97 protein-coding genes are annotated in these 103,562 nt (G+C 60.5%); 61 read left to right on the top strand and 36 right to left on the bottom strand.

Annotated elements, in window-relative coordinates; all coding sequences use genetic code 11:
- On the top strand, nucleotides 1-1,118 hold a 1,118-nt coding region (locus AACU78_RS29985), incomplete at its 5' end, for a multidrug effflux MFS transporter (protein ID WP_106579213.1).
- A 9-nt stretch (nucleotides 1,119-1,127) separates the two neighbouring features.
- Here AACU78_RS29985 and AACU78_RS29980 read toward each other — a convergent pair.
- Entirely contained in the window at nucleotides 1,128-1,736 is a 609-nt protein-coding gene (locus tag AACU78_RS29980; protein WP_106579212.1) for a LysE family translocator, read from the bottom strand.
- Nucleotides 1,737-1,850: 114 nt separating this feature from the next.
- Between AACU78_RS29980 and AACU78_RS29975 the strand changes: the two genes are divergently transcribed.
- Nucleotides 1,851-2,762 carry a LysR substrate-binding domain-containing protein gene (locus AACU78_RS29975; protein WP_106579211.1) on the top strand — a complete coding sequence of 304 codons (912 nt, stop codon included), beginning with the start codon at nucleotides 1,851-1,853 and terminating at the stop codon, nucleotides 2,760-2,762.
- A gap of 96 nt (nucleotides 2,763-2,858) precedes the next feature.
- Entirely contained in the window at nucleotides 2,859-3,716 is an 858-nt protein-coding gene (locus AACU78_RS29970) for an SDR family oxidoreductase (protein WP_106579210.1), read from the top strand.
- A gap of 117 nt (nucleotides 3,717-3,833) precedes the next feature.
- Here the strand turns inward: AACU78_RS29970 and AACU78_RS29965 are convergent, their stop codons facing one another.
- Both AACU78_RS29965 and AACU78_RS29960 read right to left on the bottom strand, forming a co-directional pair.
- Nucleotides 3,834-4,748 carry a site-specific integrase gene (locus tag AACU78_RS29965; protein WP_106579209.1) on the bottom strand — a complete coding sequence of 305 codons (915 nt, stop codon included), beginning with the start codon at nucleotides 4,746-4,748 and terminating at the stop codon, nucleotides 3,834-3,836.
- A gap of 108 nt (nucleotides 4,749-4,856) precedes the next feature.
- Nucleotides 4,857-5,675 (bottom strand): M949_RS01915 family surface polysaccharide biosynthesis protein, encoded by an 819-nt coding sequence (locus AACU78_RS29960; protein WP_106579208.1) that lies wholly within the window; start codon nucleotides 5,673-5,675, stop codon nucleotides 4,857-4,859.
- 471 nt (nucleotides 5,676-6,146) lie between these two features.
- Here AACU78_RS29960 and arnC point away from each other — a divergent pair, with 471 nt between their 5' ends.
- The 12 genes from arnC to AACU78_RS29900 all read left to right on the top strand — a co-directional run bounded on the left by arnC (nucleotide 6,147) and on the right by AACU78_RS29900 (nucleotide 19,258).
- Nucleotides 6,147-7,187, top strand: coding sequence for an undecaprenyl-phosphate 4-deoxy-4-formamido-L-arabinose transferase (gene arnC / locus AACU78_RS29955; protein ID WP_106579207.1), 1,041 nt, complete (start codon nucleotides 6,147-6,149; stop codon nucleotides 7,185-7,187).
- On the top strand, nucleotides 7,184-9,175 hold the full coding sequence (gene arnA, locus AACU78_RS29950; protein WP_106579206.1) for a bifunctional UDP-4-amino-4-deoxy-L-arabinose formyltransferase/UDP-glucuronic acid oxidase ArnA: 1,992 nt from the start codon (nucleotides 7,184-7,186) through the stop codon (nucleotides 9,173-9,175). Before arnC ends, arnA begins: the two co-directional genes overlap by 4 nt.
- Complete coding sequence (gene arnD, locus AACU78_RS29945; protein WP_106579205.1) at nucleotides 9,175-10,059, top strand: 4-deoxy-4-formamido-L-arabinose-phosphoundecaprenol deformylase; 885 nt, start codon at nucleotides 9,175-9,177, stop codon at nucleotides 10,057-10,059. The genes arnA and arnD overlap by 1 nt, the downstream gene beginning before the upstream one ends.
- The gene (gene arnT, locus AACU78_RS29940) at nucleotides 10,056-11,711 is read left to right on the top strand and encodes a lipid IV(A) 4-amino-4-deoxy-L-arabinosyltransferase (protein ID WP_106579204.1); all 1,656 of its coding nucleotides are present in this window, start codon (nucleotides 10,056-10,058) and stop codon (nucleotides 11,709-11,711) included. Before arnD ends, arnT begins: the two co-directional genes overlap by 4 nt.
- A complete protein-coding gene (arnE, locus tag AACU78_RS29935; protein WP_106579203.1) occupies nucleotides 11,708-12,055 on the top strand; it encodes a 4-amino-4-deoxy-L-arabinose-phosphoundecaprenol flippase subunit ArnE in 348 nt (115 codons plus the stop codon). The genes arnT and arnE overlap by 4 nt, the downstream gene beginning before the upstream one ends.
- On the top strand, nucleotides 12,052-12,465 hold the full coding sequence (gene arnF, locus AACU78_RS29930) for a 4-amino-4-deoxy-L-arabinose-phosphoundecaprenol flippase subunit ArnF (protein ID WP_106579202.1): 414 nt from the start codon (nucleotides 12,052-12,054) through the stop codon (nucleotides 12,463-12,465). Before arnE ends, arnF begins: the two co-directional genes overlap by 4 nt.
- Nucleotides 12,462-13,841, top strand: a complete 1,380-nt coding sequence (locus tag AACU78_RS29925) for a UDP-glucose dehydrogenase family protein (RefSeq protein ID WP_106579201.1) — start codon at nucleotides 12,462-12,464, stop codon at nucleotides 13,839-13,841. Before arnF ends, AACU78_RS29925 begins: the two co-directional genes overlap by 4 nt.
- Nucleotides 13,842-13,844: 3 nt before the next feature.
- Nucleotides 13,845-15,467 carry an ArnT family glycosyltransferase gene (locus AACU78_RS29920; RefSeq protein WP_106579200.1) on the top strand — a complete coding sequence of 541 codons (1,623 nt, stop codon included), beginning with the start codon at nucleotides 13,845-13,847 and terminating at the stop codon, nucleotides 15,465-15,467.
- A 331-nt stretch (nucleotides 15,468-15,798) separates the two neighbouring features.
- On the top strand, nucleotides 15,799-15,975 hold the full coding sequence (locus AACU78_RS29915; RefSeq protein ID WP_237266725.1) for a hypothetical protein: 177 nt from the start codon (nucleotides 15,799-15,801) through the stop codon (nucleotides 15,973-15,975).
- Nucleotides 15,976-16,157: 182 nt separating this feature from the next.
- Nucleotides 16,158-16,868 carry an HPP family protein gene (locus AACU78_RS29910; RefSeq protein ID WP_106579199.1) on the top strand — a complete coding sequence of 237 codons (711 nt, stop codon included), beginning with the start codon at nucleotides 16,158-16,160 and terminating at the stop codon, nucleotides 16,866-16,868.
- A gap of 131 nt (nucleotides 16,869-16,999) precedes the next feature.
- Nucleotides 17,000-18,103, top strand: a complete 1,104-nt coding sequence (locus tag AACU78_RS29905; protein WP_106579198.1) for an enoyl-CoA hydratase/isomerase family protein — start codon at nucleotides 17,000-17,002, stop codon at nucleotides 18,101-18,103.
- Nucleotides 18,104-18,106: 3 nt separating this feature from the next.
- A complete protein-coding gene (locus tag AACU78_RS29900; protein ID WP_106579197.1) occupies nucleotides 18,107-19,258 on the top strand; it encodes an acyl-CoA dehydrogenase family protein in 1,152 nt (383 codons plus the stop codon).
- Nucleotides 19,259-19,574: 316 nt separating this feature from the next.
- Here AACU78_RS29900 and AACU78_RS29895 read toward each other — a convergent pair whose 3' ends face one another.
- The 5 genes from AACU78_RS29895 to AACU78_RS29875 are packed head-to-tail and all read right to left on the bottom strand — an operon-like array spanning nucleotide 19,575 to nucleotide 25,132.
- Nucleotides 19,575-20,348, bottom strand: a complete 774-nt coding sequence (locus AACU78_RS29895; RefSeq protein ID WP_106579195.1) for an enoyl-CoA hydratase — start codon at nucleotides 20,346-20,348, stop codon at nucleotides 19,575-19,577.
- An 11-nt stretch (nucleotides 20,349-20,359) separates the two neighbouring features.
- Complete coding sequence (locus AACU78_RS29890; RefSeq protein WP_106579194.1) at nucleotides 20,360-21,487, bottom strand: acyl-CoA dehydrogenase; 1,128 nt, start codon at nucleotides 21,485-21,487, stop codon at nucleotides 20,360-20,362.
- Between the two features lie 9 nt (nucleotides 21,488-21,496).
- Nucleotides 21,497-22,681, bottom strand: coding sequence for an acetyl-CoA C-acyltransferase (locus tag AACU78_RS29885; protein ID WP_106579193.1), 1,185 nt, complete (start codon nucleotides 22,679-22,681; stop codon nucleotides 21,497-21,499).
- A gap of 12 nt (nucleotides 22,682-22,693) precedes the next feature.
- On the bottom strand, nucleotides 22,694-23,461 hold the full coding sequence (locus AACU78_RS29880; protein WP_106579192.1) for an SDR family NAD(P)-dependent oxidoreductase: 768 nt from the start codon (nucleotides 23,459-23,461) through the stop codon (nucleotides 22,694-22,696).
- A 21-nt stretch (nucleotides 23,462-23,482) separates the two neighbouring features.
- Nucleotides 23,483-25,132: an AMP-binding protein gene (locus AACU78_RS29875; RefSeq protein WP_106579191.1), complete on the bottom strand. Its 1,650-nt coding sequence runs from the start codon at nucleotides 25,130-25,132 to the stop codon at nucleotides 23,483-23,485.
- 226 nt (nucleotides 25,133-25,358) lie between these two features.
- Here AACU78_RS29875 and AACU78_RS29870 point away from each other — a divergent pair, with 226 nt between their 5' ends.
- The 5 genes from AACU78_RS29870 to AACU78_RS29850 all read left to right on the top strand — a co-directional run bounded on the left by AACU78_RS29870 (nucleotide 25,359) and on the right by AACU78_RS29850 (nucleotide 35,498).
- Nucleotides 25,359-26,252 (top strand): bestrophin family protein, encoded by an 894-nt coding sequence (locus AACU78_RS29870; protein ID WP_106579190.1) that lies wholly within the window; start codon nucleotides 25,359-25,361, stop codon nucleotides 26,250-26,252.
- Between the two features lie 77 nt (nucleotides 26,253-26,329).
- Complete coding sequence (locus AACU78_RS29865) at nucleotides 26,330-27,388, top strand: tetratricopeptide repeat protein (RefSeq protein ID WP_106579189.1); 1,059 nt, start codon at nucleotides 26,330-26,332, stop codon at nucleotides 27,386-27,388.
- A 143-nt stretch (nucleotides 27,389-27,531) separates the two neighbouring features.
- Nucleotides 27,532-29,034 carry an ATPase domain-containing protein gene (locus AACU78_RS29860; RefSeq protein ID WP_106579188.1) on the top strand — a complete coding sequence of 501 codons (1,503 nt, stop codon included), beginning with the start codon at nucleotides 27,532-27,534 and terminating at the stop codon, nucleotides 29,032-29,034.
- Between the two features lie 44 nt (nucleotides 29,035-29,078).
- Entirely contained in the window at nucleotides 29,079-30,701 is a 1,623-nt protein-coding gene (locus AACU78_RS29855) for an ATP-binding protein (protein ID WP_371924181.1), read from the top strand.
- Nucleotides 30,702-30,839: 138 nt separating this feature from the next.
- Complete coding sequence (locus AACU78_RS29850) at nucleotides 30,840-35,498, top strand: hypothetical protein (protein ID WP_106579186.1); 4,659 nt, start codon at nucleotides 30,840-30,842, stop codon at nucleotides 35,496-35,498.
- A 52-nt stretch (nucleotides 35,499-35,550) separates the two neighbouring features.
- Here AACU78_RS29850 and AACU78_RS29845 read toward each other — a convergent pair whose 3' ends face one another.
- From AACU78_RS29845 to AACU78_RS29825, 5 genes are all read right to left on the bottom strand, one after another.
- On the bottom strand, nucleotides 35,551-35,928 hold the full coding sequence (locus AACU78_RS29845; protein WP_003217591.1) for a response regulator: 378 nt from the start codon (nucleotides 35,926-35,928) through the stop codon (nucleotides 35,551-35,553).
- A 78-nt stretch (nucleotides 35,929-36,006) separates the two neighbouring features.
- Nucleotides 36,007-37,200 (bottom strand): hybrid sensor histidine kinase/response regulator, encoded by a 1,194-nt coding sequence (locus AACU78_RS29840; RefSeq protein WP_106579185.1) that lies wholly within the window; start codon nucleotides 37,198-37,200, stop codon nucleotides 36,007-36,009.
- Nucleotides 37,194-37,793, bottom strand: a complete 600-nt coding sequence (locus AACU78_RS29835; RefSeq protein WP_106579184.1) for a chemotaxis protein CheB — start codon at nucleotides 37,791-37,793, stop codon at nucleotides 37,194-37,196. The genes AACU78_RS29840 and AACU78_RS29835 overlap by 7 nt, the downstream gene beginning before the upstream one ends.
- The gene (locus AACU78_RS29830; RefSeq protein ID WP_177410116.1) at nucleotides 37,790-38,620 is read right to left on the bottom strand and encodes a CheR family methyltransferase; all 831 of its coding nucleotides are present in this window, start codon (nucleotides 38,618-38,620) and stop codon (nucleotides 37,790-37,792) included. Before AACU78_RS29830 ends, AACU78_RS29835 begins: the two co-directional genes overlap by 4 nt.
- A complete protein-coding gene (locus AACU78_RS29825) occupies nucleotides 38,621-42,118 on the bottom strand; it encodes a response regulator (RefSeq protein WP_106579183.1) in 3,498 nt (1,165 codons plus the stop codon).
- A gap of 275 nt (nucleotides 42,119-42,393) precedes the next feature.
- On the opposite strand from AACU78_RS29825, the gene AACU78_RS29820 reads away from it, so the two are divergent.
- From AACU78_RS29820 to AACU78_RS29800, 5 genes are all read left to right on the top strand, one after another.
- Nucleotides 42,394-46,533, top strand: a complete 4,140-nt coding sequence (locus AACU78_RS29820; RefSeq protein ID WP_106579182.1) for a hypothetical protein — start codon at nucleotides 42,394-42,396, stop codon at nucleotides 46,531-46,533.
- Nucleotides 46,534-46,747: 214 nt separating this feature from the next.
- The gene (locus AACU78_RS29815; RefSeq protein WP_106579181.1) at nucleotides 46,748-47,113 is read left to right on the top strand and encodes a response regulator; all 366 of its coding nucleotides are present in this window, start codon (nucleotides 46,748-46,750) and stop codon (nucleotides 47,111-47,113) included.
- Nucleotides 47,114-47,440: 327 nt separating this feature from the next.
- Entirely contained in the window at nucleotides 47,441-48,841 is a 1,401-nt protein-coding gene (locus tag AACU78_RS29810) for a DUF1254 domain-containing protein (RefSeq protein ID WP_106579180.1), read from the top strand.
- Between the two features lie 180 nt (nucleotides 48,842-49,021).
- Nucleotides 49,022-50,590: a J domain-containing protein gene (locus tag AACU78_RS29805; RefSeq protein ID WP_106579179.1), complete on the top strand. Its 1,569-nt coding sequence runs from the start codon at nucleotides 49,022-49,024 to the stop codon at nucleotides 50,588-50,590.
- Nucleotides 50,587-51,585 carry a DUF3829 domain-containing protein gene (locus tag AACU78_RS29800; protein ID WP_106579178.1) on the top strand — a complete coding sequence of 333 codons (999 nt, stop codon included), beginning with the start codon at nucleotides 50,587-50,589 and terminating at the stop codon, nucleotides 51,583-51,585. The genes AACU78_RS29805 and AACU78_RS29800 overlap by 4 nt, the downstream gene beginning before the upstream one ends.
- A gap of 64 nt (nucleotides 51,586-51,649) precedes the next feature.
- On the opposite strand, the gene AACU78_RS29795 is transcribed toward AACU78_RS29800, so the two are convergent.
- Complete coding sequence (locus AACU78_RS29795; RefSeq protein ID WP_106579177.1) at nucleotides 51,650-52,144, bottom strand: hypothetical protein; 495 nt, start codon at nucleotides 52,142-52,144, stop codon at nucleotides 51,650-51,652.
- A 161-nt stretch (nucleotides 52,145-52,305) separates the two neighbouring features.
- On the opposite strand from AACU78_RS29795, the gene AACU78_RS29790 reads away from it, so the two are divergent.
- Entirely contained in the window at nucleotides 52,306-52,998 is a 693-nt protein-coding gene (locus AACU78_RS29790) for an aspartate/glutamate racemase family protein (protein WP_106579176.1), read from the top strand.
- On the opposite strand, the gene AACU78_RS29785 is transcribed toward AACU78_RS29790, so the two are convergent.
- From AACU78_RS29785 to AACU78_RS29770, 4 genes are all read right to left on the bottom strand, one after another.
- Nucleotides 52,995-53,507: a GNAT family N-acetyltransferase gene (locus AACU78_RS29785; protein ID WP_106579175.1), complete on the bottom strand. Its 513-nt coding sequence runs from the start codon at nucleotides 53,505-53,507 to the stop codon at nucleotides 52,995-52,997. The two genes, AACU78_RS29790 and AACU78_RS29785, sit on opposite strands and share 4 nt — an antisense overlap.
- 61 nt (nucleotides 53,508-53,568) lie before the next feature.
- Nucleotides 53,569-54,642: a DUF1176 domain-containing protein gene (locus AACU78_RS29780; RefSeq protein ID WP_106579174.1), complete on the bottom strand. Its 1,074-nt coding sequence runs from the start codon at nucleotides 54,640-54,642 to the stop codon at nucleotides 53,569-53,571.
- 55 nt (nucleotides 54,643-54,697) lie between these two features.
- Nucleotides 54,698-55,837: a glycerate kinase gene (locus AACU78_RS29775; protein ID WP_106579173.1), complete on the bottom strand. Its 1,140-nt coding sequence runs from the start codon at nucleotides 55,835-55,837 to the stop codon at nucleotides 54,698-54,700.
- 91 nt (nucleotides 55,838-55,928) lie between these two features.
- A complete protein-coding gene (locus AACU78_RS29770; protein WP_106579172.1) occupies nucleotides 55,929-57,035 on the bottom strand; it encodes a sugar diacid recognition domain-containing protein in 1,107 nt (368 codons plus the stop codon).
- A 161-nt stretch (nucleotides 57,036-57,196) separates the two neighbouring features.
- On the opposite strand from AACU78_RS29770, the gene AACU78_RS29765 reads away from it, so the two are divergent.
- The gene (locus AACU78_RS29765; RefSeq protein WP_106579171.1) at nucleotides 57,197-58,507 is read left to right on the top strand and encodes an MFS transporter; all 1,311 of its coding nucleotides are present in this window, start codon (nucleotides 57,197-57,199) and stop codon (nucleotides 58,505-58,507) included.
- Between the two features lie 130 nt (nucleotides 58,508-58,637).
- Here AACU78_RS29765 and AACU78_RS29760 read toward each other — a convergent pair whose 3' ends face one another.
- A complete protein-coding gene (locus AACU78_RS29760; RefSeq protein ID WP_106579170.1) occupies nucleotides 58,638-59,342 on the bottom strand; it encodes an SDR family oxidoreductase in 705 nt (234 codons plus the stop codon).
- A gap of 101 nt (nucleotides 59,343-59,443) precedes the next feature.
- Between AACU78_RS29760 and AACU78_RS29755 the strand changes: the two genes are divergently transcribed.
- From AACU78_RS29755 to rarD, 3 genes are all read left to right on the top strand, one after another.
- Nucleotides 59,444-60,346: a LysR family transcriptional regulator gene (locus AACU78_RS29755; RefSeq protein ID WP_106579169.1), complete on the top strand. Its 903-nt coding sequence runs from the start codon at nucleotides 59,444-59,446 to the stop codon at nucleotides 60,344-60,346.
- An 81-nt stretch (nucleotides 60,347-60,427) separates the two neighbouring features.
- Nucleotides 60,428-61,438, top strand: coding sequence for an aldo/keto reductase (locus AACU78_RS29750; protein ID WP_106579168.1), 1,011 nt, complete (start codon nucleotides 60,428-60,430; stop codon nucleotides 61,436-61,438).
- Nucleotides 61,439-61,734: 296 nt separating this feature from the next.
- Nucleotides 61,735-62,616, top strand: coding sequence for an EamA family transporter RarD (rarD, locus tag AACU78_RS29745; RefSeq protein WP_106579167.1), 882 nt, complete (start codon nucleotides 61,735-61,737; stop codon nucleotides 62,614-62,616).
- 55 nt (nucleotides 62,617-62,671) lie between these two features.
- Here rarD and hppD read toward each other — a convergent pair whose 3' ends face one another.
- A complete protein-coding gene (gene hppD, locus AACU78_RS29740; protein ID WP_106579166.1) occupies nucleotides 62,672-63,748 on the bottom strand; it encodes a 4-hydroxyphenylpyruvate dioxygenase in 1,077 nt (358 codons plus the stop codon).
- A 245-nt stretch (nucleotides 63,749-63,993) separates the two neighbouring features.
- A complete protein-coding gene (locus AACU78_RS29735; protein ID WP_106579165.1) occupies nucleotides 63,994-64,917 on the bottom strand; it encodes a DMT family transporter in 924 nt (307 codons plus the stop codon).
- A gap of 76 nt (nucleotides 64,918-64,993) precedes the next feature.
- Here AACU78_RS29735 and AACU78_RS29730 point away from each other — a divergent pair, with 76 nt between their 5' ends.
- The 3 genes from AACU78_RS29730 (at nucleotide 64,994) to AACU78_RS29720 (ending at nucleotide 68,090) form a co-directional block, all read left to right on the top strand.
- A complete protein-coding gene (locus AACU78_RS29730) occupies nucleotides 64,994-65,872 on the top strand; it encodes a LysR family transcriptional regulator (protein WP_106579164.1) in 879 nt (292 codons plus the stop codon).
- A gap of 110 nt (nucleotides 65,873-65,982) precedes the next feature.
- Nucleotides 65,983-67,524 (top strand): EAL domain-containing protein, encoded by a 1,542-nt coding sequence (locus tag AACU78_RS29725; RefSeq protein WP_106579163.1) that lies wholly within the window; start codon nucleotides 65,983-65,985, stop codon nucleotides 67,522-67,524.
- A 200-nt stretch (nucleotides 67,525-67,724) separates the two neighbouring features.
- Nucleotides 67,725-68,090 (top strand): histone-like nucleoid-structuring protein, MvaT/MvaU family, encoded by a 366-nt coding sequence (locus AACU78_RS29720; protein WP_106579162.1) that lies wholly within the window; start codon nucleotides 67,725-67,727, stop codon nucleotides 68,088-68,090.
- A gap of 112 nt (nucleotides 68,091-68,202) precedes the next feature.
- Here AACU78_RS29720 and AACU78_RS29715 read toward each other — a convergent pair whose 3' ends face one another.
- A complete protein-coding gene (locus AACU78_RS29715) occupies nucleotides 68,203-68,739 on the bottom strand; it encodes a DUF4946 domain-containing protein (RefSeq protein WP_106579223.1) in 537 nt (178 codons plus the stop codon).
- Nucleotides 68,740-68,938: 199 nt separating this feature from the next.
- On the opposite strand from AACU78_RS29715, the gene gloA reads away from it, so the two are divergent.
- The gene (gene gloA, locus AACU78_RS29710) at nucleotides 68,939-69,460 is read left to right on the top strand and encodes a lactoylglutathione lyase (protein ID WP_106579161.1); all 522 of its coding nucleotides are present in this window, start codon (nucleotides 68,939-68,941) and stop codon (nucleotides 69,458-69,460) included.
- Nucleotides 69,461-69,523: 63 nt separating this feature from the next.
- On the opposite strand, the gene ahpF is transcribed toward gloA, so the two are convergent.
- From ahpF to AACU78_RS29695, 3 genes are all read right to left on the bottom strand, one after another.
- Nucleotides 69,524-71,089 (bottom strand): alkyl hydroperoxide reductase subunit F, encoded by a 1,566-nt coding sequence (ahpF, locus tag AACU78_RS29705; RefSeq protein WP_106579160.1) that lies wholly within the window; start codon nucleotides 71,087-71,089, stop codon nucleotides 69,524-69,526.
- A gap of 127 nt (nucleotides 71,090-71,216) precedes the next feature.
- Entirely contained in the window at nucleotides 71,217-71,780 is a 564-nt protein-coding gene (gene ahpC, locus AACU78_RS29700) for an alkyl hydroperoxide reductase subunit C (RefSeq protein ID WP_053255965.1), read from the bottom strand.
- A gap of 133 nt (nucleotides 71,781-71,913) precedes the next feature.
- Nucleotides 71,914-72,846: a site-specific integrase gene (locus AACU78_RS29695; RefSeq protein WP_106579159.1), complete on the bottom strand. Its 933-nt coding sequence runs from the start codon at nucleotides 72,844-72,846 to the stop codon at nucleotides 71,914-71,916.
- 170 nt (nucleotides 72,847-73,016) lie between these two features.
- Between AACU78_RS29695 and AACU78_RS29690 the strand changes: the two genes are divergently transcribed.
- Nucleotides 73,017-74,024: a DNA-binding protein gene (locus AACU78_RS29690; RefSeq protein ID WP_106579158.1), complete on the top strand. Its 1,008-nt coding sequence runs from the start codon at nucleotides 73,017-73,019 to the stop codon at nucleotides 74,022-74,024.
- On the opposite strand, the gene gorA is transcribed toward AACU78_RS29690, so the two are convergent.
- Both gorA and galU read right to left on the bottom strand, forming a co-directional pair.
- A complete protein-coding gene (gene gorA / locus AACU78_RS29685; RefSeq protein WP_106579157.1) occupies nucleotides 74,025-75,383 on the bottom strand; it encodes a glutathione-disulfide reductase in 1,359 nt (452 codons plus the stop codon).
- A gap of 104 nt (nucleotides 75,384-75,487) precedes the next feature.
- Nucleotides 75,488-76,327: a UTP--glucose-1-phosphate uridylyltransferase GalU gene (galU, locus tag AACU78_RS29680; RefSeq protein WP_003230743.1), complete on the bottom strand. Its 840-nt coding sequence runs from the start codon at nucleotides 76,325-76,327 to the stop codon at nucleotides 75,488-75,490.
- A gap of 309 nt (nucleotides 76,328-76,636) precedes the next feature.
- On the opposite strand from galU, the gene AACU78_RS29675 reads away from it, so the two are divergent.
- Entirely contained in the window at nucleotides 76,637-76,822 is a 186-nt protein-coding gene (locus tag AACU78_RS29675) for a hypothetical protein (protein ID WP_028616218.1), read from the top strand.
- A 145-nt stretch (nucleotides 76,823-76,967) separates the two neighbouring features.
- Nucleotides 76,968-77,252 (top strand): hypothetical protein, encoded by a 285-nt coding sequence (locus tag AACU78_RS29670; RefSeq protein ID WP_106579156.1) that lies wholly within the window; start codon nucleotides 76,968-76,970, stop codon nucleotides 77,250-77,252.
- A 7-nt stretch (nucleotides 77,253-77,259) separates the two neighbouring features.
- Here AACU78_RS29670 and AACU78_RS29665 read toward each other — a convergent pair whose 3' ends face one another.
- Nucleotides 77,260-77,490 carry a hypothetical protein gene (locus AACU78_RS29665; protein WP_106579155.1) on the bottom strand — a complete coding sequence of 77 codons (231 nt, stop codon included), beginning with the start codon at nucleotides 77,488-77,490 and terminating at the stop codon, nucleotides 77,260-77,262.
- Nucleotides 77,491-77,769: 279 nt separating this feature from the next.
- On the bottom strand, nucleotides 77,770-78,120 hold the full coding sequence (locus AACU78_RS29660) for a hypothetical protein (protein ID WP_106579154.1): 351 nt from the start codon (nucleotides 78,118-78,120) through the stop codon (nucleotides 77,770-77,772).
- Between the two features lie 212 nt (nucleotides 78,121-78,332).
- Between AACU78_RS29660 and AACU78_RS29655 the strand changes: the two genes are divergently transcribed.
- The 4 genes from AACU78_RS29655 (at nucleotide 78,333) to ada (ending at nucleotide 80,616) form a co-directional block, all read left to right on the top strand.
- Nucleotides 78,333-78,635 carry a DUF1883 domain-containing protein gene (locus tag AACU78_RS29655; protein ID WP_003173824.1) on the top strand — a complete coding sequence of 101 codons (303 nt, stop codon included), beginning with the start codon at nucleotides 78,333-78,335 and terminating at the stop codon, nucleotides 78,633-78,635.
- 25 nt (nucleotides 78,636-78,660) lie between these two features.
- On the top strand, nucleotides 78,661-78,828 hold the full coding sequence (locus AACU78_RS29650) for a hypothetical protein (RefSeq protein WP_164487941.1): 168 nt from the start codon (nucleotides 78,661-78,663) through the stop codon (nucleotides 78,826-78,828).
- Between the two features lie 3 nt (nucleotides 78,829-78,831).
- Entirely contained in the window at nucleotides 78,832-79,497 is a 666-nt protein-coding gene (gene alkB, locus AACU78_RS29645; RefSeq protein ID WP_106579153.1) for a DNA oxidative demethylase AlkB, read from the top strand.
- A 75-nt stretch (nucleotides 79,498-79,572) separates the two neighbouring features.
- Nucleotides 79,573-80,616 carry a bifunctional DNA-binding transcriptional regulator/O6-methylguanine-DNA methyltransferase Ada gene (gene ada, locus AACU78_RS29640; RefSeq protein ID WP_106579152.1) on the top strand — a complete coding sequence of 348 codons (1,044 nt, stop codon included), beginning with the start codon at nucleotides 79,573-79,575 and terminating at the stop codon, nucleotides 80,614-80,616.
- 145 nt (nucleotides 80,617-80,761) lie between these two features.
- Here ada and AACU78_RS29635 read toward each other — a convergent pair whose 3' ends face one another.
- Complete coding sequence (locus AACU78_RS29635) at nucleotides 80,762-81,352, bottom strand: CGNR zinc finger domain-containing protein (RefSeq protein WP_106579151.1); 591 nt, start codon at nucleotides 81,350-81,352, stop codon at nucleotides 80,762-80,764.
- A 173-nt stretch (nucleotides 81,353-81,525) separates the two neighbouring features.
- Between AACU78_RS29635 and AACU78_RS29630 the strand changes: the two genes are divergently transcribed.
- The 8 genes from AACU78_RS29630 (at nucleotide 81,526) to AACU78_RS29595 (ending at nucleotide 89,887) form a co-directional block, all read left to right on the top strand.
- A complete protein-coding gene (locus AACU78_RS29630; RefSeq protein ID WP_106579150.1) occupies nucleotides 81,526-82,404 on the top strand; it encodes an alpha/beta fold hydrolase in 879 nt (292 codons plus the stop codon).
- A 109-nt stretch (nucleotides 82,405-82,513) separates the two neighbouring features.
- On the top strand, nucleotides 82,514-83,578 hold the full coding sequence (locus AACU78_RS29625) for an NAD(P)H-dependent flavin oxidoreductase (protein WP_106579149.1): 1,065 nt from the start codon (nucleotides 82,514-82,516) through the stop codon (nucleotides 83,576-83,578).
- Between the two features lie 113 nt (nucleotides 83,579-83,691).
- On the top strand, nucleotides 83,692-84,465 hold the full coding sequence (gene modA / locus AACU78_RS29620; protein WP_106579148.1) for a molybdate ABC transporter substrate-binding protein: 774 nt from the start codon (nucleotides 83,692-83,694) through the stop codon (nucleotides 84,463-84,465).
- Entirely contained in the window at nucleotides 84,466-85,146 is a 681-nt protein-coding gene (gene modB, locus AACU78_RS29615; protein ID WP_106579147.1) for a molybdate ABC transporter permease subunit, read from the top strand.
- Nucleotides 85,147-85,151: 5 nt separating this feature from the next.
- Nucleotides 85,152-86,231, top strand: a complete 1,080-nt coding sequence (gene modC, locus AACU78_RS29610; protein ID WP_106579146.1) for a molybdenum ABC transporter ATP-binding protein — start codon at nucleotides 85,152-85,154, stop codon at nucleotides 86,229-86,231.
- A gap of 73 nt (nucleotides 86,232-86,304) precedes the next feature.
- The gene (locus tag AACU78_RS29605) at nucleotides 86,305-87,354 is read left to right on the top strand and encodes a DNA topoisomerase IB (RefSeq protein ID WP_106579145.1); all 1,050 of its coding nucleotides are present in this window, start codon (nucleotides 86,305-86,307) and stop codon (nucleotides 87,352-87,354) included.
- A gap of 124 nt (nucleotides 87,355-87,478) precedes the next feature.
- Nucleotides 87,479-89,113, top strand: coding sequence for an ABC-F family ATP-binding cassette domain-containing protein (locus AACU78_RS29600; protein WP_106579144.1), 1,635 nt, complete (start codon nucleotides 87,479-87,481; stop codon nucleotides 89,111-89,113).
- A gap of 69 nt (nucleotides 89,114-89,182) precedes the next feature.
- Nucleotides 89,183-89,887, top strand: a complete 705-nt coding sequence (locus tag AACU78_RS29595) for a YoaK family protein (RefSeq protein WP_106579143.1) — start codon at nucleotides 89,183-89,185, stop codon at nucleotides 89,885-89,887.
- A gap of 143 nt (nucleotides 89,888-90,030) precedes the next feature.
- Here the strand turns inward: AACU78_RS29595 and AACU78_RS29590 are convergent, their stop codons facing one another.
- A complete protein-coding gene (locus tag AACU78_RS29590; protein ID WP_106579142.1) occupies nucleotides 90,031-90,384 on the bottom strand; it encodes a lipoprotein in 354 nt (117 codons plus the stop codon).
- 110 nt (nucleotides 90,385-90,494) lie between these two features.
- On the opposite strand from AACU78_RS29590, the gene AACU78_RS29585 reads away from it, so the two are divergent.
- Complete coding sequence (locus AACU78_RS29585; RefSeq protein ID WP_106579141.1) at nucleotides 90,495-90,752, top strand: hypothetical protein; 258 nt, start codon at nucleotides 90,495-90,497, stop codon at nucleotides 90,750-90,752.
- A 140-nt stretch (nucleotides 90,753-90,892) separates the two neighbouring features.
- Here the strand turns inward: AACU78_RS29585 and AACU78_RS29580 are convergent, their stop codons facing one another.
- The 3 genes from AACU78_RS29580 to AACU78_RS29570 form a co-directional block, all read right to left on the bottom strand.
- Nucleotides 90,893-91,204, bottom strand: coding sequence for an AzlD domain-containing protein (locus tag AACU78_RS29580; protein ID WP_106579140.1), 312 nt, complete (start codon nucleotides 91,202-91,204; stop codon nucleotides 90,893-90,895).
- Nucleotides 91,201-91,896 (bottom strand): AzlC family ABC transporter permease, encoded by a 696-nt coding sequence (locus AACU78_RS29575; protein ID WP_106579139.1) that lies wholly within the window; start codon nucleotides 91,894-91,896, stop codon nucleotides 91,201-91,203. The genes AACU78_RS29580 and AACU78_RS29575 overlap by 4 nt, the downstream gene beginning before the upstream one ends.
- 71 nt (nucleotides 91,897-91,967) lie before the next feature.
- Complete coding sequence (locus AACU78_RS29570; protein WP_106579138.1) at nucleotides 91,968-92,183, bottom strand: hypothetical protein; 216 nt, start codon at nucleotides 92,181-92,183, stop codon at nucleotides 91,968-91,970.
- 178 nt (nucleotides 92,184-92,361) lie between these two features.
- Here AACU78_RS29570 and AACU78_RS29565 point away from each other — a divergent pair, with 178 nt between their 5' ends.
- The 9 genes from AACU78_RS29565 to AACU78_RS29525 all read left to right on the top strand — a co-directional run bounded on the left by AACU78_RS29565 (nucleotide 92,362) and on the right by AACU78_RS29525 (nucleotide 101,164).
- The gene (locus AACU78_RS29565) at nucleotides 92,362-92,718 is read left to right on the top strand and encodes a metalloregulator ArsR/SmtB family transcription factor (RefSeq protein ID WP_106579137.1); all 357 of its coding nucleotides are present in this window, start codon (nucleotides 92,362-92,364) and stop codon (nucleotides 92,716-92,718) included.
- 19 nt (nucleotides 92,719-92,737) lie between these two features.
- Entirely contained in the window at nucleotides 92,738-94,021 is a 1,284-nt protein-coding gene (locus AACU78_RS29560; RefSeq protein WP_106579136.1) for an arsenic transporter, read from the top strand.
- A 126-nt stretch (nucleotides 94,022-94,147) separates the two neighbouring features.
- Nucleotides 94,148-94,687, top strand: coding sequence for a hypothetical protein (locus AACU78_RS29555; RefSeq protein ID WP_106579135.1), 540 nt, complete (start codon nucleotides 94,148-94,150; stop codon nucleotides 94,685-94,687).
- Between the two features lie 173 nt (nucleotides 94,688-94,860).
- A complete protein-coding gene (locus AACU78_RS29550; protein ID WP_106579222.1) occupies nucleotides 94,861-95,652 on the top strand; it encodes a helix-turn-helix transcriptional regulator in 792 nt (263 codons plus the stop codon).
- 72 nt (nucleotides 95,653-95,724) lie between these two features.
- On the top strand, nucleotides 95,725-96,336 hold the full coding sequence (locus AACU78_RS29545; protein ID WP_106579134.1) for a LysE family transporter: 612 nt from the start codon (nucleotides 95,725-95,727) through the stop codon (nucleotides 96,334-96,336).
- A 317-nt stretch (nucleotides 96,337-96,653) separates the two neighbouring features.
- Entirely contained in the window at nucleotides 96,654-96,962 is a 309-nt protein-coding gene (locus tag AACU78_RS29540; protein WP_106579133.1) for a hypothetical protein, read from the top strand.
- Between the two features lie 235 nt (nucleotides 96,963-97,197).
- Entirely contained in the window at nucleotides 97,198-99,912 is a 2,715-nt protein-coding gene (gene mgtA, locus AACU78_RS29535) for a magnesium-translocating P-type ATPase (protein ID WP_106579132.1), read from the top strand.
- Nucleotides 99,913-99,976: 64 nt separating this feature from the next.
- Entirely contained in the window at nucleotides 99,977-100,324 is a 348-nt protein-coding gene (locus AACU78_RS29530) for a DUF2493 domain-containing protein (protein ID WP_106579131.1), read from the top strand.
- A gap of 18 nt (nucleotides 100,325-100,342) precedes the next feature.
- Nucleotides 100,343-101,164, top strand: coding sequence for a hypothetical protein (locus AACU78_RS29525; protein WP_106579130.1), 822 nt, complete (start codon nucleotides 100,343-100,345; stop codon nucleotides 101,162-101,164).
- On the opposite strand, the gene AACU78_RS29520 is transcribed toward AACU78_RS29525, so the two are convergent.
- Entirely contained in the window at nucleotides 101,161-101,850 is a 690-nt protein-coding gene (locus AACU78_RS29520) for a tellurite resistance TerB family protein (protein ID WP_106579129.1), read from the bottom strand. The genes AACU78_RS29525 and AACU78_RS29520 overlap by 4 nt on opposite strands.
- 125 nt (nucleotides 101,851-101,975) lie before the next feature.
- Between AACU78_RS29520 and AACU78_RS29515 the strand changes: the two genes are divergently transcribed.
- On the top strand, nucleotides 101,976-102,503 hold the full coding sequence (locus AACU78_RS29515; RefSeq protein WP_106579128.1) for a DinB family protein: 528 nt from the start codon (nucleotides 101,976-101,978) through the stop codon (nucleotides 102,501-102,503).
- A gap of 2 nt (nucleotides 102,504-102,505) precedes the next feature.
- Here AACU78_RS29515 and AACU78_RS29510 read toward each other — a convergent pair whose 3' ends face one another.
- The gene (locus AACU78_RS29510; RefSeq protein WP_106579127.1) at nucleotides 102,506-102,964 is read right to left on the bottom strand and encodes a GFA family protein; all 459 of its coding nucleotides are present in this window, start codon (nucleotides 102,962-102,964) and stop codon (nucleotides 102,506-102,508) included.
- 182 nt (nucleotides 102,965-103,146) lie between these two features.
- Between AACU78_RS29510 and AACU78_RS29505 the strand changes: the two genes are divergently transcribed.
- Nucleotides 103,147-103,428, top strand: a complete 282-nt coding sequence (locus AACU78_RS29505) for a hypothetical protein (RefSeq protein WP_106579126.1) — start codon at nucleotides 103,147-103,149, stop codon at nucleotides 103,426-103,428.
- Nucleotides 103,429-103,562 lie beyond the last annotated feature (134 nt).

The raw sequence follows: 103,562 nt of genomic DNA, 5'->3' as shown, positions 1-103,562 counted from the left end.
TGCCCACCCTTGGCGCCAGCCTGCAGGCCTCGCCGGCGGCGGTGCAGATGAGCCTGACGGTGTTCTTCATGATCATCGGCGTGTGCCAACTGTTCTACGGCCCCCTCAGCGATGTGTACGGGCGCAAGCCGCCGATCTACGCCGGCCTGGTGATTTTCGCCGTGGCCAGTGTCGGCTGTGCCCTGGCACCGAGCATCGAAGTACTGATCGGCTTTCGCGCCCTGCAAGCCTTCGGCGCGTGCGCCGGCATGGTCATCCCGCGGGCGATTGTCCGTGACCTGTACACCGGCCACGAAGCCGCGCGCCTGATGGCCTTGCTGATGCTGGTGATGAGCGTGTCGCCGATCCTGGCGCCGTTGGCCGGCAGCGTGGTGATTTCACTCTGGAGTTGGCGCGAAGTGTTTGCCGTACTGGCTGTGGTGTCCGTGCTGTGCCTGGTAATGACCATTGTGCAGTTGCCGGAAACCCATCCGGCCGAGCGCCGATTGGGCAAGACCCTGGGCACCGCCATCGGCAGTTACGGCGCACTGCTGCGCGACCCGGTGTTTATCGGCTTGGCGGTGGTCAGCGGCTTCGGACTGGCGACCTTCTTTGTGTTCATCGGCAGCGCGCCGTTTGTGTACATCGAATATTTCGGCCTGACGCCGACGCAATTCAGCCTGTGCTTTGCGCTCAATGCCGCGTCGTTCTTTGCCATGAGCCAAATGACCGCCCGCCTGAGCGCGCGCTTTGGTCTGGCGCCGGTGATTCGTTGGTCGGTCATGGCGGTGGCGGCGATCATGGTGCTGCTGGCCGCCACCACGCTGTGGGGCAATCACCTGGCGGTAATGATGACGCTGCTGTTTATCGGCTTTGGCTTTCTCGGCCTGCTGTTGCCAGCGGCCGGCGTGTTGTCCCTGGAGGACCACGGCGCCGTTGCGGGTTCCGCGTCGGCCCTGTTGGGCGCCATCCAGATGATCACCGCTGCCGTGTCCATGACCCTGATCGGGTTGTACGCCGATCATACGCCGGCACCGATGTTGATCGGCATCGCCCTGTGCGCAGTCGCGGCCATGCTCACCACCTGGTGGACACTGCGCCGCTTGCCCGTGCATCTAAAGCCTTCGCCGCGCAGCTGATACGCATCGTCATCCCAGCAGCAAACGCCCTGAATGCACGATACCCATCAGGGCCACGGCCAGCAGCACCAGGCACGCCACGCGGTTGATAGCCGCGCGGTATTTCAGCGCGAACGCCTGGCGCGCGAGGGCGATGTACCCCGCCAGCACCGCAAAGTCGATAAGCACCCACAACCCGGTCAACCACGCGACGCTGGCACTGAACGAGTCCGCCACGTGGATGAATTGAGGGAAGAAGGCGACGAAGAAAATGATGTCCTTGGGGTTGGAAATTCCCACCAGAAAACCCCTGCCGACGCCGCTGCGCGCGCGGCGAGTCTGGACACCTGGCCCAGGTGGATAACGCAGCCCCTGGACCGCCAGGTACAAGATGAACAGGCAGCCCACAACGCTGATCGCGCTCAGCAAGCCTGGACTGACGGAAAAACTCCCCGACAAAATCAGTACCGCCACCAGGACCAGGATCAGCGACGCCAGGTTGGTGCCCGCCGCCGTCAACAGCGCGCTCCGGCTTCCGGATTGCAGGCTGGTAGTGATGATCAGCGCCACCACCGGCCCGGGCGTGACAATCAGGGCCACTACGCTGAAGACATAAATCAGAAGTAACGAGCTATTCATCGCGCTTAAACGCCTTGTGAAGTGAGGCGTGTCAGCTTGCGCCAGGCCGCGCGCGTTGAAAAACGTAAAAGCCTGTGCCCTACTATGAGTTTTAATCACAATGACTGCCCCTCCATGGCCGAACGCCTTCCACCACTGTATGCCCTGCGCGCCTTTGAAGTGGCGGCCCGCACGTCTTCGTTTACACGCGCGGCGCAAGCCTTGTCGTTGACTCCAAGTGCGGTCAGCCGCCATATCAAAACCCTCGAGGGCCTCCTCAACTGTCGCTTGTTCGAACGCCTCGGGCCTCGACTGCAACTCACCGTTGCGGGCGAACGGCTTGCGCAGGAACTCAAGGTCGGCTTTCGCATCATCGAACAGGCGTGCGCGCCCTTCCGGGCCGGCACTGGCGATTTACGTTTGAAGGCCCCATCGACGCTGACCATGCGCTGGCTGCTGCACACGCTGGACCTCCTCAAGCTCAGCGCGCCTGAAATGGCGATACAGCTGGCAAGTGTCTGGATGGATTTCGACAGCGTGGACTTTTACGCAGAGCCTTACGACTGCGCGATTTTGCTCGGCAACGGTCAGTTCGGCGCCGATGTGCACGCACACAAACTGTTTGATGAATGGTTGATCCCCATTTGCGCGCCCGGCTGGGTGCGCACTGACCTGGCCGAGGCCGAACTCATCCACCCCACCGCCGACCGCCGGGACTGGCGACGCTGGCTGGCCGCCCAGCCGTGTGCCGCGCGTATCGACCTGGACCGTGGCAAGGTCTTCGATACGCTGGACCAGGCGATTTCGGCTGCCATGCGCGGCCATGGTGTCTCGATCGGCGACCTGCACCTGGTGGCCAACGATGTGCGCGACGGCCTGATCACGCTGCCCTGCGCAACGGCCGTCGCCTCGGGTGATGGCTACTATCTGGTCTGGCCCAGAGCGAGCCGCCACGCACACACGTTGCGTGAACTGTACGAGTGCCTGAGCCGGCTCGTTCCGACGCTGGAGCTGCCAGGCCTTGAGTTCTTGCCTGCGGCTGGCTGAAAACCATTCGTCGGGCTTGCCCGACATTCACTACAACTATCGCCGCCGGCAAAACTACTAACTCCATAGCACCCTTGAAGACCTATGGAGACTGAGATGACTGACTACCCTCGCCCACCCTTCGCCCCACAAGCCCAATCCGTACCCGGCGCCCAGAAGAAAATGGACCCGTACCCCGACTGCGGCGAGAAGAGCTACAAGGGCTCGGGCCGGCTGGCCAACAAAATCGCGCTGATCACCGGTGCCGACAGCGGCATTGGCCGCGCCGTCGCCATTGCGTTTGCCCGTGAAGGCGCCGATGTGGCCATCGCTTACCTGGACGAGCATGAAGACGCCAAGGAGACCGCACGCTGGGTTGAAGAAGCGGGCCGCCAGTGCCTGTTGCTGCCCGGCGATATTGCCCAAAAGGCCACGTGCCAGGCGCTGGTCGACAAGACCGTCGAACAGTTCGGGCGCATTGACGTGTTGGTCAACAACGCCGCGTTCCAGATGACCCACGAAACCCTCGAAGAGATCGAAGACGAGGAATGGGTGCGGACCTTCGATATCAACATCACCGCGATGTTTCGCATCTGCAAGGCCGCCCTGCCCCACATGAAAGCCGGCAGTTCGATCATCAATACCAGTTCGGTCAATTCCGACATGCCCAAGCCAACGCTGTTGGCCTATGCCGCCACCAAGGGCGCCATTGCCAATTTCACCGGCGGCCTGGCGCAATTGCTGGGTGACAAAGGCATTCGGGTCAACAGCGTGGCGCCGGGCCCGATCTGGACACCGCTGATCGTATCGACCATGACGGACAAAGACGTGCAGAGCTTTGGCAGCGAAACCCCACTGGGGCGCCCCGGCCAGCCGGTAGAAGTGGCGCCGATCTATGTGTTGCTGGCCTCGGATGAAGCCAGCTATATCTCCGGTTCGCGCTACGCGGTCACCGGCGGCAAGCCAATCCTTTAAACCCGGTACACCACCAAGTAGCGAAGGGGGCTTGCTCCCGATAGCGCAGGGTCAGTCATTGAGTCGCTGACCCTGCATCTTCGGAAGCAAGCCCCCCTCTCACATGGTTGACTGAAGTTATAAATCAAACCGGTCCACGGCCCGCCGCCGCTCATTGTCGTCGCGTACGTCATAGCTGGCGGTGGTCTGGATATTGCTGTGGTGCGCGAGTTTCTGCGCGATTGACAGGTCATGTTCCTCAATCACCCGGGTGATGAATGAACGCCTGAAGTCATGCGGCATGATTTTCACGCCAACCTGTTCGCCGCGTTGACGGGCGATGTAATAAATCGCGTGTTTGGTAATGCGCTCACGGGTGATATGGCTGCCCCGGCGAATGCGGTTGAACAGGAACGTATCGTCCTGCTCGCCGTCCTTGAGCTGCTCGCGACGAAAGTCCAGCCAGGCTGTCAGCTTTTCAAATGCCCAGGCGGGCGCGTACTTGATCAACGCCTTGTTGCCTTTGCCGGTCACGCGCAGGCTGCGCTCCTCGAAGTTGATCTGCGCCAGGTCGAGGTTCACCGACTCTGACTTGCGCATGCCCGACCCATACAAAATGCCGATCACCGCCGCATCCCGCAGGCCCTGAGGGCGCGGGTCGGCAGCGCAGACTTCCATCAGCTCGCGAATCAGGCTGCGGCGCAAATTGCGCCCCTGGCCCAGTCGGGTACCGGGCGCCGCCTTGACCGAGCGCATCTTGAGCAGGTGGTCCTGGCTGATCAGGCTCATGCGCCAGGCTTCGTTCATGACCCCACGCACGGCATTCACATACAGCGAAGAGGTGTTGGGCGCGTAGCCGTCCTCGCGCAGTGCGGCGACCAGGGCAATCACGTGTTCAGGTTGCAGCAGGTGCCAGTCGATGTCTTCGAGGTTGATGTCTTCGAAGCCCAGGCGGTCGGCGGCGTCCTGCAGCACGTAGCGCATGGTCAGTTGGCTGGAGGGCGCGAGGCGAGTGAGGTAAAGGGTCAGCGGGTTGCGGATGGACTCAGTCAAGGGAGATCAGCCTTTGGATTAAATACCTCGATCAAGCCATTGTTTAATCGAGGTATTTAGTGAATTGGCGAAGGCCGAGTCTAGCGCAGGACCGGCCCTGGCACCAAATCACGGGGCCGTTTCGTCATCCCCGGTAGCGTCGTCGGTCTGAGGCTGGGTCTGGGATTGACTCCACTCGGTGTCCTGCTTCTGCATCAGCGCGAACCAATGCTGGCGCATGAACGCCAGGTAGCTGTCAGGCGCCTTGGCAAAGTCCTTTTCATCGCCATAGCAGCCCGGCAGCGGTAACTCGGTGCCCTGCTCCTTGTACTGACTGACCAGTGCTTGCTGCGCCGCCACGCTGCAATCCTTGGGCAGCGGCATGCCGCGCAAGGCGCCGGCTTCCTCGTCCCACCAGCTCGCCCCAACGCGATCGACGCCGCGCAGGCGGTACTTCTGGGATTTGCCAACGTGCATGATCAGCTTGAATTCGTTCGGGCTGACATCGCTGGTGCATGTGCGCGAATAGCCCACCGTGGCCTGGGTGATGCCGTCGCCGGTGAGGTCGGTGACTTTGGTGGCCGCCATGTCGAAGCGCAGCGCGGCGTCGAACTGGCAATGCTGCACATCGTCATAGAGCATCCACACGCGCTTGGGATGATCGCCAGCGAGCAGGTATTGCGCGGCGTAGACGAACGCCGACTGGGTGCCATCGTCATCGCGTTCGCTGACCTGTTCGGCGAGCACCAGAAGGTTCTTGCCCTGGCTGTCGTCCCAGGTGTAGGCCGCGACCTGTTTGCCGCGCACTTCGACGCCTTCGGGCACCTGATCGACCGAGGTGAGCGCCACGCCATCATCGGCGCGCACGGTCGTGACGCAGGCCACAGCCATCAACAATCCCATCAACGCAGGCCGCAACTGGCCGCGTAAAAGCTGCACGCTATTCATCCGAGTACCCTGGCAAGAGATGGCTTACTTTACCGGCACTTGAGGGGCAATGCAGAGAAGTTTGTTGAATAAAACCGGCGGCACACTGCAAGCTGCAAAAAACGTCACGGTTTTACCGGTTCAAGGTATCCCCTGGCGCCTCAGTTACTTAGCTGAACCCTAGCTGTCTACCTGTCAAATAAACGAGTTTTTCATCCGCCTTTCATATTCGTTCAACATTTTTCCGCTTAATCTTGGACCAAGGACTTGAGAACGAGGCGCGTGTTATCGGACTAACTTGTTGATTACGTTTTACCTTTGAGACATTTCGTCTTTACTACGCTTGCCCATGGAAGAAATTATTGCCAGTCTCAGGAAGGTCGAATGAACACCGCAAACCCACGCTATGTTTAATCAGTTTTCTGAACCTTCAGCCGCCGATGACTGCTGTTTTCACGCGCCAACCTGCTCTAGCCCCGAGGTCATGAATCTTTGAAACCCTACTCTATTCATTGCGTGTCGATCGTCATCCCGGTCTACAACGAACAAGAGAGCCTGCCTGAATTGCTGCGTCGCACAAGCGCAGCCTGCAAGCAACTGGCCTACGAATACGAAATCATCCTGGTCGATGATGGTAGTCGCGACAATTCGGCCCAATTGCTGGAAGACGCTGCCGCGCAAGAAGGCAGCCATGTAGTGGCGGTGATCCTCAACCGTAACTACGGCCAGCATGCGGCGATCATGGCCGGCTTCGAGCAGTGCCGTGGCGAAGTGGTAATTACCCTGGACGCCGACCTGCAAAACCCGCCGGAAGAAATCCCGCGCCTCGTCGAGCAAGCCGCCCTGGGCTACGACGTGGTCGCCACCGTGCGCAACAATCGCCAGGACTCGGCGTTCCGCCGCTGGCCTTCGCGCCTGATCAACCTGGCCGTGCAACGCTCCACCGGCGTGGCCATGACCGACTACGGCTGCATGCTGCGCGCTTACCGGCGCACCATCGTCGACGCCATGCTGGCCTGCCGCGAGCGCAGCACCTTCATCCCGATCCTGGCCAACGGTTTTGCCCGCCACACCACCGAAATCCTGGTGCATCACGCCGAGCGTGAGCACGGCGAATCCAAATACAGCGCCATGCGCCTGATCAGCCTGATGTTCGACCTGCTGACGTGCATGACCACCACTCCGCTGCGCCTGCTGTCGATTGTCGGTTTCAGCCTGGCCGCCCTCGGCGTGCTGTTCGCCTTTGCGCTGGTCATCCTGCGCCTGGCCTTTGGTGCACAGTGGGCTGGCGATGGCATGTTCGTGCTGTTCGCGGTGCTGTTCGTGTTCACCGGTGGCCAGTTCATCGGCATGGGCCTGTTGGGCGAATACCTGGGTCGCATGTACAGCGATGTACGCGCCCGCCCCCGTTTCTTCATTGAAAAAGTGCTGCGCAACCAACCGGCAGCACCGGCTCCAGTGGTCGTTGTTGACGGCCTGGTGTCCTCCCATACCTCCACTTCTACTTCTCCTTCCGATCAGGTTTCGTCATGAATTCAAAAGCTGTTGTCTTCGCTTATCACGATATTGGCTGTGCAGGCATTGAAGCCCTGCTGACCGCCGGCTATGACATTGCTGCCGTGTTCACCCATGCCGACGACCCCAAGGAAAACAATTTCTACGGTTCCGTCGCCCAACTCTGCGCCCGCAACGGCATCCCGGTGCACGCACCGGAAGACGCCAACCACCCGCTGTGGATCGAGCGCATCGCCAAGCTGAACCCGGATTTCATCTTCTCGTTCTACTACCGCAACCTGCTGAGCGAAGCCTTGCTGGCCACCGCCAAAAAAGGCGCGTTCAACCTGCACGGCTCCCTGCTGCCGCAATACCGTGGCCGTGCACCGGCCAACTGGGTGCTGGTCAACGGCGAAACCGAAACCGGCGTGACCCTGCACCGTATGGTCAAGCGCGCCGATGCCGGCCCGATCCTGGCCCAGCAGAACGTCGTCATCGACCGTACCGACACCGGCCTGACCCTGCACGCCAAGCTGCGTGACGCCGCCACCAGCCTGCTGCGCGATGCACTGCCGCAACTGGCCCAGGGCAAACTGGCTGAAACCGCACAGGACGAAACCAAGGCCACCTACTTTGGCCGCCGCACCGCTGCCGATGGCAAGCTGGACTGGAAAAAGCCGGCTGAAGAGCTGTTCAACCTGGTTCGCGCCGTCACCCAACCGTACCCGGGCGCCTTCTGCGCTGTGGGCGAGCACAAACTGATCGTTTGGCACGCTGAAGTGGTCAAGGGCAACGAAGGCCTGGCCCCAGGCCGCGTAATCAGCGTCAACCCGCTGCGCATTGCCTGCGGCGAAGACTCGCTGGTGGTCAAGTTCGGCCAGCGCAACGAAAACGGCCTGTACCTGGCCGGCCCTTCCCTGGCGGATGAATTGGGCCTGGTGGACGGTTCCGTGCTGCGCGGCGCCGAGTCTGGCCGCAAGCCACGCCGTACCCGCGTACTGATCCTGGGTGTGAACGGCTTTATCGGTAACCACCTGTCCGAGCGCCTGCTGCGTGACGACCGTTACGAAATCTACGGCCTGGACATCGGCTCCGACGCCATCGAGCGCCTGCGCAGCCACCCGAACTTCCATTACGTGGAAGGCGACATCAGCATTCACTCCGAGTGGATCGAGTACCACATCAAGAAGTGCGACGTGGTCCTGCCGCTGGTGGCCATCGCCACGCCGATCGAATACACCCGTAACCCGCTGCGCGTGTTCGAACTGGACTTCGAAGAGAACCTGAAACTGGTTCGCTACTGCGTCAAGTACAACAAGCGCGTGATCTTCCCGTCGACCTCCGAAGTCTATGGCATGTGCCAGGACCAGTACTTCGACGAAGACACCTCCAACCTGGTCGTCGGTCCGGTCAACAAGCAGCGCTGGATCTACTCGGTCTCCAAGCAACTGCTGGACCGCGTGATCTGGGCCTACGGCGACAAAGGCCTGAAGTTCACCCTGTTCCGTCCCTTCAACTGGATGGGCCCGCGCCTTGACCGTCTGGACTCTGCGCGTATCGGCAGCTCCCGCGCCATCACCCAGTTGATCCTTAACCTGGTGGAAGGCACGCCGATCCGTCTGTTCGACGGTGGCGAGCAGAAGCGCTGCTTCACTGACATCGCCGACGGCATCGAAGCCCTGGCGCGCATCATTGATAACGACAATGACAACTGCAACGGTCAGATCATCAACATCGGTAACCCGGAAAACGAAGCCAGCATCCGTCAGTTGGGCGAAGAACTGCTGCGTCAGTTCGAAGCTCACCCGCTGCGCAGCAACTTCCCGCCGTTCGCCGGTTTCCGCGACGTAGAGAGCAAGGCGTTCTACGGCACCGGTTACCAGGACGTGGCACACCGCAAGCCAAGCATCGAAAACGCCAAGCGCCTGCTGAACTGGGAGCCTACCGTTGAGATGAGCGAAACCATCGGCAACACCCTGGACTTCTTCCTCAAGGAAGCCATGCTCGAAATCGCGGACAAGAAGTAATGAAGGCAGGCTTGCGCATTGACGTCGATACCTACCGTGGCACCCGTGAAGGTGTGCCGCGGTTGCTCGAATCCCTGGATGAATCCGGGGTTAAAGCGACGTTCTTCTTCAGCGTTGGGCCGGACAACATGGGGCGCCACTTGTGGCGCCTGATCCGCCCGCAATTTCTGTGGAAGATGCTGCGTTCCAATGCCGCCGGGCTGTATGGCTGGGATATCTTGCTGGCCGGCACCGCCTGGCCGGGCAAACCGATTGGCCGTGACCTGGGGCACTTGATGCGCCAGGCCAAGGCGGCCGGCCATGAAGTCGGCCTGCACGCGTGGGATCACCACGGCTGGCAGGCCAACACCGGGCGCTGGAGCGAGGCACAGCTCATCGAGCAGATCCGTCGTGGCGTAGACACCCTGAGCGACATTCTGGGTGAACGCATCGACTGTTCAGCGGCCGCCGGTTGGCGTGCCGATGAGCGCGTGGTGCAAGCCAAGCAAACGTTCAACTTTCGCTACAACAGCGATTGCCGGGGCACCAGCCTGTTTCGTCCGACCTTGGCCGATGGCAGTGCGGGCACCCCACAAATTCCGGTAGACCTGCCGACCTTCGACGAAGTGGTCGGGCCGGTAGTGGCTGCCAAAGACTTCAACAGCTTCATTCTTGACCGGTTTAACGCGTCGAAGCTGAACGTCTACACGATCCACGCAGAAGTAGAAGGGATTCTGATGGCTGATGATTTTCGCCAGTTGCTTGCCCAGGCCGGGCAGCGCGGCATCGACTTCCAACCCCTGGGCGACCTGCTGCCCGCGGATGTGACCACCCTGCCCCAGCAACACCTGGTGCGCGGCGCGTTGAGCGGCCGTGAGGGTTGGCTCGGAGTGCAGCAGGCATGATCCGGCGCTGGGCACTGCCCCTGCTCCTGTTGGCGTTTGGCGTGTTTTACCTGTTACCGCTGGCCAGCCACGGCCTGTGGATTCCCGATGAGACCCGTTACGCGCAGATCAGCCAGGAAATGCTGTTGACCGGCAAATGGGCCTCGCCGCATTTCATGGGCATCCGCTACTTCGAGAAACCCGCTGCCGGCTACTGGATGATCGCGCTGGGCCAGGCGATCTTCGGTCAGAACCTGTTCGGTGTGCGCTTTGCTTCGGCCCTGAGCACCGGGCTGAGCATTCTGCTGGTTTACCTGGTGTCGCGCCGCTTGTGGAATGACCCGCAAAAAAGCCTGGTCAGCACCGTGCTGTACATGAGCTTTGTCAGCGTGGCATTGCTGGGTGGCTACGCCAACCTGGACCCGCAATTCACCTTCTGGGTCAACCTGACCGGCGTTGCGCTGTGGTTCTGCTTTGACAGCAGCACCCGCCAGGGCCGCTTGGGGTCCTGGGCGTTGCTGGGTTTTGCCTGCGGCATGGGGTTCATGACCAAGGGGTTTCTGGCCTGGTTGCTGCCGGTGTTGATCGCCCTGCCCTATGCAATCTGGCAGAAGCGTTTTCGTGAGTTGCTCGGGTACGGCGTGGTTGCCGTGGTCGTGGCCATTATCGTCAGCCTGCCCTGGGCGCTGGCCGTGCACCTGCAAGAGCCGGATTACTGGAACTTCTTCTTCTGGCACGAGCATATCCAGCGCTTTGCCGGTGATGACGCCCAGCACGCCGAGCCGTTCTGGTTCTACCTGCCGCTGATGGTCGCGTTCTCGCTGCCGTGGATTGCGCTGTTGCCGTCCACGCTCAAACAGGCGTGGCTGCAAAAACGCCTGCCGCAGACCGCCTTCCTGTTGCTGTGGCTGCTGATGCCCCTGGCATTTTTCAGCCTGGCCAAAGGCAAGCTGCCGTCGTACATCATGCCGTGCCTGCTGCCGTTGGCCTTGTTGATGGGCTCGACCCTAAGCGACAAGCTCGCCCTGGGCCACGGCCGTGCCTTGCGCATCAACGGCTGGTTGAACCTGGCGCTGGGTGTTCTGGCGGTGCTGGCGCTCAGCTGGTTCCAATTGAAAAAGCCCGTGTATGACCACGGCGAAGAAACCCTCAGCCTGGTGCTGCTATTCACCTTCCTGTTCGGCTGGATCGTGGTCAACCTGCTCCAGGCGGCGCGCCCGCTGAAACTGTGGGCCGCGCCGGTGATCGGCAGCTGGCTGCTGGTGGCATTGGTGCCCGCCGCCTTGCCGCATTCGGTGGTTTACAACAAGACCCCGGACCAGTTCATCATCGATCACCTGGACGAGCTGCAACCCACTGCCTCCCTGCTCAGCAATGACCTTGGCGCGGCCTCGGCGCTGTCGTGGCGCATGGGGCGTCCGGACGTCAGCCTCTACAACACGGTCGGCGAAGTGAAATACGGCATCGCCTACCCGGACACCGCGCACCGCAGGATCGATACCCACGAAGTCCAGCAATGGATGAGCGAGGCGCGCAAGAAAGGTTCTGTCGGTGTGGTCATGCGGGTCAAGGGTGACGATGAAGTCGCCGAAGTCAACCTGCTGCCCAAGGACGGTAAACGCTATGAGCAAGGCAACATTGTGATCCTGATTTTCCCACAGGCCGCGCAATGATCACCCTGCTTCTATTGCTGGGCGCATGCCTGCTGACGTGCATGGGCCAGGTCTCGCAAAAGTTTGCCGTGGAAAGCTGGCGCGACCAGCCGGAGGGTTGGGCGCCCAAATTGCGCTCGCCGTGGCTGTGGTCGGCGCTGGTGTGCCTGGGCCTGGGCCTGCTGGTCTGGCTGCTGGTGTTGCAGCGCCTGGAAGTGGGCATCGCCTACCCGATGCTCAGCCTGAATTTTGTACTGGTCACGCTGATGGCGCGCTTTGTTTTTCATGAACACATCGACGGCCGGCACTGGCTGGGCGTGGCGCTGGTGATCGGCGGTGTGGTGTTGCTGGGGCGTCACGTATGAGCCGGGCTCAAGGCTTTGCCCTGGCCCTTGGCAGTGTCGGCCTGGTCAGCGCCGCCCAATTGGGCATGCGCTGGAGCATGACGCGCCTGCCGCTGCCAGCCGACTGGCTGAGCGCGTTCAACAGCAATGCCATCGACCTTGGCGCCTTGGGCGTGGTGATCCTGGCGATCATCGCCTACGCGCTGTCGATGCTGTGCTGGCTTGGCGCACTCAAGCATTTGCCGCTGGGTCGCGCCTATTCGCTGCTCAGCATCAGCTACGCGTTGGTCTACCTGCTGGCTGCCAGCCTGCCGGTGTTCCACGAAGCTTTTTCGCTTTCAAAAACCCTGGGGGTGGCGTTGGTCATCCTCGGTGTTCTGGTTATTAACTCTCGTCGTGCTAGCGTTGCAAGCCCCAGGAATGTCCCATGAAAATCAGTGTATTTGGTAGCGGTTACGTCGGTCTGGTGCAGGCCACCGTATTGGCCGAAGTCGGTCACGATGTGATCTGCATGGACGTGGACAAGAGCAAGGTCGAGTCGCTCCAGAAAGGCCATGTGACCATCTTCGAGCCGGGGCTTGCGGCCATGGTCAAGGAAAACCTGGAAAGCGGGCGCCTGCACTTTACCTTCGATGAAAAGCTCGCGGTCGAACACGGTGAAGTGCTGTTCATTGCCGTGGGCACGCCGTCGGATGAAGACGGCTCGGCCGACCTCAAATACGTGCTGTCGGTGGGTGATGCCGTGTCCCGCCACCGCGTGGAGCCGGTGATCCTGGTGGAAAAATCCACCGTTCCCGTCGGCACCGGCGACACCCTGCGTGCGCACATCGAAAAGAACCTGCGCACCGCCGGCCGGCAGCTGGAGTTCGATATCGTCTCCAACCCGGAATTTCTCAAGGAAGGCTCGGCCGTCGCCGACTGCCGCCGTCCGGACCGCATCATCATCGGCTGCGAGCGCGAGGAAGTGCGTGAAGTGATGCGCGACCTCTACGCGCCGTTCAACCGCAACCATGACCGCATCATCTTCATGGACCTGCGCAGCGCCGAACTGACCAAGTACGCCGCCAACTGCATGCTGGCGACCAAGATCAGCTTTATCAACCAGATCGCCGAGCTGGCCGAACACCTGGGCGCGGACATCGAAGCCGTGCGCCTGGGCATCGGTGCCGACTCGCGGATCGGTTACCACTTCATCTACCCCGGTTGCGGCTACGGCGGCTCCTGCTTCCCCAAGGACATGCGCGCCTTGATCCACAGCGCCAAGCAAGCCAACTGCTCCAGTGACTTGCTGGAAGCCGTGGAAGCGATCAACCAGCGCCAGAAGAGCAAGCTGTTCGAGCGTATCAACGCTTACTTCAAGGGCAACCTGCAGGGCAAGACTTTTGCCTTGTGGGGCCTGGCGTTCAAGCCCAACACCGATGACATGCGCGATGCACCGAGCCGTGTGCTGATGGAGGCCTTGTGGGCCGCGGGTGCCAATGTCCGTGCATTTGACCCGGAAGCCATGCAGGAAACTCAGCGCATCTACGGCGACGAGTCACGCCTGACGCTTTTGGGCACGCCGGAATCGGCCTTGAGCGGCGCCGATGCGCTGATCGTCTGCACCGAATGGCAGCAGTTCAAGGCGCCGGATTTCGACCTGATCCACGCACGCCTGAAAAACCCGGTGATCTTCGACGGTCGCAACCTGTATGACGGCGAACGCCTGGCACGCAAAGGCTTCAAGTACTTCCCGATGGGCCGTGGCGACTCCTGTGAACTGCCGATCCCTCAGCAAAACTGGGTACAGCAGGTCAAGGAAGCCTGATACGTGAACAAAGCTTATCCGCCCCTGCTCACTGCAACGATCCGTCACCAGTCGCTGGGGCTTGGGCTCCTGGCGCTGGTGCTGTTTATTGCCGGCAACTGGCACCAGGCGATTATCGGGTTTGACTCGCGCTTCGTGGTGTTTGCCCAGGAAATGCTGCGTCATGGGCCGAGCTTTTTCCCCACGACCTACGGGCAGCCCTACGCCGATTACCTGGCCACCTCGACCGTGTTGACGTGGTTGTTCTCGTTGCCCCTGGGCCAGGTCACCAGCTTGACCGCCTGGTTGCCTACGGCCATCGCTTCGGCGCTGATCGTGATGCTGGTGTATCGGCTGACGGCGCCCTACTCCGTGCGCTGGGGCCTGCTGAGTATTGCGATGTTGCTGCTCAGCAGCACCTTCATCAGTGAAACCCGGGCGGTGTCCCTCGACCAGATGCTCGCGGCGGTGGCCTTGGCGGTGTTTTACCTGGGGTATGCGCATGATCACTTCGCCAGCCCGAAACGCCTGCACTGGCTGTTCCTGTTGCTGATCATCGGCTTCGCCATCCGTGGGCCGATCGGCCTGGTGATTCCAACGGGCGTGCTGTGCAGCTATTACCTGCTCAACCGGCAGTGGCGCCAACTGTTCACCTTCGGCCTGATTGCCCTGGCGTTGCTGGCGGCCTGTGTGGGCCTGTTGCTGCTGCTGGCCAAGCTCAGCGGTGGCGAGGACTTCATGCAGGACGTGATCCGCATGCAGTTCCTGGGGCGCATGGATGGCACCGAAGGTTCCAGCGGCGCGCTGTATTACTTCACCAGCTCGCTGGGCAATTATGCCCTGGCCTATCCACTGGCACTGTTGGTGCTGGTGGCGGTGGCCGTCGGCGGGCGCCGCACGCCAGACCCGGCCTTGCAGCTGGTGCTGTATTGCGCCGCCGCCGGGTTGCTGGTGATGCTGGGCTTGTCAGTGCCTCAGGCAAAAAAGGCGCGCTACATCCTGCCGATGTTGCCAATGGCGGCGATCCTTGCGGCCTACCCGTTCCAGGTCACCCAAGGGCGGCTGTTTGCAGGGTTGCGCGCCTTGATGCTGGGTATCTGGACGCTGATGCCGGCACTGCTGGCCGTCGGGCTGGTGGTGGCGCGCCGACGTTACGCCGAGCAACTGGGCAACCTGGGGGTGATATTCGGCGTACTGAGCGTGCTTCAGGTACTGGCGCTGCTGGCTGTCTTCAACGTGCGGATACGCGTGACGGGGCCAGCCTTCGCTGCGGTCCTGGCGCTCTGGACGACTTACATCGTGGTGGTTGAACCCCTGGAGCGCGCGCTCTACGACACGCGCACCTTCACCCTGGCGGTCAAAGACCAGATCACGCAGCAGCCGGCGCCTGTGGTATTGCACGGGTTGGGCAAGGATGCGAAAGCCATCAAGTTCATGGTCAACTTCAACTGCGACAAGGTGCCGTTGTTTACCCATTCCTCCGCAGACCTGGCCCCGCTGCAAGGGCCTGCCTGGCTGGTGATGAGCGCGCAGGATTTCGAAAACCTGCAGGACCCGCGCTTGAAATCGGTTACGCCGACGCTCACCGGGGAGTTTGACAAAGACCCTTATGTGCTGCTGCATCTGGAAAAAACCCCGGCGCCCTGATCGCGGTGCTGGCCGTGTGTACAAGACGACGCCCACTTCAACTGGAGTGGGCGTTTTCGTTGCTGCAACCGAGAAAGCACCTACACAGCTATGCGTAACGGCTGGTGCACTTTGTCTTCCGGCGCCTGGAACCCAAATGTAGACTCGTTTGCCAGGTGCGGTAACCCATTCCGGCCCCAACGTCTGGCTTATCTCGCCAGCCCGAGGCTGGCGCACCCTGGATAACAAGAACGCAGTAGGCCCGCCCATTCACTCGGCGGTTTACGCATACGAGGGCAATGCCGTGGCGCAAGATCCGATGTCAATTCCCGTGCCGAGGCTGGATCGCTTGATGGCACTGCGCGACGCCCTGGTGGCGTTGAAGGGGCCACTGGCCAGCGACCTGACGCTGCAGGAAAACCTGCAAAGACAGCTGTTCAATGAAGAGACCGACAGGCGCGTATTGGGCCATGTCAGCCCACCCTTCGCGCAGATGACGCGCCTGATTCCTTTCGGCGAAGTCATTTGAACGCACTTAAAACAATTTGATTTCAATAAACTTGCACTCAACCCTCATTAATATGCAGTGGAGCCCTTGAGCAAAGGTCGGCACACTGTGCGGGTTCCTCCCCCAAACGTTGGAACTTTCAAGGGCTTTTCTGGGCAACCAAGCAAGCCTTTTTTTTCGCCCGCAATTTCAGGACCGCTTTAATGCTTACCCGTTGGTTACCTGCTGCAATCAATACCCGCCCTGCTGAATGGAGCCGTGCAGCGATCGGCATGGCCCTGGGCACGCTGTTCAGTGTTTGGGTGTGCGCCCAAGTGTTTGGCATGGAGGTCGCGCTGCACCTGCTCGGCCCGGTCGGTGCCTCGGCTGTGTTGCTGTTTGCGGTGTCTTCCGGCGCGCTGGCACAACCCTGGTCGATCATCGGCAGCTATTTGTGCGCGGGTGTTGTTGCCCTGCTGGTCGCCCGCGTATTGGGGCGTACGCTGGGCAGCGCATGCCTGGCGGCGGGCATGACCGTTATCCTGATTTGCTGGCTGCGCTGCCTGCACCCGCCGGCCGGTGGCCTGGCGATGACGTTGGTACTGGCAGACCCGGCCTCCGTGGCCCTTGGGTGGCAGGTGCTGGCGCCGGTCATGCTGGGCGCGGGTGCGCTGCTGGCGTGTGCACTGGCGTATAACAACGCCACGCGCACGCGCTATCCCAGGGGGGCGGTCGAGTCGCCGGCAGCGGTCATGGGCAATACGGCGTCCGCAACAGACCCGGCAATCACGGCGGCCGACTTGAAACGGGCGCTGGCCGAGATGGAGCAGTTTTACGATGTGCAACCGAGCGAACTCGAACAGTTGATCCATGCCGCAGAAGGCCATGCGCGACGCCGCAGCATCGGCGAAGTACTGGCCCGCCGCGCCGCCTGAGCCTGCGTGCATAAATGCAAAAACGACCTGCATGATTCCGGGTTGTACTGGGCAAATTTGCACTGGTACGATCGCGAGAAGGTTCGTCCGCGAACATCTTGATAAAGAACAATAAAAGCAGGGAGTTACAGATGACTGCTCAGGTTTCATCCGAAGCAAGCCGCGCCGAAATTCTTCAGGACGAAGTGCTGGCCGACGTTCGCAACCACATCGGCCACCTCACCCTCAATCGCCCCGCTGGCTTGAACGCCATCACCCTGGACATGGTTCGCAGCCTGACAGCGCAGTTACAGGCCTGGGCGGATGACCCGCAGGTCTACGCCGTGGTGCTGCGCGGCGCTGGCGAAAAAGCCTTCTGCGCCGGGGGCGACATCCGTTCGCTGTACGACAGTTTCAAGAACGGCGACAGCCTGCACGCCGACTTTTTTGTCGAGGAGTACGCCCTAGACCTGGCTATCCACCATTACCGCAAACCCGTCCTGGCGCTGATGGACGGGTTCGTGCTCGGCGGCGGCATGGGCCTGGTACAAGGCGCTGATCTGCGCGTGGTCACCGAGCGCAGCCGCCTGGCGATGCCGGAAACGGCCATTGGTTATTTCCCGGATGTGGGCGGCAGCTACTTCCTGCCGCGCATACCCGGCGAGTTGGGGATTTACCTGGGCGTCACCGGCGTACAGATTCGCGCGGCCGACGCGTTGTATTGCGGGCTGGCGGACTGGTACCTCGAAAGCACCCGGCTCACCGACCTGGACCAGAAACTCGACCGCCTGCAATGGCAGGACTCGCCGCTCAAAGACCTGCAAGGCGTACTCGCCAAACTGGGCGTCCAGCAATTGCCCGACGCGCCGCTGGCAGCATTGCGCCCGGCCATCGACCATTTCTTCGCCCTGCCGGACGTGCCAAGCATCGTCGAGCAGTTGCAGCAAGTCACCGTCGCCGACTCCCATGAGTGGGCACTGAACACCGTCGCCCTGATGCAGACCCGCTCTCCGCTGGCGATGGCCGTCACCCTGCAAATGCTGCGCCTGGGCCGCCGCCTGCCGCTGGAACAGTGCTTCGCGCTGGAATTGCACCTGGATCGCCAGTGGTTCGAGCGCGGCGACCTGATCGAAGGGGTACGCGCGTTGATCATCGACAAGGACAAAACGCCGCGCTGGCGCCCGGCCACGATCCACGACCTGAACGCCACCCATGTGGAGAGCTTCTTCCACGACTTCAAGCAGTTTGGGAGATAAGCCATGCAAGATATTGAATATACTGAAGAACAAGTGATGATTCGCGACATGGCGCGCGACTTTGCCCGCGGTGAAATCGCGCCCCATGCCCAAGCGTGGGAGAAAGCCGGCTGGATCGATGATGCCCTGGTCGCGAAGATGGGCGAACTGGGCCTGCTGGGAATGGTGGTGCCCGAAGAATGGGGTGGCACCTATGTCGATTACGTCGCCTACGCCCTGGCGGTTGAAGAGATCTCGGCCGGCGACGGCGCCACCGGTGCGCTGATGAGTATCCATAATTCAGTCGGTTGCGGGCCAATCCTCAACTACGGCACACAAGCGCAGAAAGAAGCCTGGCTGCCCGACCTTGCCAGTGGCCAGGCCATCGGCTGTTTTTGCCTGACCGAACCCCAGGCAGGTTCCGAAGCCCATAACCTGCGCACACGCGCGGAACTGCGCGATGGCCAGTGGGTGATCAATGGCGCCAAGCAGTTTGTCAGCAACGGCAAACGCGCCAAGCTGGCCATTGTGTTTGCGGTGACGGATCCGGACTTGGGCAAAAAGGGCATTTCCGCGTTCCTGGTGCCCACCAATACGCCAGGGTTTGTGGTTGACCGCACAGAACACAAGATGGGCATTCGCGCGTCGGATACCTGCGCCGTCACCCTCAACCAATGCACAGTGCCCGAAGCCAATTTGCTCGGTGAGCGTGGCAAAGGCCTGGCTATCGCCCTGTCCAACCTCGAGGGCGGGCGCATCGGCATTGCTGCCCAGGCCCTGGGCATCGCCCGCGCGGCCTTTGAAGCGGCGCTGGCGTATGCGCGCGATCGCGTGCAGTTCAACCAGGCGATTATCGAGCACCAGAGTGTCGCCAACCTGCTGGCCGACATGCAAACCCGCCTGAATGCCGCACGGTTGCTGATCCTGCACGCTGCGCGCTTGCGCAGTGCCGGCAAGCCGTGCCTGTCGGAAGCGTCCCAGGCCAAGCTGTTCGCCTCGGAAATGGCCGAGAAGGTCTGCTCCTCAGCGATGCAGATTCACGGTGGGTATGGGTATCTGGAAGATTATCCGGTGGAGCGTTACTACCGCGATGCGCGAATCACGCAGATTTACGAGGGCACGAGCGAGATTCAGCGGATGGTGATCGCGCGCGAGCTGAAGAACTACCAGCTCTAAGCTAATGCAGGCTGTGCGGGCGCTCGCTTGTCAGCGATGCAGGCACCTCGGTTCACCTGTTGGACCGAAGTGCAGCTATTGCAGGCAAGCCAGCTCCCACAACTTGATCGGTGATGACGTTGCAATCGGCGAACTTGTTCGCCTGATTGCCAGCGTATTCAAGCGCTCCCCACGCCAACCAATACGCTGCAAAACCAAAGTGGGAGCGGGCTTGCCCGCGAATACGGCGTATCAGTCAGCGAATGTATCGACTGATCCAGCGCATTCGCAAGCAAGCCCGCTCCCACACGTTGCGTTCCAGCAGTCTTGAAGCCGGTTACTTATCGTTGAACTCCGGCGCACGCTTGGCCACAAACGCCGCCATCCCTTCCTTCTGATCCTGCGTTGCAAACGCCGCATGGAACACCCGGCGCTCAAAGCGCACGCCTTCGGAGAGGCTCACTTCAAACGCGCGGTTCACGCTTTCCTTGACCATCATGCTGATCGGCACGGATTTGCCGGCGATCAGCGTCGCCACCTTCAGCGCCTCTTCCAGCAGCTCATCCGCCGGCACGATACGCGCCACAATCCCGCAACGCTCGGCTTCCACCGCATCGATAAAACGCCCGGTCAGGCACATTTCCATGGCCTTGGCCTTGCCCACCGCGCGGGTAAGGCGCTGGGTGCCGCCCATGCCAGGCAGCACGCCGAGGTTGATTTCCGGCTGGCCGAACTTGGCGCCGTCGCCGGCGAGGATGAAGTCGCACATCAACGCCAGTTCACAGCCGCCGCCCAAGGCAAAGCCGTTGACGGCGGCAATGATCGGCTTGCGCCGGTTGGCTACGCGGTCGCTGTCGCTGAACAGGTCGTCCAGGTAAATCTGAGGGTAGGTCAGCTCGGCCATTTCCTTGATGTCGGCACCGGCGGCAAAGGCTTTTTTCGAGCCGGTCAGCACGATGCAGCCGATTTGCGGGTTGGCTTCCAGGCTGTCCAGCGCCTGGTTCAACTCGCTGACCAGTTGCGCATTCAAGGCGTTCAGGGCTTGCGGGCGATTGAGGGTAATCAGCCCGACGCGGCCCTGGACCTCGAGCAAAATGGTTTCGTAACTCATGGAATGGCTCCTTAAAGATTGCGTGAGATGACCATGCGCTGGATATCGCTGGTGCCTTCGTAAATCTGGCAGACCCGCACATCGCGGTAGATCCGCTCCAAGGGAAAGTCGCTCAGGTAACCGTAACCGCCCAAGGTTTGCAAGGCGGCCGAGCAGACTTTTTCGGCCATTTCCGAGGCGAACAGCTTGGCCATCGAGGCCTCGACCAAGGCTGGCTTGCCGCTGTCGCGCAGGGCGGCGGCGTAATGCACCATCTGCCGGGCGACGGCAATTTGCGTGGCCATGTCTGCCAGGCGAAACGCCACGGCCTGGTGTTCGATCAAGGTTTTGCCGAAGCTTTCGCGCTCGCGTGCATAGTCACGTGCGGCTTCAAATGCCGCGCGCGCCATGCCCACCGATTGCGAAGCGATGCCGACGCGGCCGCCTTCAAGGTTGGCCAGGGCGATCTTGTAGCCTTCACCCTCCTCGCCCAATCGGTTGGCAACTGGCACCTTCACGTCTTCAAACAGAATCTGGCAGGTGTCGGACGCATGCTGGCCGAGCTTGTCTTCGACCCGTGCGACGGTGTAACCGGGTGAGTCGGTGGGCACGATAAACGCGCTGATCCCGCGCTTGCCGGCGGCCGGGTCGGTGACCGCGAACACAATCACGATCCCGGCGTTTTGCCCGGAGGTGATGAACTGTTTGCAGCCATTGAGCACGTAGTGATCGCCGTCCAGGCGCGCGCGGGTTTTCAGGCTGCTGGCATCGGAACCGGCCTGCGGTTCGGTCAGCGCAAAGGCGCCGAGCATGGCACCGCTGGCCAGCGGCGTGAGGAACTGTTCTTTCTGCTGATCGTTGCCGAATTTCAGAATCGGCACGCAGCCCACCGAGTTGTGCACGCTCATGATGGTCGAGCACGCGCCGTCACCGGCGGCGATTTCCTCCAGGGCCATCGCATAGGCCAGGTAGCCGGTGTCGCAACCGCCCCACTGTTCCGGTACCAACATGCCGAAAAAGCCCAGCTCGGCCATTTCGCCGATGGCTTGCCTGGGAAAGCGGTGCTCGCGGTCCCACTCGGCAGCGAACGGCTTCAAGCGCTCCTGGGCAAATTGCCGGGCCGCTTCGCTGATTTGCAGTTGTTCGTCATTGGGCAGCATAAAAAGTCCTTAATACACGCATTCGACGGCCATGGCCGTGGCTTCACCGCCGCCGATACAAATGGCCGCAACGCCGCGCTTGAGGCCTTTCTGGCGCAGCGCCGAGAGCAAGGTCACCAGAATGCGCGCGCCCGAGGCGCCAATCGGATGCCCCAGCGCGCAGGCGCCGCCGTGGATGTTGACCTTGCTGTGGGGGATTTCCAGCTTGCTCATGGTCACCAGGCTGACCACCGCAAAGGCTTCGTTGATCTCGAACAAATCCACTTCGCCAAGGTGCCAGCCAGTCTTGCTCATCAGTTTGCGAATCGCCCCCACCGGCGCCACCGGGAACAGCCCCGGCTCGTCGGCGAACGCCGCGTGCCCATGGATGATTGCCAGCGGTTTGAGCCCACGCCTTTGCGCGTCGGACTGACGCATCAGCAGCAGCGCCGCCGCGCCGTCGGAGATCGAACTGGAGTTGGCCGCCGTCACCGTACCGCCTTCGCGGAAAGCCGGTTTCAGGCTGGCGATCTTGTCCAGCTTGGCTTTGGGGGGCTGTTCGTCATGCAGGATGGTTTTTTGCTCTTTACCGACGGTGACCTGCACCGGGACGATCTCGGCGGCGAAGCTGCCGTGGGTAATCGCCTCTTGGGCACGGGTCAGCGAGGCAATGGCGAAGGCGTCCTGGGCTTCACGGGTAAAGCCGTTGTGCTCGGCACAGTCTTCGGCAAAGGTGCCCATCAGGCGGCCCTTGTCGTAGGCGTCTTCAAGGCCGTCGAGAAACATGTGGTCGAGCACGTTGCCGTGGCCCATGCGGTAGCCGCTGCGCGCGCGGTCCAGCAGGTAAGGCGCGTTGGACATGCTCTCCATGCCACCGGCCACCACCACCTCGACACTGCCGGCCAGCAGCGAGTCGTGGGCGAGAATGGTCGCCTCCATGCCCGAACCACACATTTTGTTCAGCGTGGTGCAGCGCGTGGCCTTGTCCAGCCCGGCGCCCAGCGCTGCCTGACGCGCAGGCGCCTGGCCGAGGCCGGCGGGCAATACGCAGCCGAACAGCACTTCATCCACCGCGTCCGGGGCGATGCCGGCGCGTTCGACGGCGGCGCGAATCGCGGCGGCACCCAGTTGCGGCGCAGTCAGGCCCTTGAGGTCGCCCTGGAACCCGCCCATGGGCGTGCGGACGGCGCTGACGATAACAATCGGATCGTGCATGAAAAATTCTCCTTACTTGGCGGCCATGCGCAAGGCACCGTCGAGACGGATGACCTCGCCATTGAGCATGCTGTTTTCAATGATGTGCCGCACCAGCGCGGCGTACTCGGCCGGTTTGCCCAGGCGTGGCGGGAATGGCACGCCGGCGGCCAGGGAATCGCGCACCTCTGGGGTCATGCCGGCCATCATGGGCGTTTCGAAAATGCCTGGGGCGATGGTCATGACCCGGATGCCAAAACGCGCCAGTTCGCGGGCAGCCGGCAGCGTCAGGCTGGCGATGGCGCCTTTGGACGCGGCATACGCCGCCTGGCCGATCTGCCCGTCAAAGGCGGCCACCGACGCGGTATTGATGATCACGCCACGCTCGCCGTCGGCATTCGCCTCGGTTTCAGCGATGGCGGCGGCGGCCAGGCGCAGCAGGTTGAAGCTGCCGATCAGGTTGACGTTGATCACTTGGGCAAAGCTTGCCAGCGCATGCGGGCCGTTCTTGCCGAGGATTTTCTCGCCACGCACCACACCGGCGCAGTTCACCAACCCATGCAAACCACCGAACGCGGCGACGGTGGCTTGCACGGCCGCTTCGGCAGCGGCTTCCTGGCTGATGTCCGCCACGGCGCTGCGGGCGTTATCGCCCAACTGCCGGGCCTTCGCCGCGACGGCTTCGGCGTTGAGGTCCACCAGCATCACCTTGGCACCGGCGGCTACCAGCATCTCAGCGGTGGCCGCGCCGAGGCCCGAAGCGCCGCCGCTGACCAGGAATACCTTGTTTTCAATCTGCATCTTTAGTTCCTTTGAAAGGGATCACGCCAAGGCTGCTTGAGCCTTGGCGATTTCCTGATTACGCAAAATAAAACGTTGCAGCTTGCCGCTCGGGGTTTTCGGCAGGTCGCTGACAAATTCGATTTCTCGCGGGTAGGCATGCGCGGCGAGGCGCTTGCGCACGTGCAGGCGCAGCTCTTCGGCCAGTTCAGGCGTAGCGCGGTATTGCTCGTTGAGCACCACAAAGGCTTTCACCAGCTCGGTGCGTTCCGGGCAGGGCTTGCCGACCACCGCGGCTTCGACCACGGCCGGGTGCTCGACCAGGGCGCTTTCCACGTCGAAGGGGCCGACGCGGTAGCCAGAGGTGGTGATCACGTCATCACTGCGCCCGACAAAACTGATGCTGCCGTTCGGGTTCAGCTCCACAGTGTCGCCGCTGAGGTAGTACTTGCCGACAAAGGCCTTGGTCTTCACGCCGTCGTAACCGGCGAACCAGCACATCGGCGACTGTTCGCGGTCAATGGCGAGAATGCCCGGCTGGCCGGCGGGCAGTTCCTGATGGTTGTCATCGACCACCACGATGCGGTGCCCCGGCGAGGCAAAGCCGGCTGAGCCAACATGCACCGGATGCGCCAGGCCATGGTGGTTGCACAGCACCATGCCCAGTTCGGTCTGGCCATAGTGGTCGTGGATGGTCACGCCCAGGTTATCGGCGAACCAGCGGATCACTTCCGGGTTCAGGGGTTCGCCGGCGCTGCTGACAATGCGCAGTTTGCCCTTGATCGCGCGGGCGAACTGCTCACCGCCGGCAATCAGCAGGCGGTACGCGGTCGGTGAGCCCGTCAGGTTGGTGATGCCGTACTTGTTGATCACCCGGCAGGTGCTCTCCAGGGTGAACGGCCCATCGTAAAAGGTGATCGGGTGGCCCATGGACAACGGCCCGGTCACGCCAAAATAGATGCCGTAAGCCCAACCCGGGTCGGCAACGTTCCAGAACGCGTCTTCGGGGCGAAGGTCTACTGCGTCGCGGGTGTAACGCTCAAAGGCAACGATGGCCTTGAGCGGCACCGACAGGGCTTTCGACGGGCCGGTGGTGCCCGAGGTGAACATCAGCAAAAACGGCGCGTCACCGTCCAGCATCACCGGCTCGCAGGCGTTGGAATAATTTGGCAGTTCGGCCCAGAAGCTGTAGTCGCCACGCACGATGCCTTCGCCCCTGGCCCCGGCGACGGTGACGATGGTCGGGCAACCTTCCACGTCCACAAGCTTGGGCCGGTTCACCGCGTCGGTGACCACCAGTGCGGCGCCGGAACTGCTCAAGCGATGTTCAATGGCCTTGGGCCCGAAAGCGGTAAACAGCGGCTGATAGACCGCGCCGATGCGCCAGGTGGCGAACACCACCACCAGCAATTCTGCGGTGCGCGGCAGCAGGCCGGCCACCTTGTCGCCGCGTTTGACGCCCTGGGCCAGGAGGAAATTGGCGAAGCGGGCAGCCTGGTCCTGCAAGTCTGTGAAGGTGGACGTGGCGCTGCGCCCGTCCTTGCCTTCCCAGAACAGCGCGATGCGGCCCGGCAGCGCATGCCGGTCGCAGCATTCCACGCAGGCATTGAGCGCCTGCAGGTTGCCGGCCAGTGCGGCGTCGACGGTGTGCTGGTAATCAAACTCGGTAGTGGCAGCCAAATACTCACGCATCGCTTCAAATCCTTGTGGTTCTTATTTTCAGGACGTTTTTGAACACGTAAACCGTGGAAATAGTCGCTCTGCAGCGTGACAGCAGCAATGGTCAAAGCCTTCAACTTGGCTGACTGGTTTGGCCAATCATTGAGCGCGCTGATCAGCCGGTCAGTTCAAGTGATTGGACGCCCGCCCGGGTTGCTTCTAACCTTGGGGCCTGCACCACCAAAGAAGCCTCCCTGCAATGATCGTTCGTCCCAAACCCAACCTCCTGGGCATCCTGTTTTCCCTCAAGGGCTCGATTGCCAAGCGCATCGCGCTGCGCAGCCTGCTGGTGACCTTGCTGGCCTCGGTGATCGTGCTGGTTGAAACCTTGCACCCGGCGTATTTTTCCAAGGTCAACGCCACGCCGTTCACCTTGCTGGGCTTGTCGTTGTCGATCTTCATGAGCTTTCGCAACAACGCCTGCTATGACCGCTGGTGGGAAGGCCGCAAGCAGTTGGGGCAAATGATCATCGATGTGCGCTCGCTGATCCGCGAAACCCAGGTGCTGACTGACCCGGCTGAGCGCAGTGGGCTACTGCGCGGTTTGTGCGGCTTTGCCCATGGCCTGATTGCGCGCCTGCGCCATGAAGACGAGGCCGGCGCCATCACGCCGTGGATCGGCGTTGATCGCGCGCACCCGAACCTTCCAGACGCCGTGCTGCAACAACTGGGCGCGCGCTTTTCCGGGCTGGCCGAGCAAGGCGTCATCAGCGAATGGCGCTACACCCAGCTGGAAACCCGACTGGTCAGCCTCAGCCAGGTGCAGGCGTCGTGCGAGCGAATCAAGCACACGCCGCTGCCCTTCCCTTACACGCTGCTGTTGCACCGCACCATCTACCTGTTCTGCATTCTGCTGCCGTTTGCCATGGCCGAGCCGCTGGGCTGGCTGACGCCGGTGTTCACCGCCATCGTCAGCTACACCTTCTTTGGCCTGGATGAAATCGGCGACGACCTGGAAGACCCGTTCGGGTTTGATGAAAATGACCTGCCGTGCAATGCCATCGTGCGCACGTTGGAGCGCGAGATTCTTGCCGCTCTGGGCGCAAGCGACTTGCCGCCGGCCCTGGAACCCATTGAATACGTGCTGACCTGATGCGGGTTTGACACTCGCCGTGGTCTGACCGAAGCTGATGGCTTTGCACTAGCTGCCACCAGCTTTTGGACGCCTGCATGTCAAAGTCACGCCGTTACTCCATCATCGGCCTGTGCGCCCTGTTGTTGATTGTGTTGCTCACCTGGTTTTTCTCCCGCCCTACGCCGGTGGCCGTGCCGCCGGCGATTGCCCATGGTTACGCCAAAGCCTTGAAGCAGGCGCATAACGGCGAACCCGGCGCCGCGCGCGTGCTGTACCAACAGCTCGGCCGGCCGGACCTGTCGCCTGAACGTCGTGCTGCCTTGCACGCCGAGTTGCCCAACTACCCAAGCCCGCAGGCGCTGAAGCTCGCCGACAAAGACCTGGCCAATGATTCGCCAGTGGTGCGTGAGGCGGCGATCCACAGCATTGTCGGCCTGGTGCCCAGCGGCCAACGCGTCTTGTTGCTGGGGCCGGTGCTCGACGATTCCGAACAGGCGGTGCGCTTTGCTGCCGCCAATGCCTTGCTCGGTCTGTCGCCGGACACCCTGGGGCTGTACTTCGGGCCGTTGCAGCAAGTGCTCGATGAGTTTGTGAAAACCCTCAAAAGTGAGCCGGAAACGGCCGCAAGCTGGATTCAACTGGCGCGCCTCTACATCCATAGTGCGCTGCTGCCAGACGCCCAGAATGCCCTCGAACAGGCCATGCGCTTGCAACCGGACAACCTGCAGGCGGTGGTCGCGCAAATCGAACTGCTGGACAAACAAGGCAAGACCGATGAGTCGCGGCAACTGCTGGCACGTCAGTTGGCGGCTCACCCCGACTCGGCTTACCTGCAGCATGCGCTGGGCATGTGGCTGTTGCACCATGGCGAGCGCCCGTACGCCCTGCTCGGCCTGTCCAAAGCGGTAGAGCTTGAACCGGACAATCAGGATTACCGTTACGACCTCGCCACGACCCTGCACGCCCAGGAAGAGTTGGAAGCCGCCCAGCGTCAGCTGGAAGACATCATTCAGCGCCATCCGGCCAACCGCAAAGCGCGGGTGTTGCTGGTCAATTACTGGAAAGAAAGCGGCCAGCTGCAAAACGTGCAGGTATTGCTGGCGCAACTTGAGCAACAGAACCCGGATGACCCGGCGTTGCAGCAAGGCCTGTAGGGCATTGCAAAAAGTTGTAATCCATACCCAGGCTTGTACAATTTTCGCGAAACGTTGAACCGCCATGGGCCTCCACGGTCAAGTGAATATGGCGCGCCCGAGGCGGCGCGCTCCTCTATTTGTACGTGACCTGAGGGCACTTCTTGTCTACATCCAACGAGCTGTTCAGTGAAAAGGCGGCCACCGGCATCGAAGGTCTTGATGACATTCTTTCCGGGGGGTTATCGCGCAGCCACCTGTTCCTGCTGGAAGGCGAACCCGGCACGGGCAAAACCACCATTGCGCTGCATTTTTTGCAGGCCGGTGCGAAAAACGGTGAACGTTCGCTGTACATCACCCTCTCCGAAACCGAGCGCGAATTGCGCCAGGGCGCCAAGTCCCATGGCTGGGACCTGGATGACAATATCCACATCTTCGAGCTGACCCCGCCAGAGAGCCTGCTGGACGCCAACCATCAGCAAAGCCTGCTGTACTCCTCCGACCTGGAGCTGGGCGAAGCCACGCGGCAGATTTTTGAAGTGGTGGAGCGGGTCAAACCGACCCGCGTGGTCATCGACAGCCTTTCGGAGATCCGCCTGCTCGCGCAAAGCTCCCTGCGTTATCGTCGGCAGATCCTGGCAATCAAGCATTACTTCGTGCGCTACGACGCCACCGTGCTGCTGCTGGACGACCTGACCACCGAATCGCTGGATAAAACCGTACACAGCGTGGCCCACGGCGTGATTCGCCTGGAAGAACTGACGCCCAACTACGGCGCCGAACGCCGCCGTGTGCGGGTGGTGAAATACCGTGGGCAAAAATACCGCGGCGGCTTTCATGACTTCACCATCATGGGCGACGGCGTGCATGTGTTCCCGCGGCTGGTCGCCGCCGAGCATCGCGGCGGGTATGTCCGCCAGACCCTGAGCAGCGGCATTGTCGAACTGGACAGTCTGATGGGCGGCGGCGTCGAAACCGGCTCCAGCAGCTTGATTCTTGGCCCTGCGGGCACCGGTAAATCCCTGATTTCCATGATCTTCGCCGCAGCGGCTGTGGCCCGTGGCGAGAAAGCTGCGCTGTTTATCTTCGACGAAGAACTGGGTTTGTTGTTCGAACGCATGAAAAACATGGGCATCGACCTCGCTGCCCTGCAGGACACCGGCAACCTGCTGATCGAACAGGTGGACGCGGCCGAGTTGTCGCCCGGCGAGTTCTCGCACCGAGTGCGCCGTTGTGTTGACGAGCGCGGGATCAAAACCGTGGTCATCGACAGCATCAACGGCTACCAGGCGGCGATGCCGGAAGAAAACGCGCTGATCCTGCACATGCACGAGCTGTTGCTGTACCTCAATCGCCGGGGAGCTGCCACGTTCATGACCGTCGCCCAGCATGGGCTGGTCGGTGACATGCAAGCCCCCGTCGACATTACGTACCTGGCCGATACCGTGATTTTGCTGCGTTACTTCGAAGCACTGGGCAAGGTACGCCGGGCCATCTCAATCATCAAAAAGCGTACCGGTTCGCATGAGTCGACCATTCGCGAGTACCGCATTGGCAGCCGTGGCATGACGGTGGGCGAGCCGCTCGACAACTTCCAGGGCGTGCTGCGCGGCATCCCGACTTTCAACGGCAGCGGCTCACCCTTGCTCAAGGAAGAGGGATCGTGATCGGCGTTTCTCCTGCCTCCGAGCGCGCAATTATCCTGGCGCCGATGGGTCGCGACGGCTCATTGGCGCTGATGATGCTAAACGAAGCTGGCTACAGCGGCATTGTTGCCAGCAACCTGGCCGACCTGTGCGAATTGCTCGAAGACGGCGCCGGCTTATTGGTAATTGCGGCGGAGGCGTTGCGCGGGGTTGACCTGGAGCCGTTGCTGGAGCATCTGCATCAGCAGCCGGCGTGGTCGGACTTGCCGATTGTGCTGATGACCCATCACGGCGGCAGCGAGCAGAATGGTTCGTCGCACTTGAGCGGGCTGCTGGGCAACGTGACCTTCCTCGAACGCCCCTTCCACCCCATCACCTTGATCAGCCTGGTGAGCGCAGCCCTGCGTAGCCGGCGCCGGCAATATGACGCCCGCGACCGCTTGATTGACTTGAGTGAAAGCGAGCTGCGCCTGCAACGCACCATGGAAACCCTCGAGCAGCAAGTCGAGGAGCGCACGGCGCAACTGCGCAGCAATGAAGAAGCCTTGCGCCAATCGCAGAAAATGGAAGCCGTAGGTCAGTTGACCGGCGGCATCGCGCATGACTTCAACAACATGCTCACCGGGATTATCGGCAGCCTGGAGCTGCTGCGACGGCGCATTGCGCGCGGCAAGCTCGATGACCTGGACGGCCTTATCGACTTGGGCGTGACCTCGGCCAACCGCGCGGCCGGCCTGACCCATCGCCTGTTGGCGTTTTCCCGTCGCCAATCGCTGGATTCCAAGCCTGTCGAGATCAACCAACTGGTGACCTCCATGGGTGAGCTGCTGCAACGCAGCATCAATGAAAGCATTGCCCTCGACATGCGCCTCGACAGTCAGCTCTGGACTGCCGAAGCTGATCCCAATCAGCTCGAAAGCGCCCTGCTCAACCTGGTGATCAACGCGCGGGACGCCATGCCGGGCGGCGGCAAGTTAGTGGTTGAAACCACCAACCGCCACCTGGACAACGTGTTCACTGCGGCCTACGGCACCTTGAAGCCCGGCGACTATGTCGAGCTGAGCGTCAGCGACACCGGCTGCGGCATTCCAGAACACCTGATGGGCCGCGTGTTCGATCCATTTTTTACCACCAAGCCGATTGGCCAGGGCACCGGCCTCGGCTTATCGATGATCTACGGCTTTGCCCGCCAGTCCCATGGCCACGTCACCCTCCACAGCGAAGTGGGTAAAGGCACCACGGTGAGCCTGTTCCTGCCGCGTTTTGTCGGTGAACTGCAGGCTCCGGAACACTTCAATCCCGCCTTGGCGCCCTATGCCAATGCGGGTGAAACGGTATTGATCGTCGAGGATGACCCGGCAGTACGCGTGTTGGTCAGCGCCGTGCTCAAAGAGTTGGGCTATGCCTTCGTCGAGGCCGGTGATGCGGACACGGCGCTGCCGATCATCGAATCCGACCAGCGTATCGACTTGCTCATCAGCGACGTGGGTCTGCCGGGCATGAACGGCCGGCAAATGGCGGAAATTGGTCGGCAGATTCGCCCTCAGCTCAAGGTCCTGTTCATCACCGGTTATGCCGAACACGCGGCGGTGCGCGGCGGCTTCCTCGATCCTGGGATGCAGTTGATCACCAAGCCATTCACCTTTGATTTGTTGACGGCGAAGGTGCGGGAAATGATTCAGGCGTGAGGTAGTTGCTGCACGTTACCGCAATATCTGGTGGCTGACAGGCTGGAACCGGCGTTGAGGGATCGGACACGAAGTTTCAAATCGCGACGCATGAAAGGTGCCCGTCGTTAACCTGAAACTTACCTCACGAGTCCCATCATGATCGCTGCCCGCAACCTTATTCCACTGCATCAATGGCCGCTGAATGCTGCACCTGAGCCCCCCACAATACGCCGACCACGCCTGGCGGATCGGGACGGCAACCCCGCGGGCCCGGACGCGACTGAGCGTGCGCAAGTCGACGGCGACAGTCAGTTGGCCGGTTATCTGGCGCAAACGCTGCGCGCCGCGGCCAGTAGTGGACGACTGGGCGACATCGACACCATTGCGCCCGCCTCTGCCTTCGGCCAATGGTGGTCACACCTGCACGATTTGATGAAGAGCCCGTACTTTGTCAGTTGGGCAACGCAGCAGCAGATCGATCTGTCAAAGCCCATTGAGATCAATCCCCGAGACAACCTCATCAGCGCCTTCGTCGGCGGTCAGCGCAAACCCTTTTCAGGCTTTGAGCATGGCCACCTCTGGACCTCGATGATGGCGCCCATCATGCAAGCGGCAAAAGCCCTGACTTCAAGCGCTGGTTATATTCTGAGCCCCTCCAGCCGCACATCGGCACCCTGCCGGGCGGTCGCGGACTTTTATGGCGAAGCCATCACGGGGCAAACCCGGGAATCCGCTGAAGCCCGTGCAGCGCAGCTAGAGGCCGCTGAAGCCTTCGGCCTTTCCCGCCCCAGGCCAGACCGCGCTGCCGAGGTGCTGCAACACGAACGGGCCAAGCTGGCCAGTGCTCATGATCACAGCAACGTGGCCTTGAAACTGATCGCGGTCATTCAGCAGATCGATGATTTATCCGAACAGTGGCTATACCGCGCCACCAAAGATCCCCTCGACAGCTTGTACCTATCGCCCTCGTTTGTACAAAGCCGGATTGAGCAACTTATTCGCGACAAAATGGGCAACACCCGCATCACGTTGCAGGCCGATTCGCCCCACAGGCTGTTGCAAGCGGACCCTACCGTCAGCCTGGACAAATACCTCAGCGACAATGGCTGGGACAGGCCCCGCAGCCGCGACGAGCTGTTAAATCTGGGACGGTTACTGACAACGCCAGCCCTTTCGCAGCTTCCCGACGGCAATCTCGGCGGAGCCTTGTCCTGGCCAACCCCATTGAGTGCTGACGATCGTTACAACCTGAGAAATTCCCTGCGTCAGAACACGCTGGGGCTTAAGGGTCTGCAAAATTATCACGAGGCCACCGGTGCACTCGGTTACCTGACGCGCAATCAGCGTTTTGCGCCGTCCGAACTGCACGACCCGCGGCGGTTTATTCAACGCCTGCTCGCTACGCCTGAGGCCCAGGCGCTGGGGCTGGCGCTGCAGGAAAAATTCAATGGCGTCTCGACCCCGCAAAGCCCTAACGATTGGACGCTGGCAGCCCTTGGCGCGACCCTGGATGAAGCAGCAAACACCTCGGCGCCAGCCAGAACCGGCGTTGCCGGTTTTGATAGGGCCCGCCATCAACATTGGGGCCAGCATCCTTCAACGGTGGTCGCGGGGCTGGTGACGCATTTGGTTTCCTCGGGCCGTGTCAGCGCCGAACTGGCACCCGTTGCGGCCCACCTGTTGCTGTCACGCCGAGCCCCAGCTTTTTTGGTCAACGACATTCCCGCCAAGGTGACGTGTGACTCACACACCTGGGTCACCTTCAGCACGGCGGTAGCGCGCCTCGAGAGCCAGGCGCCCGGCTCAACGGCGCGTATGACCTTCGCACAGGTCATGCAACGAGCCGATCTGGCACCTGTCACCGACCAGGACCGGCAGGTAGAAGGCATGGCGCAGCGCGATGCGCTCAAAGATTGGGGGGTTGCTCAAGGCTTGCTCCCGCTGAACACGCTGGATGACTACACCGACGAGCAGATGAACCGCGTCTTTGGCGCCTACAGCGCGCGGATTTCAGCATTGGGCCAAGCCTCGCAAGCCTACTCGACCCCAATGCCCGAGCGCCGGGCGATGGCGCTGGAGGAGCTCAAGCGTGTGTATGGTGACCTGCCCTTCGAGAAAAAATGCATCACCCCATTTGATCAGAGCCGCGACTTCCCCGGGCCGTACTCGGCGCTGGACCTTTACCTGCACGGGCAACTCAAGGCAACGGCATGGACGTCATCGTCCGATGACGTCGACACACGCACGCTCGCGGGCCATGCAAACAAACTTTCCGACATCAATGCTGTGTTCAACACTGAACTTCAGCGGTACTTCCACGCGGCAGAACAGGCGACGAGCACGCAAATCAAACACCTGATCGCCACACTGCCCCTGGAAGATCGAAAAGCCATTGAGTATGGGAAAGTGACCCTGCTGACCGAGCACAGCATCTCTCATACCGCCTTCAACCAGAACCGTGTTGAAACCAAGGTACCCGATAGCCTGCTGCTGAAAACAGAGCTCGACGGCGTCGTCACTGTTTATCAAGTCAATTTAAGAGACAGCAACATCTGCCAGCGCGAAGAGCTCAAAGACCACCCGATCGGGCGCCAGACTGATGAAGCGGATAAGTGGCGCTACTCGAAAATGCTGCTGGAGGTTAAACCTTCCGGCCGTTATTCAGCGCGCATTACTGAAGAAAAACCGCGAGCGGGCACACCCGACAGCTTTGCCAGCGAACGGTCCCGCTACATTGCCGACGCCTTGGTCGAAGACCTGAACATCCGGGCGCTGCAGAGTGAGGCGCGGGGTGTGACGACGTTTGATACCGAGGTGCCATTCTACAAAAAAGCCCGCGAATTCATGCTCAATCTGATTCCCCTGCGCTCGGCAATCCAGAATTTTCGAGCCGGCGCCGTGGGTGACGGCATCCTTGATTTGGCGTTCGATGCCTTCGGGTTCGTCGTAGGCCTAGGCGTTGCAGCCAAAGGCGCCAAGGCACTGCAAGCAGGTACCAGCGCGGCGGTCAGGCTGGCCCAGGGCGTGAAGATCGTGGGGCGTGCTGCGCTGGGCGCACTCAACCCGCTGGATGGCGTGGGCAGCCTGATTTCCCGTGCCGCGGGTGGGGTGCAAAAAGGCGGGCTGTATGCCTACAACACACTGCGCGGCAGTGCCGACAGTTACAGCCTGATCAAGGCGAGTCGACATTTTGATGCCGGCGCGGTGGGCACCTTCAGGCTGGGCGGCGTCATCGCTGAAGGGCCGGCAGTGCTTCAACGTGGCAAGTGGTTTGCCTTCGACACGCTAAGTGGCCAGCCGTATGGCAAGGCTCTGGAGGACTTCCAACCCTCGATCAGAGCCAGCGGAGAATTACACGAGGCTCAGCAGACCGCCGGTGAAAGCGCCTGGACCGCCTGGGTTGAACACCACCAACACGGTGCAAACAGTGTGCAGTTCAACCATGGCTATACCCAGGTCGACCCGCTGACGATCAACGGCTATCGCGCCGGAATGAAATCCGCTGAAGTGATGGCGCTTGCGCGCACGCCTGGCCGCACACCGGCCGAGGTCGGCGCCTTGGTACGCCAGCGCGAGCGTTTAGCGGTGCAGCACAGCTTCAGCGGGGTCAATGCGTTTTACCAGCACATCAGCGGGGGCGGCGGCACGTTCACGCCCGTTCCCCAACTGTTCTATCTCAGCCAGACCACCCCGCTCAGCAAAGGCCAATGCGCAGCGATGTCGCGCGTCATGGCGACGGCCATGGAGCAAGGCAAGCACACCCGTTTCGCCGCCAATTTATTCAGCGCAGCGGCCAACCCCACCGCCGCCGAGTCCAGGCAGTTCGTGGCGAACCTGACGCAGATTCAAAAGCAACTGGATACACCCACGCAGTTTCATGCCGGTGCGCCCGTTCGCAAAATGGGCTACGCCCAACTGATGGATGACATTGCTGACGCCAGCGGCCCGAAGACCATGATGATCGGCACCGCCGACCACGCGATGATGATCGGCACGCAGGGCGAAGGCGTCGCCAAGCGGTTTTTTTATTACGACCCCAACTACGGCCTCGCGGAATTTGCGAGCGCTGCCGCCATGAAGAAGGGCCTGGGCAAGCTGTTTACCGACAAACACCTGCCGTTGCCGTACAAAACCGCGGGCGGCGACCCCACCAGGCTGGAGTTCAACGTCAGCACTCACAGTGACGCATGGAAGAAAACCAACCATATTGCCGACGCACATGTTCAGTCGCTGTTCGACGACGCTCTGGGCGCGAAGCCTTCGGTCGCTGATGTGGCTGTGCAGCCACCGCTCATAGCCAACAGCGCCAGTAAGCCCGCCGTGCAAAACGTTGAAGTGTTCGTGGCCGAGGCGAAAACCCTCGATGACCCCACAAGCATCCTCAGCACCCATGGACTCGGTGACTGCTCGGCACTGGTGGTGCTGACCGATCTGCAAAACGGGGTGTACCACAAACGCACCTTGGTGCACTTGAACGGCAGCAATCTGGAGGCGCCTGTGGGGGCTGAGCACAATGCCTTTGCCCTGCTCCAGCAGCTGGACAGCGCATTGGAGAATGGCGGCAAGGTGATTTTTGTCGGCGGCACCGCAACACGCTCATCGCTGATGGTCGGCAGGGTAATAGGCCAGGTTGATAGCAACGGTAACAAACCGTTGTTATCGATCCTGCAAAAGAAAGACGTGTCCGTGACCTACGCCAGCTCCGTCGGGGTAGAAGTCTATCCCGATGGCAATTTCAAGCTGCGTGATGATGAGGGGGCGGGCGTATTCGACCGCTCAAAGATCAACGAAATTCTGGACTGGGCGCGCGACTAAGCCGGTGAATGCTGCCAGGGACAGTGATACGCGTCCCTGGCACAGACCGTACTCAAGCCAACAATCGCTGGATATGCTCCTGCAGCGTATCCAGATCAAACGGCTTGGCCAGGATCGGCGCGTTGCGCGTGATCGGGCTGTTGCAGTCGAGGATTTCCTGCGGATAACCGCTGATAAAGATCACTTTCAATTCCGGTCGCAACTTGATCGCCGGTTCAGCGATCTGTACCCCGGAAATTCCGCCCGGCAGGCGGTAGTCCGTGACCATCAGGTCCAGGTGCGGCTTGGTCGCGAGGATTTCGAAGGCTTGCTCCCCATCAATCGCCTTCAGTACTCGATACCCCAGCCCGGCCAGGTATTCACCCAGCACGAACATAATCGATTCGTCGTCCTCGACGATCAGAACAACATCTTGTGCATCTTCACTCATGGGAAGCCTTTGTCCGGTCAATTGCTGCAGTTACGACCATCGGGTCACGCAGAGGTTGCGTCGAGCTGACGATAGATTTCACGCCGGCGTCTCAAGGGGCAGGCACACCCGAAACAAGGCGCCCTCGCCTATCTGGCTTTCTACCTCGATGGTGCCACCGTGGGCCGCCACGATCTGCTCGGAAATAAACAGCCCCAAACCCAGGCCAGCCGCAACATGGCTGGCGGAAACGCGCTCGAACTGCTGAAAAATTCGCTTCTGGTTGTCTGCGCTGATGCCGATCCCGTGATCACGCACTTCAACCCTTGCTTCACTATGCTCGGTATACACCCGTACTTCCACCGGGCTTTTGGCCCCGTAGCGCAGCGCATTGGTCAGCAGGTTGGAAATCACCTGCTCGATGCGGAACTCATCCCAGTTGCCTTCTACCGGCCCCTGGACCTCCAGGTGCATCGACGACTCGGCGGCGGCCACTTGCGGCGCGAAGTTTTCCACCAGGTTGTGCACCAACTGGGTCAGGTCAAAACGCGCCGGGCGAATCGACAGCTTGCCGGTGCGGATGCGTGACACATCGAGCATGTCCTCGATCAGCCGAATCAGGCTTTTGATCTGCCGCTCATCGCGATCGACCATGGCGTGCATCTTGTCCAGGGTGAACGCGGCAGCGTTGTCCCGGGCCAGGTGCATTTTGCGCAGTTGAGTCTCCAGGATCAGCCCGTTGAGCGGCGTACGCACCTCATGGGCGACGATCGACATGAAATCGTCACGCATGCGCACTGCCTGCTCCAGCTCGGCCTGGGTGGCCTGCAGGCGGGTCAGCAAGAGTTCCTGCTCGCGGCGGCTGCGCTCCAGCGCTTCGACCTGCAGCTTCATCGCCTTGCTCTGGCGGTACAGGTCGACGAACACGTTGACCTTGCTCTTGACCGCATGGATGTCCAGCGGCTTGTGCAGGAAGTCGACGGCGCCGCTTTCATAGCCCTTGAAGGCATAGTTGAGTTCACGGCCGGCAGCGCTGACGAACACAATCGGGATGTTTTTGGTCTTTTCGGTGCCGCGCATCAGTTCGGCCAGCTCGAAACCATTCATGCCGGGCATCTGCACGTCGAGAATCGCCATGGCGAACTCGTGCTCCAGCAACAGTGACAAGGCCTCGTCGGCGCTCAATGCCTTATAGACCTGGCGATCCTCGCGCTTGATCAGCGCTTCAAGGGCCAGCAGGTTTTCCGGCAGATCGTCGACGATCAGCAGTTTGGCCTGGACAGTACTTAACATGGGGAAGATTCCAGCAAAGCCAGCAACGAGCCAATTTGGCTCAGAGTCAGAATATAGTCAGGTGTTTGCAGGGCCAGGGCCGCCAGCGGCATCACGGCGATGCGTGCATCCTTGGGGTCTTGTACAACCGTGGTCCCGCCTGAGCGCTTGACGTGCGCCAGCCCGCGAGCACCGTCCTGGTTGGCGCCGGTCAACAAAATGGCCAGCAGACTTTTGCCATAGGCATCGGCGGCTGACGCAAACAGATAGTCAATGGAGGGCCGCGAATGGTGTACGCGGTCTTCCTGGCTCAGGGACAGGCTGCGGTCATGCTCCACCGAGAGGTGATAACCGGGCCCGGCGAAATACAGGGTGCCCGCTTCGATCACTTCCTTGTCACGCGCTTCACGCACCGGGATTCGCAGGCGCCGGGCAAAGACCTCGGCCAATTGGCTGCGGCGTTCGTCCGGCAGGTGCAGCACGGCGATGATCGGCAAGCCAAAGCCCTGGGGCAATGCACCAAAAATAGTCAGCAACGCCTCGACGCCGCCAGCAGAAGCGCCGACGACGATGGCTTCAATCCCGACAATCGGGTTGGCTGCAACGTCGTTCATGATTTGCGGTAGATCCGTTCCTGCTTGACCAAGGGTTCGAATTGTTTGCTGTAGGCGGAAAAATCCAGGGTTTCCTTGCTGCCCAGCACCAGGAAGCCGCGATGACACAGCGACTCGTGGAACAATCCAAACGCTCGGTCTTGCAATTTTTTATTGAAATAAATCAGTACGTTACGGCACGAAATTAACTGAGTTTCTGAGAATACACTATCGGTCGCCAGGCTGTGGTCGGCGAAGGTCACATTCTCGCGCAGGGACTTGTCGAAGATCGCGTAATCGTAGGCCGCGGTGTAGTAGTCGGCAAATGAACGCTGTCCGCCGGCCTGCTGATAATTGGCGGTGTAGGCGCGTACGTTCTCCAGGGAAAAAATACCTTGCTTGGCTTTGTCCAGCGACGCCGGGTTGATGTCCGTGGCGTAAATGATCGTACGCTCCAGCAACCCTTCCTCACGCAGCAGGATCGCCATGGAGTACACCTCCTCGCCCGTGCTGCAGCCGGCAATCCAGACCTTGATCGACGGGTAGGTTTTGAGCAGCGGCACCACTTCCCGACGGATCGCCAGGAAGTGCGACGGGTCGCGAAACATCTCGCTCACCGGGATCGTCAGGAACTGCAGCAACTGCATGAACGCGGACGGGTCGTGCAGCACGCGCTCCTGCAACGCCGAGATCGTGGCGCAATCGAACTGGCGCAGGGCATGGGCCACGCGTCGTTTGACCGACGCACCGGAATAGTCGCGAAAGTCGTAGCTGTACTTGAGGTAAATCGCCTCAATCAACAGGCGCAGCTCAATATCGCTGCTTTTATCCAAAAAACGTTGCTCCACTTAAATACGTTCCATCTTCGGTAGCCAGACGCGAATCAGCGAGAACAGGCGGTCCAGGTCAATCGGCTTGGCCAGGTAATCGTTGGAGCCCGCCGCGAGGCAGCGTTCCTGATCGTCCTTCATGGCCTTGGCCGTCACCGCAATGATCGGCAGCTTTTTCCAGCGCGGATCCTGGCGAATCAAGGCGGTTGCCTCGTAACCGTCCATCTCCGGCATCATCACGTCCATCAGCACCAGGTCGATGTCGTCAACTTCATTGAGTTTGTCGATGGCTTCACGGCCATTACGCCCGATCACCACCACCGCACCTTTGTGCTCCAGGGCGCTGGTCAGGGCGAAGATATTACGCACATCGTCGTCCACCAACAGGATCTTGCGGCCCTCGAAGACCTTGTCGCGGCTGCGGGCGGTCTTGAGCATCTTCTGGCGATCATGGGACAGCTGGGATTCGACTTTGTGCAGAAAGAGTGTCACTTCATCCAATAGGCGCTCGGGTGAGCGCGCGCCCTTGATGATGATCGAGCGCGAATACTTGCGCAGCTCGGCTTCTTCATCGCGGGTCAGGTTGCGCCCGGTGTAGACAATCACCGGCGGGAACGAGCAGATATCCTCGGTAGCCATGCGCTTGAGCAGCTCGTTGCCGAGCATGTCCGGCAGCTTGAGGTCGATGATCATGCAGTCGTAGACATGGGTGCGCAGCAGGTCCAGGGCGGCCTGGGCGTAGCCGACGTCGGTGATCTCAATGTCATCGTCGCCGATCAGGCGAGCAATGCTGTCACGCTGCAAGTCATCGTCTTCCACCAGCAGCACGCGCTTGACCTTTTGTGTCAGCTTGGCCTCCAGGCGCGCAAACACATCCTTGAGCTCCTCGCGGGTGGTGGGCTTGACGGCATAACCGATTGCGCCCATGTGCATGGCGGCTTCGACGCGGTCTTCGACGGATATCACGTGCACCGGGATGTGGCGGGTGCTGGCGTGTTCTTTCAGACGTTGCAGCACGGTCAGCCCGGAATGGTCGGGCAGGCGCATGTCGAGCAGGATCGCGTCGGGAATGAACTCTTCGGCCAGGCTGTAGCCTTCGTCCGCACCGTGCGCCACCAGGCAGTTGTAGCCCAGCTCATGGGCCAGGTCGAACAGGATGCGTGCGAAATTCGGTTCGTCTTCCACCACCAGAATGCATCGGGTGGTGAACGGCGCTTTGTCACGGTCATCGGCAAACCGCGGGATCTGCTGAACGTCGGCCACCGGCAGGGGTGAGACCGCCACGGGCTTGGGCGCAGGGGCCGTCACGGCTTGGCGCGGCTGCTCGACAGGTGCGGCGCCCTCCTCGCGTTCGACGTACTGCTCTGGCAATACCAGCGTGAACACACTGCCTTTGCCCGGCTCACTGCTCACGCTGATATAGCCGCCGAGCAACGTCGCCAGGTCGCGAGAGATCGACAAGCCCAGCCCGGTGCCGCCGTAACGACGGTTGGTGGTGCCATCGGCCTGGCGGAACGCTTCGAAAATGCTTTCCTGCTGGTCCGGGGCAATGCCGATGCCGGAGTCGCGCACCGTAAAGGCAATGCCCTCGCCCGGCGCCCTGGACACCGACAGGCTGACTTCGCCCTGCTCGGTGAACTTGACCGCGTTGGACAGCAGGTTCTTGAGGATCTGCTCCAAACGCTGGCGGTCGGTGAACATCAGCGTCGGCGCATCGGCCTGAACCTCCACCTGGAAACCCAGCTTGCGGTCGGCGGCCAGCGGCTCGAACATGCCACGCAGGCCGTCCACCAGGCGCACAACGCTGGAGTTTTCCGGGCGCACTTCGAGTTTGCCGGCTTCCACCTTGGAAATATCCAGGATGTCGTTGATCAGGTTGAGCAAGTCATTGCCTGCCGAATAGATCGACTCGGCAAACTTGACCTGCTCGGCGCTGAGGTTGTCCTGAGGGTTTTCCGCCAGCAGCTTGGCCAGGATCAATGAGCTGTTCAGCGGCGTGCGCAGCTCGTGGGACATGTTGGCCAGGAACTCGGACTTGTACTTGCTGGAGCGCTGCAGTTCGTCGGCGCGGTCTTCGAGTTGAAGCTGGGCCTGGTTCAGCTCGACGTTCTTGCGGTCCATGGCGTCGCGCTGCTCGGCCAGGGTCTGGGTCTGCTCGGCCAACTGTTCGTTGGTCTGCTCAAGTTCGGCCTGCTGGGTTTCCAGGTGAGCCTGGGATTCCTTGAGGATGCGCGACTGTTCTTCGAGTTCTTCGTTGGCGGTCTTGAGCTCTTCTTGCTGCACTTGCAGCTCTTCGTTGAGCTGCTGGGTTTCGGCCAGCACTTCCTGCAGGCGCTGGCGATAGCGCGCAGCTTCGATGGAGGTGCCGATATTGCCGGCAATCAGCTCCACCAGTTCGACGTCACGCTCGTCCAGTGGGCGCAGGAAACCCAGTTCGATCACGCCGTTGACTCGGTCGTCGTCGCTGGTCGGCATCACCAGCACGCTGCGGGTGGCCCCTTCGCCCAGGCCGGAACAGACCTTGAAATAGTCCACTGGCACATCGTCCAGGCGAATCAGGCGATCGAGCTGGGCGGCCTGCCCAACGATGCCTTCGTCGCTGTAGATCGACTGCTCCTGCTGTTCCTGTTCGCGGGAGAAACCATAGGTGGCCACACGCTTGAGGCCACCGTGTTCTTCACGCACATACAACGCGGCGACCGCCGACCCCATGTACTGGGCAAAAAACTGCAGGATGTTACGGCCCAGCATGTTCAGGCTGAGTTGCCCCAGCACTTGTTCGGCCAATTCGGTCTGGCCATTGCGCAGCCAGGCTTGCTGTCCCAGGCGACGCGCAATCTTCTGTTGCGACGCGAGGTTTGCGCTGTAACTGTCTGATAGAGCGATTAAATTCTTGCGACCCACATAGGCAAGAAAGCCGCTCAGACCGAGCACAAAGACCAGGTACAACGTGACGCTGACCACCGTCGTACGGGTGACGTCCTGGTTACGGGTCACACGGAACTGCTGCTCCATGTCCACCGCGTCCGCGTATTCCTGGCGAATCGCGTCGGTCAGGCTCTTGCCCCGGCCGGCCTTGACCGCTGCGCGGTAATCACCGCTCTGGCGCTGCAGGTCAATCATCGATTGGGCGTATTTGTTCCATTCGGCCTGCATGGCCTCAAGACGCTTGAGGCGGTCCACCTGTTGCGGGTTATCCGCTACCAACTCCTGCAAATTGTGCAAATCGCCAATGATGCGCGGCTTTGCCACTTCATACGGGTCCAGGAAATGCTCGTCGCCGGTGATCAGGAAGCCGCGCAGTCCGGTTTCCAGGTCCACCGTCAGCTTCGAAGACTCATTGAGGTTATTGATGACCCGGTCGGTGTGCTCTACCCACTGGATCACCGACAACAGGTAAGTGATCAGCACGACGAAAAACGCCGCGCTGAGCACGCCCACACCCAAAGGGAGGGCCACGTTACGGCTCAGTAGTTTACGAAAGCTCTTTTCATCGACAGACGACGCGGGAGTCATGGGCATGCCTTGGCCAGGAACGGAAAAACTGGGAGTTTGCCCGAATATCGACGGCCAAGGCTATGTTTCTGCATTGATTTGAGCTGACTTCCTACGCTCTAGACGTGAATTTCTAACGGATTCTGTCCGAATTCCCCAACTCATTTACACAAATAAATACAGGTAAGTGGCGCCGTGCTGGAACGAAATTTCCTCGTTCCGCACTCAGGTGTGCGCCTCAGGAACACGGAAGATCTTTTGGGAAGGCGTCTTTTTAACCCAGCAAGGTAAGCCAGATGACCAACATGAACGCAGTACAGCAAACCTTCAGGCCACAGTTGGCGCCGATGGCCAAAGCGCCTACACCGGCTGCGCTGAACGCCGCCCAAGGCACCGCCAACGATGACGTAACGCTGCTCGCCGAATATATCGCTGCCCTGCAAAACAAGTTGAAAAGCGTCGATGAAAAGATCGAGGTGCCAAAAAACACGCTGTTGGGGCAGTGGTTGACCCTCTATCAAAACCAGCTCGAGCGTCCGGCTGTACAGGAGTGGATGCGCCAGCAGCACATCGATCCCGCCACAGTCAGCATCGTTGCCAGCACCGGCGTGTTGCATGCGACGGTCGATGGCGTAGCCAGAAGATTTACCCTGAGCGACACCCCAGGCTGGAAGGCTATCGCCGAGCCAATATTGGCAGCGGCCCGCGTCATAACGCCCACGCCTGAAACCCCGTTGCACCTGTCGTTCGAGAATGGCGTCCTGAAGGTGCCTCTGGCGGTTGTCAGCGATTTTTATGGCCAGCCGCGCCTCAACGGTGACGAGGTCCAGATAAAACGCGAAATCCAGATATTGATCGCCACCAAGCGCTTGCGCCCTATCTCGGCACAAGACCCATTGCGGCCCGCCGCGGCCCGCTCTGCGCAGGCCCTTGCAGATCAACGTTCACGTGCTGAAACGTTTTATGCCGCCACGCCCCAGGACAGTCGCGCCACCGTCACGGGGCCACAGACCAAAACGGTCAAACACCTCATAGCGGACAAGGCAGATCTTTACGACCTGGCCGTCAAGCTCCGGTACGCGGCCACCCAGGGCGATGGCCAGCCTGCTACCGCCGCCCAGATCGAATACAGCTTGAACAACGAACGGTTAGTCCCTTTCGTAGGTTCGTCATACGCCATGGCGCAAGGCCCGGCACCAACCTTGGCAGTAGCGCTGAACGACCTGGGCCTGGCTCTTCCGCGGTCCATGGATGAGCTCACTGCGTTGGCGAACACGTTGGAGCAGCAGTCGTTATCAAGCCCGCTGGGCAATCTGGGTGGCGCACTGTCCTGGCCAGTACCGATGTCGCAAGCCGATCAACAAAAGATGTTGGATTTCCTCTACAGCGCCGAGCCCAATGCGCCAGGCGAGGCATTGTCTCCTGACCGCCAGGCGACGCTCGGTTACTTAATGAGAGGCAGTGCGGTGACGGCGCGCGATCTGCAGGACCCAGAAAAGGCCCTGCAAAAACTGCTCGACACGCCCAGGGCCCAGGCGCTGGGTGAAGCCCTGCAAACGCATATGAAGGGCGCGTCCTCGGACACCAGTATCTACGACTATCTATTAAGCGCGCTTAACCTTGGAATGGACCCAAAGTCCTCTTTTTCGCGCGAACGCAACAGAGTGGGCGAATTTGACCTGGCGGATTCAACGCATTGGGGTCATTCACCTGCCTCGGTCATTGAAAGCCTCGGCCAGCATCTTGTCGCCACCCAAAAAGCAACGGCAGATACCGCTAAACTCGCCACTCATCTGTTGTTAGGCCATACCGCACCGCAGTTTCTGATTAAAGATATCCCCGACAACGTGACCGTCGGCAGCCAGGCGTGGGCTTTCCTGACGATTGCAGCGGCAACTATTGAAGCCGAGCGGCCGGGCGCTGTGAGGCACATGTCGTTCGCCGAGGTCATGCTGGAATACAACGCCTCCAAAGGCCGATCGCCCGCCACTGAATACGCCCAAAGTACCGCGCTGATCGATTGGGCTGTCGCCAACGGCGTCATCGCAAAACGTGCTGATGGCCTCTATACACCTGAACAAATCAATACAGTAAGAACCGCGTTCAACGAACAACTTGACCGTCGACTTTGGGCCTCCAATGAACTGAGTAAAGCAATACCGTCGCGAGAAGACATCGCCCTGGCTAAACTGAAAGAACGCTTTGGCGACCTGGGTGAGCTTTTCAAAGCGAGGGTATTTACCACCGGAGGCGGTGACCCCAAAGCGGAACAAGGGAAAACCCCTCTGCTGTCGCCGTATTCGCTTTTGGACCTCGCCATGGAGAATCTTCCGAATCTGGCGCAGTTGACGACCCATGATTCCCGCATTTCGCCAGCCGTATTGGCGGACCTGAACAATAACAGGACGTTTGGTGAACACGGTGATTTCGACAAGCAGTTTACAAGTGCGATATGGGACAAAAAAACAGCTGTAAAAACCACCATTAAGCATTTGATCTCGCAACTTCCGTTCGAGGATCGAAAGAATTTTGAGTTTGGGAAAATCACCTTGTTTCAAGAGGGCTCATACCGTATAGGTCTTGGATTTAATAATAAATCCGCTCATCCCAACGGACCCGGCCTGATACTTAAAACCGAGCTAAACGGTCAAACTCACGCGTATGAAATCAATCTAAATAAAAGCACAATCGAACGAACGCCGCTGAGTCGCGCCAAAAATTATGAAACGCGTCAGTCTAACCTGGTCTCGACCACTAAAGAGTTCGCGCCTGGTTTTAGACCCGATGAACTCGACCTTCAAAGCCCTGGAAATGAGTCGACGCTTAACAGTTTCAAGAGCCTCAGATCCGAAGTGATTGCCAGCGCCTATATTGAGCACCTGAACCTTGACGACCCTACTATCAAAGAGGTCGCCCGCGGTCAAACCAACTTGGAAAAGGCAAAACATCTTGCCCCGCAGCTGAGCGAGTTGTTGTTAAACCTGATTCCGTTCAGATCAGCCATTGTCAACATTCGGGATGGAAACTATGGCGAGGCGGCACTGGATCTCGCCATGGATGTATTCGGGTTTCTCACTGCCGGCGCCGCCGTCGCAGGCAAATTGGTCAAGATAGGCAGTTCCGCGCTGTCGGCCGGCACGAAGGCCTTGCAGGCCGTTAAAGTGATCGGCGCGGCCACGATCGGCGTGCTCAACCCCGTGAGCGGTTTTGGCGACGTGGCGAAGGGCGGCGCGACGCTGCTGCTCAACGGCTTGGGTTATCTTGCGTCACAAGGCACTAAAGCCGTCAATCGGTTCAAGGGCGCCACCGGCAGCTATGACCTGCTTAAAGCCGCCAGTAAAAGCCAAGGCATAACGGCAACGGGCACCTACAAGTTTTTAGAGCAGAGGGTGGACGTGGGCGCAACCCTACAGAACAATAAATGGTATGCGCTTGACCCCGTCAGCCAGAAACCCTTTGGGCAACCGCTGCTCGATTTCAAACCTGTCACTGTTGCTGCCAATGGCGAGATAAACCATAACTTCCTTAACTGGTTGTCCGCCGTCGTAGCGCCAACACCCCAGACCCCCAATCTTCCCGAGGTGTTTAGAAAGGTCATCGAGGATGCCAAGCTCAACGATATCGCGGCTTACAACCGTGGCTATGCCACCCCCACGGTGCAAAAAATCGATGGCTACTACCCAACCATGCGCCTGTCTGAACTAAAGGAGTTGGCAATTCTCCCGCGTCGAACGCCCGAAGAAATAGGCGCGCTGACCAAACTCATAGAAAACGTTCAAACTAAAAGCAGTCTTGAGGGCGCCAGGATATTTAACGAGGAAATTGCAGTTGTCGGCGGCAAAGCCATCGGCATGCCGCAAAATTTTTACCTGGCTGCCAGCGACCTGGCGTCATCCGGAGAATGCGCGGCGTTGGCCAACACCATGGCGTTAGCTATTCAGCAAGGTAAAGAGCGTGTGCTGATCGACAATTTTTTCAAGGCAAGCTTAAATTCGACCGACCCCGCCATTACTACCTTTCGTAAACAACTGAACGGCATGCACCAGGTACTTCGCCTGAATTTCCACGGTATTCAACCGGTTTCCCGATTGCCCTACACCGACATCATCACTCGCCTGAGTCATGCAACGACCTCAACCACCTTCAAGATCAGCACGCAAAATCACGGACTGCTTGCGGGCGTCACCTTCAAAAACAATCAGAAGGAATGGTTTTTCTTTGATCCCAACTTCGGCCTGGCGAAATTCCCCGACGAGGCTTCGATGCGGCGGGGTCTGGACGTCACCTTAAACAGCGGAAGGTGCGCCGGCACGCTTGACCCGGTTGCCATCAACCGCGGCATTCCGGAGTACGACGTCAGCACCTTCAGTGACGGAGACTTCCTGATGACAGTGCCTTACAACAACCCGTACGCGCTATTCAATACCCCGCTTTGACCCCCCTGTAACGCCCTTGCGTGAATGGCACTGTTGGACGGTGCCATTTACGCATCACTTCCTCCCCAGCGCCACGGACTTGCACGCGACATTTGCGCCCGTTGCCTTCACAATGCCTGCACCAACGGAACTTGCCGAGATTGACGCGACTCATTAGAGAATGGTCTTTCAACCGCTAAAGACCTGCCCACTTCATTTTTTCGGGAATTTGATTATGTCCGCCACCCCCTCCACCCTCCTTGTAGTCGAAGACGACGCCATCGTGCGCATGCTGATCGTCGATGTACTCGAAGAATTGGAGTTCACAGTGATAGAAGCGGCGGACGCTGAAGAAGCTTTGAAAGTGGTCGAAAACACTGCACAGGTGATCGACCTGATGATGACCGATGTTGGCCTGCCCGATATGGACGGTAAAGAACTGGCCGCCAAGGTGCGTGAGCTACGCCCTGCCCTGCCAATCCTGTTTGCCAGCGGCTATGCCGAAAGCATCGACGTGCCGGCCGGCATGCAAGTAATTGGCAAACCCTTCTCGATCGATCAATTGCGCGACAAAGTCAAATCCATGCTGCCCCACGCATAGTCCCTCATTTGCCGCAGGCCGCCGGATACGGGGGCATTCCCGACCTCAGCGTATTTCGCCATTCCCAATGGCGCTGCGCGCTCATTTGACTGAGCCGCTCGCGCGTCAGGGATTTGCTGCTAGCTTGAATCGATATCATCCGTGCATGCCCAAGCGCGTCATCGTCAACACCTGCGTCAAACCGCAACAGACAGGGGCGCGCCAAGGCGATGATTTACCTCAGTTGGCCTTGTTTGCAGGGATTAACGTGACGTTCGCGAAATAAAACTGGAAACTCGTCGCCTTCAACTCCCGTCAGTCAAAAGAACTCTGGAAGGACGCAACAACATGATTGGAAAACCGACGCGCCTGCTGTTGGCGAGCCTCTCGATATTCATGAGCACCGGTGCCTGGGCTGACTTCACGGCAACCTCCGCCGAAGCACGGGCGATTGCCAAGGAAGCCTACCTGTATGGCTACCCGGTCGTGGCGATGTACAAGACGCTCTACACCCAGGCCGTCGATAAAGGCGGGCCCAACTTCAAGGCGCCGTTCAACCATATCGGCAATACCGCGCAGGTGTTCACCCCCAAGGACACTGCGTTCGCCACCCCGAATTCGGACACGCCCTACTCCTTCGTATGGATGGACCTGCGCAAAGAGCCGTTGGTGTTGACCCTGCCCAAGATCGAAGACAACCGTTACTACTCGGTGCAGCTGATCGACCTCTACACGCAGAACATCGCTTACCTGGGCACCCGCAGCACCGGCAACAACGGCGGCCACTACATGATCGCCGGCCCGGACTGGAAAGGTCAGCAGCCGGTTGACGTTGACCGCGTGGTGTACAGCGAAAGCAATATCGCCTACGCCCTGTACCGCACGCAGCTGTTTGATGAAAAGGACCTGAACAAGGTCAAGCAGATCCAGAACGGCTACAAAGTGCAGCCCCTGAGCAGCTACGTAAAACAGCCTGCGCCGGCCGCGGTGCCGAAAATTGAATGGCCCAAGCCGATGGCCACCATGACCGAAGGGCCGCAGCTGTTTCGATACCTGAACTTCATGTTGGCCTTCGCCGCCCCTCAGGACAGCGAAAAGGACCTGCTGGCGCGCTTTGCCAAGATCGGTATCGCCCCGGGCGCGCCGTTCAAGGTCAAGGACTTGACCGCCGAGCAGCGCAAAGCCCTGGAAGACGGGATTGCCGACGGCCGAGCCGAATTCGCCGCGTTCAAGAAAGACAAAATCGACACCCACCAAGTGGCCAGCGGCGACCTGTTCGGCAGCCGCGACCGCCTGAAAAACAACTACCTCTACCGCTACGCCGGTGCGGACCTGGGAATTTTCGGCAACTCCCCCGATGAGGCTATTTACCTGAGCTACTTCGTCGACAGCGAGGGTAAACCGGCCAACGGCGCACGGCACAGCTACACCGTGCACTTTGACAAGGATCAACTGCCGCCCGCTGAAGCGTTCTGGTCGCTGACCATGTACGACGCCAAGACCAAGCTGCTGGCGCCCAATCTCAAGAAGCGCTACCTGATCAATTCGCGGATGTTGCCCAACCTCAAACTGGATGCCGACGGCGGCCTGACCCTGGCATTGCAGCACCACGAGCCACCGAAAGCCGAACAGAGCAACTGGCTGCCGGCACCGCCCGGCCCGTTCTACGCAGTACTGCGCATCTACTTGCCCAAGCCTGAAGCAAGTAACGGCCAATGGAAGTTGCCACCGCTGACGCCGCTCAAATAACCCTCGGCTAACAGCCGCGTGCCCGTTCACCACCGGTTTGCGACCGGGCACGCACCCTGCGGGTCTTCGAAGCGGGTGCGCCAAGTACGCCAGCAAGACCGCGCCCTCCCTCACTCCCACTGGTTCAGCGGACACTAAACCGGGTAAGGTGCGCGCGTTATTTATGGAGTTGTACCGCACATGACTTGCTGGGATGTCCTCGGCCTATCCCCGAATGCCGATAGCCGCACGATCAAACGCCAATACGCCACCTTGCTGAAGAAAACCCGACCGGATGATGATCCGGAAGGTTTTCAACGCCTGCGTGAAGCGTACGAACACGCCTTGAATTGGCAACAATGGGCGCAGGAAGACGACAGCGCTGAGCTGGCAGTGGCCACGGTGCCGACGGCCTTGGCTGCTCAGACCTTGCAGGAGCACTACACGCTGGCGATGGCCGCGGGTGCCGGGCTGGAATTTGAAGTGACGCTGCTTGAACGCTGCCTCTGGGACGAGGAGCTCAACGAAGAGGATCGGCGTTGGGCGTTTGACACTTTCCAGTGGCTCAGCGCCTGGCAACGCCTGGAGTTGCCGCAAGCGCTGATCGAAGCCTTGGCCGAACAGCGCAGGCAAGCCTTCCAACACACGCTGAGCTTGGCCATGGCCGAACGTGACGAAGCGGCTTTTCTCGCAGCTTATGCCGCGCGCGTTGATCAGCCCTGGCTCCAGCAACCGGCGCATGCCCAGTGGCTTCACCACATGCTGGCAACGCTGTTGACCGAAAGCCAGTTCTGGTCCCCCGCCGTGTTTGAGGCCGTGCGCACCGGCCAGGGATGGCAGGGCAGCGATCACGCCTGCCCCGCAGACGAATGGCAACACTTGATACGGCGCCAGCAAGGCCCGGTATTCATGGCCCACCAGTACGCGTTGGCAGCCACAGCGCCCAATACCCCACAGCAACGCGCCGCGCGCTTATTGCTGGCGCCGATGTCTCTGGGCCAGCGGCGTGCATTCGCCCAGCGCCTGAGTGAACACGACTGGGAGGCGTGCCGAACCTTGGCCGCGACCCTTAAAGCCGACCATCCCGACATAGCACAGGCGATGCCAGGCGGGACGCCGTATTTCTGGCAGGATTGGGAAACCGCCTTCAACACCTTGCCGCTGCTGCTCGCGATTGTGCTGGGCTGCCTTGTCGGAGCGCTGTTCCAGTCGCCCTGGCAAGCGGGCGCGTTAGTGGACACTGCGGGGGACGCGTTGGCCTGGTCGATGGCCTACATGGCCGTTGGCGCACTGGCCTGGCAGGTGTGGCGCCCGTTGGCGCATTGGCTGCGCGTGCTGGATGAACGGCTCGGTGCAACACTACCGCGCTGGATGAGCCCCACCCGCCTGCCGTTGTTGCCGGTACGCGACCTGATCCCGGGTGCGGCCATGGGCATTGCCATCAGCGCTCAGTTCGGGCCCGTCGCCGGTCTGACACTGGTGGCGGTCCTGGCTGCCGTCGGCGCGGGCAAGCTCCGGGCAGGCATGAGCGTGAAGGAGTGGGCCGCCCATTTTCCGCGCCGGGCCTTGGGCGCCATCGGCCTGGGCGCCCTCGTCGTCGCCCTGGTGTTTGCCGGGTTTAAACACCTCGACAGCCGCCATCAAGTCGGTCGCCACCAAGGCCTGCAGCAATGGACCGAACGGGTGTGCAGCCGCATGCCGCAAACCGCTGAAGACTGTCAGGCCCCGGCCACACACGCGCAATGGTATGGCCAGGAGGCCGAGCAATGAACCCAGCCCTGTTACTCCCCATTGGCCTCGTGTTTACGCTGATGCTGGTCGGCCTGGCCGGCGCGGGCAAACACACTCAAGTGCTCGAGTTGTGGCTGGATAGGCTCGACGGCCCGCAAACCGCGGCCGCCAGTGCGCTGGCGCCGATCATCGACTGCATGAACCGCGTTGACCGAGACACGCGGCTGGCCTACCAGCGTTTGGTACACCCGCCAATGGCCGAGTCAGCGCCTCAAGCGCAAACCTCTTTGCCGGCAGGTCGCTACGCCAGGTCACGCGAAGAGTTCGGCGACAACAGCGAGCCGCAGGCGCGGGTAATCCAGAACGACGTGTGCGCGCCCACCCTCACCACCAAGCTGGCCCATCAGCACCCCGCCAGCCCCTTGATCGGGATGACCGCTGAGTACCTCGCGAGCCTGCAGAAAAACTCCTCAACGCTGGGCACCTCGAACCAGCGGCGGCTGTTCGGCGACGTCTTGCAGCAACGCATTGAAGACGAACTCAGCAGAAATGGCGAAGCCTACGCGACGTTGTCCAGCCAGCTGCGCCGCGCCCTGGCGGTGCAAGATCAGCGTCTGCGCGTTGAGCAACGGGCTGTGCTGGAAGCGCGTCTGGGCCAGGACCTGCACTGGCACCTGCTCAATTACATGATCACCGCACGCGCGGCGGTGGACCAGATCGACGGCGGCGTGCGCACTGCCAGCCTGACGCTCCAGGCGCTGGCGAAGCTGACGGCGGCGGTGCAGCGCGCCAACGAAAACAGCGCAACCTTCGTGGACCACATCCCGAATAAAAACCTTAACGATGAAGCCCTGCACCTTTGGTACGTCATCAGGCAACCCGCCGATGCCTACCTCATCGCGCTGCACAATCTGCTTCAAGACTGGCTGGACCACGCCCCGCCGCAACAGCTGAGTGACGATTACTACCTCGTGACTCGCCGCTACGACGCGCTGCTCAGTTATTACAACCGCCCGGCAAGAAATGCGTTCTAGCCCTGAGTGCGCGCTGCGCCCAGCTCAGGACTGCGCCGGGGCACCCGGCGCCGGGCGAGCCCGCTCAAACGCGATCGCGCGGGATCAGGCTCTGCAACTGCGACGCCAGAAAATTTGCGTCGAAGGCAAAGGTGTCCGGGTCCTTCAGGCCGTTGGTTTTTTTCCATAGCCAATCGTTTTTATCAGCCGGTAGCACCAGTGATACGCTGCCGTGCCGTGCGGCGGTCAAGCCCATCACCGACACGGCAATCGAGCCGCCCGCCCCCATCACGTCCGGCACGAACTCCACCGTCTTGCCGGTGATGTGCACCGTCAGTTTTTCGGTTTTGAAGGTCGACGTCTCAACCGGCAGGCTCGGGCCGCTGGCGACATAGGCCTCACGGTGGACTTCCAGCAGGCCAGTGGTCTTGACGGGCTCCAGCCACTGTTCGATCTGCCCGAACAGCTCGCCGAGCTTTTGCGCCCAGCGTGCGGACTGCACGTCGAACTGCTGTTTTTTGTGCGCTTCGCTGTCGGCGTAATGACGAAGCATCTCGCCCAATTGCTGTACATCGTCCATTGCGGATTTCCTTGGGTGGGCCAGGTTGCGAACGCTGATCATGGCAGATGCGGCGGTTCAGCGTGCGGCTTAACTGCACCGGTCATTTGACCGGCAACTGCGTATGACTATTGCGCAGCCGATGGGTATGGTGAGGCGACATCCCCTGTCAGGAGCATCGCATGCGCACCATCGGCCTTATCGGCGGCATGAGCTGGGAGTCCAGCGCCGAGTATTACCGCATCATCAACCAGCGCGTGCGTGACCAGCTGGGCCCGCTGCGCTCGGCGCAACTGTTGATGTACAGCGTGGATTTCGGCCCGGTCGAACAGGCCCAGCATACCGGCCGTTGGGATGACGCCGCGCTGATCCTCGAGGATGCGGCGCGCCGCTTGCAGGCTGGCGGTGCGGATTGCGTGGTGCTGTGTACCAACACCATGCATCGGGTTGCAGCGCGTATCGAGGCGGCCGTGTCGATTCCGTTCCTGCATATTGCCGATGCCGCCGGTGCCGCTGCGGTAGAAGCCGGTACGCTGACAGTCGGTTTGCTGGGCACGGCATTCACCATGGAGCAGGACTTTCTCACCGCACGCCTGACCGCCCAAGGCTTGACCGTGTTGGTGCCCGACGCTGACGAGCGCCAGGCCGTGCACCGAATCATCTATGAGGAGTTGTGTGTCGGCGTGCTCAGCGCTGCCTCGCGCCAGGTCTATCAGCGGGTGATCGAGTCGCTGGCCGCACGGGGCGCCCAGGCAATCATTCTTGGGTGCACGGAAATCGGCCTGCTGATCAAACCGCAGCACAGCAACCTGCCATTGCTGGACACCACCGAGCTGCATGCGCAGGCTGCGGTGGCATTTGCTCTGGGGGGTTAAGCCGTCTGGCGCAGGCGCGCCATGCTCAGGGTGTCAACGAAGACGCCGTCACGCAGGGCGTAATCGCGCATCCGGCCTTCGACCTCGAAGCCGAACTTGCGGTAGAGGTTATGCGCGGCTTCGTTGTCGGCGTACACCGTCAGTTCGACGCGGCGCAAATTCATCCAGTTGTCGGCCACGTCCAGCGCGGCCGTCAACAGCCTGGAGCCGACGCCCTTGCCTTGCCAGGCCGTGGCGACGCCCATGCCGAACGAACCGACATGGCTGCGGCGCACCCGCAGGGTTTGCTCCAGGCCAAGCTGGCCGATCACTTCCCCTGCATGCATCGCCACCAGCTGTAGCCGCCGCTCGTTATCCAGCGCCAGCTTGTTACGCCACGCCTGCACCGACTGAAAAGGCATTTGCAGCACCTGACGGCACACAGCCGGTTCGTTGTAGAGCGCAGCGACGCCTTCAAGGTGGGCCTCGGTAAAGCGCTGGATCACGATAGGGGATTCAGGTGTGCGCATTGCGTTTCTTCCTTGGAAAAACAAGTGGCCGCCCAGTGTAGAGGCCAAGCCGCCACGCTGGCTAGGGTGCTGGCACTGTCGTCCACAACGTCGGCCAATCGCCGTAACCCACCCCATTGCAGCGCGGCATCTGATGCAATTCGCGCAGCTGGAAAGCCTTGCCGTCAAACACCCAGACACCGCCCTCGCCGCAATCACCAACGCCACGCAGTTTGTAGAAATAGCTCAAGGTGCCGGTGGTTGGGTCGTAGCCGACCGAGCCTTGCAGGGCAGCGCCCTCCACAGGTAGCGGTTGAATGCTCAACGTGGTTTCGGCGTACGGCGCCTTGCGCTCACGGCTGCTGACTTCGTACTCGCAGGTGTAGGCCGCGCAGTCATAGCGCACCACTGTCAGGGCTTGAGCTTCGCTCAATGCGCCAACTTCGGCCTCGGGTTTCATCGCGGTGTCGGTGGTGGTGATCGCCTTCACCGCAGCGGCGGCCAGCGCGGCGTATTCCTGGTCGTTGAGCGCCGGCGCCGACGTGAAGGGGCGCAGCACCGGTGGCGGCAAGCGTGCCGGCACGTCACTGGCCGCGCCCTTGCCAGGCCGCGCAAGGGCGGTGACGTTATCCACCCGCCCTTGCACCGCGTCCATCAACAGCAGCGAGGCACTCAGCCCGCTTAGGGACACATGCGCGGTGTCGTCGCCCGGTAACTGCAAACGCTGGCCGTTGCGCAAGCGCTGCAGCCAGAGCCGCGCCGGCGCGTCCTCGATCACGCCGTAGGATTGCAGGTGGGGATCAACACCCTGATCGTCCAACTGCACCTCCAGGCTGCGCGTCAGTGCCTGGTCCAGGGGCTTTCCGTCCAATTGCAGAGTAGACAGGTCCAGCGCCTCACCGCGATGATCAACGCGTAAGCGCAGGTACCCTTCCGGGCCGGCTTGATGCCAGATATGCAAGGTCAGGGAGCTGGCATCTTCCTCATCCACGCCACTGGGCGCGCTGAGGGCGTGACAATTGCGCAGGTTGTCGCAGCCGGTGACCCAATTCTTGATTTCCCGCAGCAGCGGGACGGTTTCAGTCGCGGGTTGAGCAAGGGCCGGGGCGCTGATGCCAGTCAGCAACAGGGCCAGCAAAGCGGTGGTGCGCAGCATGGGGACTCTCCGTGTCGAAAAACGGCGCGGATTGTCCCACGTTCACGGTGTTGCGTCAGCGCCCGGTCGCTGTGCGCCACAGTCGCGCAATATCTGCCGCGCGCTCGCGCAGCAGGCGCGGCGCGTCGCTGCACGCCTGTTCAAGGCTCATCGGCCCGGACGGCAAGGCGAATGCGGCGCTCACGCCGTGGCTATACATATGCTCGTAGCCGTCGCCCAGGGTGCCGGCGATCACGATGACGGGCACGTTGTGCTGCTGGGCGATGCGCGCCACGCCGAAGGGGGTTTTGCCGCGCAGGGTCTGGGCGTCGAAACGGCCCTCGCCGGTGACCACCAGGTCAGCCCCCTGCACCGCTGAATCCAGGCCGACCAGTTCGGCCACCACCTCAACACCCGCGCGAAATTGCGCGCCCAGAAACGCTTTGGCGGCAAAGCCCAGGCCACCGGCGGCGCCGCTGCCGGGTTCATCGCGCACGTCTTTGGGCAGGACCTTGGTGCAATGATCGGCAAAGTGACCCAGGGCTGCGTCCAGTTGTTCGACCTGCTGCGCGCTGGCACCTTTTTGCGGGCCGAAAATGGCAGATGCGCCGTGCGGACCACACAGCGGGTTATTCACATCGGCGGCAATTTCAAAACGCACCTGAGCCAAACGTGGGTCCAGCTGTTCAAGGCTGATCCGCGCAAGCCGCGCCAGCGCCAGGCCACCTGGGGCAAGTGCCTGATCTTGCGCATCGAACAGTTGCACACCCAGCGCCTGCATCGCCCCGGCACCGGCATCGTTGGTCGCACTGCCGCCAATCGCCAGAATGATGCGCTGGGCACCGGCGTCCAGGGCTGCACGGATCAGTTCGCCCGTGCCGTAGGTGCTGCTCGAACAGGCGTCGCGTTTGCCCGGCGCCAGCAGTTGCAAACCACTGGCTTCGGCCATTTCGATAATGGCGGTATGGCTGTCGGCCAACCAGCCCCAGCGTGCTTCAACCGACGCGCCCAAGGGGCCTCGAACGGTTTGGCTGCGCAACTCGCCCTTGCAGGCAGCAAGGACCGAATCCACCGTGCCTTCACCACCGTCCGCCATCGGGCACTGGACCAGATGTGCCTGCGGCCAGACCTCGGCCAAGCCTTCGGCGATGGCCTGGGCGACGCCTTCGGCGCTCAGGCTGTCCTTGAACGAGTCGGGGGCGATGATGATTTTCATGGGCGTTCTCCGGTTTTTATAACGCCCATGCTGCCAGTTGGCTGCGGCAATGACGCCGGTCCGATGCACAAGTGTGGCGCAGGTTTGTTGTTCATTCCGACAAAGCCTGGGGCAAAAGCTGTACGCCAAGGTACAGGGCCAGCATGCCGTCGAGGGTCAACGGGTCGACGCCGCTGAGCTCGGCAATGCGTTCCATGCGGTAGCGCAAGCTGTTGCGGTGGATGCCCAGCGCGTCGGCGCAGGCCTGGCTCTGGCCGTCGTGGTCGCACCAACTGCGCAGCGTGGCAAGCAGCTGGCCGTTGGTGTCCTTGGTCAGCACTTTGCGCAACGGGTTCAAGAGTTCATCCAGCGCATCGTCGTTGCGGTGGCGCCAGAGCATCACCGGCAGGCGATAGCGGTTGAGCGTCAACAAACGTGACTGGGGCAAGATGTCACGACCGTAGGCCAGCAGATCGCCGACCCGGCGATAACACCGGCGCAGGCCCGCCAGGCCATCTGCTTGCCCACCGACGGCAACCCGCAGGATGTTCCAGCCCAGTCCCTGAAGTTTTTCCAGCAGCCTTGGGTTGTCTACCTGCACTGCCGCCGGCCGGCACCACAACAGGGAAAACTGCGCAGAGCTGACACACCAACTGTCCGGGTAACGGCTGGTCAGCCAGGCGCTCAGCGCGTCGGCCGACTGACCCACGCCCAGTTCAAACAGGTACGGCGTGCGCGGCATGTGCGGCTTGAGCCCCAGTTGCTGGGCCTCGTCCACCAGGCGCGGCGAGTCACCGCGTTCGGCCAGCAGTAACGCGAGCAGGTCGTCGCACCGCTGGCGTCGCCATTGCTGCTCGGCTTGCTGATGACGGTGGCTGACCAACATCTCGGCGGTCATGCGCACCAGTTCAGCGTAGGTGCGCAACAGCTCGGGTTCACCGGTAATGCCCAGCACGCCGATCAGGCGTTGGTCGTGCATCAAGGGCAGGTTGATGCCCGGCTGCACGCCTTTGAGGTGCTTGGCAGTCTGGCCGTCGATCTCGACTACCCGGCCGTTGGCCAGCACCAGCTGCGCACCCTCATGGCGGGTATTGATGCGCTCAGGCTCGCCGCTGCCCAGAATCAGGCCCTGGCTGTCCATGACGTTGACGTTATAGGGCAGGATCGCCATGGTGCGATTGACGATATCCTGCGCCAGGTCATGATCCAGCTCGAACATGGGGCTAAATTCCTGAAAAAAGCGAGTTGGTCATAGGCACAGCGCAAAGCGTGCCTGACTGTGCGCAAGCACAAAGACAGCACCCCGCAAGGTGGCCGAGACTCATTGAGCGATCAACGTTACCTTCGCATCGCGAAAAATCATAATAAAGAGAGACTGACATGTCACAGAGCGCCGCTGCCACACTGGCCACCGATGACGATAAAAACGCCATCTACAAGCGCATCACCCTGCGCCTGATCCCCTTCATTTTCATCTGCTACCTGTTTAATTACCTTGACCGGGTAAACGTTGGTTTTGCCAAGTTGCAGATGCTCGATGCGTTGAAATTCAGTGAAACGGTCTACGGCCTGGGGGCCGGGATTTTCTTTATCGGTTATGTACTGTGCGGCGTGCCGAGCAACCTGGCGCTGACCCGGTTCGGCCCGCGGCGCTGGATTGCGCTGATGATGATCGTGTGGGGCACGCTCTCCACATGCTTGCTGTTCGTGACCACGCCGACACACTTCTATGGCCTGCGCCTGTTGACCGGTGCCGCTGAAGCCGGGTTCTTCCCAGGCGTGGTGCTGTACCTCTCGCAGTGGTTTCCGACCTTCCGCCGTGGGCGGATCATGGCGTTGTTCATGTCGGCAATCCCGGTGTCCGGCCTGCTTGGCAGCCCGTTTTCCGGCTGGATCCTCAACCACTTTGCCGCCGGCCAGGGTGGCCTGGCCGGCTGGCAGTGGATGTTCCTGTTGCAAGGCATCCCGACGGTGATTCTGGGCGCGCTCGCTTATTTCCTGCTCAGCGACAGCTTCGCCAATGCCAAGTGGCTTACGCCGCATGAGCGTGCAGTGCTGGAGGCCGACCAGGCGACGGATCTGGCGAACAAACCGAAAACCACCACAGATTCGCTCGGCGAGGTGTTCAAGAACCCGGCCATCTGGGCGTTCGGCCTGATCTACTTCTGCATCCAGAGCGGCGTGTACGCGATCAACTTCTGGCTGCCGTCGATCATCAAGAGCCTGGGCTTCAGCGATAACCTGGTGATTGGCTGGCTCAGCGCGATTCCGTACCTGCTGGCCGCGGTGTTCATGTTGCTGGTGGGCCGCTCCGCCGACTTGCGCAAGGAGCGTCGCTGGCACTTGGTGGTGCCGATGTTGATGGGCGCTATCGGCTTGGTGATCGCCGTTAATTTCGCCACCACTCCGGCGATTGCGATTCTTGGCCTGACCATAGCCACCATGGGCGCCCTCACCGGCCTGCCGATGTTCTGGCCGGTGCCGACCGCCCTGCTCAGTGCCGGCGCAGCGGCCGGTGGTTTGGCCCTGATCAACTCCATGGGCCAGATGGCCGGCTTCCTCAGCCCGTATATCGTAGGGTTTGTGAAGGATGCCACCGGGTCCACGGATGTGGCGTTGTACTTGCTGGCGGCGGTGATCGTTGCCGGTAGCGTGTTGGCGCTGCGCATGACGCGCACGTTGAAGGTATAACGCGCGCCCAGCAGCAATGAGTTCAATGTGGGAGCGGGCTTGCTCGCGAATGCGGTGGTTCAGTCGATACATTCAGTGACTGACACTCTGCTTTCGCAAGCAAGCCCGCTCCCACTTTTGGTTGCCGGGTTTACAACAGGCCGCCGCCGTCGATGTCGATCACGGCGCCGGTGACGAAGCCATTTTCCATGGCCAGCACGTACCCCGCCGCCACTTCTTCAGCCTGCCCCACGCGCCCAACCGGCAAGGCCCCGCCGGCCTTGGCAAACATCGTCTGGCGCTGTTCTTCTGGCAAGCCTGCATAAGCAGGCGTGTCGATCACTCCCGGGCTGATCACATTGACCCGACGTGGTGCCAGCTCCTTCGCCAGTTGTTTGCCCAGCGCCTCGGTCGCGGCGTTGATGCCGGTCTTGATGAACTGGCCGGGCGCCAATTTACGGCCCAGTTGGCCAGAGGTCAGCGTGATGCTGCCGTGCTCGTCGAGAAATGGCAGCGCCTGTTGAATCGCACGCAGCGAGCCCCAAAGCTTCACGTTGAAATTGTCCTGGGCTTCACCCAGGTCAGTGTCGAGCAAGGGTTTGGCCTGCACTGACGGCCCAGAGGTGTAAACCAGATGGTCAAAACGCCCCACCGCCTCGAACAAGCGTTGCAAGGACGCAGTGTCGGTCACATCCACCGGCTCGCTGCGTACGCCGTTGTCGACACCGGAGGTCAACCGGCGCCCGGCCAGCACCACCTGTGCGCCTCGTGCCGTGGCTGCCTTGGCCACGGCGGCGCCGATACCGCTGCTGCCGCCGATGACGATGACGGTTTTACCGCTGAGGGAAGATGTCATGGGTTAACTACCTGACTAAGAAAGTGAGCGTTGATCTTCTCAGCTTGGCAATCAGCGAAAAATCCCGGTAAAACGACAAGATCTTTAAAGGATTTTTACAAATGAGCTCAACCCTCGACCTTGAAGTGTTCGTGCGCACTGCCGACACCGGCAGCCTGTCAGCGGCTGCGCGCAGCCTCAACCTCACACCGGCTGCAGCGAGCATTGCGCTCAAGCGGCTGGAAACCCGGCTGGGCATCCGCCTGCTGGCCCGCTCTACGCGCAGCATGCGCCTGACCGAAGAAGGCCGGCGCTACCTGGACAGCGTTAGGGTTGCGCTGGAAGCCTTGTCGGAAGGCGAGCAGGCGATCAAGCAACAAGGCCAGAGCCTCAGCGGTTTATTGCAATTGGCGGCGCCCTCGGATTTTGGCCGCAATGTGCTGCTGGGCTGGCTGGATGAATTCAAGCGCGAACACCCGAACATCCGTTTGCAGTTGTTGCTCAACGACAGCAACGCCGACTTATTCCGCGACACCGTCGACATTGCCCTGCGCTTTGGTGTGCCACGCGACTCCAGCCTGGTCGCGCTGCCGGTGGTGCCGGGCCACCACCGTATTCCCTGCGCCAGCCCCGACTACCTGGCGCGCCATGGCACACCGCGCACGCCGGCAGACCTGGCGCAGCACAGCACGCTGCGCTACATGCGCCGTGGGCAGGCCAACAACACTTGGTACTTTCGTCGGGGCGCACTGCTGCAGGAAGTCGAGGTGACGGGCGATTACCTCAGCGACGACGGCGAAATCGTGCGGCGCTGGGCGCTGGCAGGCCATGGCATTGCCTACAAGGCCAACCTGGACATCGCCAGCGATATCAAGGCCGGGCGCCTGGTGCAGTTGTTGCCTGACTGGCAAGGCGAACCCACGCCGTTCAACCTGATGTGCCCGCACCGCCTGCAAGTGTCGGAACGGGTGAAAGTGCTGCACCGATTTCTGCAGACACGCTGTCAGGCCTTGCTCAGTGCATGAAGAAACGCGCGCCGGGCTTGTTCCAGAGCCCTCGAGTCTGGTATTGCAGGGTTCACGTTTCCCTGCCATGAGGAGCTTTGCATGATTTACCGCACATTGGGCCAGTCCGGGTTGAAGGTCAGCGCACTGACACTGGGCACCATGATGTTTGGCGAACAGACCAACACCGAAGACTCGCTGCGCATCATCGACAAGGCCTGGGACCAGGGCATCAATTTTATCGACACCGCCGACGTCTACACCGGCGGGCGTTCCGAAGAAATCGTCGGCGAGGCCATCGTTCGTCATCGCCAGGACTGGGTGGTGGCGTCCAAGGTCGGCATCGGCCCGGCGGACGGCGTGCCGAATCGCAGCGGCTTGAGCCGCAAGCGCATTTTCAACGCGCTGGAAGCCAGCTTGACGCGCCTGGACACCGACTACCTGGACATCTATTACCTGCACCGCGAAGACCATGACACGCCGCTGGAAGTCACGGTGTCGGCGATTGGCGACCTGATCCGCCAGGGCAAGATCCGCTATTGGGGCCTGTCCAACTACCGGGGCTGGCGCATCGCCGAAGTGATTCGCGTGGCCGAGCGTTTGGGCGTGGACCAGCCGATCATCAGCCAGCCGCTGTACAACATCGTCAATCGCCAGGCCGAGGTCGAGCAGCTCACCGCCGCAGCCGCCTACGGCCTGGGCGTGGTGCCTTACAGCCCGTTGGCGCGCGGCGTGCTCAGCGGCAAGTACGCACCCGACGTCGCTCCTCAAGCGGGCAGCCGTGCAGCGCGTCAGGACAAGCGCATTCTGGAAACCGAATGGCGCGTAGAGTCACTGCGCATCGCCCAACAGATTCAGCAGTACACCCAAGGGCGCGGCGTCGGCATTGTCGAGTTTGCGATTGCCTGGGTGCTGAACAACTCGGCCGTGAGCTCGGCAATTGTCGGGCCGCGCACCGAAGCGCAATGGGATGCCTACACCGGCGCGCTGGAGGTGAAGATCAGCGCTGAAGATGAGGCCTTTATTGATTCACTGGTAACGCCGGGGCATTCGTCCACGCCGGGCTTTAATGATGTGGGGCATTTTGTTTCGGGCCGCGTGGCACGCGCGTAGCGCCTGCAACGTGTAGGTGTGTATGGCGAGCGGGCTTGCCCGCGTTGGGCTGCGAAGCGGCACCATCGAGGACACCGTGTTGTGTCAGGCACAGCGCGGGGTCTGGTTTTGGGTCTGCTTTGCAGCCCAGCGCGGGGCAAGCCCGCTCGTCACAGGCGCTTGCATGAACCTGGTGTGGTGAGAAAATTTCCTGCAAAACGCCCCAAAACAGCGCAACCGTCTTGCGCCAAAAGCACCATAATCCCCTCCTGAAAATATCCCCCCAATTTATAGCTATTCGTTTTCGCGAGGACAGTGTGTCTAAAGGTGTTGTGTTGTCGGTATTGGCCTCGGTGTTGTTTGCCGTGATGTATTACTTCACCTCGCTGCTCACGCCATTGAGCGGCCTGGAAATTTTCGGCTGGCGCATGTTGCTGACCGTGCCGTGCATGACCGTGTTCATGATCATCAGCGGCGAATGGCGGCGGGTCTGGGAGCTGGTGCGAATGCTGGCGGCCAGGCCGCGGCTGATCGGCGGCGTGCTGCTTTCGTCGGCCTTGCTCGGCGTGCAACTGTGGCTATTTATGTGGGCACCGCTCAATGGGCGCAGCCTGGATGTGTCGGTCGGCTACTTCCTGCTGCCGCTGACCATGGTGCTGACCGGGCGCCTGGTGTACGGCGAACGCTTGTCGCGCCTGCAGCAGATCGCGGTATTTTTTGCCGCGCTCGGCGTGCTGAACGAGTTGTATCAGGCCGGTGGTTTTTCCTGGGCAACCCTGGTGGTGATCATTGGTTACCCGATCTATTTTGTGGTGCGCAAATACCTGACCACTGATCACCTGGGCGGGTTGTGGCTGGACATGGCGCTGATGCTGCCCGTGGCCTGGTGGTTTGTGCAGCACGGTGAACAAGGTTTTGCCGTGATGGACATTCATCCAAAGCTGTATGCATTGATTCCGATGCTGGGCGTGATCAGTGCCTCGGCGCTGGTCAGCTATATCGTGGCCAGCCGGCTGTTGCCATTCAGCCTGTTCGGGCTGCTCAGCTATGTGGAACCGGTGTTGCTGCTGGCGGTGGCGTTGATATTGGGCGAAGGCATCAAGGGCGGCCAGTGGCTGACCTATATCCCGATCTGGCTGGCGGTGATGGTGCTGGTGTACGAGGGCTTCAAGCACTTGGTGCGTCAACGCAAAGCGTGATGCGCAGGCCATAAAAAGCCCGGCCGAGGGTGACCTCGGCCGGGCTTTTTTACGCTTAGTCGGCGGTCAATACACCACGACGCACCTGGTCACGCTCGATCGACTCGAACAGTGCCTTGAAGTTGCCCTCGCCAAACCCATCATCGCCCTTGCGCTGGATGAATTCGAAGAACACCGGGCCCATCAGGGTTTCCGAGAAGATTTGCAGCAGCAGGCGCTTGTCGCCGGCAATCGACGAACCGTCGAGCAGAATGCCACGCGCTTGCAGTTGGTCCACCGGCTCGCCGTGGTTAGGCAGGCGGCCTTCGAGCATTTCGTAGTAGGTGTCTGGCGGCGCGGTCATGAAGCGCATGCCGATCTTCTTCAGCGCGTCCCAGGTCTTGACCAGGTCGTCGGTGAGGAACGCCACGTGCTGGATGCCTTCGCCGTTGAACTGCATCAGGAACTCTTCGATCTGGCCCGCGCCCTTGGACGATTCTTCGTTCAGCGGGATGCGGATCATGCCGTCCGGAGCGCTCATGGCCTTGGACGTCAGGCCGGTGTATTCGCCCTTGATATCGAAGTAGCGCGCCTCACGGAAGTTGAACAGCTTCTCGTAGAAGTTGGCCCAATAAACCATGCGCCCGCGATACACGTTGTGGGTCAGGTGGTCGATGACCTTGAGGCCGGCGCCCACCGGGTTGCGGTCTACACCTTCGAGGTACACGAAGTCGATGTCATAGATCGAGTTGCCTTCGCCGAAGCGGTCGATCAGGTACAGCGGCGCGCCGCCGATGCCCTTGATGGCTGGCAGGTTCAGCTCCATCGGGCCGGTTTCGATGTGGATCGGCTGTGCGCCGAGTTCGAGCGCGCGGTTGTAGGCCTGCTGCGAATCCTTGACGCGGAACGCCATGCCGCACACCGACGGGCCGTGTTCGGCCGCAAAATACGAGGCCAGGCTGTCGGGCTGGTTGTTGAGGATCAGGTTGATTTCGCCCTGGCGATACAGGTGCACGTTCTTGGAACGGTGGGAGGCGACTTTGGTGAAGCCCATGATCTCGAAGATCGGCTCCAGGGTGCCCGGCGTTGGCGATGCGAATTCGATGAATTCAAAGCCCATCAGGCCCATTGGGTTTTCGTATTGGTCTGCCATGGTGGCACCTCATCATTCTTGTCATTAACACAGGGTTATTTGCGAGCAAGGATGAGGTTGCAGGGTGGCGCACAGGACAGGCCTCGCACACTGCGCGCGAGGAAATCACCAAAGATGAGGGGGGAGCCGAGTAGCTTCATGGTTACATCAGTCTCTGACGGCCGAGGCTTGCGTGAGCGCAAGTCCATATTCTTGTATGCGTAAATCGATTCTACACAGCGTAACAGCGTTTGTCCGCACTCTTATCAAATCCCCAATGGCTTGGGCTGCGCAAGGGGTTTGTTGCACAGATGGATGCCGAGCAGGATCACCGCCCCGCCCACCAGCATCGGCGCGCTCAGGTGCTCATCCAGCAGCATGGCGCCGCAGATCACTGCCGTCAGCGGGTTGAGTGCGATGAACACGCCGGCGCGGGTTGCGCCGATACGGCGAATGCCGTCATACCAGGCGATGTAAGCCAGCGCCGAGCCGAACACGCCCAGGTACAGCAGGCTGAGCATTTGCGGTAAATGAATCGCGCTCAGGGCTTTTAATGTGAGCTTGCCACCGACCAGTGTGGTGACCGTCAACATCGCCGTGCCCAGCAAGATCGACCAGGTCACCGTCTGCAATGGCCCCAGGCTCTGGTTGAGGCTGCGGGAAAACAGCGAGTAGGCGCCCCACCCCAACACACAGCCAAAAATCAGCAGATCGCCCAGCCAGGCGTTGGCGGCACCCTGCAGCACTTGGGGATTGCGGCTGATGATGACCGCACCCGCGCCGCCCAGGCACAAGGCAATGCCCAGGCATCTGGCCGTGCCTAGCCGCTCCTTGAACAGCCACCACGAACCCAGGCCGATCACCGCCGGGTTCAAGGCCACGATCAGCGACGCCCGCGACGCATTGATGTAATGCAGACCGTAGAAGAAACACAGGTTGTAGAAAAAGATTCCGCAGAACCCCAGCATTGCCAACTGCACGAGTTGCCTGGCGCTGGGCCGCGCCAGGCGCACGCGTGCCAGGGCCATGAAGCCCAGCAGCGCTGCGCTGGCCAACACAAAACGCAGCGTGGCTGCCAGCAGCGGCTCCACGTTGGCCGCCAGGTAGCGGCCGGCCACAAAGGTCGCGCCCCAGATCATGGTGACAGCAGCAAGTTTGAGGTAAGTCAGGCGATCGGGAGAGGACGTCATCGGTGAGGCTCAGTGGATGTCAGGATTGGGATATCCTGTGCCTAATGACTGATCATCGTAAAATGAGTAATTGCTCATGACCCTTATGCAGCTGCAAATCTTCTCGCGCGTGGCCGAGCTGCAAAGCTTCACCCACACCGCCCACCGCCTGGGTATCAGCCAGTCAGCCGTGTCGCATGCCATCAAGGCCCTTGAGCAGGAACTGGGCGTCGAACTGTTCCGGCGCCATCAGTCCCAGGTCGAACTCAGTGATATCGGCCAGCAATTGCTGATGCGTGCGCGCACCTTGCTGGGCGTGGCCGACACCCTGCAACAGGAAGCCTCGGATGCGCGGGGCATGAAGCGCGGCACGCTGCGCATCGGCTCTTTTGGCCCGACTTCGTCCAATCGTCTGCTGCCGCGCATTCTCGAGCCATTCAGGCGTCAGCACCCGGGCATTGAGGTACACGTGGACGAAGGCCCGGACCGTCAAGTGATCCAGTGGCTGGACGAGCGGCGTATCGACGTGGGATTTGTGGTGCTGGAGCAGGAGCGCTTCGATACGTTTGCGCTGTTCAACGACCAGATGGTCGCCCTGCTGCCCGCTGCGCACCCGCTGGCTGCGCAGCCTTGCGTGACCTTGAAGGCGCTGTGTGACGACCCGTTCATCCTCACCGACGCCGGCTCGCAGGAGCTGGTCTCGCGGTTGTTCAGCAGCGCGCGACTAACCCCGAATGTGCGTTACCGCTGCTCGCAACTGCTCAGTACGCTTGCGGCAGTAAGCCGCGGCGACGGCGTGAGTGTGGTGGCGCAGGCGTCCTTGCCGCAGACGCCAGACGCACGTTACCAGGTGCGCCCGCTGTCGCCACGGGTGGGCCGGGACATTGGCCTGGCGGTGCTGGACCAACGTCAGTCGACACCTGCGACCCTGGCGTTTATCCAACTGGCGCAGACGCTGAACTTCCAGCGGGGCTGACTCACCTGACCGCCAGGTACAGCGAGCTTATTTCGCACGCGCCATCTATCATTTGATGTATCTGATTAGCCCTTCGGGGCTTTTCCCATCCTGCGACAGGCCGTCTCTCCATGCCCCTGACCGTAAACGGCCCGCGAAAACGCGCCACCCGCTATTTGCTTACCACCCTCAGTGGCCTGCTGCCGATTGCGCTGGGGGTGGTCATTCTGCACTGGCAAGCCGAACGCACCCTGCAACAAAGCACTGCGCAAACCGCCCGTGAAGCCGTGCGCCAGTTTGACCTGATGCTCGATAACACCACCCTCGCCGCCCAGGCCTTGCTGCCACTGGCGGGTCAGCCGTGCGACAACGGCGCGCAGCTGGCGCTGCGTGAACAAGTCACGCGCCGGCCCTTTGTGCGCGCAACAACGTTGTCCTGGCAGAAAAACATCTATTGCAGCTCGCTGTTCGGCGATCACTACCAGTCGGCGGTCAACCCGGATGATTACGTGGACGGGAGTCTGTGGTTGATGAATGGCAATCCGGTCACACCCGATACTGCGCTGCTGGTTAACCGGCTGGTTGAAGGCGACAAGGCGGCGTTCGCCTCGATTGATGGTTATCACCTGACCAACGCCTTGCGCTTGATCAGCCGTTACGCACACCTGGTGTTGCAAGTGGGCCCCAACTGGCTGGATGCCGACGGCAAGGTGCACAACACGCCCGTGCCGGTGTTCGAGGTGGCCCATCACCACCTGGCCTCGCAGCGCTATCACTACAGTGTCGACGCCGGCATGCCGGCCGGTGAAGTGTGGCGGTACATGGAAGCGCGCTATCCGGCCCTGTTCAGCCTGCTGGTGTTTTTTGGCGTACTGTCGGGCGTGCTTGCGCACTGGCTGCAAAAGCGCTCGTCTGCGCCCACCCATGAACTGCAACGCGCCTTGGGTGCCAACGAGTTCATTCCGTACTTTCAACCCGTGGTCCGCGGCGACACGCGTGAATGGGCCGGCTGTGAAGTGCTGATGCGTTGGCAGCACCCGAAAGAAGGCCTGGTGCGTCCCGACCTGTTTATCCCGTTGGCGGAGCATTCCGGCCTGATCGTGCCGATGACCCGCGCCTTGCTGCACCAGACGGCGGCGCAGCTGGCCCCGCATGCCGCGCGCTTGCGTCCGGGCTTTCATATTGGCGTGAATATCACGGCACGCCACTGTGAGGATCTGGACCTGGTGGAAGATTGTCGAACGTTTCTCGCCGCGTTCGCCCCGGGCCAAGTGACGCTGGTGCTGGAGTTGACCGAGCGTGAACTGATCAAGCCTACGGATATCACGCGTCAGCTGTTCGACGCCCTGCATCAACTGGGCGTGATGATTGCCATTGATGACTTCGGTACCGGGCACTCCAGCCTCGGTTACTTGCGCAACTTCAATGTCGATTACTTGAAAATCGATCAAAGCTTTGTCGCCATGATTGGCGCTGATGCACTTTCACGGCATATCCTCGACAGCATCATCGAACTCTCCGGCAAGCTGGACCTGGGCATCGTGGCCGAGGGCGTGGAAACAGCAGAGCAATGTGAATATCTGGCGGCCCACGGTGTGGATTTTCTGCAGGGTTACCTGTTTGGCCGACCACTCCCCGGTGACGAATTCATTAAGTCGCTGGCCAGCCATTGAATAGCCACTCATTACGCTTGATGAAATAATCTTATTTAGGTAAACGACGTGATTTACTCGTGGGGCATTAACTACTACAATTTTTCCTGCCTGTGCTGAACTCGCAGAAAGGCCTCTTTCTTTGAGTCACCTTATAAGCGCTTGGCTTATAGCTTTGTCTGCAGTTGATATCAGCAAACTACATTATTGGAGTACAGATTTTGTCCAGACTCGCCGAATTTCGCGCAGCAGAAAAAGCCCTTCAAGAGCAGCTGGCCCAGCTGGAATCCCTGAAGAACGACGCCGGCCTGAAGAAAGAAATCGAATTCGAAGAAAAGCTGCAAGGCTTGATGAAGCACTACGGCAAAGGCCTGCGCGACATCATCGCGATCCTTGATCCACACCCTGCCAAGGCCGGTGCTGCAACGGCCGCCGCCCCTAAACAGCGCCGCGCACGCGTGGTCAAGGTGTACCACAACCCGCACACCGGCGAGCTGATCGAGACCAAAGGCGGCAACCACCGCGGCCTCAAAGCCTGGAAAGAACAGTATGGCGCCGCCACTGTAGATTCCTGGCTTCGCGGCTGATCGCACTGCACTAACAAAAAGCCCCGCTGATGCGGGGCTTTTTTTGTTTAAGGATTCGAAAACGAACTTAACTAACATTTCACTTTGTTCAAATCCGATCAACCTGGCACATTCAAAGTTTCAGGCTGTCGCGTACCGATCCGACTTCGCCCTGGCTGGCCTCATAGGCTTCGGCTTGGCCGGCGTATGAAAAAACATAGGCTTTGTCAGTATCTACCGCACCGACTAATGTTTGCGACAACACGTGCCGCCCATTCTCGGTAATCACGCAAGTTGTTTCCAATGCATCAAGACGGCTCAATGTGGTTGGGTGCATCTTGGTGCACACGCTTTGATAACCGCTGCCGGCAAAGTCTTTCTGGATGGATTTACGCATTTCCAGCAACACGCCTTGAAGATTAACTTTATGACCCGCCTCGATCGGTGTGCCGGTCAACTCCATGACCATCAAGGTATTGCCATTTTCGTCATTTTTGATCGCGCGCTGGCGAGACACGGCCTGGGGTTTTACCGGGGCTTCGCCGTCCGGCTCCACTTCCTCGACCTGCCAGCCACTGGGCCAGTGAATTTCCGGGTCGGCCGCCAGTACGAACGGGCTGCCCAGCAGTAGACACAACGAGCTCAACAGCGATTTACGAAATTCGATCATTGCAAAAAACGCCCAAGGTTCAAGCGTCAAAGTTTGAGCCCCGGCACCCGCTGGTCGCAAGCGCTGCGTGACCTTTTTCATTTGGCGCAGTGGGCGGCCCTTGCGTATCATGGCTCGGCTGCATGGACGCTTGCCGCAAGCCAACGGACCGCGCCTATCATTTCAAGTCGCGTTTGCCCCATTTTTTTCTGGAGGGCCCATGAGCCTGCACGAACTGAACACTTTCCCGGGCGTCACCGCCCAGCCTGACACCGCCACCACGAACTTCGTGTTCAACCACACCATGCTGCGGGTCAAGGACATCACCAAGTCGCTGGATTTCTACACCCGCGTCCTGGGTTTTTCCCTGGTTGAAAAGCGCGACTTCCCGGAAGCCGAATTCAGCCTGTACTTCCTGGCCCTGGTGGACAAGGCTCAGATCCCGGCCGACGCCGCTGAACGCACCCAGTGGATGAAGTCGATCCCGGGCATCCTGGAACTGACCCACAACCACGGCACCGAAAACGATGCCGACTTCGCGTACCACAACGGCAACACCGACCCGCGTGGCTTTGGCCACATCTGCATTTCGGTGCCGGACATTGTCGCTGCGTGCGAACGCTTCGAAGCCCTGGGCTGTGACTTCCAGAAGCGCCTGACCGACGGCCGCATGAAAAGCCTGGCCTTCATCAAGGACCCGGATGCGTACTGGGTCGAGATTATTCAGCCAGCGCCGATGTAAAAGCCTCGCGCAATAAAAAAACCCCATGATCACTCATGGGGTTTTTCATTTCCGGGTCCGACTTTACGCAGGTGCGGAAGTGCGGATCAGGTGATCAAACGCGCTCAGGGAAGCCTTGGCGCCCTCGCCTACCGCAATCACGATTTGCTTGTACGGCACGGTGGTGACGTCACCGGCGGCGAATACACCTGGCAGCGAAGTTTCACCACGCGCATCGACAATGATCTCGCCACGTGGGGTCAGCTCCACTGTGCCTTTGAGCCAGTCAGTGTTGGGCAACAAGCCGATCTGGACAAAGATGCCTTCCAGGTCGAGGGTCTTGAACTCGCCACTGTCGCGGTCCTTATACGCCAGGCCAGTGACTTTCTGACCATCACCTTTTACTTCACTGGTCAGCGCACTGGTGATCACGTCGACGTTCGGCAGGCTGTAGAGCTTGCGCTGCAACACAGCATCGGCGCGCAGCTTGCTGTCGAATTCAAGCAAGGTCACGTGGCTGACGATACCCGCCAGGTCGATAGCCGCTTCAACGCCAGAGTTACCACCGCCGATCACGGCCACGCGCTTGCCTTTGAACAGCGGACCATCGCAGTGCGGGCAGAAGCACACGCCTTTGGCTTTGTATTCCTGCTCGCCCGGCACACCCATTTCGCGCCAGCGGGCGCCAGTGGCCAGGATCACGGTCTTGGACTTGAGGGTCGCACCACTTTCGAAGTGAATCTCGTGCAAGTCACCGGCGTTTTTTGCAGGGATCAAGCTGCTGGCACGCTGCAGGTTCATGATGTCCACGTCGTACTGACGCACGTGGGCTTCCAGCGCGCTGGCCAGCTTCGGCCCTTCGGTCTCCTGCACCGAGATGAAGTTCTCGATGGACATGGTGTCCAGCACTTGCCCGCCGAAGCGTTCAGCCGCCACACCCGTGCGGATGCCCTTACGTGCGGCGTAGATAGCGGCCGCCGAACCGGCTGGCCCACCGCCGACTACCAGAACATCAAAGGCGTCTTTGGCGCTGATTTTTTCTGCTGCTTTTTCGATGCCGCTGGTGTCGAGCTTGGCGAGGATTTCTTCCAGGCCCATGCGGCCCTGACCAAAGTTCACGCCATTGAGGTACACACTCGGTACCGCCATGATCTGGCGCTCATCGACTTCAGCCTGGAACAGCGCACCGTCGATGGCGACGTGGCGGATGTTCGGGTTGAGCACGGCCATCAGGTTCAGTGCCTGGACCACGTCGGGGCAGTTCTGGCAGGACAGCGAGAAGTATGTCTCGAAGCTGAACTCGCCTTTGAGGGCGCGAATCTGTTCAATCACTTCGACACTGGCCTTCGACGGGTGGCCACCGACTTGCAGCAGGGCCAGCACCAGCGAAGTGAATTCATGGCCCATGGGGATGCCGGCGAAACGCAGGCTGATATCGGCACCCGGGCGATTGATGGAGAACGACGGCTTGCGCGCATCATCGCCATCGGTTTTCAGAGTAATCAGCGTGGTGAGGCTGGTTACGTCTTGCAAAAGGGCAAGCATTTCCTGGGATTTCGCACCGTCGTCGAGGGAGGCGACGATCTCGATCGGCTGGGTGACCCGTTCCAGGTATGACTTCAACTGAGCTTTAAGATTGGCGTCCAACATACGGGCGATTTCCTATTAATTCGGTTTATTGCAGACAAAAAAACGCCCGAGCGAATCTCGCCCGGGCGTTTTGAGGGCGGTTGCGGCCTACTTAAGTGCGGAGTTCCGCCCTTGGTGCTTCACAGACTTAGATCTTGCCGACCAGGTCCAGGGACGGAGCCAACGTCGCTTCGCCTTCTTTCCACTTGGCTGGGCATACTTCGCCTGGGTGGGCAGCTACGTATTGAGCAGCTTTGATTTTGCGCAGCAGCTCGGAAGCGTCACGGCCAACACCACCGTCGTTCAGTTCAACGATCTTGATCTTGCCTTCTGGATCGATCACGAAGGTGCCGCGGTCTGCGAGGCCAGCTTCTTCGATCAGTACGTCGAAGTTGCGGGAGATAGTCAGGGTTGGGTCGCCGATCATGGTGTACTGGATTTTGCCGATGGCTGGCGAAGTGTTGTGCCAGGCAGCGTGGGCAAAGTGGGTGTCGGTGGAAACGCTGTAGATTTCGACGCCCAGTTTCTGGAATTCGGCGTAGTTGTCAGCCAGGTCTTCCAGCTCGGTTGGACAAACGAAGGTGAAGTCGGCTGGGTAGAAGAACACTACGGACCATTTGCCTTTCAGGTCAGCGTCCGACACGTCTACGAAGTTGCCGTTTTTGTAAGCAGTTGCTTTGAACGGTTTTACTTGGCTGTTGATGATAGGCATCGTTGACTCTCCGTCAGGGGTTAAGAAGTTGATGGGGTGAATCCTACCCACTCTCCTGGCCGTTGGCTCATTGGCAAACCTGATGCTGACGATTGGTTTTGCCTATCAGGTGACCGTATTAATAGAAGAAATCTCAAATCAACGGTTGAGTCGCCAAGGTCATGCCAAGAAAGGGCGTCGCTTCAACATAGCGCATGGCGGATTTCATGTCGTTCCAACCGACATAACTCATCAGCGACTTCAAGTCCCAGCCACTGCGATGAGCCCAGGTGGCGAAGCCTCGGCGCAGGGAGTGGCTGGTGTATTGATCAGCCGGGATACCCGCGCGCTCCAGCGCCTGGCGCAGCAGCGGGATGACGCTGTTGGGGTGCAAGCCCTCCTCGCCCAGGTTGCCCCAGCGATCAATCCCACGAAACACCGGGCCACGCACCAACGCCGAAGCACTGAGCCAGTCGCTGTAGGCCTGTACCGGGCACAGACGCAGTAATGCAGGGGTCTGGTAGGTTTTGCCGAGGTTGTCTCGATCACTTTTGCTGCGTGGCAGGTACAGGCTGATGCCAGCACCGGGCACGGCCTGCACATGTTCGATGTGCAGGCGGCACAACTCGTCGCTGCGAAACCCTCTCCAGAAGCCCAGCAGGATCAGCGCAGTGTCGCGCTTGGCGCGCAGCAAGCGAGGCGTGTCCTGGTCGCTGCTCGCCTGCCGCGCTTCTGCCTCCAACGATGCAACCACCTGCTCAAGGTGCTTGAGTTGCAGGGGCTCGGCCTGTTTCTCCTGCGCCGGGTGCACCGCGCGAATGCCCTTGAGCACCTTGCGCACCACCGGCGCCTTGGTCGGGTCGGGAAACCCCTGGCTGCTATGCCATTGCGCCAGTGCCGAGAGCCGCAACTTCAAGGTGTTCACCGCCAGCACGCCGGCATGCGCCACCAGGTAGCGCGCGACGCTGTCGCTGGTCGCCGGCAGGAAACCGCCCCAACTCACCTCGAAGTGCTCAATGGCCGCCCGGTAACTACGGCGCGTGTTATCGCGCGTGGCGGCGTTGAGGTATCGATCCAGTTCGCTCATGAAAGGCCTATTCGTACTGCTGCAAGGTGGATCCGCGCTTAAAACCGCTATGACACGGGATAATACGCCAATATCCCATCTGTTAAATCATGAATTTAAACGTGTTTTTATTTATGTTACAGTATGTATATACATACTCTGTACCACAGTACGAAATCGACGGAGACTCCATGGCTCGCGGCGGCATAAACAAAGCAGTAGTTCAAACGGCACGCTTGGCGATCCTTGCCCGCGGCGAAAACCCCAGCATCGACGCGGTGCGCATCGAGATGGGCAACACCGGCTCGAAAACCACTATTCATCGTTACTTGAAGGAATTGGACGATAGCGAAAGCCGGCTGACGATCACCGAGGCGCCAATCGACGACGAGCTTGGCGAACTGGTTGCAGGGCTGGCTTTGCGTTTGAAAGAGAAGGCTCAGGAACCTATCGACCTGGCCTTGGCGCAGTTCGAACAGCACAAAGCCGCCCTGCTCGCCCAGGTAGAGACGCTGGAGGCGGCTCACGCCGAGCTCAAGCAGCAATTTGATATCCAGGCCGCCGCATTGGCAGACGAAAGCGCCGCCCTGCAGACCGCCAGTACCAGTCTGCAGACCGAGCAAACCCGCAACGCCGGGCTCAGCCAGGCGTGCAGCGATTACGAGCTGAGGATTACCGACAAGGACGAACAGATTCGATCACTGGAAGAAAAGCACCTGCACGCGCGCGAGGCGTTGGAGCATTACCGCAATGCAATCAAGGAGCAGCGCGAGCAGGAACAGCGACGCCATGAAGGCCAACTGCAACAAGTGCAGGCGGAACTGCGTCAGGCCCAGCAAAGCGCCATGGTGCGCCAGGACGAAATCACGCAGTTGCATCGCGACAATGAGCGGTTATTGATCGAACACCGTGTAACCCTGAAGGAACTGACCGCGCTGCAAGCGCAAACCCGCAAAGACCAGGCCCTGCAGCAAAAACTTGGCGAACAGTTAAACCTGATTGAAAGCGAACGCACCCTGCTTCAGGAACGCCTGCGGGTGGCGGTACTGGAGAGCCAATCGCGCCAGGAAGCGCTGACCGAACACCAACTTGCCAACAAAACCCTGGAACTCGAGCTTATCAAGGCCCAGGCCAGTATCGAGGCATTGCGCCTGGCGGCCGTCGTTGCAACGGCGCCAGAGGCAACACCGCAAGCCTGATCAGTCAGCCACAGGCGTGCGCATGGTGACGAATTCTTCCGCCGCCGTAGGGTGCACGCCGATGGTCTCATCGAAATGCTGCTTGGTCGCGCCCGCCTTGAGCGCGATCGCCAGGCCTTGCACGATCTCGCCGGCATCCGGGCCGACCATGTGGCAACCCAATACCTTGTCGGTGTCGGCGTCGACCACCAGCTTCATCAAGGTTTTTTCCTGGCAATCGGTCAACGTCAGCTTCATGGGTCGGAAGCGGCTTTCGAAAATCTGCACCTTGTGGCCGTTCTTCTTCGCTTCTTCTTCAGTCAGGCCGACAGTGCCAATGTTTGGGAGGCTGAACACCGCTGTCGGGATCATCGCGTAATCCACCGGGCGGTATTGCTCGGGCTTGAACAGACGACGTGCCACCGCCATGCCTTCAGCCAGAGCCACCGGCGTCAATTGCACGCGACCGATCACATCGCCGATCGCCAGGATTGACGACTCAGCGGTCTGGTACAGGTCATCCACCTCAACGAAGCCGCGCTCGTCCAGCTTGACGCCGGTATTTTCAAGGCCCAGGTTGTCCAACATCGGGCGGCGGCCAGTGGCGTAGAACACGCAATCGGCCTCCAGCACGCGGCCGTCTTTCAGGGTGGCCTTGAGGCTGCCATCGGCTTGCTTGTCGATACGCTCGATGTCAGCGTTGAACTGCAGGTCGAGGCCGCGCTTGGTCAGCTCTTCCTTCAGATGGGTACGCACTGAACCGTCGAAACCGCGCAGGAACAGATCGCCGCGATACAGCAGCTTAGTCTGCGCGCCCAAACCATGGAAAATGCCCGCGAACTCAACGGCAATGTAACCACCGCCAACCACCAGTACACGCTTGGGGAGCGCCTTAAGGAAGAATGCTTCATTGGAACCAATGGCGTGTTCGCGCCCTGGAATCTCTGGAATCTGTGGCCACCCACCTGTCGCGATCAGGATGTGCTTGGCGGTGAAACGTTCGCCGTTGATCTCTACCTGGTGCGGATCCACCAGACGCGCATGCCCTTCATGCAGGGTCACACCGCTGTTGACCAGCAGGTTGCGATAGATGCCATTGAGGCGGTTGATTTCGCGATCCTTGTTGGCGATCAGGGTCGCCCAATCAAAGTCAGCCTCCCCCAGCGACCAGCCGAAACCGCTCGCTTGCTCGAAGTCTTCGGCGAAATGCGCACCGTACACCAACAGTTTTTTCGGCACGCACCCGACGTTAACGCACGTGCCGCCCAGGTAGCGGCTTTCCGCCACGGCCACCTTGGCGCCAAAGCCAGCGGCAAAACGCGCCGCGCGAACACCGCCAGAACCGGCGCCAATTACATACAGGTCAAAATCGTAGGCCATTTCACTCTCCTCGGCAGGTCATCAGCATACCCATTTAGATGGGGCTGAAAAACGAAAAAGCCACCCGAGGGTGGCTTTCTCTTAAAGCACTCAGCAAGCGTGAATCAGTAAGCCTTGCCAGTCTTGTAGAAGTGCTCGTAGCAGAAGTTGGTCGCCTCGATGTAGCCTTCAGCGCCACCGCAGTCAAAACGCTGACCTTTGAACTTGTAGGCAATCACGCAGCCGTCTTTGGCTTGCTTCAACAGGGCGTCGGTGATCTGGATCTCGCCACCCTTGCCCGGCTCGGTTTCTTCGATCAGCTTGAAGATGTCCGGCGTCAGGATGTAACGGCCGATGATCGCGAGGTTCGACGGCGCGTCTTCCGGCGCTGGCTTCTCGACCATGTCGCGTACGCGGATCAGGCCATCACCAATGTCGTCACCGGCGATCACGCCGTACTTGTTGGTTTCGGCCGGATTGACTTCCATCACCGCAACGATGGTGCAGCGGTATTTCTGGTACAGCTTGACCATTTGGGTCAGTACGCCGTCGCCTTCCAGGTTGACGCACAGGTCGTCCGCCAGTACCACGGCGAACGGTTCGTCACCGATCAGCGGGCGGCCGGTGAGGATCGCGTGGCCGAGGCCTTTCATCTGGGTTTGGCGGGTGTAGGAGAACGAGCACTCGTCGAGCAATTTGCGGATACCGACCAGGTATTTTTCCTTGTCGGTGCCCTTGATCTGGTTTTCCAGCTCGTAGCTGATGTCGAAGTGGTCTTCGAGTGCGCGCTTACCACGGCCGGTGACGATGGAGATTTCGTTCAGACCGGCATCCAATGCCTCTTCGACGCCGTACTGAATCAGTGGCTTGTTCACCACCGGCAGCATCTCTTTGGGCATGGCTTTGGTCGCTGGCAAGAAGCGAGTGCCGTAACCGGCTGCTGGGAACAAGCATTTCTTGATCATATGAGTCCTTACAAAGGGCTGTGCGTACGGAATTCGGCGCAGTCTAATGAGGCCGCAGTCACCTTACAATGGGTCCTGCTGGCGTTGCGATGTCATCATAGAGAAAAAATGTCGGCGTAAGTTCCGCTGATCCTGCCAAGAGCGTGCCCAACGGTTCGGCAAAACATGCCATCCCCCAATGATTAAAAGGGGTGTAACTGTTTTAGCACGCTTTGCCGCGCGTCACACTGACCTGCAACAACTTGCGCTTTCCCCCGGCATTTGGCGCTATCATGAGCCGCTTGAACCAGACCACGAGATTGTTAATAGATGTCAGAACCAAAAGGCGTAAACGGCTACCTGATCACACAGCGAGCAGACGGCTGGCACTTGATCAACTTTCACGGTGACAGCGTTGCCGGGGTATTCCCGACTGAAAGCCAGGCTATTGCGGTAGCCGAAGTGTTTGTGGACGAAGCCGGCCACGCATCGAGCAAAAGACCCAAAGGCAAGTAAGCCACGGCGATTTGCGTAAAAAGCCCCGTTTGACGGGGCTTTTTTGTGTTTGTCTGTACCTAGGTGGCAGTTCGCTATAATCTGCTGCGAACGCCCCACGACAGTGTCAGCGCTCCCTCCAACACCCTCGACGACGACTCAACTCATGAACAAGATTCTGGCACTGACTGCGGCCCTGGCGCTGATGACCGGCTGCACCACGACCTCCGACACCTTTCTGAAAAATGGCGAACAAGGCCTGACCATCGACTGCTCGGGCGAAGCCAACTCGTGGGCCAGCTGCTACGAGAAAGCCGACGCCTCCTGCGCGGGCACCGGCTACCGTATCGTCGGCACCGAAGGCACGCCCTCGCTCAAGGAAGACGACAAGACCCTGGGCAAAGACGTAGGCAACTTCAAGAGCCGAAGCGTAGTGGTCGTGTGCAAATAGCCAACGGCTACAGGTGAATTTCGGCGAACTTGATGCCCAGCCCGCGCAGAAGCTCGATGAGGTCATCCAGGCGCGCGAATGACTCGACTTCGTCCTGCTCGTCCACCAGAAAAAAACTGCGTCCGCCGCTTTTCTTGAAAAACACGATCCACTCGCCAAGATCGGCAGGGTTCTGAATGACATGGGTGGCCGAAATCTGACCCTCGGCCTGGCGGGCTTTGACGTGTTCACGCTTCATGACGGTTTTCCAGAAAAAGACAAATGCCACGCATCCATGAGGTTGCGCGGCATTTTTTGCATTGAATGCCCAACAGTTTAACGGATGCCTTGCCCGATCAACACGCTCATCACGGCTCCATTTTTAGTGTTATAGGTTTAGATCACAAGCGCCTAAGCTTACAAACGGTCGAGGACTGGACCTTTTGCGAAAACACCCAAAGTGACTGCAAAAAAAACCTGACGCTGCAGTGCAGCGTCAGGCTTTTTATCGGATTCAAGCGCCCAATGAGGCTGGGGCTCAGCCGGAGATGCAATCCTCTGCGGCTTTTTTCACATCACCAGGTCGAATGGGCACGTTCGACATGCTTTCGTAAAGTTTGATACTGCTGCCGCTGGAGCGCTCTTCAATCTCGAAGATCGCCGACGGGTCAGCCGAGAATTTCTGCGGCACAATCACCTGTACACCGTCCTTGTGAGGCTCGATCTGTGGCGGTCTGCGGGTGGCGGCGAGCTTGCGCACGACACACGCGGCGTATTCCGGCGGTTTTTTACCTGAAATGACCACCAATGTTGGCGGGGTCTGCTTGATATCTGCAACCGAAGCACACCCACCTAAGGCCAAGGCCAGAACCAACACACTCCACTTCATACTTAAACCTCCGATAAAGATCCTACGACAGCGTAGAGAGTAAATTTCTCCCGCCAATGTAGGATTTATCTCTAAAAACTCGGGAAATAACTGTTTTAAATTGTCGAAGTCGTCGATGACGACCCGATAATAAACGCGCTGGGGCTGATAAACTCTATCTTAACCTACGTATCATTCTGATTTTTCAGAAAAAGCCCTTCTGGAGACACCCCATGAAATTCATCCACCAGCGCGAGCACCTCAACGAGGGCGACATCGTTGTCATTGAATGCTCACAGACGTGCAACATTCGCCTGATGAGCGACGCCAATTTTCGCAGCTTCAAAAACGGCGGCCGCCACACCTATCACGGCGGCGCATTCGACAAGTTCCCGGCAAAAATCACCGCCCCCAGCACCGGTTTCTGGAACATCACCCTGGATGTAGTGACACGCCGCGCCATCAGCGTTACGCGCAAGCCCGCGTTGTCGCACAAAATTCGCATCGTTCGCCGTACCAGTACCAAACTGAGCTGACCCGAACACTCGACAGGAAAACACTGTGACTACCACAACCAAATACGTCATCAAGTACAAACTCAACGGCGAACGTCGCTTTGAGTTCGCGCAATTGCACACCAACAGTGTCGAAGAAGCCCAGCAGGCGCTGGCGAAAATCCACGATGCCAGTGACGAAATCACCGACATCACTGTGAGCAAGGCGCTGTAAGCCATGTCCGGCCCCACGGCGGATCTGTTCGCCGACGATGCGCTGCAACAACCGGCCGGGCGCGAGCAGATCGGCGAAGAGTCTTACGTGCTGAGAGGCTACGCCCTGCCCTGGATTGATCGCCTGCTACCTGAGCTGCGGCGCGTATTGGCTCAATCCCCGTTTCGGCAGATGGTCACACCCGGCGGATTTACCATGTCAGCGGCCCTGAGTAGTTGCGGCGCACTGGGCTGGACCACCGACAGCTCTGGCTATCGATACAGCCCGGTTGATCCGCGCAGCCGGCAACCCTGGCCGGCAATGCCGGACGCTTTGCGCGAGCTTGCCAAGCTGGCGGCCGCAGAGGCCGGCTTCAATGACTTTTCCCCGGATGCCTGCCTGATCAACCGTTATGTGCCCGGGGCCAAAATGTCGCTGCACCAGGACAAAAACGAACGCTGCTATAGCGCCCCGGTGGTGTCCGTGTCCCTCGGGCTGCCGGCTGTTTTCCTGTTCGGTGGGCATGAGCGTGGCAACCGCACACAGAAAATCTCGCTGTTTCACGGCGATGTCGTGGTCTGGGGTGGCGTCGATCGCTTGCGTTTTCATGGGGTGATGCCGATCAAGGAAGGTGTGCATCCGGTGATGGGACCACAACGTATCAACCTGACTTTCCGCACGGCCGGTTGATTTGACCGCAAGCTTCGGAGTGCCGAGCGCAACCCGCGCGGTTAATCTGCCCGTGACACGTCAAGAGTGCAGGCCATGAACAACCACCAAGACCCTCGCTGGGCCGCCATCGTCGCTCGCGACGCCAAGGCCGACGCGCTGTTTGTCTACGGCGTAAAGACCACCGGCGTTTATTGCCGCCCCAGCAGCGCCTCGCGCTTGCCACGGCCGGAGAACGTCGAATTTTTTGACTCCCCCGCCCAGGCCGAAGCGGCGGGTTATAGGCCGAGTAAACGCGCCGCGGGCGACCAGACCCAATTGGCCGCGCACCACGCGCAAATAGTCGCCGATGCTTGCAGGCATATAGAGCAGGCCGAAACACCGCCCAGCCTGGACGTACTTGCACGCCTGGCCGGCTTGAGTTCGTTCCATTTCCATCGCGTCTTCAAAGCCATCACCGGCCTGACGCCCAAGGGCTACGCCAGCGCCCTTCGCTCACGCAAAGTACGCGTTGGCCTCAAGGGCGAGCATTCCGTGACGGACGCGGTGTACGACGCAGGCTTTAACTCAAACAGCCGCTTTTATGAATCCGCCGATCAGTTACTCGGCATGAAGCCCAGCGATTACAAGGCCGGCGGCACTAACAGCGAGATCCATTTTGCCGTGGGCCAGTGCTCGCTGGGGGCCATTCTGGTGGCGCAGAGCCAACGGGGCGTGTGTGCGATTTTGCTGGGAGACGATCCGGACACGCTGGTGCGCGACCTGCAGGATCAATTTCCCAAGGCCGATTTGGTCGGCGCGGATCGGCATTTCGAGCAATTGATCGCCCAGGTCGTGGGCTTTGTCGAAGCACCGGCGCTGGGCCTGAATTTGCCCCTGGACTTGCGCGGGACCGCCTTTCAGGAGCGTGTGTGGCAGGCACTGCGCGACATTCCGGTGGGCAGCACGGCCAGCTACGCGCAGATCGCCCAGCGTATCGGCGCGCCCACGTCCTTTCGCGCGGTGGCCCAGGCCTGTGGCGCCAATCACCTGGCAGTGGCGATCCCCTGCCATCGCGTCGTACGCAGCAATGGCGAACTCTCCGGGTACCGTTGGGGGGTTGAGCGCAAGCGGCAGCTGCTGGAGCGGGAAAGTCAGTGAAGACTCAGCGCACAAAACAGCAGCACACCGGTCCGACGTTGTGCGCCGGAGGTCGGACCTTCATCCCCATTACGTGCGCGCAGGTTGAGGCCGGCCACCCGAAAATGCCTGCACCGCCCTCTCCTTTTACAGCGCCAGTGTGCGTTTACAAGGCCTTGCGTTTACGAAACTGCGCGACCTTATGCCGGTTGCCACACAACGCCATGCTGCACCAACGGCGCTTGTGCGCTTTGGTCCGGTCATAAAACCACAGGACGCATTCGGGATGCTCGCAACGGCGAATCAAGCTGAAATCGCCGGCCACCAATAACTGAGCCGCTGCTTCGGCAATCGGCGACAAAAACTGCTCCGCCGTCTGTTGCTTGCGCTGACGCTCCAGTTGAGGCTGCCCGGACGCAGGCCAGACCAACTGCGGATAGCTGACCGCTTTGCGTAAAAAGCTGTTGAGCGCCGCAGGGTCGCCCGTCTCACCGTTCTTGCGCGCAGCCACCAGTTCACGGACTACCTCGCGCAGTTGGCGTGCAGCCCCCAGCAATGCGCCTTCTTCAAATGTGGGAATGCTCGCTTGCGCTACCCACTCCAGGCGCACCAGCCAATGCGCAACGTCGGCGTCGGTGTGCCAGAAATCCACCGGCTGGCCGTCGATATTCGCCAGGGTATTGAGCATGTCCAGCACCGGCTCATCGGCCAGTACATAGGGTTGTGATGGTGGCGCATGGGGCGTAAGGGTGGCCATGATTTGTCCTCTTGAGCACCGCGCAATCGTAACCGCTATTTTTGCCCATGGATAGTTACAGCATGAAAAAAAGATAACCGTAATAATTGGTTTGACAGGTTACATATTTGGGCGCAGCTTTTAAATAAGTAACCCGTATTACCAACCAATCCAGTTACAGAGGTGTCCTCATCATGTCTATCGCAACCCCCGTCGTTCGCTACCAGCACGTTGATGTCGATGGTGTGCGCATGTTCTACCGTGAAGCCGGCAATCCTTCGGCGCCGGTCATGTTGCTGTTGCACGGGTTCCCCAGCTCGTCGCACATGTACCGCGACCTCATTGCGCTGCTCGCTACGCGCTTTCGGGTCATCGCGCCCGATTTGCCCGGTTTCGGCTTCACCGAGGTGCCCCTCGAGCGCGATTACCAGTACAGCTTCGATAACCTGGCGATCAGCGTCGGACATTTCGTCGATGCGCTGAAACTGAGCCGCTACGCCCTGTACGTATTCGATTACGGTGCACCCGTGGGCCTGCGACTGGCGGTGGCGCATCCGGAACGGGTCAGCGCGCTGGTCTCGCAAAACGGCAACGCGTATCTGGAAGGGCTGGGCGATGCCTGGGCGCCGATTCGCGCCTACTGGGCGGACGCGAGCGCAGCCAATCGCGAGGTGATCCGCAACGCGGTCATCAGCCTGGAAGGCACGCGCTACCAGTACTTGCATGGGGTGAGTCAGCCGGAGTTGGTCGCACCGGAGTCCTACATGCTGGACGTGCTGTTGATGCAGCGCCCAGGTAACGACGAAATCCAGCTGGACCTGTTTCTCGACTACCGCAATAACCTCACGCTGTACCCCGCGTTCCAGGCATTTTTCAAAGCCAGCCAGGTGCCGACGCTGGTGATCTGGGGCCAGAACGATCCCTTTTTCATCCCGCCTGGCGCCCATGCCTACAAGGGCGACAACGCCAACGCGGTGGTTGAGCTACTGGACACCGGCCACTTTGCCCTGGAAACCCATGCGGCCCATATTGCCGAGCGCATTCACGCGGTGCTGGGGCATGCCATCGACTGATGGCGCTGCACGAAACCCTGCCCTCGTCCAGTGAATAATACGGACTGGCCGGGTGCCAATGGCCCTGTTAAAACAGCGCAAAGTCCTACTCACGCTGGAGACGCATCCCATGAGCACCTGGCCAGACTCGCGCATCATCGACCTGCTGGGCATTCAATTGCCCATCATCCAGGCCCCCATGGCCGGCGCTACAACCGCCGCCATGGTGATTGCCGCCAATGAAGCGGGTGCGCTGGGCTCGATGCCCGCCGCAGCGCTGACCATCGAGCAACTGCGCGAAGCCTTGAGCACGATCCGCCAGGCTGGTACGCGCCCCATCAACGTGAATTTCTTCTGCCATCGACCGCCCGACGCCGACGAGGCCGGCGACCGTCGCTGGAAGGACTTGTTGCAACCCTACTACCGCGAACTGGGCGCCGATTTCGATGCGCCAACACCCGTTTCCAACCGCGCGCCCTTTAATGAGGCCGCCTGCCAGGTGGTCGAGGCGTTTCGCCCCGAGGTGGTGAGCTTTCACTTTGGCCTGCCGGAAAAAACCTTGCTCGACCGGGTAAAAGCCACCGGCGCCAAGGTGCTGTCATCCGCCACCACCGTGGAAGAAGCGGTCTGGCTGGAACAGCATGGGTGCGATGCAATCATCGCGATGGGGATTGAGGCCGGCGGGCATCGCGGCTTGTTTCTCAGCGACGATCTCAATACCCAGATCGGCTTGATGGCGCTGGTACCGCAGATCGTCGACGCCGTCAGGGTGCCCGTGATTGCAGCCGGCGGTATTGCTGATGCGCGCGGCATTGTCGCGGCCCTTGCTCTGGGCGCATCAGCCGTACAAATCGGCACCGCCTACCTGTTTACACCCGAAGCCAACGTCAGCGCCTCCCACTACTCTGCGTTGCGTCAAGCACAGGCCAGCGAAACCGCGCTGACCAACCTGTTCACCGGCCGCCCGGCGCGCGGCATCGTCAACCGCGTGATGCGTGAACTGGGCGCGATCAATCCGGCGGCGCCTGCCTTCCCCACGTCCGGTGGTGCCCTGATGCCGCTCAAGGCCAAGGACGAGGCGGGTTTCAGCAACCTGTGGTCGGGCCAGGCACTGCGCTTGTGCAAAGATGCATCTACTTACGACCTGACTCGCGAGCTGGCCGCGCAGGCGCTGGCAAAGCTCAAGCACAACTGATGCCGCGGGCAACTTTGCGCTGTACCGGCGATGGCTAACCGCTATATATTCCTCTACATAGCGATAAAGCCTTCTATCTATAACAAGCCGTACATCCTCAAAGGAGCTGCTTCATGATGATCCGCGCCTCACGTCTGGCCCCCACAGCCCTCGCCTCCCTGATCGCGGCCTTTGCCTTGGGCTCGGCGCAGGCCGACGAAGTGCAGGTGGCCGTGGCCGCCAACTTCACCGCGCCGATCCAGGCGATCGCCGCCGACTTCGAGAAAGACACCGGCCACAAACTGGTTGCAGCCTATGGCGCCACCGGCCAGTTCTATACGCAGATCAAGAACGGCGCGCCGTTCGAAGTGTTCCTCAGCGCAGATGACACCACGCCTAAAAAGCTCGATGACGAAGGCGCGACCGTCAAAGGTTCGCGCTTCACCTACGCGGTCGGCACCCTGGCGCTGTGGTCGGCCAAGGAAGGCTACGTCGATGCCAAAGGCGAGGTGCTGAAGAAAAACCAGTACCAGCACTTGTCCATCGCCGACCCCAAAACTGCACCCTACGGCCTCGCCGCCACTCAAGTGCTGGCCAAGGAAGGTCTGAGCGAGCAGGTCGCAGACAAGCTGGTCACCGGGCAGAACATCACCCAAGCCTTCCAGTTCGTCTCCACCGGCAACGCTGAACTGGGCTTCGTCGCCCTGTCGCAGATCTACAAGGACGGCAAAGTCACCAGCGGTTCGGCGTGGATCGTGCCCGCCTCGCTGCACGATCCGATCAAGCAAGACGCGGTGATCCTCACCAAAGGCAAGGACAGTGCCGCGGCCAAAGCCCTGGTCGACTACCTCAAAGGCCCGAAAGCCGCTGCGGTGATCAAGTCCTACGGTTATGAGCTGGCCCAGTAAATGCCGCTGTCGAGTGCCGATTTTTCCGCGATCTGGTTGACGGTCAAACTGGCGTCACTGACCACCGTGATCCTGCTGGTCATCGGCACTCCGATTGCCCTGTGGCTGTCGCGCACCCGTTCCTGGTGGCGCGGCCCCATCGGCGCAATCGTCGCCCTGCCGTTGGTATTACCGCCAACGGTCATCGGGTTTTACCTGCTGTTGACCATGGGGCCCAATGGGTATTTCGGCCAATTCACCCAATGGCTGGGCCTGGGCACCCTGACCTTCAGCTTCACCGGGCTGGTACTGGGCTCGGTGATCTACTCCATGCCGTTTGTGGTGCAGCCATTGCAAAACGCCTTCGGCGCAATCGGCACCCGCCCACTGGAAGTGGCCGCGACCTTGCGCGCCAATCCGTGGGACACCTTTTTCACGGTGATCCTGCCCCTGGCCCGCCCGGGGTTTATCACCGCGTCGATTCTCGGCTTTGCGCACACCGTCGGTGAATTCGGCGTGGTGCTGATGATCGGCGGCAATATCCCCAACAAAACCCGCGTGGTCTCGGTGCAGATCTACGACCACGTCGAAGCCATGGAATACGCCCAGGCGCACTGGCTGGCCGGCTCCATGGTGGTGTTCGCCTTCCTCGTGTTGCTGGCGCTTTACTCCAGCCGTAAAACCAAGATGGGCTGGAGCTGATCGCGATGATTGAGGTACGCCTGAAACTGAACTACCCAGGCTTTGCGCTGGAAGTGGATTTGAAATTGCCTGGCCGTGGCGTCACCGCGTTGTACGGGCATTCCGGCTCGGGCAAGACCACCTGCCTGCGCTGTATCGCCGGGCTGGAGCGTGCCGAAGACGGCTTTGTGCAGATCAACGATCAAGTCTGGCAAGACAGCCGCAACGGGCTGTTTGTGCCACCGCACAAACGTGCCTTGGGTTATGTGTTCCAGGAGGCGAGCCTGTTTCCACATCTGTCGGTGCGGGCCAACCTGGAATTCGGCTTCAAGCGTATTGCTCGTCATCAGCGGCGCGTGGACCTGGCTCACGCCACCGAACTGCTGGGCATTGCTCATTTGCTCGACCGCCACCCGCAGCATTTGTCCGGGGGTGAACGCCAACGCATCGGCATCGCCCGCGCGCTGCTCACCAGTCCCCAATTGCTGTTAATGGATGAACCCTTGGCGGCGCTGGACAGCAAACGCAAAGGTGAAATTTTGCCGTACCTCGAACGCCTGCACGATGAGCTCGATATCCCCGTGCTGTACGTCAGCCATGCCCAGGACGAAGTGGCGCGGCTGGCCGATCACATCGTGTTACTCAGTGACGGCCAGGTGCTGGCCAGCGGCCCCATCGGTGAAACCCTGGCGCGGCTGGATTTGCCCATGGCCCTGGGTGACGATGCCGGGGTAGTGATCAATGGCAGCGTCAGCGCCTACGACGCGCACTATCATCTGCTGACGCTGCAATTGCCCGACAGTGCGTTATCGATGCGCGTTGCCCATGCGCCGTTGGCACTGGGCAAACAGTTGCGCATCAAGGTACAGGCACGGGATGTCAGCCTCAGCCTGCAGGCGCAGGAACCCAGCAGTATCCTCAATCGCTTGCCGGTGACGGTGACCGGGGAGATCTCTGCCGACAACAACGCCCATGTGCTGGTGCGCCTCGACGCCGGCGGCACGCCGTTGCTGGCGCGCATCACGCGGTTTTCCCGCGACCAGTTGCAGCTGCATCCCGGCCAGGCGCTGTGGGCGCAAATCAAGGCGGTGGCGGTGCTGGCTTAAGAATTTGGCACGAGCGCAAAACCCTGCGGTCAATCAGACATACCGGCCTGATTACTGCCAAGGAATTTGCACCATGCCCGACTCCGCGTTGCTTGCCGACCTGCCCCGCGACCTGCATTACGTTGACGACACCCAACCGGGTATCCGCCGCAAGAAGCTGCGCGGCAAGTTTCAGTATTTCGACGCCAACGGTGAGCGCATCACCGTTGCCGACGAAATCAAACGCTTGAACTCATTGGCTGTGCCACCGGCCTACACCGACGTGTGGATCTGCGCCGACCCGCGCGGCCACTTGCAAGCCACCGGCCGCGATGCCCGTGGCCGCAAGCAATACCGCTACCACCCGCGCTGGCGTGAGGTGCGCGACACCGACAAGTATTCGCGCCTGCAACAGTTCGGCAATGCATTGCCAAAACTGCGCGCGCAACTGGAAGCACAAATCGCCACGCCGGGTTTCACCCGCGAAAAAGTCCTGGCCACCGTGGTGATGCTGCTCGATGCCACGCTGATTCGCGTGGGCAACACTCAATACGCGCGGGACAATAAATCCTACGGACTGACCACGCTGCGCACCCGTCATGTCGACATCAAGGGCAGCGAGATACTGTTCCAGTTTCGCGGCAAGAGCGGCGTCGAGCATCAGGTCAGCGTCAAGGACCGGCGCCTGGCCACGGTGGTCAAGCGTTGCCTGGAATTGCCAGGGCAAAATCTGTTTCAGTACCTGGATGAAGACGGTGAGCGGCATACCGTCAGCTCCCATGACGTCAACGCCTACCTGCACAGCCTCACCGGTGCCGACTTCACTGCCAAGGATTACCGCACCTGGGCAGGCACCGCCCTGGCCCTGGCGGTATTGCGCGAACTGGAGTGGCAACCGGAATCGGATGCCAAGCGGCATGTGGTCGCCATGGTCAAGGACGTCGCCAAACAACTGGGCAATACCCCGGCGGTGTGCCGCAAGTGCTATATCCACCCTGCTGTGCTGGAGCATTTCAGCCTGGGCGAATTGTCCAAGCTGCCCAAGCCCCGGGTGCGCAAAGGCCTGAAAGCCGAAGAAGTTGCGCTGGCAATGTTCCTCGAGCAATTGGCCGCGGACTTGCCGAAAAACGCCAAGGTGGGTTAGCCTTTGCGCCTCTTCTGAATCACGGGATGCACGCCGACGTGAACAACTAAGCCTTCCAAAATGTATCTGCAACGAGCCGCCTGGCGCGCTTGTTGGCCTGTCCGACATTTTTTTGGAGGTGCTGATGACTGACGTCAAACGGCCGCCCGTACTCGTTTCATTGCAACACGTGTCCTTGCAGTTCGCCGATGGCGAAACCCTGCTGAACGACCTCAACCTGTCGATCGATCACACACCCACCGGGATTGTCGGGCGTAATGGCCGGGGCAAAAGCCTGCTCGCCAAACTGCTCGCCGGTTTGCTGACGCCCACTGCCGGCACGTTGAAAAGCTCGGCCAGCGTGGCCTATGTGCCGCAGGCGCTGGCCGTTCAACCGGGCGAAACCGTCGCCGATGTCACCGGCATCGCGCAGGTGTTGGCCGCCCTTGAGCGACTGGCCCACGGTGAGGCCCGCGCGGATGATCTGGCGCTGGTCGATGATCGGTGGGACCTTGCCGAACGCCTGCGCACCGCGCTGGGTGCAGCCGGGTTGCCTCGACTCGACGCTGCCACGCCAGCCGATCAACTCAGCGGCGGCCAACTGGCCAGGGTTGCGGTGATCGGTGCGCTGCTGGCCGCGCCGCAGTTGCTGATTCTCGATGAGCCAACCAACCACCTCGACAGCGCCGGCCGTGACTGGCTGCTGCGCACGCTGGCAGGCTGGCCCGGCGGCCTGGTGGTGGTGAGCCATGACCGGCAACTGCTGAATGCGATGGCGCGCATCATCGAGCTGTCGCCGCTTGGTGGGCAGGTGTATGGCGGCAACTACGATGCCTATCGCTTGCAACGCGACAGCGAACAGCACGCGGCCGTGGCCGCCCTGGAGCACGCCCGCCTGGCGCGCAGCCGCGAACGCAAACGTCTGCAGAAAGATCATGACAACCTGCAGCGCAACGCCGCCCGCGCACGTAAGCACGCAGAAACCGCGAATGTCACCGGGTTCACCAAAGCCCGCTGGAAGGGCGCCGCCAAGGAGATCGTCAGCAGCGTGCGCAGCGCGCATCACGCGTATAAACACGCGCTCGATGCGCAGGTACGCCAAGCCCATGAGCGTGTGGAGGATCAATCGCCCACGCTGCTGGCGCTGCCCGGTTCAGTATTGCCCAATGGCCGCCAGGTTCTGAGCGTGGAAAACGCTCAACTGCCATGGCTTGATCCGCACCACGCCTGCAGCTACGTCACGCTCAACCTGGCGGGCCCGATGCGCGTGGCCGTGCGCGGGCCGAACGGGTGCGGCAAATCCACATTGCTCAAGGTGCTTGCGGGCCAATGGCCGGTGGTCAGTGGCGAATGCACCGTGCATGTGGCCAGTGCCTATATCGACCAGCACCTGGCACTGCTGGATGGCAACCGTAGTATCGTCGAACAGCTCAACCTGCTCGACACCCCTCTGGCCGAAGCCGAGCTGCGCACGCGTTTGGCGTTGCTGCAACTGGATGCCTTGCGGGTGACTCAACCCACCCGCCAATTGAGCGGCGGCGAGCGCTTAAAGGCCGCGATGGCGATTGCCTTGTGGCGCGAGGTGCCGGCGCAACTGCTGTTGCTGGACGAGCCGACCAACCATCTGGACCTTGAATCCGTGCTGGCCTTTGAGCAGGCGTTGCAAGGTTTTACTGGGGCGATGGTGGTGGTGTCCCATGACGAGACGTTCGTGCAAGCCGTCAGGCCGACGCACCTTTTGACCTGGCAGCGTCAGGGCTGGCGACTGGAGTGTGTCTGAGGTCATTGCGCGCACAACCAAAGCGTCCTACGGTGGTGGCCGAATAATCTCACCGAGGAACATGGGGCCATGCTGCCTTCATCGCGCAAACCCTACGCCAACGCCGCACTCGCCCACCGCCAACGCTGGCGTGGGCGGGTCGGCTTGATGCTGGTGGCCAGCCTATCCGTGCTGGCCGGCATGACCGATGCGATAGGCTTTATGGCCAGCGGCGATTTTGTTTCGTTCATGAGCGGTAACACCACGCGCCTGGCCGTGGCAATCAGCGCAGGCGACCTGGGCCTCACCGGACGGTTGTTGCTGCTGGTCGCAACATTTGTCGCCGGCAACGCCCTGGGCGTGGTGATCAGCCGCCTCAGCCGTCGGCACGCGCTGCCCTTGCTGCTGTGCATTGCGGCTTTGCTGTGCGGCGGCGCGGTATGGCCCTTCGACGACACTTTGCCTGCGCTGCTGGCAGCGATTGTGGCGATGGGTATGCTCAATGCCGCTGTGGAAGAGGTAAATGGTTTGCCGGTGGGCCTGACTTATGTGACGGGCGCCCTCTCGCGCTTCGGCCGCGGGCTGGGCCGCTGGATGCTGGGAGAACGGCGCAATGGCTGGAGGGTGCAACTGATTCCGTGGGCCGGCATGTTCGTGGGCGCGGTGATCGGCGCGGTGCTGGAGCACCAGCTCGGCCTGAAGGCGCTGCTGGTCAGTGGCGCGCTCGCCGCGTTGCTGGGCGTCGTGTCGCTGAAGATTCCGCGGCGCTGGCACCTGGGCTACATGCCACGCTAGGAGAAACGAGGCCCGCTCGACGTTGCGGCCTCGACGTCCGTGTACTGGTAAAGAGCCATCACGTCGAGCGAGCGGGGGGAATGATAAGCCAATGTCCGTCGGCTGTCCCGCCGGGCTTTTCCGAATATCACTTAGGCAAAGGATTACAGGCAGGTCGCGAGCGCGGCCAGTCGACGCTTGGCGGGCATCGTGTCGGCGACGGCAAAGTAATTGACGCTGGAACCGGCGCCGGCACTGCGCACGTCGACAAAATAATCGCCGCCGGTGGTGTACACGGTAAAACCGCCTGCTTCGATCGGCTCCTTGAAGCCTCCGGCGTCAACGCCAAATACCGCCTCGTCCTGCCAGCCGAACTGAATGCATTGGGCGACCACCAACGGCGTCTTGTCCGAGGCCAGCGTTTTGTACGGCACGCCGGTGCGCGCGTCGTTCATTTTCGAGCCCGCGCAACCGGACAGTACTGCCAGTGCCAATGCGCCAATTACCAGCTTTCGCATGCCATCGCCTCCTTGGAAAAAAACGCGACTCTACCATTAGCAGGCGACACTCAAGGATTATTACGTCACGCTGTCGCCTCCTTATGCCCCCGCTTGCCCCTGGAAACCCGATGACGCCCAACGCCGAACGCTATAACCCGTCCACCGACTACGCCGATAAGCTGATCAGCCGCATCGGCCAGACGCCGACGTGGATCGCCAAGCGCATCGGCGTCACCGACAAGCGCATCCGCTACATCCTTGATGGCGAACGCACGGTAAAAGGTGAAAGCACGCCGATCCAGATGACCTATACCGAGCAGTTCGCCCTGGAATGCCTGGCGGCGGAGGCCAAGGCCAAGAAGCCGCCAAAAGCTGCGGCCGAATGAATTTAGTTTCACTGTGAAGGGCGCTCGCGCTGCCTATAGTTGGCAGGCTCATTTTTAAGAAGTCTCCCTTCTGCCCGCCCTCCCGCGGGCTTTTTTTTGCCTGGGTGTCGGTGGGTGACCTCCAACAACTCACTCGCGCATCAGAGCCACCAACGAAACACATAAAACAGCCCCATGCTCAACAGCACCGTGATCAACACGCTACGCGTCCAGAACATCAACGCCACCGCACAGATCCCCGCCAGCAAGTAAGGATTGGCCGGACTCAGGTTGAGCTTATGCTCGGCGAGAAAAATGATCGGCCCGCAAATCGCCGTCAGCATTCCCGGCACTGCAAACCCGAGAAACTCGCGCGCGCCGCGATTGAGGCGCACCGGCAGACGCGGCTCGATAAACAAGTAGCGGTTGAGAAATACCACCAGGCCCATGGCCACAATCATGATGTAGATCATCGCTGCCCTACTCCCAGCCGCTTGCAGGCAAACCCTGCGCCCATCCCCAGCACGCCCGACACCACCACCGCCGACTCCCAGTGCAAGTAACTCAGCCATACCGAACACAGCAGCGAGACCGCCACGCAGACCACCGTGGGCACATCGCGCACCACCGGCGTGATCAAGGCGATAAAAGTCGCAGCGATGGAAAACTCCAGCCCCAACTGATCAAGCCCCGGAATGCTTTTGCCAAGCACGATGCCCGCCAGGGTGAAGAGGTTCCAGATGATGTAGAACGTCAGGCCGACGCCCAGCGCATACCAGCGATTGAAGGTCTGACGGTCATAGTGGTTGACCAGCGCGAAAAACTCGTCAGTCAGCAAAAAGCCCAGGCTCATGCGCCACCGTACATTGAGCGACGAGAGCGTCGGGCGCATGTGCATGCCGTAAAGCAAATGCTGGGATGTGAGCAGCAAGGTGGTCAGCACAATCGAGATCAGGCTGGCACCGCTCTTGACCATGCCGATCGCCACCAACTGCGCGGCACCGGCGAACACAATGGCGGACAAACCCTGAGCTTGCAGCGGAGTAAATTGCGCATCAATCGCCATGGAACCGGCCAACAATCCCCAGGGGGCACAGGCCAGAGACAGTGGAATAACGGCAAGGGCGCCGCGACCGAAGGCGTAATGAGGTAAGGCTGTAGGCATGGAGACGGCTCATCGACAGACAGTCGACAAGCATGCCAGCGTGATACGAGGCTTGTCTTGAACGATCGTGCTCAGGCGAGCTTGACCGAGACCTGCTCCACCGAGTCACGCGCTTCGCGCAACTCATGGGCATCCCGGTTGAGCCGGTGGATGGTATTGAGCAGGCGTTGGCGCAGCACTTCATCGCCGAGTTTTTCGACGGCGCGCATCAGGTCAAACGCCGCAGTTTCATTATTGTCCGCGACAGAATCGAGGGTTTTGCGCAGGTTGCGAGTGGCACGGGTCACGCGAGTTCTTCCTTCATCAGCAATGGGCAGGCACTTTAGGACATTCGTGTTTCATTTTAATTTCAGTCACTTGTGGCGGATTGTCGGGCATTTGATCCACGTCAACGGAATTCAGGATTTGACCTACATATATGGATTTCCATATATTCGCCCGGCCATCCATACGAAGACCTCGATCATGTCCGCTCCCCTCTCCGCGCCCGAGCTGTTCAAATGCCTGGCCGATGCCACCCGCGTACGGTTGACCTTATTGATCCTGCGCGAGGGCGAACTTTGCGTGTGCGAACTGATCCATGCTCTTGGCGACAGTCAACCGAAAGTCTCCCGCCATCTGGCGCAACTGCGCAGTGGCGGGCTGTTGCTGGACCGTCGCCAGGGTCAATGGATCTACTACCGCATCAATCCGGCACTGCCCGAGTGGGTGACCCAAGTGCTGGACATTACCTTGCAAGCTAACCAGCCATGGTTGCAAAACGACGCGCAGCGTCTTGATGCAATGGGCGACAGACCACAACGGGCCAGCACCTGCTGCTGAGCCATCGGAGCGTTTATTCATGCTTGTCGCAATTGCGATTTTTATCTTCACCATCGTTCTGGTCATCTGGCAGCCCAAGGGCCTTGGAGTCGGCTGGAGCGCAACCATGGGCGCGATTCTGGCCCTGGCGTGCGGGGTCATCAGCCTGGCTGACATCCCGGTGGTGTGGCACATCATCTGGAACGCCACCGGCACTTTTGTCGCGCTGATTATCATCAGCCTGCTGCTCGATGAGGCCGGGTTCTTTGCCTGGACCGCGCTGCATGTTGCGCGCTGGGGCCGTGGGCGTGGTCGGCGCCTGTTCGCCTATATGGTGCTGCTCGGCGCCCTGGTGTCGGCATTGTTTGCCAACGACGGCGCGGCGTTGATCCTCACACCCATCGTGATGTCGATGCTGCTGGCGTTGCGCTTTTCCCCGGCGGCCACCCTGGCCTTCGTGATGGGCGCCGGGTTTATCGCAGACACGGCGAGCTTGCCGTTGGTGGTGTCGAACCTGGTGAACATTGTTTCTGCAGATTATTTCAAGATCGGCTTCAACGAATACGCAGCGGTCATGGTGCCGGTCAACTTCGTCAGCGTTGCAGCGACACTGGCGGTGCTGCTGTGGTTTTTTCGCCGCGATATTCCGCAGGCCTACGACCCCGCCGACCTTGACGACCCGGCCAGCGCCGTCCACGACCGTGCGACCTTTCGTGCCGGTTGGTGGGTACTCGGTATTTTGTTGGTCGGCTGTTTTGCCCTGGAGCCGCTGGGTATTCCGATCAGTGCGATCTCCGCCGTGTGCGCCGTGTTACTGCTGGTGATCGCCGCCAAAGGCCACAAAATTTCTACGCGCAAAGTGCTGAAAGAAGCCCCGTGGCAGATCGTGGTGTTTTCCCTGGGCATGTACCTGGTGGTCTACGGCTTGCGTAACGCGGGTTTGACCACCTACCTGGCAACCTGGCTCGACACCTTCGCCACGTATGGCGTATGGGGCGCGGCGATGGGCACCGGGGTGCTGACGGCATTGCTCTCGTCGGCGATGAACAACCTGCCGACGGTGTTGATCGGCGCGCTGTCCATCGAATCCAGCCATGCCGTGGGCGTGGTCAAGGACGCCATGGTTTACGCCAACGTGATCGGCAGCGACCTGGGCCCGAAAATCACTCCGATCGGCAGCCTGGCCACGTTGTTGTGGCTGCATATTCTTGCGCGCAAAGGCATCACCATCACGTGGGGCTACTACTTCAAAGTCGGAATTGTGCTGACCTTGCCGGTGCTGTTGATCACCCTGGCGGCGCTCGCCTTGCGCCTGAGTCTCTGAAGACCTGCGCCGTGAACCGTCACTGGATGAGTAAACACCTGTCAACTCTCACAGTAGACGCTCAAAGGACAGGTGCCTAAATTCAATTGCCAGAGGGACTTCGCACTGAACAAAAGGGACACCGACATGAAACATAAACAGCTCTACGAATTCAGAGACACCGACGGCGCAGGCAATCCTGAAGTGGTGATGTCTCGCTTTGACGAAGGCAACAGTGATTTAAGCAACCCCAATAGCCGCATCACCCTGTATTCAACGAACGACAATTGGACGTACGACGCCTCGTCACCCACCAATGACGCAGATGGGGATGGCGACCATGACGAGGAGGATGCCTCCTACTATCTGGCTGCCGCGAACCTCATGACTGCCATGGCCACCTTGAGCCCTAGGGATGAGAGCAAGAGGCTCTATGACCGTATTTTGATGGGCTTCAGCGACAGCCCGGCAACCGATGTCAGCATCCTGCATTACCGAAAAGGCAATCGCGACCTTAACCGTCCCGACGTCATTGTCGTCGCCAGCAACCCTGACTACCTGGGCAGTTACCGCACCATCAAGGGTGCACTGGATGCCGACGGGGATGGCGATATCGATAGTGATGACGAGCGTATTTATAAAAAGCTCGCTTCCACGTTTGCGTCAATGAAGTATTTAAAACCCTGAACCTGTTTTTGGAAGGTGCAGAGCTTACTGAACCGTCATCCTGGCCAGTGAGCTCAGCCCCCGAATAGCGACCGGCTCACAGTGCGCATCTTAGGCATGCGTCGCAGCCAATGGTCGATCTGAACACCTTTGTCAGCGTATGCTCACGGCTGATTTTCTATCGAGCCGACCCGATGAGCGCCATGCAACACGCCTGGCCGGGCAACTACGAAGTCACCCATACACGCTGCACCGGCCTGACCTTTGCCCGCCATAGCCATGATGAATGCGTGATCGGCGTGAACCTGGTCGGCGAGGAAAGCGTTTGGCTCGACCGCCGCGAGTTCCAGGCCGGGCCCGGCAGCATTACGTTGTACAACCCTGGGCAGATTCAAGGTGGCGGCGCAGCTGATGGTGCGCCCTGGCATTTTGTCAGCCTGTACGTCGCGGCCGACGCGCTGGCAGCTGACCTGGGGCTGGCCCAGTTGGAATTTGATCGCTCGCTGTGCTTCCAGCCAGACTTGGCACAGCGTCTGGCTGCGGCGGTCAAAGGTGCCTTGAACGACGACCCATTGCTCCGCGAGATTAACGAAGACGCCTTGGTTCTGCTGCTGGGTGAAGTGGTCGGTGCCAGCGGTGTGCGCCTGCCCGGCGCTGCCACGGGCGGCAAAGGCATGATCCACCGGGCCCAGGAGCTGCTCGCCGAGCAACTGAGCCAAGCGCTGCCGCTGGACCAGTTGGGCGATGAGCTGGGCCTGTCCAAATTCCATCTGTTGCGCACCTTCCAGAGAGAAACCGGGCTGAGCCCCAGGCAGTGGGCGATGCAACTGCGTACCTGTCGTGCCAAGGGACTCTTGCGCCGCGGCGCCTCGGCCAGCGACGTCGCGCATAAGCTGGGGTTTGCTGATCAAAGCCATCTCAACCGGCATTTTCGCGCCGCCTATGGCATCACTCCAGGCCGCTATCAACGCCTGTTGAAACGCTGAAAGCGCAATCTGGTTCAAGACGCCTGGGCCACACAGCCGCACACTGCGCGCCTCTGTTGAAGGAAAGCGGGCATGGTGACGATCTTTTTTTACGCGCTGGTATTCGGTTTTGTGTTTTGCCTCTCGCCCGGCGCGGTGCTGGCAGAAACCCTGCGCCGTGGCTTGCTCCATGGGTTCACCTCTGCCTTGCTGGTGCAAATCGGTTCGCTGGTGGGCGACGCCGCCTGGGCGGTGATCGGCCTCACCGGCATCGCCCTGCTGATTGAACACGAAGCCGTGCGCGTTCCGCTGACGATAGTGTGCGCGGTTTACCTGGCGTGGCTCGGCGTGCGCAGTTTGATCGACGCCTGGCACCTGCCCGCAGCAGACAGCGGGCCGGCCCACTCCGGTCGGAACGCACTGGCGGTTGGCGCGGCCATGTCCCTGGCTAATCCGAAGAACATTGTGTATTGGGGCGCGTTGGGCAGCGCCTTGTCCGGGATCGTCGGCGCTACGCCCAGCGCTGGGCAAACCCTGATGTTTTTTGCAGGTTTCATGCTGGCGTCGGTGCTGTCGTGTTTTCTGATTGCGGCGCTGGTCCATCTGTTACGCAAAAATGCCTCGCCGCTGTGGCAGCGCGTCAGTTACGGCGCGTGTGGTTTAGTGTTGATCTATCTGGCGGTTCTGGCTGCACAGGGTGTATGAAGTTATATAGCCCACAACTAACCGTGCCCCTTGTCTGAATAAACTCTGAACACGGGCTCATTTAATTAATCATGCGTTGACATTTTGTAACCGTCTGAGTAGATTGCCCGTGCCCGCAACTGGGGCCTTTTTTAAACCTCACAAAAGAAGCCAATGGACACAGTATCTAGTCGCTGTCCGAGCACCGCTTTAGCGGGCATCGGGCGCCAAACCCAGAATATGACAGGACTCGCCTTCCAGGTCCGGTAAGCTGCGCTAGAGCTTGATGCTCCACCGTAACTGCCTCACCGGTCGCCCGTCCGGTCCCGAGGTGTGTTATGACCTTCCAACTCATTGCTTTGCCCGATGTACGTACGCTGGCCGCCGCCCTGCGCGCCAAGCTGTGCCGCGAGCCCGTAGGCTTTTCGCCTACCCGGGCCACGTTTGCTGCACCCTCCCCTCAAGCCAGCAAAGACCAGGCGCGTCCGGCCCCTGTGTTGGCGTACTGGCATCTGTGCCCTGCCAGCGGCCAACTGCTGCAGCATTGGGACCATGCCGACCCTCAAGACCCGCAGAGACCCCAGGTTTCCATGCTGGCTCAAGCGAGCCTGATGTTCGGACTTTACCTGAGCACTCGCAGCGCTTAACCCGGCTGGAAACAGCAACTTTCTAATTGATGTTCTGGAGTTCTTTATGAACACGTCCAGTAGTAGCCCGCTGCGCGTTAGTTAACTAACGCGCGTTTGGCGGGCGCTGTAGAAGTTATGTGAACACCTTATTTAAACCGATCGCGAAGTTTGCGACTCGGCATGCTTTCGCTCGCCTGTCTTCAGGTAAGTACCGGGTATGTTTTGTCGAGAATTGGCGACAGGAGTACAGACAATGAGCGCCGTAAAAAACACGCCTCTGCACAAGAAAAATGGCACCGACACCGACACCAAACTGTCGATGCGCGCCGCCCGCGAAGCCCAGAACGGCCTGCAGGCCACCCTCGCCAACGTGCGAGCCACCCAGGATGGCCTGACCGAACTGGACGCCTCGGCGCGTCTGCAACGCGAAGGCTACAACGAAGTGGCCCACGACAAGCCGCCTCACGCCATCGTCCAGTTCCTGCAGGCGCTGAACAATCCCTTCATCTACGTGTTGCTGACCCTGGCGGGCATCAGCTTTGTCACCGACTATTGGCTGCCGTTACAGGCGGGTGAAGAAGTCGACCTGACCAAAGTCATCATCATCATGACCATGGTGCTGCTCAGCAGCCTGCTGCGCTTCTGGCAGGAACACCGCTCGGCCAAATCCGCCGAAGCACTCAAGGCCATGGTGCGCACCACTGCCACTGTGCTGCGGCGTGAGCAAGTCGGCGCCCAGCCGACGCTGCGCGAAGTGCCGATGCGCGACCTGGTCGCCGGCGATATCGTGCAACTGTCGGCCGGCGACATGATCCCTGCCGATGTGCGCCTGATCGAATCCCGCGATCTGTTTATCAGCCAGGCCGTACTGACGGGCGAAGCCTTGCCGGTCGAAAAGTACGACACGCTCGGCGATGTCACGCAAAAATCCGCCTCTTCGCTGGCGGCCGACCAGGGCAACCTGCTGGACCTGCCCAACATCTGCTTCATGGGCACCAACGTGGTCAGCGGACGCGCCAAGGCCGTGGTGGTTGCCACCGGGCCGCGCACTTACTTTGGCTCGCTGGCCAAGGCGATTGTCGGCTCGCGGGTGCAAACCGCGTTCGACCGTGGGGTCAACAGCGTCAGCTGGCTGTTGATTCGCTTCATGCTGGTGATGGTGCCGATCGTGTTCCTGCTTAATGGCTTCTCCAAAGGCGACTGGGGCGACGCGTTCCTGTTTGCTCTGGCGGTAGCCGTGGGCCTGACCCCGGAAATGCTGCCGATGATCGTCAGCGCCAACCTGGCCAAGGGCGCGACCGCCATGGCCAAGCGCAAAGTGGTGGTCAAGCGCCTGAATGCGATCCAGAACTTCGGCTCGATGGATGTGCTGTGCACCGACAAGACCGGCACCCTGACCCAGGACAAGATCATCCTCGAACACCACGTCAACGCCTTTGGCCAACGTGATGATGCGGTGCTGTCCCTGGCCTGGCTGAACAGCTACCACCAAAGCGGCATGAAAAACCTGATGGACCAGGCCGTGGTGCAGTTCTCGGAACACAATCCCAAGTTCCAGCGGCCATTTGCCTACAGCAAGGTCGATGAATTGCCGTTCGACTTCGTGCGCCGTCGCCTGTCGATCGTGGTCAAGGACGCTGCCGGCGACCAGTTGCTGGTGTGCAAAGGCGCGGTGGAAGAGATGCTGAGCATTTCCACCCACGTCATGGAAGATGGCGCTGCAGTGCCGCTGGATGATCGTCGCCGTGACGAGCTGCTCGCACTGTCCAATGACTACAACGAGGATGGCTTTCGCGTACTGGTGGTCGCCACCCGCAACATCCCTAAATCGCTGGCTCGCCAGCAGTACACCACGATTGATGAGCGCAACCTGGTGATCCAGGGCTTCCTGACTTTCCTGGATCCACCGAAGGAAACTGCGGGCCCGGCGATTGCAGCGCTGCAGCAAATTGGCGTGGCGGTAAAGGTGCTGACCGGCGACAACGCGGTGGTCACCAGCAAGATCTGCCGCCAGGTCGGCCTGGAACCTGGTCAACCACTGCTGGGCGTGGAAATTGAAGCGATGGACGACGCGACGTTGCTGCGCCGCGTGGAAGAACGCACCGTGTTTGCCAAGCTGACGCCGCTGCAGAAATCCCGGGTGCTCAAAGCGCTGCAAGCCAACGGCCACACTGTGGGCTTCCTCGGCGACGGCATCAACGATGCACCAGCGCTGCGCGACGCCGACGTGGGCATCTCGGTGGACAGCGGCACCGACATCGCCAAGGAATCGGCCGACATCATCCTGCTGGAAAAGAGCCTGATGGTGCTGGAAGAAGGCGTGCTAAAGGGCCGCGAAACCTTCGGCAACATCATGAAGTACCTGAACATGACCGCCAGTTCCAACTTCGGCAACGTGTTCTCGGTGCTGGTGGCCAGTGCGTTCATTCCGTTCATGCCGATGCTGGCGATCCACCTGCTGCTGCAAAACCTGATGTACGACATCTCCCAGCTGGCCCTGCCGTGGGACAAGATGGACAAGGAATACCTGGCCAAACCGCGCAAGTGGGATGCGAAAAACATCGGCCGCTTCATGATCTGGATCGGGCCGACCTCGTCGATCTTCGACATCACCACCTTTGCGCTGATGTGGTACGTGTTCAGCGCCAACAGTGTGGAAATGCAGACCCTGTTCCAGTCCGGCTGGTTTATCGAGGGGCTGCTCTCGCAAACCCTGGTCGTGCACATGTTGCGGACTCGCAAGATCCCGTTCTTCCAGAGCACGGCCGCCTGGCCGGTGTTGATGATGACCGCCATTGTCATCGGCCTGGGGATCTACGTGCCGTTCTCGCCGCTGGGCACACTGGTCGGCCTGCAGCCGCTGCCGCTGGCGTACTTCCCATGGCTGGTCGGCACGCTGTTGGCCTACTGCTGCGTGGCTCAACTGATGAAAACGATCTACATCCGCCGCTTTAAGCAGTGGTACTGACCCCCCGCCTCTGAAAACGGTGGCCGTCGCCCGGCGGCCACCGTGCAACACAAGGATTCTCACCATGCGCGTCTTGATCTGTGCAGGTCGTCATTACGCCGACACCAAAAAGTCCCGCCAAGTGCTGGACGCTTACCACCGCCTGCGCCCGGTGCAGGTATTGATTCACGGCGGCAACCAATTTCTGGGCAGTGACGTTGAGGAATGGGCGCGGGAAATCGGCATCGACGTGGTGCGTTACCCGCCCAATTGGCAACGCCATGGCAAGCAGGCGGAACGCCAACGCAACCATTTCATGCTGACCGACAGCCGCCCCGACGTAGTCATCGCCCTGCCGGGTGGTGACGACACCTCGGAGCTGGTCTGCCAGGCCAAAGCCAGCGGCATTTCGGTGCTGACCGTAGAAAGCTGAATTCAAGCGAGGTGCATCATGCACAAAAAACACACCCCTCATCGCCAAGACGGGTTTGCCAAATATCGCGCACGTCACTATCGCGGCGCTCGCCATACCCTGTTGCTGCTGCCGCCGGCCAAGCGGCGTGCACTGCAACGTAACCTGACGTTTATCGGCGTGACCCTTGGCCTTGTCCTGCTCATCGCGCTGCTTTCCAAAGCTCACGCGGCCGGTGGCGCCTATGTGGTTGATGACGGCGCGGTCAACGCCCCGGGCGAATGCAATGTGGACGCCTGGTACACCGCCAATCGGCACCAAGGCAACAGCCACAGCGAAACCTTGAACCCGGCCTGTACGTTCAACGCACTGCCCGCGGTGCAATGGAGCGCCGCACTGTCGCGCGCCAGCCAGGCCGGTGATGCCCAAACGCAGGTCAGCCCGCAAGTGAAGGCGCAGGTGTGGTCACGCGAGGACCTTGGGCTACAGCTGGCAGTTTCGGCAACGTCGCATTTTGCCTTGGATCGCCAGCACGCGTTCGACGGCGCGGACCTGAATGTGCCATTGACCTGGCAACCTGTCGAAGCGCTGCGCCTGAACCTCAATGGCGGCTGGACACATGCCTACAACGGCGGCGAACAAACCCACCGCCTGACTTGGGGCACGGGCTTCGAATATCAGCTTGCGCATGCTTTGACACTGATCGGTGAGCGCTATGGCCAGGAAGGCGGCGACCAGGCGTGGCAGGCCGGGCCCCGCTTCCATCTCGGCGCGTTGGTGGATGTGGATGTCGTCGTCGGGCAGAGCCTGAGCGGCGCGCGCGATCAGTGGTTGACGACCGGCGCCACCCTTCGCTTCTAAGCCTTGGCCTGCTGTTCCAGGTGCAGTTGCAGATCAGGATCGATCTGCAACTGCCCTGCCAGTTCATCCAGGTAGCTACGCTCTTCCTGCTGCTGATCATTGACCAGCATCACGCTGGCCAGGTAGATCTCCGAAGCCACCGCCGGGTCACGCGCATACTCGGCAAAATCCGCAGCATTCAGCGGCTTGGCCACTTCGGCGTCAAGCCATTGCTGCAGTTGCGGGTCGTCGGTGTGGCGGCCAATCTCGGTGCTGATCATCTGTTGCTCCTGCGCATCGATCTTGCCATCCGCCTTGGCGGCAGCAATCAATGCACGCAACAATGCATGGCTGTGGGCCTCGGCCTCAGGGCCGTCGAGCTGGTCAACCGTCTGAATGGCTTGCTGGGGTGCAGACGCCTGCTGTCGTTGCCAGGCCTGATACGCCTGAAACGCGGCCATCCCGAGAGACGCCAATGCCGCGTAATTCATCCCGCCGGAACGCGCCTGCGTCGTACCGCTGGCGGGCGCGCCGCGCAGCAGCCCACCGAGGCCACCCAACAATCCACCCAACCCACCGCCGCCCGAGGCATTGCCGGCGCTGGTGTTTTTGAGCAAACCGCCCAACAGGCCGCCCAGGCCACCGCCCGAGGAGGCGCTGCCTGACTGCCCGCGCAGCAATTGTTCCAATAGATCGCTGGTGTTCATGGTCTTACCCTCCCAGGGCGCAGTGTTGGCATTCAACAACCATAGCCCGCCGCTGCTGGAACACCATGACCGCCGGGCAGGCACGCTCTATGATGACGCCACTGCGCCGTTGAGAGAGAACACCCGTGAACCGTATCGAGCACATCGTCTTGATGGCCAACTACAACCAGTGGATGAACCGCAAACTCTACGACGCCGCCAGCACGCTGACGGACGCGGAGCTGGCGGCGGATCGACAGGCGTTTTTTGGCTCAATCCTCGGCACGCTGAATCACCTCGCGCTGGGGGATACCGTCTGGCTCAAACGTTTTGCCCAGCATCCCGCGGGCTTTTCGGCGCTGGCCCCCTTAAGTGCGATTGCCACCCCCACCGACCTCAAGCAGCTGGCCTTTGCCGATCTGCGCGTGCTGTCAGCCCATCGCGCATGGCTGGATCAGCTCATCATCGAGTGGGCGCACAGCCTGCGCGATTCCGACCTGGACCAGCACCTGCGTTATCACAACATGCGCGGCGCCGCGAACCACAAGCCGTTCTTTGGCTTGCTGGTGCATTTTTTCAATCACCAGACCCACCACCGAGGCCAGGCAACCACGCTGCTGACCCAAGCGGGCGTGGATGTAGGCGACACCGACCTGCTGGCACTGATTGACTGAACTCAGCGTGCGCTGAACGCGGCGTAGGCCTGCATCAAGCGTGGAAAGTCCTGCGGCGCTGGCAATTGCGCAAAGCTTTCGACGGCAGGCGTGGAGGCCCAGGGCAGCTTTTCGCTGGTCCAGGTTTCCATGAACGGCACGTAGTCGTGGGCGTCATCCAACAACGTCGCGCGCACATTGACGAATTCGTCGATGCCATGGGGACGGGTAAACAGCCAGCTCATGCAATGCGGGCAGCAATAGTGACGGTCCACACCGTGCAAGCCGCCTATGACCGGGCAACCCTGGGTCACGGTAAAGCCACTGGCAGGGATCAAAGCGCTGAGGGAGAACGCGCTTGAGGTCATTTTCCGGCAGCCGCTGCAATGGCAAGCCATGGTAATCACTGGGGGCAGGCTCACGCTGAAGCGCACCCGGTTACACCGGCAACTGCCTTCCAGCGGCAACACGTCGACAGTCATCATCCATTCCTTTTTATGATTGTTGGCCTCACAGGGTAACGCGAACCCGCCGCGGAACAAAACCGAACGCCGCGCCGCGCCTGGAGTCAAAACCCTGAGGCGCCGGGGTTAATTGCCCCGCCCTGCTCACGTGCACCTGCTGGTCTGGGATGCGCGTACCCCCATAAGAAGGAGACGCTTACATGGTCACTCACTTCAAGGTCGCCGGGCATCTAGCCTGCGGCCATCACGGCAGCAATCTTACGTCCAGCACCGAGCTGAACCGAGTCAAATGCCGCACCTGCCGCAATACCGAAGCCTACAAAGAAGCGCGCCGCACACAACGCAATGCCGCCCGCCGCTCCGCGCGCAAAACCCAGACCCACGCTGCCAGCGACTGGCGCAGTGCGTGGACGCAACGCCTGACCGACCTGCCCGGGTTGCAGCGCTTGCCACGCGGGTTCAGCGGGCAGCACTTTGTCTGAGCTGTTCGGGTATTGAGAAGATATTCACCAGGTTCCCGTCGGGTTCCTGCAGCAGTGCGCAAGTATTGCCCTATGGCAGAATTGTCACGGGCATGACTACTTGCGTGCTGCTGACCCGCAGCAGGACAGCTTCG

It is taken from the genome of Pseudomonas sp. R9.37, assembly GCF_963878885.1.
In the GTDB taxonomy this organism is placed as follows: Bacteria; Pseudomonadota; Gammaproteobacteria; order Pseudomonadales; family Pseudomonadaceae; genus Aquipseudomonas.
This window is presented reverse-complemented; position numbering and strand designations above follow the sequence as displayed.

Excerpts from the sequence above, each read along its gene's own strand:
- AACU78_RS29655 (WP_003173824.1), top strand. The coding sequence starts at position 78,333 with ATGAAATTCATCCACCAGCGCGAGCACCTCAACGAGGGCGACATCGTT.
- AACU78_RS29775 (WP_106579173.1), bottom strand. The coding sequence starts at position 55,837 with ATGAAAATCATCATCGCCCCCGACTCGTTCAAGGACAGCCTGAGCGCC.
- AACU78_RS29565 (WP_106579137.1), top strand. The coding sequence starts at position 92,362 with ATGTCCGCTCCCCTCTCCGCGCCCGAGCTGTTCAAATGCCTGGCCGAT.
- AACU78_RS29590 (WP_106579142.1), bottom strand. The coding sequence starts at position 90,384 with ATGCGAAAGCTGGTAATTGGCGCATTGGCACTGGCAGTACTGTCCGGT.
- mgtA (WP_106579132.1), top strand. The coding sequence starts at position 97,198 with ATGAGCGCCGTAAAAAACACGCCTCTGCACAAGAAAAATGGCACCGAC.
- AACU78_RS29715 (WP_106579223.1), bottom strand. The coding sequence starts at position 68,739 with ATGATCGAATTTCGTAAATCGCTGTTGAGCTCGTTGTGTCTACTGCTG.
- ahpF (WP_106579160.1), bottom strand. The coding sequence starts at position 71,089 with ATGTTGGACGCCAATCTTAAAGCTCAGTTGAAGTCATACCTGGAACGG.
- AACU78_RS29875 (WP_106579191.1), bottom strand. The coding sequence starts at position 25,132 with ATGCGTGAGTATTTGGCTGCCACTACCGAGTTTGATTACCAGCACACC.
- AACU78_RS29630 (WP_106579150.1), top strand. The coding sequence starts at position 81,526 with ATGTCTATCGCAACCCCCGTCGTTCGCTACCAGCACGTTGATGTCGAT.
- AACU78_RS29625 (WP_106579149.1), top strand. The coding sequence starts at position 82,514 with ATGAGCACCTGGCCAGACTCGCGCATCATCGACCTGCTGGGCATTCAA.
- AACU78_RS29765 (WP_106579171.1), top strand. The coding sequence starts at position 57,197 with ATGTCACAGAGCGCCGCTGCCACACTGGCCACCGATGACGATAAAAAC.
- AACU78_RS29675 (WP_028616218.1), top strand. The coding sequence starts at position 76,637 with ATGTCAGAACCAAAAGGCGTAAACGGCTACCTGATCACACAGCGAGCA.
- modB (WP_106579147.1), top strand. The coding sequence starts at position 84,466 with ATGCCGCTGTCGAGTGCCGATTTTTCCGCGATCTGGTTGACGGTCAAA.
- gloA (WP_106579161.1), top strand. The coding sequence starts at position 68,939 with ATGAGCCTGCACGAACTGAACACTTTCCCGGGCGTCACCGCCCAGCCT.
- AACU78_RS29925 (WP_106579201.1), top strand. The coding sequence starts at position 12,462 with ATGAAAATCAGTGTATTTGGTAGCGGTTACGTCGGTCTGGTGCAGGCC.
- AACU78_RS29835 (WP_106579184.1), bottom strand. The coding sequence starts at position 37,793 with ATGAACGACGTTGCAGCCAACCCGATTGTCGGGATTGAAGCCATCGTC.
- AACU78_RS29505 (WP_106579126.1), top strand. The coding sequence starts at position 103,147 with ATGGTCACTCACTTCAAGGTCGCCGGGCATCTAGCCTGCGGCCATCAC.
- AACU78_RS29845 (WP_003217591.1), bottom strand. The coding sequence starts at position 35,928 with ATGAGTGAAGATGCACAAGATGTTGTTCTGATCGTCGAGGACGACGAA.
- AACU78_RS29600 (WP_106579144.1), top strand. The coding sequence starts at position 87,479 with ATGACTGACGTCAAACGGCCGCCCGTACTCGTTTCATTGCAACACGTG.
- AACU78_RS29690 (WP_106579158.1), top strand. The coding sequence starts at position 73,017 with ATGGCTCGCGGCGGCATAAACAAAGCAGTAGTTCAAACGGCACGCTTG.
- AACU78_RS29800 (WP_106579178.1), top strand. The coding sequence starts at position 50,587 with ATGAACCCAGCCCTGTTACTCCCCATTGGCCTCGTGTTTACGCTGATG.
- AACU78_RS29750 (WP_106579168.1), top strand. The coding sequence starts at position 60,428 with ATGATTTACCGCACATTGGGCCAGTCCGGGTTGAAGGTCAGCGCACTG.
- AACU78_RS29855 (WP_371924181.1), top strand. The coding sequence starts at position 29,079 with ATGGGTCGCGACGGCTCATTGGCGCTGATGATGCTAAACGAAGCTGGC.
- AACU78_RS29755 (WP_106579169.1), top strand. The coding sequence starts at position 59,444 with ATGAGCTCAACCCTCGACCTTGAAGTGTTCGTGCGCACTGCCGACACC.
- AACU78_RS29595 (WP_106579143.1), top strand. The coding sequence starts at position 89,183 with ATGCTGCCTTCATCGCGCAAACCCTACGCCAACGCCGCACTCGCCCAC.
- galU (WP_003230743.1), bottom strand. The coding sequence starts at position 76,327 with ATGATCAAGAAATGCTTGTTCCCAGCAGCCGGTTACGGCACTCGCTTC.
- AACU78_RS29560 (WP_106579136.1), top strand. The coding sequence starts at position 92,738 with ATGCTTGTCGCAATTGCGATTTTTATCTTCACCATCGTTCTGGTCATC.
- AACU78_RS29815 (WP_106579181.1), top strand. The coding sequence starts at position 46,748 with ATGTCCGCCACCCCCTCCACCCTCCTTGTAGTCGAAGACGACGCCATC.
- AACU78_RS29840 (WP_106579185.1), bottom strand. The coding sequence starts at position 37,200 with ATGTTAAGTACTGTCCAGGCCAAACTGCTGATCGTCGACGATCTGCCG.
- AACU78_RS29900 (WP_106579197.1), top strand. The coding sequence starts at position 18,107 with ATGCAAGATATTGAATATACTGAAGAACAAGTGATGATTCGCGACATG.
- arnT (WP_106579204.1), top strand. The coding sequence starts at position 10,056 with ATGATCCGGCGCTGGGCACTGCCCCTGCTCCTGTTGGCGTTTGGCGTG.
- AACU78_RS29660 (WP_106579154.1), bottom strand. The coding sequence starts at position 78,120 with ATGAAGTGGAGTGTGTTGGTTCTGGCCTTGGCCTTAGGTGGGTGTGCT.
- AACU78_RS29520 (WP_106579129.1), bottom strand. The coding sequence starts at position 101,850 with ATGAACACCAGCGATCTATTGGAACAATTGCTGCGCGGGCAGTCAGGC.
- AACU78_RS29970 (WP_106579210.1), top strand. The coding sequence starts at position 2,859 with ATGACTGACTACCCTCGCCCACCCTTCGCCCCACAAGCCCAATCCGTA.
- AACU78_RS29760 (WP_106579170.1), bottom strand. The coding sequence starts at position 59,342 with ATGACATCTTCCCTCAGCGGTAAAACCGTCATCGTCATCGGCGGCAGC.
- AACU78_RS29850 (WP_106579186.1), top strand. The coding sequence starts at position 30,840 with ATGATCGCTGCCCGCAACCTTATTCCACTGCATCAATGGCCGCTGAAT.
- AACU78_RS29905 (WP_106579198.1), top strand. The coding sequence starts at position 17,000 with ATGACTGCTCAGGTTTCATCCGAAGCAAGCCGCGCCGAAATTCTTCAG.
- AACU78_RS29880 (WP_106579192.1), bottom strand. The coding sequence starts at position 23,461 with ATGCAGATTGAAAACAAGGTATTCCTGGTCAGCGGCGGCGCTTCGGGC.
- AACU78_RS29735 (WP_106579165.1), bottom strand. The coding sequence starts at position 64,917 with ATGACGTCCTCTCCCGATCGCCTGACTTACCTCAAACTTGCTGCTGTC.
- AACU78_RS29530 (WP_106579131.1), top strand. The coding sequence starts at position 99,977 with ATGCGCGTCTTGATCTGTGCAGGTCGTCATTACGCCGACACCAAAAAG.
- AACU78_RS29785 (WP_106579175.1), bottom strand. The coding sequence starts at position 53,507 with ATGCGCACACCTGAATCCCCTATCGTGATCCAGCGCTTTACCGAGGCC.
- AACU78_RS29550 (WP_106579222.1), top strand. The coding sequence starts at position 94,861 with ATGAGCGCCATGCAACACGCCTGGCCGGGCAACTACGAAGTCACCCAT.
- AACU78_RS29895 (WP_106579195.1), bottom strand. The coding sequence starts at position 20,348 with ATGAGTTACGAAACCATTTTGCTCGAGGTCCAGGGCCGCGTCGGGCTG.
- AACU78_RS29695 (WP_106579159.1), bottom strand. The coding sequence starts at position 72,846 with ATGAGCGAACTGGATCGATACCTCAACGCCGCCACGCGCGATAACACG.
- AACU78_RS29585 (WP_106579141.1), top strand. The coding sequence starts at position 90,495 with ATGACGCCCAACGCCGAACGCTATAACCCGTCCACCGACTACGCCGAT.
- AACU78_RS29540 (WP_106579133.1), top strand. The coding sequence starts at position 96,654 with ATGACCTTCCAACTCATTGCTTTGCCCGATGTACGTACGCTGGCCGCC.
- arnA (WP_106579206.1), top strand. The coding sequence starts at position 7,184 with ATGAATTCAAAAGCTGTTGTCTTCGCTTATCACGATATTGGCTGTGCA.
- AACU78_RS29730 (WP_106579164.1), top strand. The coding sequence starts at position 64,994 with ATGACCCTTATGCAGCTGCAAATCTTCTCGCGCGTGGCCGAGCTGCAA.
- AACU78_RS29545 (WP_106579134.1), top strand. The coding sequence starts at position 95,725 with ATGGTGACGATCTTTTTTTACGCGCTGGTATTCGGTTTTGTGTTTTGC.
- arnF (WP_106579202.1), top strand. The coding sequence starts at position 12,052 with ATGAGCCGGGCTCAAGGCTTTGCCCTGGCCCTTGGCAGTGTCGGCCTG.
- AACU78_RS29960 (WP_106579208.1), bottom strand. The coding sequence starts at position 5,675 with ATGAATAGCGTGCAGCTTTTACGCGGCCAGTTGCGGCCTGCGTTGATG.
- AACU78_RS29915 (WP_237266725.1), top strand. The coding sequence starts at position 15,799 with ATGGCACTGCGCGACGCCCTGGTGGCGTTGAAGGGGCCACTGGCCAGC.
- AACU78_RS29555 (WP_106579135.1), top strand. The coding sequence starts at position 94,148 with ATGAAACATAAACAGCTCTACGAATTCAGAGACACCGACGGCGCAGGC.
- AACU78_RS29795 (WP_106579177.1), bottom strand. The coding sequence starts at position 52,144 with ATGGACGATGTACAGCAATTGGGCGAGATGCTTCGTCATTACGCCGAC.
- AACU78_RS29780 (WP_106579174.1), bottom strand. The coding sequence starts at position 54,642 with ATGCTGCGCACCACCGCTTTGCTGGCCCTGTTGCTGACTGGCATCAGC.
- AACU78_RS29580 (WP_106579140.1), bottom strand. The coding sequence starts at position 91,204 with ATGATCTACATCATGATTGTGGCCATGGGCCTGGTGGTATTTCTCAAC.
- AACU78_RS29635 (WP_106579151.1), bottom strand. The coding sequence starts at position 81,352 with ATGGCCACCCTTACGCCCCATGCGCCACCATCACAACCCTATGTACTG.
- AACU78_RS29525 (WP_106579130.1), top strand. The coding sequence starts at position 100,343 with ATGCACAAAAAACACACCCCTCATCGCCAAGACGGGTTTGCCAAATAT.
- AACU78_RS29790 (WP_106579176.1), top strand. The coding sequence starts at position 52,306 with ATGCGCACCATCGGCCTTATCGGCGGCATGAGCTGGGAGTCCAGCGCC.
- ada (WP_106579152.1), top strand. The coding sequence starts at position 79,573 with ATGAACAACCACCAAGACCCTCGCTGGGCCGCCATCGTCGCTCGCGAC.
- AACU78_RS29770 (WP_106579172.1), bottom strand. The coding sequence starts at position 57,035 with ATGTTCGAGCTGGATCATGACCTGGCGCAGGATATCGTCAATCGCACC.
- AACU78_RS29810 (WP_106579180.1), top strand. The coding sequence starts at position 47,441 with ATGATTGGAAAACCGACGCGCCTGCTGTTGGCGAGCCTCTCGATATTC.
- AACU78_RS29670 (WP_106579156.1), top strand. The coding sequence starts at position 76,968 with ATGAACAAGATTCTGGCACTGACTGCGGCCCTGGCGCTGATGACCGGC.
- AACU78_RS29865 (WP_106579189.1), top strand. The coding sequence starts at position 26,330 with ATGTCAAAGTCACGCCGTTACTCCATCATCGGCCTGTGCGCCCTGTTG.
- arnD (WP_106579205.1), top strand. The coding sequence starts at position 9,175 with ATGAAGGCAGGCTTGCGCATTGACGTCGATACCTACCGTGGCACCCGT.
- AACU78_RS29825 (WP_106579183.1), bottom strand. The coding sequence starts at position 42,118 with ATGACTCCCGCGTCGTCTGTCGATGAAAAGAGCTTTCGTAAACTACTG.
- AACU78_RS29975 (WP_106579211.1), top strand. The coding sequence starts at position 1,851 with ATGGCCGAACGCCTTCCACCACTGTATGCCCTGCGCGCCTTTGAAGTG.
- AACU78_RS29805 (WP_106579179.1), top strand. The coding sequence starts at position 49,022 with ATGACTTGCTGGGATGTCCTCGGCCTATCCCCGAATGCCGATAGCCGC.
- AACU78_RS29725 (WP_106579163.1), top strand. The coding sequence starts at position 65,983 with ATGCCCCTGACCGTAAACGGCCCGCGAAAACGCGCCACCCGCTATTTG.
- arnE (WP_106579203.1), top strand. The coding sequence starts at position 11,708 with ATGATCACCCTGCTTCTATTGCTGGGCGCATGCCTGCTGACGTGCATG.
- AACU78_RS29980 (WP_106579212.1), bottom strand. The coding sequence starts at position 1,736 with ATGAATAGCTCGTTACTTCTGATTTATGTCTTCAGCGTAGTGGCCCTG.
- alkB (WP_106579153.1), top strand. The coding sequence starts at position 78,832 with ATGTCCGGCCCCACGGCGGATCTGTTCGCCGACGATGCGCTGCAACAA.
- modA (WP_106579148.1), top strand. The coding sequence starts at position 83,692 with ATGATGATCCGCGCCTCACGTCTGGCCCCCACAGCCCTCGCCTCCCTG.
- hppD (WP_106579166.1), bottom strand. The coding sequence starts at position 63,748 with ATGGCAGACCAATACGAAAACCCAATGGGCCTGATGGGCTTTGAATTC.
- gorA (WP_106579157.1), bottom strand. The coding sequence starts at position 75,383 with ATGGCCTACGATTTTGACCTGTATGTAATTGGCGCCGGTTCTGGCGGT.
- AACU78_RS29510 (WP_106579127.1), bottom strand. The coding sequence starts at position 102,964 with ATGACTGTCGACGTGTTGCCGCTGGAAGGCAGTTGCCGGTGTAACCGG.
- ahpC (WP_053255965.1), bottom strand. The coding sequence starts at position 71,780 with ATGCCTATCATCAACAGCCAAGTAAAACCGTTCAAAGCAACTGCTTAC.
- modC (WP_106579146.1), top strand. The coding sequence starts at position 85,152 with ATGATTGAGGTACGCCTGAAACTGAACTACCCAGGCTTTGCGCTGGAA.
- AACU78_RS29890 (WP_106579194.1), bottom strand. The coding sequence starts at position 21,487 with ATGCTGCCCAATGACGAACAACTGCAAATCAGCGAAGCGGCCCGGCAA.
- AACU78_RS29910 (WP_106579199.1), top strand. The coding sequence starts at position 16,158 with ATGCTTACCCGTTGGTTACCTGCTGCAATCAATACCCGCCCTGCTGAA.
- AACU78_RS29820 (WP_106579182.1), top strand. The coding sequence starts at position 42,394 with ATGACCAACATGAACGCAGTACAGCAAACCTTCAGGCCACAGTTGGCG.
- AACU78_RS29665 (WP_106579155.1), bottom strand. The coding sequence starts at position 77,490 with ATGAAGCGTGAACACGTCAAAGCCCGCCAGGCCGAGGGTCAGATTTCG.
- AACU78_RS29605 (WP_106579145.1), top strand. The coding sequence starts at position 86,305 with ATGCCCGACTCCGCGTTGCTTGCCGACCTGCCCCGCGACCTGCATTAC.
- AACU78_RS29870 (WP_106579190.1), top strand. The coding sequence starts at position 25,359 with ATGATCGTTCGTCCCAAACCCAACCTCCTGGGCATCCTGTTTTCCCTC.
- AACU78_RS29575 (WP_106579139.1), bottom strand. The coding sequence starts at position 91,896 with ATGCCTACAGCCTTACCTCATTACGCCTTCGGTCGCGGCGCCCTTGCC.
- AACU78_RS29885 (WP_106579193.1), bottom strand. The coding sequence starts at position 22,681 with ATGCACGATCCGATTGTTATCGTCAGCGCCGTCCGCACGCCCATGGGC.